Raw genomic sequence first — 110,578 nt, forward strand, 5'->3', positions numbered from 1 at the left:
CGTGCATCTGCTCCGCGGAGAAGCCGAATACAAGCTCCTCGCCGACAGGCCTACTCGTCTCGACTGCCCGCTGATCATCCGAGGCTCAGTCTCAAAACCACGAGACAACTGAAAGGATACAAAGAATGCTTCGACTGTCCGCGTCCTGGGTGTGGGACTTCTGGATCGCCGACGATGGCGAGCGCTTCCACCTGTTCTTCCTGAAAGCGTCCCGAGCTCTCCTCGACCCTGACCGAAGGCACTGGCGTGCCACGATCGGTCACGCGACTTCCACCGATCTCACGACGTGGACTGAACACGCCGACGCGGTCATCCCGGATGACTCACCCGCCTTCGATGACCTCGCGACATGGACAGGGTCAGTAGTTCGCGATGCCGACGGCAGGTGGCGGATGTTTTACACGGCTGTCAGTCGCGCGGAAGGTGGACTCAACCAGCGGATCAGTTCCGTCGTCTCCGACGATCTCTTCACGTGGCGCCGAGAACCTGACAGGCAGGTCCTTGAACCGGATGCCCGTTGGTATGAGACCGCTGAAACACGACAGTGGCCAGATCAGGCCTGGCGCGACCCGTGGGTATTCCGCGACCAGGACGACTGGCACATGCTGATCACTGCCCGTGCCAACACTGGCCATCCCGATAATCGGGGGGTCATCGGGCACGCAACCTCACCGGACCTGACGCACTGGACTGTTCGGCCGCCGTTGTCTGCTCCGGACGCTGGGTTTGGGCACATCGAAGTTGTTCAGACTGCCATTGTCGACGGCACCTCGGTCGGCCTGTTCTCCTGTCTCGCCTCCGAGCTGGCACGCGACCGCCATGCGGAAGATCCCGTCGGCGGCGTGTGGGCGTTTCCTGCGGACTCTCTGGCAGGGCCGTTCCACCTCGCGGATGCCTACCGTCTCACGGACGAGCGACTCTACGTGGGTCGGCTGGTTCAGGATCGCGCCGGTCAGTGGCAGATGCTTGCATTCCGGAACGACGACGGCCACGGCGGTTGGGTTGGCGAGATCACCGACCCGCAGCCCGTCCGTTGGGTCGATGGCCGGCTGACGGTCGAATCGACCGTCAGGTCAGAAGCGCTGGAGAACCGAGTTCCGTCATGACCACCGATGCGCTCGTCATAGGGGAAGCGCTCATTGACGAAGTTGTCGAGTCCGGTCGCGTTAGCCGCCATTCGGGAGGGTCCCCCGCGAACGTGGCGGTCGGACTCTCTCGTCTGAATCTGGTCACTCATTTGCACACTGCCATTGGTGATGACGATGACGGGGACCTCATCAGAAAGCACCTGGGTGAATCCGGCGTGATCCTCACCGCAGAATCCTTGACGGATGCGCCGACATCGAGAGCGGTCGCCACCCTCGCAGGTGACGGATCCGCAACCTACGAATTTGCATTGAGCTGGGACCCCCTCAACATTGACGAACTCGGAGCGCCAAAGGTCATTCACACCGGTTCGCTTGGCGCGTTCCTCGAACCCGGTTCGGAGATCACCCGCGACATCCTCCTGAGAGGCCGTGCCGAGGGTGCGCTGATCACGTTCGATCCGAACGTGCGACCGAGTCTCATGCGAGATTCGCAGAAGGCCCACAAGGTCTTCGAGGAGCTTGCCTTCTCCAGCCACGTCACGAAACTCAGCGACGAAGACGCCGAGTTCCTCTTCCCAGAAAAGTCTCTCGACTACGTGCTCGATCTGCTCATTGATGCCGGAGTGGGCGTGGCCGGAATCACGCGGGGAGACAAGGGTGCGTATCTCGCGAGCGGACCCAATCGCTTCACTGTCCCGCCAATCAAGACCGTAGTCGCAGACACCGTGGGCGCCGGCGATTCCTTTATGGCAGCGCTGATTTGGGCCCTCGCCTTCGGAGATAACGGCTGGGAGGGCCATCCGATTTCTCAGACACGGCTCGAGGACATCGGCGGGACAGCCGCACGTGCTGCCGCCATCACGGTATGCCGGCCCGGCGCTGACCTGCCGGTGCTGAGCGAGCTGGTTACCAAGGAGGGAATCAGTGTCAAGCGCTAACTACTACGACGTGACGGAGTGGCCCGTCGGTAATCCGGCCGAGGACATCGGTGAGGTGTTCAACAGCATCATCGCTGACATCAAGAGCCGGCAAGTGGCCACCGACGAGAAGAGGGGCGGAAAGCCAGGCGCGGTGATTTACGTTCCGCCCGGGGACTATCACCTTCGCACGCAGGTACTGATCGACATCAGCTTCATCAGGATCGAGGGGTCAGGGCACGGTTTCACGTCGTCGAGCATCCGGTTCAACGTTCCCGAAGAAGAGTGGCGCGACTTGCATGAGCTGTGGCCCGGAGGCAGTCGCATTCTCGTGGACATTCCTCTCGGCGAAGACGAGGAGCAGTCCACGGGCGCAGCCTTCTACATCGAGCGAAGCGGGAGCCCGCGAATCAGCTCGGTCGAGTTCTCCAACTTCTGCATCGACGGGTTGCATTTCGCCCCGGATGATTCGGAGCTACCTCCAGAGAACACTTATGTCAACGGCAAGACGGGCATCTATGTCGCGAACGCCAATGACTCCTTCCGCATCAACGGCATGGGGTTCATTTACCTCGAGCACGCTCTCACGATCTACAACGCGGACGCGCTCTCCATTCACGACAACTTCATCGCAGAATGCGGAAGCTGCATCGAGCTTCGTGGGTGGGGACAGGCATCGAAGATCACTGACAACCTGATCGGAGCAGGCTTCAAAGGCCACTCGATCTACGCCGAGAACCATGGAGGGCTGCTGATCACCGCGAACAACGTCTTCCCCCGCGGTGCGAGCAGTGTGCATCTCAACGGAGTCACGCGCTCAAGCGTCACGAACAACCGCCTGCATTCGTTCTACCCCGGAATGGTGGTCCTTGCAGCGAACAGCTCGGAGAACCTCGTGGCTTCGAATCACTTCTTGCATGACCTCGAACCGTGGACGCCCTTCCTGCGAGTCGACAACGGACTCGATGACCTCTACGGACTCCTGTGCGTCAGCGGCAGCAACAATTCGATCATCGGGAACCACTTTTCCGAGGTGATCGACTCCGAGGGCATCCGCCCCGCTGGTGCGATGCCCGTCATCATTCGGTTGATTGCGGGCGGCGACAACTACGTTTCCACCAACCACGTGGTGGCCAAGGACGTTCACGCCACGTCGAGTGGTTCGGCCTTCGAGGCTCAGGTCGACGCCTTGCTGACGACCGAGGCTTCGGACCGCCTCGCCGTTACGACCGTCAAGGTCGATACCGACTCAACCCGGAATACGATCCTTGATTCAGGAACTGATGCGCAGGTTGTCGTAGCTACCGCTGTTAACGCCTTTAGGCCCACACCCGCGGTCGGCTCCTAGTTGATTGCAAAGCCTTTCACAGCGCTTCACTAACGTATTTGAGAACTTCGAGCTGGTCTACATGCTCACTGGCGGCGGTCCGGTCCATCGCTCAGAAACTCTAGTGAGCTACATGTACTTCATCACCTTCACTAACCAGCAGTACGGGCTGGGTATGGCGATTGCGGTGACAATCACCGTACTCGGCGCGATCGTCTCAATCGGCTGTCGCACTCACCTTTGACAACACCGCTTTTTCTTCCTCGCACCCATCGCCAAATTTCCTGTGGGCAGTGATAATCGATTGATCACCCGTCGATTGGGACGACCTGATGACCACCAGCCAGGACGCTGACTCTTCAACGACTGTGCCTGCGCGGGAAGCTACGCCCGGTGGCATCCGCACATTCATGCAGGTGCTCGTCAACACTGCGGTAGCCAACGTCACAACCAGTTACCTCTGGTTCGCCCTGACGTTCTGGGTCTACATCGAGACCAGGTCCGTGCTCGCCACCGGCATCATCGGTGGTGCCTACATGCTGCTCGTCGCGGTGTTCTCGATGGCATTCGGCACGATCGTCGACCGGCACCGCAAACACCTCGTGATGCTCTTCGCCGGGGCGGTGACCCTGGTGGCGTTCGGGGTCTCGGGTACGCTGTACCTGCTCTTCCCGGAGTCGGTTCTCCTCGACCTGGGGGCTCCGATGTACTGGATCTTCGCGGGAATCATCCTGTTCGGCGCGGTCGTTGAGAACATGCGGAACATCGCCCTCTCCACGACCGTGACCCTGCTCATCCCGGTGGAGCGGCATGCGAACGCGAACGGGATGGTCGGCACGGTGCAGGGCCTCGCCTTCCTGGTCACGAGCGTGTTCAGCGGCCTCTCGATCGGTCTGCTCGGCATGGGCTGGACCCTCGTGATCGCCATCGTGCTGTCGGCGGCCGCGCTGGTGCACCTGATGTTCCTGAGCATCCCCGAAGACAAGCCGGAGGCGGATGCCGGCCGCACCACCTTCATCGACCTGCGGGGCAGCATCACCGCGGTCCGCGCTGCGACCGGGTTGTTCGCCCTGATCATCTTCTCGACGTTCAACAACCTGATCGGCGGCGTCTACATCGCTCTGATGGATCCTTACGGGCTTGAACTGTTCCCGGTCGAACTGTGGGGGATCGTGCTCGGCGTGACCTCCAGTGGCTTCATCATCGGTGGGCTGTTGGTCGCGAAGTTCGGCTTGGGGCGCAACCCGATCCGCACCATGCTGTTGCTCGTCATGGTGATGGGCCTGCTCGGAGCGCTGTTCACCATCCGCGATTGGTGGTGGCTCTACGCAGGAGGCATCCTGCTTTACATGACGCTCATCCCGGCGGTGGAAGCGGCCGAGCAGACTGTCATCCAGAAGATCGTTCCCTTCCGCACGCAGGGCCGCGTGTTCGGTTTCGCGCAGGCGTTCGAGGCGGCCGCCGCGCCCGTCACGGCATTCCTGATCGCGCCGATCGCGCAGTTCCTGATCATTCCGTACATGGACTCCCAGGAGGGTCAGGACGCGTTCGGCTGGCTTCTCGGGGAAGGGCAGGCGCGCGGGATTGCGCTGGTGTTCCTGGTCGCAGGCCTGGTGATGGTACTTGCAGCGGTCGGCGCGTTCTTCACCCGGTCATACCGCCGCATTTCAGCGCAGTACCTCGGCCAGAAGGAGTCGGTGCCTGCGGAGCCGGCCACTGCCTGACCGACAGGACCGCTTACAGCCAGGTTGCCACGTCGGTGCCCAGCCGCGGGGCGACGTAGGCACCAACCCAAACCAGGGCGGCGATGAGGAATGCCGCCGCCACCGCTCCGGAGACGGCGGCGACGTGCCACACTCGCGGTGCCGGCGGGCGGTGCTCGCTACGACGCCACAGCCCGTACGCGACGGTGGCTTCCGATATGTGCCCGGCGAGCAGCAAGGGAATGAACAACAGGATGCCCCACCAGCCTTCTCCCTGGAAGGCTCCGGCCAAGGGGGCCAGCAGGTCGGCCATGTCGCTCACATCCTTCTACGACCCCCTGAGAAGTCGAGAATGCTCCGCAAAACTGAAGTGACGCTGAGAGCTGCGGGTTTCGCCCGATCGCCTGGAGACTTCGTGCCGGCGAGGCGTTGATATGGTCAACTCGTGTCAACAGAAGATCTCGCCAAAGCGGTCGTCGACCTCACCGTGACGCTTGTCAGCATCGACTCCATCAGTCCGAGCCTGGTACCCGGGGCAGCCGGCGAGAAACGGATCGCTTCCTATCTGGCGGACCGCCTGGACGCCGCGGGCTATGCGGTTCGCCTCATTCGGGCCCCGTCCGATCCTCGACGGGTCAGTCTCATTGCCGTGCGCACCGGATCCCGCCCGGGCCGCACGGTTGTTCTCAATGGGCACCTCGACACGGTCGGCGTGGAAGGCATGGCGGACCCATTCGCGGCGCGCATCGAGTCCGGCCGGTTGTTGGGTCGCGGTTCCAGCGACATGAAGGGTGGCGTTGCCGGTCTTGTGGTCGCTGCCGAGCACCTGGCGGCCACGGATGCGCCAGGGACCGTCATCGTTGCTCTCGTCGCAGACGAAGAGGACGCGAGTGTTGGCGCGGAAGCCGTGCTCGAGGATCTTCGGTCCCGCGGGATGTCGATGGATGTCTGCTTGATCGCCGAGCCGACCTGGCTTGACCTTGCGGTGGCACATCGTGGCTACGCGGTGGTCGACGTCGGCCTCGAGGGCAAGGCGGCGCACTCCTCACAACCGGAGGAGGGGATCGACGCGATGCGTGCACTCGGTCATCTACTTACCGCTTTGGCCGAAAACGACAGCTTGCTCCGAAAGGCACCGCGGCATCCGCTGCTCGCCCATGGGTCCATGATGGCGACCGTCGCGCGGGCCGGCACTGCTCCGTTCAGCGTCGCCGCGACCGCGAACATCGCGGTGGAGCGCCGCACTCTGCCCGGCGAGTCGTCAGCTGATGCGTTGAATGAGGTGCGGACCCTGGTCGACCACCTCACTGCGGCGACTCCCGGACTCGGGTCGGAGCTCTCGCTCACGCTCGCTCGTGACGCATGGCAGATGGATGCTTCCGGGACGGCGGCCGAGTTCTCGGAGCTGCTCGCCGCTGCGCTTCCCGCTGCGGGTTCGCCGGTCCCCGACCGGGTGGGTGCGCCGTACTGGATGGAGTCCGCGCTGTGGCAGGCAGCGGGGGTACCGACGGTGGTCTGCGGGCCGGCGGGCGGAGGGCTGCATGCGGTGGACGAGTGGGTCGACCTCGACCAGCTCCAACGCTTCCCGGTCGCGGTGGCAGACGCCGTGCAACGATTCCTGGTTCACGAGCATGACTGATTTCGGCGCCCGGGACCCGCGCGGGTACGCCGCCGACGCCCCGCTGCTCGACGGGTGGTTGCGCTTCACCTCCCGCGTCAACGCGGGGGACCTGACGCCGTTCAGCATCCCCGGGCACAAGCACAGTGAGCACCTCGTCGGCGAAGTGATCCGCGGCGACGTCCCCCTGTTCGCAGGCCTCGACACCATGAAGCAAACCGGGGGACTGCTGGCGGCAGCCGAGGCACGCGCCGCAGAGGCATGGGGAGTGGACTGGTGCCGGATGTCCGTGGGCGGCTCGACGCATGCAAACCAGGCGTCGGTGTTGGCGCTCGGTCGGCCGGGTCAGTCGGTCGTGGTGTCGCGGACGTTGCATCGCTCCGTCCTTCTCGGCATCATTCTCGCCGGCCTGCGGCCGGTGTGGGTGCGCCCGCAACTCGATGCGGCCACCGGCCTGCCGGGCGCGGTGCCGGTGAGCGCCGTGGAAGCAGCGCTGGCCGCGCATCCGGATGCCTGCGGCGTACTCCTCGGCGACCCCTCGTACATCGGAACGCTCTCTGACCTCAGAGGGCACGCGGATGCTGCCCACGCCGCCGGGGTTCCGCTCATCGTCGATGCAGCCTGGGCTGCATACCTTGGGTTCTCGCCGCTGGTTCCCGCGCACGCGCTCGCCTGTGGAGCGGATGCCCTCGTGACGAGCGCGCACAAGTCCCTCCCCGCCTGGAGCCAGGGGGCACTGATCCTCGCGCGGACGACCAGGTCGGGAGGACTATTGGACCCTGACCGATTGGAGCGGGCCTTCGAGGCATCCCACACCACCAGTCCGGCTGGCGCGATCCTCGCGAGCACGGATGCGTCACGCGCGCTCCTGCAACGAGACGGCGTCGAACTTGTTGGCGAGTTGGCGGCACTGGTGGCGGAGGCACGCAGGAAGCTTTCGGCGGTCGAGGGCATCCGGGTGCTCGTCGACCGACCTGCCGGGCACCCCGAGGGGCCACTTGCCGTCGACCCGGCCAAGCTGGTGGTACTGCTGGCCGGCACGGGGGCACACGGGCATGCCGTCGAATCGGATCTGCTGGCCGACGGCATCACGCTCGAAATGGCTGATCGGGATGTGCTCGTGCCCATGATCACGCTGGCGGATGACGAGCGCAGTGTCTCGCTCCTGGTAGACGCACTGGTGGCAGCGATCGAGCGACACCGGGGCACGCCGCGCAGCATCGTGCCCGCGGCGGTCTGGATGGTGGAGGCGGAGTCCGCGCTTGACCCGAGAACGGCCTTCTTCGCCGCCCACGAGACAGTGGAGGCGGATGCCGCGGTCGGACGCGTGTGCGCGGAACTCATCGCGCCGTACCCTCCCGGCGTACCCGTTCTCGCACCCGGCGAGATTGTGACAGCCGAGACTATCGACGCTCTCCGCGGAGTGCTCGCGGATGGTGGCCGCATCGCCTACTCCGCTGATTCGACCCTCGAAACGATCCAGGTCGTCGCTTCGGACTAGGCAGATCTTCACGCTTCAGGGCAACCGTTTCAATGGCGGTTGGCGAGTTCAGTCAGCACTGAGAACGCTGGTATGATCTTCGAGTTGGCTTTTTAGCCGGCATGCGCCCGTAGCTCAGCGGATAGAGCAATTGACTACGGATCAATAGGCCGGGGGTTCAAATCCCTCCGGGCGCACCCACCGAAAACCCCGATCAGCTTCTGCTTGATCGGGGTTTCGTGCTTCAGCGCTGGCAGATAGAACTATCTTTACTGGTCGAAGCGACATGTAAAGTTTCGGCGCGTTTTTTTACACGTTTGCGGATCGGGCGCATTCACTCCTTGCCAAGCAGCTTCACCCACGCCTCGGCGAGGACGTCGAGTGCGGGGTCATCCTCCAGGCTCCACTGGTGGCGAATCCAGTGCTGGTTGGCGCGGTCGAGCATTTCGAAGGCGAGTACGCCGCGAAAATGCCTCGTCTCCGGGGGGAAGCGATCCGCGCGGTCGAGGCCATCCTTGATGTCGCTCACGACCTCACCTGACCACTCATCGACCAGCTCCTGGATCTCCGGCTCGACGGCGGCGGCCACCGCGGCAGACGAGATGTACGGGCGGATGGCCGGCCAGCGGGCGACTTGTTCCCGAAGCCAGGTGCTGATGGCATCAGCGGTTCCGGCGTGCACAACGTCTACCAGTGCAATAGCAGTCGACCGGTGCTCGGACGTTTCTTGGCGCTCCAGGATGAGGTTGAGCCTGTCAATCAGGGCAGCCATGATGGCGCGGCGCGAGGGGAAGTGCGCGTAGAACGTCACCCGAGTGGTCCCCGCCGCGGCGGCGATGTCGTCGATCGTGGTGGCCGCGTAGCCCTGTGATTCGAACAGGTCGAGCGCGGTATCGAGGAGGCGCTGGCGCGTCTGCTCCTTCTGAGCCGCACGGAGATTCGCCATTCCTGCAGCCTAGCAATCGGTGCAGTCAGTGATCACATTGACAGTTCACTTGACACCATGTAAATCTAATGCCACGCTATCCGATACCTGTCGCCAGTCTGTGGCAGTGCGCACGAACCTGCCCGTACCAGAACCAAATACCCGCACCTCAGAACAAAGGAGTTCTCTGCAATGAGTACCACGAGCGCTGTCGCCGGATCGGCGAAAGCAACCTTTGCGGCCGCGTACATCGCGGTCACCCTCGCCCAGATCACCAACGCCTTTCCTGGTGCGCTGAACGGCCAGTTCGCTGTCGAATTCCAGGCGTCCGGCGCAGGCCTGACCTGGATCACATCCGTCTTCATCATCGCGATCGTCGTCTTCGAGCTCACTTTCGGGGTTCTCGGGGACCTCTTCGGTCGAAAGAAACTCCTCTATGCAGGTGCGGCGCTCATCTTTGCCGGCACCATCATCTCGGGAGCCGCCGCGACCACCGGCATTATGATCCTCGGCCAGGCGGTCGGAGGCATCGGGGCAGGCATCCTGTTCCCGATCTCCCTATCAATGATCGCCGCGATCACACCGAACATGCGTGATCGGGCCAGGGCAATCGCGACCTGGGCAGGTTTTCTCTCGCTTGGTGCGGTCATCTCGCCGGTTCTTGCAGGCATTGCCGCGCAGGTGTTCACGGTCCCCGGACTTGAGGCAGGCGCACCGAACATCTTCAGCGGATGGCGGGTCGCATACTTCGTGGCCGCAGGAGTTGCCGTGGTCGTCTTCCTGTTCGCCCTCCGCGCGAAGGACTCGGCATCTCCCGAGGGACGACGGCTCGACCTCCCGGGACAGATCACCATGGCCCTGGGGCTCATCGCCGTGCTGTGTGCCACCGTGCACGCCGTCGACGCAGGCTTCGGTGCCCCTGAGGTGATCATCGGTTATGTGCTCGGCGGATTCCTGCTCGTCGCCTTTGTCGTGATCGAGGCGAAAGCCGAGGTTCCGCTGGTACACCTCTCCCTCTTCAAGAACTCCTCGTACGCCATCACCAGCATCGTCGCGGTCACCGGCATGTTCGCCTTCCTTGCGATCGCTTTCTCCACGAGTGTCGCGGTGGGTGCCCTGGGCGGCGTCGAGACATGGAAGATGGGCGTGCTCTTCGTCTTCATCCAGGGTCCGGCCTTCCTTCTGATCCCCGTCGTCGGCTGGCTCATCCACCGGTTCTCCCCGCGCTGGATGCTCACTGGCGGATTCATCCTGATGGCCGTGAGTGGCTATTGGATCTCGGGTCTACCGCTCGGCACTCCCGAAGCGTTCGGTGGCACGCCGTGGACGGCATTCATCCTGCCGCTCCTCCTGCTGGGAATCGGCTTCGCACTGACGGTCGGCTCGATCACGGCGGTCGCTATCAACACCGTGCAGCCGAGTTATGTCGGTATGGCGTCCGCCACCACGAACCTGCTCCGCGACCTCGGCTTCGCCCTGGGCCCGGCTGTCGGATCCGCTATCGCGTTCAGCATCGGCGCAGCAGTATTCCTGCCCCAGCTCGGCGGAATTCTCTCGGGTGCCGGGCTGCCACCTGAGGCCGTCGCGGGATTGTCGAACGTGCCCCCTCTCGGATTCCTGTCCGGCTGGGAAGGAGTGCTTGCCCAGTTCTCGACCGAGATGCTGGCGAACGGCGCACCGCAGCCGGCGGTTGATGGTGCTGCTGCCGCCCTCGTCGACTCGCGAGGTGCCATTCAGGGTTCGGCGGGGTCGGCGCTCGGCTCCGGATTCCAGGCGGTGTACTTGACCGCAGCAATCGCCGCGACCCTGTCGGCGGTGCTCACGGTGTTCATCAGCGGTAAGAGGACCGACGAGCCGGTTGCCGACGAGCAGATCGCAGAGGCTGTCACAGACGGCGCAATCGCCTGAGAGGTAGCTGAGGGAGCCCGGCGTCCATGTCGGGCTCCCTTGTTTTCACTTGACAGTCTGTAAAGTCAATGCCAAGATTGCACCTACCCTCGCCCCCGAGCGGGGCTTATTCGAACTCAATGGAGAGGATCACCGTGACCGGCATCGCCAACACCGTGCTCGGCCCCGTGCCCGCTGATCTGCTCGGAGTCGTCTCCGTGCACGAGTCTTTGCTGTCGGTCTTCCCCGGCGCCCAGTACGCGTTCGACGTGACGATCGACCGTGCCGAGATCTTCGAGCAGCTGGCAGCCAAGCTGACTGACTTCCGTTCCCACGGCGGCGGCACCATCGTCGACAGCACCGGAATGTTCCACGGTCGTGACCTGAAACTGTACGAGGCGCTCTCCTGGTCGACCGGCGTGCACATCATCGCCTCGACCGGGCTCGGCCCGGAGGAGTCGCTCGGTGGCTATTTCCTGACCCCGCAGACGAACCCGCCCACCCCGTGGCCTGCCGAGAAATTCGCAGAACTCTTCACCAAGGAGATCACCGAGGGCATGGTGGTTCCCCGCGTGGAGCAGCGCGGCGCCGCCGGCCTGATCACGACCACGACCACTCGCGAGGGCACCACCGCCACGGACGAAAGCCTCCTCCGCGGTGCTGCACGCGCCGCCCTGGCTACCGGGGTCCCGCTCTCCATCCGCTATGGGAACGACGCGATCCACGACCTCCAGATCGCACTCGATGAAAACCTGCCGGCTGACCGCGTCGCCATCGGTGGACTGGACCGGCAAGACGCCATCGCATCCGCTGCCCACCTCTCCGTTCTCGACCGTGGCGCCTTCATCGCCATAGACAATGTCGGCAGCAATGACGGCGAACACCTGAGCGACGATGACCGCGCCGCCCTCGTGGCCGAACTGATCGCGGCCGGCCACGGCGAGCGGATGCTGCTCTCCAGCAACGCAATCGGCATCGCCAAGGGCCATCCAGGCCACAAGGTGCCCTTCAGCCACATTCTCTCGACCTTCGTCCCAGCGCTGCGGGCGCACGGAATCGACGAGGCGGCAATCCAGCGGATCCTGGTGGACAACCCGCGCGAACTTCTGACGGTGAGGTAGAAGCAATGTCGAGAGTCAACACCGTGCTGGGTCCGATCCCGACCGAGGAACTCGGCCTCGTCGCCATCCACGAACACATCGGCTACGGCATGCCCGGCTCCGAGCTGGACACGAAATGGTGGAAAACGCCGGAGCAGGCCTACGAGGAGTCCGTGCCCAAACTGCGGGCCTTCCACGAGTACGGCGGCGGTACCTTCGTCGACGCCACCGGCATCTGCAACGGGCGCGACATCAACTACTACCAGTCACTGTCGGCGAAGACGGGCGTGCACATCGTGGCCAGCACCGGCTTCGTCGGCGGAGACACCGCGCTGCCCTTCTTCGCCCGGGCCAGCGTCGAGTACCTTGCCGGCCAGTTCATCCACGAGATCACCGTCGGCATCGGGAATACCGGTGGTCGTGCCGGCATCATCAAGGTCGGCGTCAGTCGCGGAGGGCGGATGACCGACCTCGACAAGCGAATCTACCGCGCCGCCGCCCGCGCCTCCCTGGCTACCGGGGTCCCCGTGCTGACCCACCTCGCGATCGACGCCGAGAACGCGATCGCCATCTTCAATGAGGAAGGGCTCCCGCTCGACCGCGTGCTGTTCGGGCACGTCGACGACGGTGTCAACGCCGACAAGACCCGCGACACCTGGATCGCCGAGCAGGGCGGCCGAATCGGCTTCGACACCTTCGGCTACGAGACCGAGCTGCCGGATCCGCCGTTCTGGGCGCGCCCCCGCCAGGAACGCCTCGACCACTTCCTCCGCTTCATCGGCCAGGGGCACCTGGGCAAGGTGCTCGCATCCGCCGACGCCAACTGCAGCCCACTCGGCTGGCCAGGAGTGAGGGGCCACACCGTCAACTACATCTTCGAAGACCTCATCCCCGACCTCCGCGCCGCGGGCCTCGACGAAGCCACCATCCGGGCGATCTTCGTCGACAACCCAGCCACCTTCCTGGCCATCCAGAACTGAGAGAGAAGCACCATGGACATCACGGACATGAAAATCGCCATCGTCGGCGCAGGCTACGCCGGTGCCGCCGCAGCCAAGGCCCTGAGCCTCGCCGGCGCAGACGTCACCGTCTACGAGCAGGCACCGATGAGCGGCGAGGTCGGGGCGGGAATCGGCCTGCGGCCGGCCACCATGCACCGTTTCGAGCAATGGGGGATGCACGACGCCATTGCGAAGTGCACCTCACCGAGCGACTACTTCGAGATCCTCACCGCAACCGGCGACTTCATCATGAAGGAGGACTGGCCGGCGTTCGAACAGCACACCAAGACCCACCTCATTCACCGCCGCGACTTCATCGACGCCCTGATCGGCGTGCTGCCAGAGGGAATGGTGAAGTTCGGGTACAAGCTCGACCGCATCGACGACCAGGGCCAGCGCTCGGTGCTCACGTTCGCGAACGGCGAGACGGTCGAGGCCGACCTGGTCATCGGAGCCGACGGCATCAAGTCACTCGTGCGGGAACAGCTGTTCAGCCAGAAGGGCCCGGTGTTCTCCGGTGAGCACGCTTACCGTGCGGTCATCTCCATCGACGATGCGCACGGCATGGTCGTCGACGACAACTTCCGCATGTACATCGGCCACGGCACCAAGGTCTACCTGCTCCCGCTGCGTCACCGCGGTCAGGTCTCCTTCGATATCACCAACCTGAACCCCGACAGCTCGTGGGCACCGGAAGTCACGAAGGAACAGTTGCTGGCTGCGGTTGAGGGCTTCGACGAGCGGATCGTCGCCATCACCCGCGACCTCGACCTGCACTCGATCACCTTCAGAGCGGTCTACGACATCGACCCGATCGACACCTGGCACTCGGATTCCGTCGTCCTGATCGGTGATGCCGCCCATTCGATGCTGCACCACCAGGGGCAGGGCGCGAACTCGGCGATCGAGGATGCCGCCGGCATCGCAGAAGCACTCGCAGAGGCGGGTTCACTGGGGGAGGCACTCGCCCTTTTCCAGGCGACCCGCAAGCCGATCACGGACGAACTGCAGCGCATCTCGCGCCAGGGCTGGAGCGAAGACGAGCTCGACGATGTCTTCCCCGGTCAGAAGCCGGTGTCGCAGAGCCAGGCGCAGCGCTGACCCATGCCGTTGCATCCGGAGATCGCGAAAATCGTCGCCACCCTGCCACCGCCTCTGCCTGGTCCCATCGACCCGGCAGTGTTGCGGGCCGGCGAGGAGGCAATGGTTCCCCCGCTCCATGAGCGCCTTCCCCTGCACGCCGTCGAGGATCTCACCGCGCAGACCGCTGCTGGTGACGTGCCCGTGCGCATCTACACACCCACCGGGGCCTCATCTCACGGTGTGCTGGTGTACTTCCACGGCGGTGCCTTCTTCCTCGGCAGCCTGGACACGCACGACCACGTCGCGCGCGCTCTCGCCAGGGAGACCGGCCTCAAGGTGGTCTCCGTCGGCTTCCGCCGTGCTCCCGAAGCCGCCTTCCCCGCCGGGTTGGGCGACTGCTACGGCGTGGTCCGCTGGGTTGCCGACAACCGGGAACGGCTGGGCTGGGACGGGGAGACACTGGCGATCGCCGGAGACAGCTCGGGCGGAACGTTCGTGGCATCCGTCGCCGCAATGGCGCACGACGACGGGTTCGACCAGATCACCCACCAGGTGATGTTCTACCCATCCCTTGACCTGGACTTCGACGTTGACCGCTATCCGTCGCTTCGGGAGAACGCGGTGGGCTACGGCCTGGAGACCGCAGGGCTGAAGCCGTTCAACAACTTTTACATCGAGAGCGGGGCGGATGCTGCGGACCCCCGCGTATCGCCCATCAAGCGCGATGACCTCACCGGCCTCCCGCCGGCCCTGGTCATCATCGCCGAGTACGACCCCCTGCGTGACGAGGGCGAGCTTTACGGACAGCGGCTGCGCGAGGCCGGCGTGGACGCCACCGTCACCCGGTACGCCGGAGCGAACCATGGCTTCGTGCAGAACTTCTCCTGGATTCCGGAGTTCTATGAAGTCTTCCGGGAGACGGCTGCCTTCCTCGGACGGCGCTGATCGCCATGACGCAGGTAGTCCCCGTCCACCCCCTGGTCTCCCCGTGGGCCCGATTCGGCCTGTACAGCTTCTTCATCGATGCTCCCGAGCCGGCCATCGTCGATACCGGGATCGCCTCCTCACCGGCGGAAGGCATGGCATCCGCCCTCGAGGCGATCGGCCGGCGCATCGAAGACGTGCGCTGGATCCTCCTCACCCACGGACACATCGACCACGTCGGCGGGGCGCACGCGCTCTGGGAGCTGACCGGCCGGCGCGCGCACATCGTGATCCACGAGGCCGACGCCCCGATGCTGCGCTCGCGGCGTGCCCATGTCGACGAATACCTGGAGGGACGCGGCGCGTACCTGAACGATCCCGACGGCGAGGCGAAGCAGATCGCGGCCACCGGCGCGGTGATCTCCGGTGAACTGGAGCCGACCAAGCTGGTGACCGGCGGCGAGACCATCTCGCTCGGCGGTGACGTGACCGTCGCCGTGCACTCGATTCCCGGGCACACGCCGGGGTCGGTGGCCTACGTGATCGACGGCCAGAACGACGTGTTCGTCGGTGACGCCGTACAGGTGCACGGGGCGGCCAACGGTTTCCCTGGCTACGTCGACCCGACCGCATACCGGGCGAGCCTGGAGTACCTGCGCGACGTCGTCCGTCCGCAGCGGCTGTACCTCGGGCATCCATACCGCACCGCCGGTGGGGAGGCGTACGGCGTTCAGCTCGACCGGCCCCAGGTACAGCACGCCCTCCAGCACAGTCTCGACATCGAGGCGAAGGTGGCGGATGCCGCGCAGCGTCACCTGCGGAAGGGCCCGCAGCAGACGGACTCGGTGTATTCACCCTTCGCGGCCATCGCCGCCGAACTCGGCTACGAAGGCGACCCGACCCTGGAGCCGTCGCCGTTCTTCACCACCATGCACGGCTACTCGACGCGGTTCGCAGCGCACAACGACATGAAGGAGCACTGATGGCTGACGTCATGAACTGGGATGCCGGCGGGCAGAAGATCTCCATCCGCAAAGACCTGCGCGTTCCCATGCGGGACGGCGTCATGCTGGCAGCGGATGCCTATCAGGGCACCGACGAGAAGCCACGCCCCGCGCTGGTCGCGCTCAGCCCGTACGGCAAGGAGCTGCAGGCGCTCGCCCTCACCACCCCGCCGCAGCGTCGGCCGAGCCCGATGTGGGACGGCTGCATCGAGGCGGGCGACATCGCCCGCATCGTGGCGGAAGACTACGTGCATGTGATCGGCGACCTGCGCGGCTCGGGCCACTCCGAGGGTGAGCACATCGGCAACTACAACGCCGGCGGGGTGTCGCTCGGCGAAGACGCCTACGACTTCATCGAGTGGGTCGCCGCCCAGCCGTGGTGCGACGGCAATGTCGGCATGGTCGGCATCTCCTACTTCGGCTCCATGCAGGTGCTCGCCGCTGCCGAGCGCCCGCCCAGCCTGAAGGCGATCTTCGTCAGCGGCGGCCACTACGACTTCTACGAGACGACCTACCACGGCGGCGTGATGTGGTTCATGCCCCGCGCCGCCCGAGAGGGCCGCGGCGGCGACTCCGGCTGGGCGTTCACCGACGGCGTCAAGTCGCGGATGATCGAGACTCACTCGCCCGAAGAACTCAAGAAGCTCGTGGCAGAGCGACTGAAGGACCCGGACGTTGCCGCCTGGCCCAACCTGTTCCACGTGCTCAACTACCCGAAGAACCACGAGCCCTGGTTCGACATCGTGATGAACGAACTGGACGGCGACTGGTACGAGGAGCGCAACCCGATCACGCTGGCCCCGAACATCGACATCCCGGTCTGGCTGCAACTGGACCAGGGTCGCGGCTGGACGCTCGACGGCACCATCGAATTGTTCAACGCGCTGAAGGGCCCCAAGAAACTCGACATCGGCCCGTACCCGCCGATGCAGTCTCGACCGTTCATCGAAGAGCACGACAAGATGTTCCGCTGGTACGACTACTGGATCAAGGGCATCAACAACGGCGTGATGGACGAGCCGGCCGTGAGTGTCTTCGTTGAAGGGTCGCGCGAAGTCGTGACCGCTGACCAGTGGCCGCCGAAGCCGGTCGAGTACCGGTCGCTGTACCTGCGGCCGCGCCATAAGCTGTCCTGGGAGCCAGAGCTGATGGGTGCGGAGTATGCGGCCCCGGACGGCTTCTACCAGGCACCGTTGACGGTGACCGACAAGGTGGAGATCCTGAGCTGGAGCACCGAACCGTTCGAGCAGGCGACCGAATTGATCGGCACCGGTGCCGCGCACATCTTCGCCGAGATCGACCAGCCGGACACCAACTTCATCCTGCGCCTCTGGGACACCGCCCCGACCGGCAAGCGTCAACTGGTCACCACCGGCTACCTCAAGGCGTCGCACCGGGAACTGGACGACCGCACCACCGAGGGCAACCCGTACCACCCGCACACCCGCACCGTTCCGGTGGAACCCGGCTCCGTTGAGGAATACGTGCTGAGGCTCTATCCGTTCGCCAACACCTTCCGTCCTGGTCACCGGCTGGTGGCCGAACTGTCCAACGCGGAGCCGCTGGTGGACGAACACAATTCGCTGCTGCCGCCGGACGCCTTCCACCTGCCGGTCGGACGTCCGGTCATGCACAAGATCTATCGCGACGCTGCCCATCTATCGCGACTCGTGCTGCCGTTCACGCAGCTGTCGTAGCGCTGCGGATAGCGGTGGCGACCGCCTTCTTGCACTCCTCGAGGGTGCGAAAGACGCCGACGCTCTTGCCGTTGCACAGGCCGGCGCGGAATCCGGCGCTGCCGATCTGGTCGATGACGGCGACCGGCATGCCATCGAGATGACCGACCAGTGCCACTTGGGGAACCAGCGGCACGTGCGTCCAGGTCAGTGATGTTTCGGTCAGTGGATTCGGTACGGCCGGTGCCTGGTGGGCGGTCTTGACCTTGTAGGTTCGGTGCGTCTCGTGGGCGCTTGCGATAGCCATGGTTCGTTGCCTTTCAGCGGTGGGGTGCGTTGAGCTTTAGTCTCCCGACTCGTCGGCTGAGCCTTCTTCGTCGGAGGTGCCCGGATCATCCGGTGCGCCTCCCGAGACGGTGTCCTGTTCAACCTCGGGGTCGTTGACGTCGCGAACCGCGCCGTCCTGTTCTTCGACGCGCGGGTCCATCGAGTGCGTGGGATCTGACATGCAGGCAGCGTACGTCCGCCGGGAAAGCCCCGGGAGGGGTTGAACTCACAGGTTGGCCCACGTGTCGAATGCTCGGGTGGTGCGCCGGGTGATCGCGTACATTTAAGCGCATGTCCACTCCGTTCACCGTCTCGCCCGCTGTCGCTGCCGCGCTCTCGGAAAACCGCCCCGTCGTCGCACTCGAGTCGACGATCATCAGCCACGGCCTGCCGCGGCCCCGCAACTTCGAGGCCGCGCAGGAATTCGAGCAGCTGCTGACGGATGCCGGGGTCACCCCGGCGACGATCGCCATCCTCGACGGCGTTCCGCACATCGGCCTTGACGCTGACGGAGTGCGGCGTATCGCCGACGAGGAGATGGCCAAGGCCAGTGTTCGCGACATTCCGATCCTGGCTGCAGCGAAGGCATCCGGTGCCACCACTGTCGCCGCAACCGCGCACCTCGCTGCGCTCGCCGGGGTGCGCGTGTTCGCCACCGGAGGGCTGGGCGGCGTGCACCGCGGGGCGAACGAGACCTTCGACGAGTCGGCCGACCTCTCCACGCTGGCTGTCACACCGATCACCGTGGTCAGCGCCGGCGTGAAATCGGTGCTTGACATCTCGTCAACCCTGGAACGGTTGGAGACGCTCAGCGTGCCCGTGGTCGGTTACCGCACCACCCGTTTCCCCAGCTTCTGGCTCACCGAGTCCGCCTACGAGCTTGACTGGTCGGTGCAGTCGGCGACGGAGATCGCCGCCATCATGAAGAGCCAGGACGAGCTCGGTCACGGTCAGGGCATCGTCGTCGCCAACCCGATCCCGCGCGAGCAGCAGTGGGACCCGGAGGAGCACGACCGGGTGCTCACCGAGGCGCTGGCAGCGGCTGCCGATGCTGGAGTGCACGGCAAGGCGGTGACGCCCTTCCTGCTCAGCTACATTGTCGACGCGTCGCAGGGCCGCAGCCTCGAGGTGAACCTCGACCTCGCCAGGAACAACGTGCGTCTTGCCGGCGAGATCGCCATCCAGTGGTCCGCCCTGGCCGGTTGAGGTGACCGGTCGCATCGTCGTGTTCGGCGACGTCATCGACGACATCGTGGTGGTTCCGAGCGGTCCCATTCGCGACGACACCGACACCCCGAGTTCGATCTCGCACCGCGCCGGCGGTTCGGCCGCGAACGTGGCGTCCTGGCTCGGTCGGCTGGGTGCCGGTGTCGATTTCGTGGGCCGAGTGGGGGCATCCGATCTGGCCAGGCACGGCGATGTGCTCAACGGGTTCGGCGTGACACCGCACCTCGCCGGGGACGACGAGCGGCCGACCGGAACGATCGTCGTGATCGTCGATGGCGACAGCCGGAGCATGCTGACCGAGCGCGGCGCCAACGACCAACTCAGTGCCGACCAGGTGACGGATACCCTGCTCGAAGCGGCAGCGCTGGTGCACTTCACCGGCTACAGCATCTACCACGGGCAGAACCAGGAGGCGATTGCGCACCTCTTCGACCGAGCGGAAGCACATGGCGCAATTGTCTCCGTCGACCCGGCATCCGCCGGGAGCCTCGTCGATTTCGGCGCCGAGCGGTTTCTCGAGCTGATCGCCGGGGCCGGCGTACTGCTGCCGAACCTGGACGAAGGGCGGGCGCTTACCGGCCTGATCGACCCGAACGCCGTTGTCGACGCGCTCACCGCGCGGTTTCCACTGGTGGCGTTGACGATGGGGAACAGCGGCGTCCTCGTGGGGGAGCGGGGCACGGATCAGGTGCGGGTGGATGCTGTGCGCACCTCCCGGGTGGATCCCACCGGAGCGGGCGATGCGTTCTCGGCCGGCTTCCTCGCCGAGTGGGTGCTCAGCGGCGACGCCGTGGCCGCCGCTCGCGCGGGAACCCGGGTGGCCTCCGAGGCGGTCACGATCGTGGGAGGGCGTCCGCTTTAGGAGGTCGGCGACGCTTCGCTCGCGGGGCCGAGACGCAACTTGGTGCACAGGCGGTTGAGTTCCTGCAGCTCCTCAGCATCGAGTGATCCGCCGACCCTGGCCGTTATGGAGCGCATGTGGCTGGCGGCCACCCGCCGGAACAGGTTGAAACCGGCATCCGTCAACTCGACGATGATGCCGCGCGCGTCTCCAGGGTCACTGCTCTTCGCGACCAGGCCGCGTCCGGCCAGGCGGTCGACCATCCGGCTGACGCTCGGCTGGGAGATCAGCATGTGGTCATTCAATTCGCGGATGCGCAGTCGGCGCCCTGGTTGCCGCGACAGGTTGAAGAGCACGTCGTACTCGGTGAGGGTCAGCTGGCTCTCCGGGAACTCGGCGTGGAGCTGGCGCATCACCGTGACCTGGGCGCGGAACAGCGCCTCCCAGGCGTCGACTGCCGTGGACTTGTCGCTCATCGGACCTCCCGCGACAACTCTAGGAGGTCGGCGCGGCGAATAGGGCGTTAACGGATTGAGGGCCCGTCGCAGAGGCTAGCGACGGGCCCTCTCCCTTGCACCAAGAGTGTCCTGCAATCACATTCTGCAAAAGCTGCCACAGCAAACAGCTTCCGCTGACACCGACTATATAACGGAAAGGTAACGGGCGCTAGTTATCGTTCTGTTATTTTTCTGCGGGTTCATTTCTGCGTGCCATCAGAACTGGTTTCGCTTGTTGGTGAGCGACGAGGCGCCACCGGTCGTACGCGTTGAGAGGCTCGTGCACTTCGACATACTCCCCGCCAGGGAGTCGGACGATCCTGCCAGTCGCGAAGCCGTGCCTGGCCAGCTCGGCATCCTTCTTCTGCAAACCCAGGCACACTCGGTGGGTCACTTCGAAGGCGATCGCCGGGGCGACGAGCAAGGCGATCTGGAAGCCGGTGATGACCGATTCCAGGCCAAGCCCGAAGGCCGTTGCGAGGATGTCCGCGCTGGCGGCTCCCCAGAGCACGCCGTAGAACGTCATTCCGGCCGCCCCGATCGAAGTGCGGACGGCGGCGTTCCTGGGCCGGTCGAGGATGTGGTGGTCCCGCCGGTCCTTCGTCGCTCGCTCCTCGAGGAACGGGTAGACCGCGACGAGGGCGAGGAACACGCCGACGACGGCGAGCGGCACGATGACGGCGAGCGTCCAGGTGTAACCGAGCCACTCGACCTCCCAATGCGGGGGGACGAGGCGAAGGGCGCCGTCCAGGAATCCGGTGTACCAATCAGGCTGGCTTCCCGCAGTCGCGTTGCCGGGGTCTGACGGCCCGTAGATCCAGGTGGGACTAATGGTCATGGTTGCGGCAATCGCGACGAGAACGCCGACGACCATCGCGAACAACCCGGCAGCCCGGGTGGTCGCATCCGGAACCAGGGGAATCCCGACGACGTTGTCTTCGGCCCTCCCTGGTGCTGCGAACTGGGCAGGCTTGTGCAGGTAGGAAGTCCAGGTCCTGCCGACCAGGAGCACCACGAGGCCGGCTGGAACGATCACGACATGGATCGGGTAGAGGCGCTCGATGATCTGCCCGGGAAACTCGCCGCCGAACAAGAGCATGGAGGCCCAGGTGCCGATGACCGGGATGCCCTGGGTGATCCCCTGAACAATCCGCAGCCCGGAGCCGGAGAGCATGTCATCGGGAAGCGCGTAGCCGCTCCATCCGCCGGCCAGGGCAGTGATCAGCAGCAGGAACAGCAGCACCCAACCGGTTCGGCGGGGCCGGCGGAAGCCACCAGTGAAGAACGTGACCACGAGTTGCATCATGATCGCCGCGGGTAGCAGCAACGCAGCCCAATGGTGGAGCTGGCGAAGCAGCAGGCCGCCACGAACCTCGAACGAGATGTTCATGGTCGACTCGAACGCCTGGGACACTTCCATCCCGCGAAGAGGTGCGTAGCTCCCGCGGTAGGTGACGAGTTCCCCCGATGGTGTGTAGAAGAACATCAGGATGAGTCCGGAAACGAACAACACGGCCACGGAGGCGAATGCGACCACACCGAACAGGTTGCTCCAGTGGAGGGGAACGCGGCGGCCGCTGAGTTCGGACACCATCGGGGCGAGCCTGCGTGCAAGCGTCGTTGTGCGAAAGCGTGCGGATGCCCGCTCCGTCAGCGAGCCGTCTCCCCGTCGGCTCTTGTTCAGTGTTGTGCTCATGCCAACCTCCCTCGAATCTCATTAATAAAGACTCCGCAGGCATCCGTTCTGTGACATCGGGCAGTCTCTGTGTCACAGAAAGCCGGTGTGATTCGTCTTAGCTGTCGAGAGCGATCGGGAGATGGAAGGGTTTTGTGATGCGAGTATTCGTGGCGGGTGGTACCGGCGTGATCGGGAGTCGGGTGGTGCCGCGCCTCATTGCCGGCGGTCACCAGGTGACCGCGACGACAACGAGTCCAGGCAAGGTGGACTTCCTGCGGCGGCTGGGTGCCGACGCCGTCATCATGGACGGCCTCGATCCTCTGTCAGTCGGCGAGGCGGTTGCGGAAGCGCAGCCGGACGCGATCGTGCACCAAATGACCGCAATTGCCCCGGTACACGCAGGCAAGCCCGACATCAAGCACATGGACCGGTGGTTCGCGCAGACAATCCGGCTGAGGACCGAAGGTACCGACCACCTGCTGGCTGCCGCCGCGGCCGCCGGCGCGTCCACTTTCGTCGCCCAGAGCTATGCCAGCTGGAACGGGATCGGTGAAGGGGGCTGGGTGAAGACCGAGGAGGACCCGCTGGCTTTGCATATCGGGACAGCGGCCGAGAAGGGGATGGCGACGATCCGGTACCTGGAGGACGCCGTCCTGCGGGCCGGTGGCGCCGTGCTGCGTTACGGCTCACTCTACGGACCCGGTGCCATCGACGACCAGGTCGAACTCGTGCGCAAACGCCAGTACCCGCTCATCGGTCAGGGCGCCGGGTACAGCTCTTGGGTGCACCTCGATGACGCGGCCAGTGCTACCGTTTTGGCTGTGGAACAACGCGCTACCGGCGTTTTCAACATCGTCGACGACGAACCTGCACCCGCCAGGGAGTGGCTTCCCTATCTGGCAAAATCAGCCGGCGCGAAGCGGCCGATGCGCGTGCCGGTCTGGCTGGCGCGACTGCTGGCGGGAGACGTGGCGGTGATCATGATGACCGAAGGCCGGGGGTTCTCCAACGCCAGGGCCAAACGCGAACTCGGATGGACGCTTCGCTATCCGTCGTGGCGTCAAGGGTTCAAGGAAGAGCTATCGTGACCCGCGTCCAGGAGTTCGAGGAGCTGCGCCCGCTGCTGTTCGCGATCGCGTACCGAATTCTCGGCAGCGTGGGCGAGGCCGAGGACGCCGTGCAGGAGGCCTGGCTGCGCTACGACTCATCCGCGACGACACCCACATCGACCAAGGCATTCCTGTCAGCCGTGGTCACCCGGATTTCGATCGATGTGCTGCGCTCGGCCCGCTTCCGGCGGGAGCAGTACGTGGGGGAGTGGTTCCCTGAACCGCTGCTCACCGACCCCTACGAGGACCCGGAGAGGTCGGCGGAGTTAGCCGACTCCGTGTCGATGGCGGCGCTGCTACTGCTCGAGCGACTGAGCCCGCTCGAACGCGCGGTCTTCGTCCTGCGCGAGGTATTCGCATTCGATTTCCCCGAGATCGCGTCGGCGGTGGGCCGGTCCGAGGCTGCCTGCCGCCAGCTCGCAGTGCGGGCGCGGGACCACATGGACGCGGGACGGCCGCGGTTCGATGCGGACCGACGGGATCGCGATGAGCTGGCCGCCCGATTCTTCGATGCGCTCCGAAATGGCGACGTCGACGGCCTCCAGGAACTGCTCGCCGCGGATGTCCAGATGGTCGGCGACGGTGGCGGAAAGGCCCCGCAGTGGGCCAGAGGTGTCTTCGGCGCCGCGAAGGTGGCCAAGGTGCTGGGCACGAACCTCCCGTGGTTCTTCCGGATCGGGGGGCAGATAGAGACACACGAGGTGAACGGTCAGCCGGGCGCGATCTTCCGCGACCGCAACGGCAAGGTGCTCAACATCTGGGCGCTTGACGTGCTCGACGGGCAGATCCAGGCGATTCGCACGGTACTCAATCCGGACAAGCTCGGGCATTTGGGCCCGGTGGCGGACGCGTGGGCGGTCCTCCGGGAGGCGAACGAGGCGCGCCGGTCGACGGATTGAAACCGGGCCGGGGCGACGGCTGACCACTCTGGATAATGGAACATCCGCGTGCCGACAAAAGGAGTATCGTTGCGCCGTGCTTCACACACGGCGGATGGGCCGGCTAGTTTCCAAGCGTCCACATCTGCAACCGGCTCAGGCCGTTGTCTCCGGTTTCGGCACAGCCATAATCATCGGCACCGCACTCCTGCTATTGCCCGTGGCCCGGGTAGGTCCGGGCGGCGCCACCCTCATGGAGGCACTGTTCACCGCAACCTCTTCGGTGTGCGTGACCGGCCTCACCGTCGTGGACACCGCCACATATTGGACGCCATTCGGCCGCGTCGTCATCCTGCTGCTGATTCAGGTCGGTGGCCTGGGCATCATGCTGTTCGCCTCCCTCATCGGGCTGAGCATTGCCCGCAAGCTCTCGGTGAGGTCCCGGTTGACGGCCGCAACCGAAGCGAAAACTCTCGGCCTCAGCGATGTCGCCGGTCTCATCCTCGGAATCCTGCGCATCACCCTGATGGTCGAAGCGGTGGTCTTCGTGTTCCTGACCATCCGGTTCTGGCTCGGCTACGGACATCCGATCGGGGATGCAGCCTGGTTCGGACTCTTCCACTCGGTGTCGTCATTCAACAACGCGGGGTTCTCGGTCTTCAGCGACAACCTCATGGGGTTCGCCACCGACCCGTGGATCTGCCTGCCCATCTCCGCCGCCGTCATCCTCGGCGGAGTCGGGTTCCCGGTGATCATGCAGCTCCGTCGCGAGTTCCGCCGTCCATTGCATTGGTCGATGAACACGAAGCTGGTGTTGTGGGGCACCCTCGTTCTGCTGGTCGGCGGTGCCGTCTACACCTGCCTCCTCGAGTGGTCGAACCCCGGCACCTTCGGGCCGATGCAACCGGCCGAGCGAATCCTCGCCGGTTTCTTCCACTCGGTGCAGACCCGCACGGCGGGATTCAACAGCGTCGACGTCGGCCAGATGCATCCGGCCACCTGGCTCGGGAGCGATGTGCTGATGTTCATCGGCGGCGGCCCTGCCGGGACTGCCGGTGGAATCAAGCTGACCACGTTCCTGGCGTTGTTCTTCATCATGTACACCGAGCTCCGCGGGGAGGGTGCGGTCAATATCTTCGGCAAGAGGCTCTCCCGTTCGGTCCACCGCCAGGCGATCACCATCGTGCTCCTCGCCGTCGCCGCCGTGATCACGGCCACCGCGGCGATCATGATCATCACCCGACTCGATCTCGACAATGTGCTCTTCGAGGTCGTGTCCGCCTTCGGAACGGTCGGGCTGTCAACCGGGATCACCGCCGACCTGCCGGTCGCGGCCCAGGCGATCCTGGTCGCCCTCATGTTCCTCGGCCGTCTCGGCCCGCTCACCCTTGGCAGCGCCATCGCGTTGCGTCAACGCAAGATCCTCTACGAACTCCCGAAGGAAAGGCCCGTCGTTGGCTAAATCACTCTCCACCAAGCGCGGATCGCGCATCGCCGAGGCAGACTCCGTCGTCGTTATCGGGTTGGGTCGGTTCGGCACCTCCCTGGCCCTGGAATTGATGGCCGCAGGCACGGAGGTGCTCGGCATCGACTCCGACGAGGAGATCGTTCAGTCGCTCAACGGCCAGCTGACCCATGTCGTGCGATCGGACTCCACCAATGAGGAGGCATTGCGACAGCTCGCCGTACACGAGTTCGATCGGGCAGTCGTCTCCATCGGCACGGATATCCAGGCCAGCATTCTCACCACCTCCCTCCTGATCCGGATGGAGATCCCCGACATCTGGGCCAAGGCTGTCAGCGATGCGCATGGCCGGATCTTCGAGCAATTGGGCGTGAAGCACGTCATCTACCCGGAGAAGGACATGGGCCGGCGGGTCGCGCACCTGGTGCGCGGGGCGGCCCAGGATTACATCGAGATCGACCGGGATTTCGCCATTCTCAAGATGAGCCCCAACAGTCTCGTGCTCGGGGTGCCACTCGGCGAGAGTCACATCCGTTCCCGGTACGGGGTCACCGTGCTCGCCTACAAGCGAGAGGAGGGCGCCTGGAAGAACGCTGACCTGTCCACCGTGCTGCAGGAGGGCGACACCATGCTGGTGTCCGGCCCGATCCTCAAAGCCGAGGCATTCGGGCAGCTTCGCTGAGGCGCTCGGGGCGGTAGGGGCGGTAGGGGCGGACTCCTTATTCCCAGTCGCTTCGACTACACTCTTCTGTATACCGGCGAGAATACCGGCTGTCGTCTGGCCTCGAGGCCGACCGTAGACATCCTTCAATCAGAAGAGGTAAACCATGTTCGATGGCATCACCACTGTTCCGGCACCGGTCAACGAGCCGGTCTTCCCGCACGCGCCAGGCTCTGCCGAGCGCGCGGAGCTCGACGCGGCCATCAAGGAGATGGCGTCGAAGCAGCAAGACTTCCTGATGACCATCGGCGGCGAGAAGCGCCGTGGAGGTGGCGAAGACGTCAAGGTTGTGCAGCCGCACGACCACCAGAAGGTCCTCGGCACCATGGGAAGCACCACCGAGAAGGACGCGCAAGACGCCGTCGCGGCAGCCAAGGCGGCCGCCCCCGAGTGGGCCGCCATGCCGTTCGACGAGCGGGCCGCCATCATGCTGCGCGCCGCCGACAAGCTGTCCACCACCTGGCGCGCACGTATGAACGCCGCCACCATGCTCGGCCAGTCGAAGACGGTCCAGCAGTCCGAGATCGACGCCATCGCCGAGATGGCCGACTTCTGGCGCTTCAATGTGCACTACGCGCAGCAGATCATGTCGCAGCAGCCGATCAGCCCGACCGGCCAGTGGAACCGCATGGACTACCGCCCGCTCGACGGATTCATTTACGCGATCACCCCGTTCAACTTCACCGCCATCGCCGGCAACCTTCCCACGGCCCCCGCGATTATGGGCAACACGGTGGTGTGGAAGCCGTCATCCACCCAGATGCTCGCGGCAGACCTCACGATGCGTCTGCTCGAAGAGTCCGGCATGCCACCGGGCGTGATCAATATGGTCACCGGCCGTGGCAAGTCGGTGTCGGATGTCGTGCTCGCCGACAAGGGACTGGGTGGCATCCACTTCACCGGCTCCACCGGCGTGTTCCAGGGCCTTTGGTCTGAGGTGGGCGCGAACATCGCGAATTACGCGACATACCCGCGCCTGGTCGGCGAAACCGGTGGCAAGGACTTCATCGTCGTTCACCCGAGTGCTGACCCCGAGCCGCTCAAGACGGCGATCATTCGCGGTGCATTCGAGTACCAGGGCCAGAAGTGCTCGGCCGCCTCGCGCGCGTACATCCCGCGTTCGATCTGGAACTCCATCAAGGACGACCTGATCGCTGAGGTCGACGCTCTCTCCATGGGCTCGGTGCTGGACTACTCGAACTTCATGGGAGCCGTCATCGACGACCGCGCGTATGCACGCGTTACCGGCGCGATCGACCGCGCCAAGGCGAAGGACACCGCGACCGTACTCGCCGGCGGCACCTACGACGACTCGGAGGGCTACTTCATCCGCCCGACGATCATCGAGAGCACCGACCCGAAGGACGAACTCTTCGTCAACGAGTACTTCGGACCGGTGATCGCCGTGTACGTGTACGAGGATGACGCCGACTTCGACGCGTTGCTCACCATGGTGGACGAGGCCTCGCCGTACGCGCTGACCGGAGCCATCTTCGCCCGCGACCGCAAGGTGGTTCACCACATGGCGAGCCGCCTGCGTGGCACCGCCGGCAACTTCTACATCAACGACCGGCCCACCGGCTCCGTTGTCGGCCAGCAGCCGTTCGGCGGGGGCCGGGCATCCGGAACCAACGACAAGGCCGGCTCGATGGCGAACATGATGCGCTGGACCAGCCCGCGGTCGATCAAGGAGACGTTCAACGCTCCGACCGACCACCGCTACCCGCACATGCAGTAACCCGTCAAGGCTGGTCGAGCTTGTCGAGACCCCGCCAGCGACGTGGGGGCTCGACGAGCTCGCCTGGTTTCGACAGGCTCAACCCGCTTAACGCTCGACCAGCTGAAGCTCTCCTAGAACAAATCGGGCGACGGCGTGCTCGTGTGCCGCACCGAGACATCCGCGTGCCGGTCGAAGCGGTAGCCGACGCCCCGCACCGTGCGCACCACGTCCTCATAGCCGCCCAGTTTCGAGCGAAGTCTGCGCACGTGCACGTCGATGGTCCGCTCGTTCGGCGCATCGTCGGCGTCGTCCGCGTCCCACAGGTCGGCGATGAGCTCGGCACGGTGAATGGTTCGGCCTTCCCGCAGCACCAGGTACTGCAGCAGTTCGAACTCCTTGTAGGTGAGCCCGGCCGGCTGGCCATCGAGCGAGACCTGCTTGCGGGTCAGGTCGATGACCACGCCGCTGCGGTACTCCTCGACGGCTTCCGGCTCCTGCTGGCGGTGCCGGGCGAGGGCGGACGGGTCCTGCAGTGCGAGCCGCACCACGTCGACATCCCGGCCGCCCGCACCGGACGGTGCCAACGCGACCGCGGCATGTGTCTCGGCGGTCGGCACCAGCTCGGTGGTCAGTTTCTTGAGGGCGGCGACCAGCTGGCTGAGGTCGACGCCGGCAGAGGCCGCCTTGAACTCGTCGACACCGACGTAGAGCACGAAGCCGCGGGCTTCGGTCCCGGTCGGGATGGCGCGGATGCGGGGTGCAGCCGGTTCCGCGACGGGCGCGGCTGGCAGGGCTACTGCGGTGAGGTGTGAGGTGGACGGTCGGACAAGGTCAATGGTTGCGAGCGACATGAGTCGAATTCCTTAGGAGGGGTGAAGGGCCTCTAATGATGAGGGTGTGATCCTTCGGGGTACTTCAGACGTGCGGTGAGGATCGACGCTCGGTATGAGGAGCGGCAACCCGGAGTTCAGCCCCGGTGATACTCGGATGAAGAGCGTCAGCGGAGGGATGGACTCGGCTAAGGATTGGGCCGGTTAGGCACACATTCGACAACACATGACGGCACTGCTGCGCGGCATCATCATGCCGGCATCCCTCGAAGCCTCAGGCGAGGTCAGGGCGTGCGCGAATGTAGTCATGAATCGAGTATCGGTTATGCACCCGCAAAAAATCAAACTCGACCCGGATGCTGGCCGAAAATCAGACCGTGCCGTAGAGGCGGTCGCCGGCGTCGCCGAGCCCGGGCACGATGTAGCCGAGCTCGTTGAGTCGTTCGTCGAGGGCGCCAAGCACGATGGTGACCTCGCGACCGGCGGTTGCCTTCTCGACAGCCTCCAGCCCCTCGGGTGCGCCCAGGATGCAGACGGCCGTCACATCCTGTGCCCCCCGCTCGAACAGGTAGGCGATCGCCGCGTTCAGGGAGCCGCCGGTCGCGAGCATCGGGTCGAGCACGAAGCATTGGCGGTTGGACAGGTCGTCGGGCAGCCGCTCAGCGTAGATGTCGGGCTGCAGGGTGGTCTCGTTGCGCACCATCCCGAGGAAGCCGACCTCGGCGGTCGGCACCAGTTTGACCATTCCCTCCAGCATTCCGAGCCCGGCGCGCAGGATGGGAACGACCAGAGGACGCGGCTGGCTGATGGCCAGCCCGGTGGTTGGTCCCACCGGGGTGACGATGTCAACCGACTCGGTGCGCACGTGGCGGGTCGCCTCGTAGGCGAGCAGGGTGACCAGCTCTTCCGTCAGCGCCCGGAAGGTGGGCGACGGTGTGCGCTTGTCCCGGAGCACTGTGAGCTTGTGCGTGATGAGCGGATGGTCGGCAACGTGGACTCGCATAGGCTTAAACCTAGCTGAGGGAGGGATGTGCGAGTGGCTGGTATTCCTGCGCTGTACTCACAGCGGATGCGTGAGGCGATCGAGGATGCATCCGTCACCGCCTCGTCGGGCGACGTTCCGGTCTCCGCCCTCGTGCTGGACAGTGAGGGCAACACCATCGGTGTCGGCCGGAACGAGCGCGAGCTGCGACAGGACCCGACCGCGCACGCTGAGATCCTCGCACTCCGTGCCGCCGCTGAGGTGACCGGCGACTGGCGCCTGGAGAACACGACGCTGGTGGTCACGCTCGAGCCGTGCCCGATGTGTGCTGGCGCGATCCTGGCAGCGCGCGTTCCCGTGGTCGTGTTCGGCGCCTGGGATGAGAAGGCAGGGGCGGCCGGCAGCGTCTACGACCTGCTCCGCGACCGTCGGCTGCCGCACCGGGTTGAGGTGTTCGCCGGCGTCGAGGCCGAGGCCTGCGCGAAACTGCTCACCGACTTCTTCGAGGCGAAGCGCTGAACCACTTGCGAAGACCGCTCGAGGACGGTCAGTCGGTGCCGCGGATGACGAACTTGTCGGTCGGCGGGTTGAACTCGTTCGGCGGCACGTAGACATCCGGCTCGATGTAGATCACGCGGGCGGCCGGGACGGCCTCGCGGATGCTGTGCTCCAGGGCGTTGATGCTGATTGCGACATCTGCCATGCGGGCGTTCTTGCCGAACGCGACCTTGGCGGCGACCATCAGTTCTTCCGGCCCGAGGTAGAGCGTCTTCATGTGGATCAGCGCCTCCACCTTCTTGTGTCCGTTGATGGCGTCGCGGATGGCATCCGAATCAGCGACGCTGGCGCCCTCGCCGACCAGGAGGCTCTTCGTCTCGATTCCGAGGATGATCGCCACCAGAACGAGCAGCACACCGATGCAGAGGGTGCCGATCGCATCCCACATCGCATTGCCGGTGATGATGGTCAGGCCGACGCCGCAGAGAGCGAAGAGGAGCCCGAGCAGGGCTGCGATGTCTTCGAGCAGCACGACGGGCAGTTCCGGCTGCTTGGCGTGGCGCACGAACTGCACCCAGCTCTGCTTGCCACGCACGTGGTTGGACTCGATGACGGCCGTGCGCAGCGAGAACGACTCGAGGATGATCGCGATGACCAGCACCACGATGGGCAGCCACGGCACATCCAGCGGGTGCGGATGAACCAGCTTGTTGTAGCCCTCGTAGAGGGAGAAGACGCCGCCGACGCTGAACAGGATGATGGAGACGACGAAGGCGTAGACGAAACGTTCGCGACCGTAACCGAACGGATGCTCCCGGTCGGCTTTGCGCTTGGCCATCTTGCCGCCCAGCAGCATCAGGGCCTGGTTGCCGGCATCCGCCACGGAGTGAACACCCTCGGCGAGCATGGAGCTCGAACCGGAGAAGAATGCGGCGATGAACTTCGTGACCGCGATGCCCGAGTTCGCGAGCAGCGCCGCGATGATTGCCTTGGTTCCGCCGGAAGCGCTCATGTTTCAATCCTAGGTCGCGACCGGAACCTAAGATAACGGGATGACTGTCACACTCCCCGCGATCGCAGTTCTCGGCGCAGGTTCCATGGGTGCGGCCATCGTGCACGGGTTGCTGAAGCGCAACGTCGAGGTGGTCGGCGGCATCCGCGTCACCAACCGCACCGAGGCGAAGGCGGCGCTTCTCCGCACCGGAGGCGTCGTCTCCCTGGCTTCGGAGACCGACCCGAACGCCAACCGTGCCGCCGTGGACGGTGCCAGGATCGTGCTGGTCGCGGTGAAGCCGGCACTGGTCGCCGGTGTGCTGAAGGAGGTGGCGGATGCCCTGGCGCACGACGCGATCGTGGTGAGCGTCGCTGCGGGTGTCACTACCGAGACGATGCAGTCACTGCTGCCGGCCTCGGTGGCCGCCGTGCGGATCATGTCGAACACGCCGACCGGTGTTGGGCTCGGCGTCACGGCGATCGCTGGAGGAAGCCGCGCCACTCGCGACGATGTCGACCTCGTGTCGCAGGTGTTTGCCGCGGTCGGCGAGGTGATCCTGCTTCCGGAGGACAAGCTCGACGCCGTTACGGCACTCTCCGGCACCGGCCCGGCGTACGTCTACTACGTGATCGAGTCGTTCACGAAGACGGCGATCGACATGGGGTTCACCGCGGCGGAGGCCGAGAAGCTGGTGATCGGGACGTTCCGAGGGGCGGTCGAGTTGCTGCGGGTGTCCGGGCTCGCGCCGGAAGAGCTAAGGCGCCAGGTGACCAGCCCGGGCGGGACCACCGAGCGGGCGATCGCCTCGCTGGAGGAGTCCCACCTCAAGCAGGTCTTCAGTGACGCGATCGCCGCCGCCGCCGCGCGCTCGCGAGAGCTGGCGTCCGGCCAGTAGCGGCTACTGGGAGGCGAACTTCTCGATCGAAGCGGATGTCCCGCTCACGATGATCAGGTCGTGGTTGGAGATGACGGTGTCCGGGGTGGCGTAGGTGAACTCCTTGCCGGGCGACTTCACCCCGACCACGGTCAGCCCGTACTTCTTGCGCGGCGCTGACTCGGTGAGCGTCTTCCCGTGGATTGACTTCGGCGGGTACATCTTCACGATCGCGAAATCGTCATCGAACTCGATGAAGTCGAGCATCCGCCCCGAAACCAGGTGGGCGACGCGGGTGCCGGCCTCCGCCTCGGGGTAGATGACATGGTTGGCGCCGATGCGGGCCAGGATCTTGCCGTGCGACTGGCTGATCGCCTTCGCCCATATCTGCGGCACTTTCAGGTCGACCAGGTTCGCGGTGATGAGCACGCTGGCCTCGATCGATGAGCCGACGGCGACGACAGCGATGGAGAAGTCCTGCGCGCCGATCTGCCGCAGGGCGTCGATGCTGCGCGCATCCGCCTGAACCGCGTGCGTGACCCGCTCCGACCACTTCTGCACCAGCGCGGGACTCTCGTCGACGACGAGCACCTCGCGGTCGAGGCGGTCGAGCTGGCCGGCGGTCGCCGCGCCGAATCGTCCGAGCCCGATGATGAGCACCGGGGCGTCGTGGGGAATCTTGTCAACCAACGATGGGCCTCTCTTCCGCTCGTCTGAACAACTGCCGCCGCTGGCTTGCCGCCAGGGCCGCGGCCAGAGTCACTGTACCAACGCGTCCAGCCCACATTGTGGCCGACAGGATGTACTTTCCGGCGTCGGGGAGGCTTTCGGTCAGTCCGGTACTGAGACCGCAGGTGGCGAACGCGGAGATGACGTCGAAGAGAACGAAGTCGAGGGGAGCCTTGGTCAGCTGGAGCAGGGCGATCGATGAGGCCGCGACAATGGTCGCGCCCCACAGCGTCACGCTCACGGCCAGACGGAGCACGTCCGGGGGGAGGCGGCGTTGAAACGCCTGCATGTCACTGTCCCCTCGGGCCTCGGCAAAGGCGGCCAGGAACAGTACCGCGAGCGTCGTCACCTTGATTCCGCCCGCGGTGGATGCCGAACCACCACCGACGAACATCAGCATGTCGAAGACGAGGAGACTGGACCCGTTCATCTGGGACACGTCGATGGTGGAGAACCCGCCCGAGCGGGTCATCACCGACATGAAGGTTGCCGTCAACGGTCGGGCAACGCCGTCCTGACCGCCGAGTGTTGCCTCGTTGTTCCATTCGAGCACCAGCATGGCGAGGGCTCCCACGATGATGAGGCCGATGGTGGTGACCAGCGTCAGTTTCACGTGCACCGACAGCCGCCGCGGATTGCGCCAGCCGCGGGCCAGCGCGAAAATCACCGGGAATCCGACACTACCCAGGAAGACGGCGATGGCGAGGACGGTCAACATCCACGGGTCGGTGGTGAATGGCGCCATGCCTTCGGGGTTGGGGGTGAATCCGGTGTTGGTGAACGCGGATGCGGCGTAGTAGAAGCTCTGCCACGCGGCCGACCACAGGTCGAATCCGGCGATCAGCAGGCGGGGAAACACGACGGCGGCGACAACCAATTCGATGATGAGAGCGCTGATGGCGACGGTGGCGAGGAGGCCGCCGATCTCGCCGAGGCGGATGGCCTGCGACTCGGAGACGGGCCCGTGATGGATGCGTGAGGGGTTGGTGTCGCTCGCCGCCATCAGTCGGGTGCGCAGGCCCAACCGGCGCGAGACCACGAGCCCCATGATGCTCGCCAGGGTGAGCACGCCGATACCGCCGACCTGCAGGCCGATCAGGATGGCGACGTTGCCGAAGGTCGACCAGTGGGTTGCCATGTCAACGGTCGTGAGGCCGGTCACGCAGATGGTGGAGACAGCGGTGAACACGGCGTCGGCGAGCGGCGTCGCCGATCGGTTCGCGGATGCGATCGGCAGCGAGAGCACCAACGTCAGGATCACGATGAGGGAGGTGAAGATCAGGATGGCGAACCGCGACGGCGAGGCGCTCGCAAAATCATCCACCACGTCCCGGAAGCGCCTCCGCGGGGAAGCCGACTTCACAGGCTGGGTTCGCATCAGTGTCCTCTGTATGTCCGCTGTGGCGCCATGTCCATGACAGCTTGACATGGTACTCCTCGGCGGGGCGCATTAGCCTGTTGCCATGGCCGACATCTTTGACGTAGTTTCAGACCCCACCAGGCGCGACCTGCTTCAGGCGTTGCTGGAGCGGTACATCGCACCGGGGTCGGATGCGGGGGAGATCAGCGTCGGTGAGCTGGTCACCACCCTCGGCCTGAGCCAGCCGACCGTGTCGAAGCACTTGCGGGTGCTCCGCGACTTCGGCCTGGTCAGCGTGCGCGACGAAGGGCAGCACCGCTACTACACGCTCGACGCTTCACCTCTGGAGGCGATCGAGGACTGGATCATCCCCTTCCTGAGCGCCGACTTCGATTCGTCCGCCGAGAAGTCCGCAGTGTTCTCGGCGTGGGCCGGTGCCCAGCTTCCTGCCCCGCTGCGCCGGGCGACCGAGTCCCTGCAGCATTCGGGTGAGGCCGGCGCCGCTGTCGGACGTGCCGTGGCGGATGCGACCTACCAGGCTCGCAGTGCCATCGAGGATGCGTCGCACGACCTGGAACGCCGGGTCATCAAGCCGATCAAGAAGAAGCTCAAGAAAGACTGACTTCTGGACAGCCAGTCACTTCTACCCCTAGAGTTACGAATTAGCACTCCAGTAACACCCGAGGCGGAGTGCATGGCGTCACCGGTGCCCTCACCGCTGGCCCACAGAGACTAAGGACCAGCACATGGCACGCGATCTTTCCGAGGTTCGTTTCCTCACGGTTGCTGAGGTCGCCGACATGATGCGGGTGTCGAAGATGACCGTGTACCGCATGGTGCACGCCGGCGAGCTGCCGGCCATCCGCTTCGGTCGCTCATTCCGGGTCCCGGAGTCGGCTGTCGCCACCGCCATCGACTCCCACATCGCCGAAGGCGACTCCGCCGTAGGCTGACCAGCCGGGGCGCACTCCACGCAGTGATCGCCCCGCGAATAGTGGTGCCTCCGGTATCGAGTACACTTGGCGGAGGCAATTTCTCCGCGGTTCTGAACGGACCCGGTCATCCGTTCAAGTCAGTGAAGCCAATAGACATGAGGTACGTATGGGTTCCGTAATCAAGAAGCGCCGCAAGCGTATGGCGAAGAAGAAGCACCGCAAGTTGCTTCGCAAGACCCGCCACCAGCGTCGCAACAAGAAGTAGCGCCGCAAGCATGAGCGTCTGGCCTTCGGGTCAGGCGTTTTTTGTTTGCTAAGCCTTCGCGCGCTTTCCGTCGCGGATGACGCGTCGGCGGGCGGCACGGATGCTCGACTTGTTGAGTCTCAGGATGGACCAGCCCTGCAGCTTCGCGTGGCGCATGAGGCTGGCGTCCGGGTTGACCACCACCCGGTTGCCGGCCAACTCGAGTAGGGGAATGTCGTTCTCGGAGTCCGAGTACGCCCAGCAGTCCCGCAGGTCGGCGCCCAGCCGGGAGGTCAGCTCCTCGGCCGCGACCGCCTTCCGCTCTCCGTGGAGCACCTGGCCCACCAGCCGGCCGGTGAAGCATCCGTCGACCGTCTCCAGCATGGTGCCGATGGCGCCCGTCAGTCCGAGGCGTTCGGCGATGACGGATGCGATGTCGATCGGCGTCGCGGTGATGAGCCAGACCTCGTGGCCCTTGCTCAGGTGCTCCTGCGTGAGACCGACCGTCTCCGGCCACAGACGCTTCTCGATGGCCTTGTCGAAAATGGACTCCGCCAGCTCCCTGACTTCGGCGGCCGAATGCCCGCGGGCGAGCCCGAGTGCGCGCTCGCGCACCAGCTCCAGGTGCTTGCGGTTCTCGCCGACCGCGATGAACCTGGCCTGCTGCCAGGCGAAGCGCAGGATGTCCCGCAGCTTCAGGTAGCCGCGGCTGTACGCCCCCCGACCGACGTGGTAAATGCTCGCGCCGCGCATCAGCGTGTTGTCGACATCGAAGAACGCGACAATCGGCCTGGCAGCTGCCGGGACGCTACTGGACTGCATCGCGCCATGCTACTGGGTGCCGGCGATTACGCTGGGAGGCATGACCACCGCGACGCTGACCCTCATCGGCAAGCCGGGGTGTCATCTCTGCGATGACGCCCGCGAAGTGATCGCCGCCGTGGTCTCCGAGCTGGAGGGCGTCGCATCCGCCCCCGCTGTTGTCGTGACGGAGGTTTCGATCCTCGATGACGCCGAACTTCACGACAAGTACGTGGAGGAGATTCCGGTGGTGCTGCTGAACGGTGCGGTGCACAACATCTGGCGGGTCGACCCGGACCGCCTGCGAGCCGCGCTCATGGAGGCCTAGCCCATGCTCAGGCACATTGTTTCGTGGAAGCTCAGCGGAGCAGACGTGTCCGAGGTGGATGAGCAGGTCGAGCGCATCGCCCGCGACCTGGAGTCCCTCGACGGTCGGATCCCCGAGATCATCAGCATCCGCGTGGTGCGCAACGTGGTGAACCCTGGCCAGAACTTCGACGCCGCGGTCATCGCGGACTTCGAGAACGCGGATGCCCTTCGCGCCTACATCGCGCATCCTGACCACGTCGAGGCCTCAGCCTTCCTGAAGTCGGTAGCCGTTCAGCGGGCCTGCGTCGACTTCGAGGTGTAGTCAGTCCTGTCGCTTGGCTGCGGCCTCCGCTTCGGCGCGCGACTCGTAGACGGGTTCGTCGAAAACGGACGCGAGCTGCTCGCCCGGGGCGATCAGCAGCAGGTCCGTCGGTTCCTCAGCCGAGGCGAAGTCTTCGGCGACCAGCGGCTCGTTGTTGAGGTGGACCGTGACCAGGCCGCTGCCGGTCTCCAGGGTGTCCAGCTCGAGTGCGGTCAACGGCTTGCCGCCGGCGCGCTCGATCAGCGCGGTGACGGCAGCGCCGACCCCGCGGCCACCGGAGAGGAACGCCTTCTCGTCGAGCACGGTGTAGTCGTAGCGCGTGCGTACCGTGAAGGTGAGCTCGTTCTGGTCTTCTGCCGGCTCGTCATCCTCATCCTCAAACAGCTCGTCGAGTGCGTCCCCGTAGGCGGCGACGGCATCCCACAGTTTGCGGTCGAGGTCTTCCAGGGCGGGGCCGTCCGCCTCGGAAACCTGATCGGCATCCTTGGCAATGAGGTCGATGTGCTTTCGCAAAATGCCGATGAGGGTCTCGCCCGAGTCGACTGCTGAGCGCGTCATTTCGTTCGTCATCCGCTCACGGTACCACCCGAGATTGTCCAGCAATCTTCCAGTCCCGCGGCCTACCCTCGGGCCTTGTGCCGCCAGGTGCGAATGGATTCCTGCGGCGTGATTCCCATGGCCCCCACTCATCGCGTGCCCCAGCCAAGCGCCACCGGACTGTGGTCTGGTGTCACGTCACACCGCGCCTTCCGCACGCTCTCCTGGGGCGCCGCCGTTGCCGCCTTCGCCCTGGTGGCGGTGTTCGCCGTCGTGCCCACCGCGCCGCACCTGTCGTCGGCAGCGGATGATGCGCAGCGCCATAAAGAGGTGCAGACCCTGGTCGCCGTGAGCCACGTCGCAATCCCGGAGGTGAAGCGCGACGCCTTCCACGTGACTCCTGGGCGAACCACTTTCATCAACGGCGGAACCAACCACGACTGGGCGAAGCTGGTGCTGCTGAACGGCGGATGGCCGGTCACCGACAACAACGTCACGGTGATCACCCGCTGGATGCGCCAAGAGAATTACATCGACACCTGGTGGAACCGCAACAACCCGCTGAACAACGGATGGGGGTCAGGAGGTGGCGGAGGCCTGGGCAGCTACCCCACCCTGGTCGTGGCAGCGGAGAATGCAGCCGAGGCGCTGAACACGCATCCGGGCTATCGCGACATCGTCGCCGCCTTCGCATCATCGGCACCGCCCGAGGTCACCGAGGCCGCCATCTGGGCATCACCGTGGGCGAGCGGCCACTACGCGAACGGGTCGCATTGGCACTACACGCCGGTGCCGGTGGTGAAGGCGCCGGCCGGCGCCTGGTGATCGCAACACCGCAGCAGGAAAGAACAGCGCAGCAGGAAAGAGGGAGAATCCCGTAGACAAGGGCGAAAACCTCCTCCTTTCGCAGCAGTTGGCAGGAAAGGTCCCTCATTTGTGCGGGTGGAGCGGGCGCGGCAGCGCCGTATCGAGACCTAGGGCAGCAGGCGGGTCGGTCCGCGGAACAGGAAGGTGGCCTCGCGCAGGTTGGGCAGGCCCAGCATGAGCATCAGCACGCGCGACAGTCCCATGCCGAATCCACCGTGCGGCGGCACCCCGTAGCGGAAGAAGTCGAGATAGAAGTCGAGCTCCTCAGGCTCAAGCCCCTTCTGAATCGCCTGCTCGACCAGCACATCGATGCGGTGCTCGCGCTGCGCCCCGGTGGAGATCTCCACCCCGTTCAGGATGAGGTCGTAGCTGTTGGTGAGCGCAGCATCCGCCTCATGACGCATGTGATAGAACGGGCGGATGCTCGAGGCATAGTCGGTCAGGAACACGAAGTCGTGCCCGAACTTCTCCTGCACGTAGGCGGCGATCTGGCGCTCGCCCTCCGGGTCCATGTCGTCATCGTGGCGGGGAACCTCGTAGCCGCGCTCGGCAACGATGCGCTTCGCCTCGGCGAGCGGGATGCGCGGGAACGGCGTGGTGGGAACGGTCAGCTCGATGCCGAAGAGGGCTTCGATCTCGGCGCCATGCTTCGCCTTGACCGCGGTGTAGCCGGCGACCATGAGCTCCTCGTGCAGCTTCATGACGTCTTCGTGGCTGTCGATCCAGCTGATCTCCGAGTCGACGCTGGTGAACTCGGTCGCGTGGCGGCTGGTGAACGACGGGTCGGCGCGGAACGCCGGCCCGATCTCGAACACCTTGCCGAAGCCGGCCGGCTGCGCCATCTGCTTGAAGAACTGCGGACTCTGCGCCAGGTACGCCTTGGTGTCGAAGTACTCGACCTCGAACAGCTCGGCGCGCGACTCGCTGGCGCTCGCCATCAGCTTCGGCGTGTGGATTTCGATGAAGTCGTTCTCGACCCAGTACGTGCGCCAGGCGTGCTCGAGCGTGGTCTGGATGCGGAAAAGCAGGTTGTTCTTCGGAACCCGCAGGTCGAGGAAGCGCCAGTCCATCCGCTTGTCGACACCGGAGTCGTCGGCGATCGGAGTCTCCGGGATGGCGTGGGAGGCCACGTCGAGGCCGTCCAGCTTGATCTCGACGCCGCCGAGCTTGACCCGCTCATCGTGCTTGAGTTCGCCGGTCGCGGTGAGGAAGCTGCCCTGCGAGAGGGCGGAGATCTCGTCGGCCAGCGCATCCGGTGCCGGGGTGCCGTCCTCGTTGAAGATGCGCGGGTGCACCAGTTGCACCGCGCCGGACTCATCGCGCAGCACGACGAACTGCACCTTCTTCTGGTCGCGCACGGTGTCGACCCAACCGGACACGCTCACGGGGCCGTCGGATGCTGCGGCCAGGTTCTTGATCAGGGTGCGTTCGCTCACGCCCCCCATCCTAAAGGGGGTGCCCCGACAGCCCCTGACCGGCTCGACTCACGTACGAGCAGGCAGGGAGGGAGAAGGGAACGGCTCGGGTGGGCCGGGCTTCTATGGGCGGAGCCACTTCCCGTTCCCCCGGGCACCTCGCCGACCGGACCACTAGCTCGACCCTCCGGGTCGAGCCCACAGCAAGCGTTACCTAGACTGGTGGGGTGCCTGCTTCCCTTGTCCACCTCGTTCGCCACGGTGAGGTTCACAACCCCGACGGCATCCTGTACGGGCGCATCCCCGGGTACCACCTCTCGGAGCTCGGGCACCGGATGGCGGCTGCCGCCGCAGACCAGTTGGCGGGGCATCCGGTCACTGCGTTGTATGCGTCTCCCCTGCAGCGCGCACAGGAGTCCGCGAAGCCGTGGGCGGATGCGTTCAGCCTTGAGATTGTCACCGACGAGCGCCTGATCGAGCCGAACAACAGGTTCGAGGGCAAGAAGTTCGAGTTCGGTCCGCAGGTGCTGACGAAGCCGCAGTCGTGGCCGTGGATCCTGAACCCGTTCAAGCCGAGCTGGGGCGAACCGTTCACCAGTGTCGCCGACCGCATGCTCGCGGTGATCGAGGATGCCCACTCGTCTGTCGACGACGGCGAGGTCGTGCTGGTCAGCCACCAGATGCCGATCGTGATGGCGCAGCGGTTCCTGTCCGGTCGCAAGCTCTACCACGACCCCCGCAAGCGCCGCTGCTCGCTGTCGAGCATCACCACCCTCGCCCTCCGCGACCCGGCGGAGAATGGGCCCCGGTTCGTCGAGGTCGACTACCGGGACCCGGCAGCAGAGTTGTTGGCCCAGTCCATCGATTTCGGAGCGGTATGAGGTTCTCGACCAAGGCCGGCGCGATGGCATTGATTCTTGCGGTCACGCTGACCGGATGCACGAATGATCCCCTCGCGGAGCAGTACGGGGGCGAGGGCACCAGCTACGAGTCCGAGGATGGCGCGTTCAGCGAGTTCGGCCCGGCCGACCGCGGCGAGCCGGTCGTCTTCGAGGGCACGACGGACACCGGGATGACGGTCTCTAACGAGGACTACGCCGGTGAAGTGCTGGTCGTGAACTTCTGGTACGCCGAGTGCGCCCCGTGCCGGGCTGAAGCGCCCGACCTGCGAGACCTGTCGCTGAAGTACGAGGGCAACGGGGCATCCTTCCTCGGAATCAACACCGTCAACGAGGCCGAGAGCGCCCTGGCGTTCGCGCGCAAGTTCGACATCAGCTACCCCTCGATCATGGATGCGAACGAGGGCACCGCACGCCTGGCCTTCGCCGGCCACGCGCCGCCGAGCGCCGTGCCGACCACGCTGGTGCTCGACAAGGAGGGCCGGGTGGCTGCGCGGTTCCTCGGGCAGGTCATGGCTCCGTCGAGCCTGGACACGATCATCCGCGAGCTCATCGCTGAGGACCTCTAGTGGGCTCTCTCAGCGAGATTGTCTTCGGCGGCAACCTCCTGCTTGCGCTGCCGATAGCCATGCTCGCCGGGCTGGTCTCGTTCGCCTCGCCCTGCATCCTGCCGCTGGTTCCCGGATACCTCGGCTACGTGGGCGGGTTCGCCGGTGACGGGGACAAGGCTGATCGTCGCCGCCTGCTCCTCGGCGTCTCGCTTTTCGTGCTCGGCTTCAGCCTCGTTTTCGTGGCGTTCGGGGTGCTGTTCGGCGTAGCCGGGCTACTGCTCACGCAGTGGCTCGACCTGATCACCCGCATCGCCGGCGTCATCATCATTGTGATGGGGCTGGTGTTCATCGGCATGTTCGGGCGGATGCAGCGGACCATCAAACCGCGGTGGAAGGTTGCCACCGGTCTTGCCGGTGCACCGTTCCTCGGCATCGTGTTCGGGCTCGGCTGGGCACCGTGTGTCGGGCCAACCCTGGCTGCAGTGCTGGCGCTGAGCCTGAACGGCGGCTCCCCGGCGCGCGGAGCACTGCTGGCGGCTCTCTACTGCCTGGGCCTCGGCATCCCGTTCCTGCTGGTCGCGCTTGGCTTGAACTGGGTGACCGGCTCGGTGGCCTGGCTGAAGCGGCACATCCGCGTAGTCAACATCGTCGGCGGGGCGCTGCTCATCCTCGTCGGCCTGCTCATGGTGAGCGGGCTGTGGACCCTTTTCATCTCGAGCCTGGGGTCGGTGATCAACGGTTTTGTCCCGGCCATCTGATCACATCGACTCCCCGGCACCCGCCCCGAAGGGCGACGGGGTCACGCAGCCCAGACTCGATTTCCTGGGATACCTGAGATTCTTCTGGCGCCAGCTGACCAGCATGCGCACCGCACTCTTCCTGCTGCTCCTGCTTGCCATCGCGGCCGTCCCCGGATCGCTGGTTCCCCAGCGCGGCGCCGACCCGAACGGCGTGGTGAAGTACTTCGAGGACAACCCCGACCTGGCTCCCATCCTCGACAACCTGCAGGCGTTCGACGTCTACACCTCGGTGTGGTTCTCGAGCATCTACCTGCTGCTGTTCCTGTCCCTGATCGGATGCGTCATCCCGCGCACCATGCACCACCTGAAGGCGCTGCGTACCCCGCCGCCGAAAACCCCAGCGCGGCTGGACCGCCTGGCCGGCTTCACAACGATCGATGCGCCGGAAGCCGATGCGGCATCCGCTATCGACTCTGCCCGCACCCTCCTGCGGAAGAGCGGCTACCGGGTGCGAATGTTCGACGGGCCACTTCGACAGGCTCAGTACGGCGCGCAGCTTTCAGTTTCGGCGGAGCGCGGCTACCTGCGCGAGACCGGAAACCTGGTGTTCCACACCGCGCTGATCGGTGTGCTCGCATCCGTCGCCATCGGCGGAGGCTTCGCCTACAGCGGCCAGAAGGTTGTCGTCGAGGGGCAGCCGTTCGTCAACGTGCTCGCCGACTACTCGTCATTCAACCCTGGGCGGTTCTTCGACGAGAGCGCCCTCGTGCCCTACCGCATGGTGCTCGACGATTTCAGCGTGAACTACGAGCGCGAGAACTTCAACGCTTACGGGTTCCCGACCGACTTCACGGCGGATGTCACGGTGCACGTCCCGGGGGATGACAGCTACCAGGACCAGGTGAAGGTCAACCATCCGCTGCACATTCTCGGCAACGAGACCTACCTGCTGGGCAACGGGTACGCGCCGCACATCACGGTCACCGACGGTGAGGGCAACGTCGCATTCAGCGGCACCGTGCCGTTCCTCTCCCAGGATGCCAATATGACCTCGATCGGCGTGGTCAAGGTTCCGGATGCCGTACCGGAACAGCTCGGACTGGTCGGCTTCTTCTACCCGACGGCGGAAGAGTTGGAGACGGGCGCGTTCACCTCCGCCTTCCCGGACCTGCGTGACCCGCTCCTCACCTTCAACGTGTTCACCGGCGATCTCGGCGTCGACGACGGGATCCCGCGCTCGGTGTACGCGCTCAACACCGACGAGATGACGCCGATCGCCGGCCGCGGAACGGATGTTCCCGCGATCCAGTTGCGACCGGGGGAGGCGGTCGAGCTTCCGGGCGGCGTCGGCACCGTCACCTTCGATGACCTCAGCGAGACCTCCGTGGACGGCACCAGTGTGCCCCGGTTCGCCTCGTTCGACATCCACCGCGACCCGTCCCAGGGCTGGGTGCTGGCCTTTGCGATCCTGGTCGTTCTCGGGCTGCTCACCGCGCTATTCGTTCCCCGCCGCCGCGTCTGGGTGAAGGCGATCGAGCAGGAGGACGGCGGCATCCGCCTGGAGTATGCAGGACTCGCCCGTGGAGACGACCCGACCCTCGATGCTGCAGTGGCGGACCTCGCCGCGCGGCATGCCAAACAAATGAAGAATTAGGCTGTTCACCGTGATGGAAACACTTGACACCTACTCGCTCGTGGCGATCTACTCGGCGATGGGCGTGTACACGGTCGCCTTCGTCATGTTCGCGCTCGACCTGGCGAAGCGGTCGGCCCGTGTTCCGGCGGTTGCCGCCTCCGTCGGGCAGCTGGCCAACACCAGGGGAGTGGCCGCAACCCTGGTCACAACGGACGCCGAGCCGGTGGTGCCGCGCTACAAGTTCGAGCGGATCGCGTTCGCGCTGGTCGTGCTCGGCTGGGTGCTCCATGTCGCCGGCACAGTGCTGCGCGGAGTCGCCCAGGGCTTCGTCCCGTGGGCCAACATGTTCGAGTTCTCGCTCACATCATCCGCCATCGTCGTCGGGGTGTTCATCATCATCCAGCGGTGGCAGGAACTGAAGTTCCTCGGCGTCTACATCACCGGATTCGCGCTCATCACCCTCGGCGTCGGCACCGTCAACTTCTACGTGCCGGTGAAGCCGCTGCCCGACGCCCTCGACTCGTACTGGCTGATCATCCACGTGTTCGTCGCGTCACTCGGCACCGCCTTCTTCGCCCTCGGCGCCGGCGTCTCCATCGCGCAGTTGCTGCAGGCCAGGCGGGAGGCCGGCAAGAAATCCCTCGCCCTGCTGAAGACGCTGCCGGATGCCGTGAAGCTGGAGAACCTCGCCTACCTGGTCACCGTGGTCGGGTTCGTCTTCTGGACCTTCACCCTCATCGCCGGCTCGATCTGGGCGGAGCGCGCCTGGGGCCGGTACTGGGGCTGGGACACCAAAGAGGTGTGGACCTTCATCATCTGGGTGATCTACGCCGGGTACATCCACGCGCGGGCGACCCGCGGGTGGCGCGGGGCACGATCGGCGTGGCTGGCGATCATCGGATTCTCAGCGGTCATGTTCAACTACACCGTGGTGAACCTCTTTTTCAAGGGGCTGCACTCGTACTCGGGCCTGTAAGCCGAAGGTCTTTTTCGCTCGTCAGTTCGCCTTGCTGAGCTGCACCATGGCAGCGTAGAGCTGCTTGTCCGTCATTGGCGGCTCGGGGATCGGATGTGCGCGCTCAGCACGGTATCCGTCGAGCATGAGGTAGAGGTGACGCCGCCAGGCGTCGGGCGCGGTGAGACTGGTGGCGTCGATCATCCGGCCGTTCGACCAGATTAGATTGACGATGTCGGCCATGGTGAGGTCGGGGCGCACCTCGCCGGCGTCCTGGGCCCGAGTGAGCACATCCTCGATCTGGCGGCACATCTGGTCGTGGATGCGCTCGGTGTCTGCGCTGTCCGGGAATCGGCGGGAGAGAAAGTCATTGAAACCTCGATCGCCGGCCTGAACACGGAACAGGTTCTCCAGGTATGAGACGAAGCCGTTCCATGGATCGTCAATCTCCAGGGCGTTGCTGGCCCCGTCGAGGAACTCCTGCAGCCGCGGCTCGAACGCCGCCAAGATCAGATCCAAGCGGTTGGGGAAGTGGCGATACAGGGTGCCGATGGAGACGCCGGCGTCCCGCGCGATCCTCTCAAGCGAGGCGTCTACACCGCGAGCGGCGAATTCGCGCTGCGCCGCGGCACGGAGCCTGTCGTAATTCTCCTGGGCATCGCGTCGGCGAGGCATCCGTAGCTGCTGGACGTCACCCTTTTTCACTTTCCTATTCTATCTCGGAATAGCTGAGGCACCCCTCCGGTTGCCCTGACCGGAGGGGTGCCTCATCTTGGCATTCCGAAAACAAAGAGGAAAACACATCATGACGACCATCAGCATCATCGGTTCGGGCAACATGGCAGCGGCCATTGGCACGCGAGCGGCCAATCACGGCCACACAGTCGAGATCATGAGTCGCAACAGTGTCAAGGCTCAGGCGCTCGCCGACCAGATCGGCAACGGAACTACTGTCGGCACGTTCGGCGCGAGGCCGGCGGGTGACATCGTCATCCTGGCTATTCTGCACAGCGGCGCGGTTGGTGTGGTCGCGCACTATGGCGATGCGCTGGCCGGCAAGATCCTCGTCGACGTCACCAACCCGTTCAACGCCAACGCAAGCGGAATCGTGACTACCGAGGGCAACTCGATTGCGCAGCAGATCGCCGTCGTCGCGCCGGAAGACGCGCACGTCGTCAAGGCATTCAACATGCTCTTCCGCGGCGTCATAGCCGCAGACAAGCCAGTCGACGTGTTCTTCGCCGGCGACCCTGATGCGCAAGCACCTGTCGCCGCATTCCTGGAGAGCCTGGATATGCGGCCGCGCTACGCGGGAGGACTCGAGATGACCTACATCATCGAGTGGGGGAGCATCCTCCTGATGGGCGTGGCGCGAAACGGCGCTGGCTTCGATATCGCCTTTGCCGCCGAGGCAGTCTGATGGGGAAGCTCGAGGCACCACGGTGGTCTGAACGATTTGGCCGCAGCGTGTCGTCACGTCCACTCAACCAACCTGCCGGGCAGTTCAACTAGGGCAGCTGGGCGTGGCAGCGGCGGATGCGCTCGTGCCACCAGGCGGTGCGGTCGGGCGGCGCGGCATGCTGTTGGAGCAGCCTCTCGCTGACGTCAACGCGCCGCACGGGGATGCTGCCGTTGAGGGGCATGAGGGGGGCATCCGTCACGTCGGCGGCCAGGAGTGCAGCGGTTCCCAGCCCGCAGTCGAACTCGAGGGACGGGAGTGCCGCCGCGAGGTAGGCACCCATCGAGATGCCGACGCTCGTGTCGAGGGCGCTCGAAACGACCACCGGCAGCCCGGCATCGGCCACGATGCGCAGCGCTGCTGCGATGCCGCCGAGGGGCTGCGCCTTGATGACCAGCAGGTCGGCGGCACCCGCGCGGGCGACGGCCAGCGGGTCGACGGCTTTTCGCACGCTCTCATCGGCAGCGATCGGGATGTCCAGGTAGCGGATGCGACGGCGCAGCTCGACGAGCTCATCCACCGTCGCGCACGGCTGCTCGACGTACTCGAGGTCGAACTCGGCCAGGGCGTGGATCGCGCGCTCGGCCTCGTCCATGGTCCAGCCGCCGTTCGCGTCGACACGCACCCGACCATCCGGCCCGAGGTATTCGCGGGCGGCCCGCACCCTCGCCACATCCTCTGCGAGGGTCTGTGACGGTTCGGCGACCTTTACCTTCACGGTTCGGCAGCCGGGGAATCGGTCGAGCACAGCGGCCACCTGTTCCGGATCGACGGCCGGGAGGGTGGCATTGACCATGACCTGGTCGCGCAGCAGAGCAGGGGAGGGGTTCCATCCGAAGTCGATGGCGGCGGCCAGCCAGGCGACGGCTTCGGCATCCGCATATTCGGTGAACGGTGAGAACTCGGTCCACCCCTCCGGGCCCTCGAAGAGCACCGCCTCCCGCACGTCGAGGCCTCGGAACCGGGTGCTGAGGGGAAGGGACACCACGCGGGCAGCTGCCAGCAATTGGTCGAGGGAAGGGATCACCCTTCCAGTCTGACGTGCGGCGCGGGTTAAGCTCTAGCCCATGACGAACCCGCCGACCGAGATGTACCAGCCGGTCGAAGCAGAGGTGCCCGCCCGGAAGCGCCGGAGCGCCCCACGCTGGCTACTCGGGGCCCTTGCCGTGCTGCTGGCCATGGCGGCAGGCGGCCTTCAGATTGCCGGGATCGTGCAGGCGAGCAACTTGAACTGGGAGCGCGGGACGCTGCTCGCCGGGCTCGCCATCGGGGTCTCGGTTGTCGCGTTCGTGGTCGGGCTGGTCGCGGTGACCACGAACCGCGGCAGGCGCCTGGGCATCGCGGCCATGATCGCCGCGGTCGTGGCCAACCCGTTCGTGCTCGCGCAGCTGCTCGGCGCCCTGGGCTGACGCCTGCGAGCAGTGACCGCGCCGTAGGCTTGCCCCATGGTCTCGGAACTCTTTGACGCGGATGTCTGGCGCACGGTTGACGGCTTCGACGGCCTCACCGACGTCACCTACCACCACGACGTGACAGGGCGGGTCGCGCGCGTCGCGATCGACCGCCCGGAGGTGCGCAACGCGTTCCGCCCGCACACCGTCGACGAGCTGTACCGCACGCTGGACCATGCGCGCCAGAACCCGCGCATCGGCGTCGTGCTGCTCACCGGCAACGGCCCCAGCGCGAAGGACGGCGGCTGGGCGTTCTGCAGCGGTGGCGACCAGCGCATCCGCGGCCGTGATGGGTACCAATACGAGGACGGCACCACCTCGACCGGCCGACTCCACATCCTCGAGGTGCAGCGTCTCATCCGCTTCATGCCGAAGGTGGTCATCGCGGTGGTGCCGGGCTGGGCTGCCGGTGGTGGGCACTCGCTGCATGTCGTCTGCGACCTGACCATCGCCTCCGCCGAGCACGGCAGGTTCAAGCAGACGGATGCCGATGTCGGCTCGTTCGACGCCGGCTACGGCAGCGCGTACTTCGCTCGCCAGATCGGGCAGAAGAACGCTCGCGAGGTTTTCTTCCTGGCGCGGGAGTACAGCGCACAGCGGGCATACGAAATGGGCGCAGTGAACGCCGTCGTGCCGCATGCGGAGCTGGAGGCGACCGCCTACGACTGGGCGAACGAGATCCTCACCAAGTCGCCGACCGCCATCCGCATGCTCAAGTTCGCGTTCAACGCGGTCGACGACGGCCTGGTCGGGCAACAGGTGTTTGCGGGCGAAGCCACCCGGCTCGCCTACGGCACGGATGAGGCGGTGGAGGGGCGCGACTCGTTCCTTCAGAAGCGCGAGCCGGACTGGTCGCCGTACCCCTGGCAGTTCTGAGAAGCGTCGCGCAAAGGGAGGAGAAAGTGCAGGTTCAGCCGAAGAGAGTCCTCCTTTCCGTGCAGTTGTCGCAAAGGGTCTCTCAATCGCGCGCGGAGCATGGGCTCCGGTCGCGCAACTCGGAGGTGGGACTGTGACGCGGCAACTGCGGGTGGTCGACGGCGGAGATTCGCACGCCGTGTTCGAGGCGCTGCGCGACGCGCTCGCCGGTGGGCCGGCCGTGCTGCCGCACCCCGGTGTCCCTGAGGGTGTGCCGGCCAGCGTCCGGAAGCGGGTCGCCGTCGTTGTCGAGACCAGCGGGTCGACCGGTCGACCCAAGCGGGTGGCGTTGGGGGCGGATGCCCTCCTCGCGAGCTCGGCAGCGTCAGAGTCGGCGCTGGGTGGACGCGGCACCTGGCTGCTGGCCCTGCCGGCGCACTACATCGCGGGCATCAACGTGCTGACGCGTTCGCTTGCGGCCGAGACGGAGCCGGTGATGATGCCGGCCGGACGCTTCGACCCGTTCGCCCTGGCCGTCGCCGCCGAGACTTTTCCAGCCAGGACGCCGGATGCACCGGCCCGATTCACCTCCCTGGTCCCGTCCCAGCTGGCGCGGCTCCTCGAAGTGGACGAACTGCTGGACGTGCTGCGCGACTTCGACCGGATCCTCGTCGGCGGGCAGGCCATGCCGCAGCAACTCCTGGCGAAATCGCTCGAGGCCGGCCTGAACGTGACCCGGACCTACGGGTCGAGCGAAACCTCGGGCGGCTGCGTGTACGACGGGCGCGCGCTCTCCGGAGTGCGGGTGGCGGTGACCGACGGGCAGGTCGAGCTCGGCGGGCCGACCCTGGCCGAAGGGTACCTGGGCGACCAGGAGCGAACGGATGCTGCCTTCTTCGTCAGGGACGGCATCCGCTGGTATCGCACCGGGGACACCGGGGAAATAGTCGACGGAGTTCTGCGGGTGACCGGGCGGCTCGATGACCTGATCAAGTCCGGCGGCATCACGGTGTCGCTGGCCAGGGTGGAGCGCGCCGTCCGCGCTCTGCCAGGGCTTGGCGAGGCCGTGGTGGTCGCCGCGCCGAGCGATCGCTGGGGGTTCGTCCCCGTCGTCGTCTCCCTGGTGGACGCCGAACTGGAACAGGTGCGAGCAGCCGTGGCCGGTGAACTCGGTGCACCGGCACGGCCCGAACGCATCATCGTCGTAGCGGAGATCCCGCACCTCCCATCGGGCAAGGCGGACCGCGCCGCGTTGGGCCGGCTCGTGGCCGAGCATCCGTAGTCCCCTAGAATCCTGAACGTGGGCAACCCGAAACAGCAGAGAATCGATCCGGCCAGGACGGCTGCAGCCGCCCGGGCGAAGAAGTCGCGCGAGCACGAAAAGGGGATGCGGCCCCCGGTGCAGAAACCCGAGAAGCCGAAGCCCGTGCAGGCGCAGGCCAAGGCGAAGAAGAAGGGCGGCAGGCCCGGTGGGCCGGTGTTGCCGCCGAACGCCAAGGTGAAGCCGGCAACGCTCGGTGACTGGGTGGATGGCGCCCGCATCCGCACCCTCCCACTGGCGATCGCACCAGTCGCCCTCGGAGTCGCGACGGCGTACCTGGTGCGTCCAGAGTGGCAGTGGCTGCTGATCGGGCTCTGCTTCGCGGTCGCCATCCTGCTGCAGGTCGCCGTGAATTATGCCAACGACTACTCCGACGGCATTCGCGGCACCGATCGTCACCGTGTCGGCCCGTCGCGCCTGACCGGCTCGGGGGCGGCTCGTCCCCGCACCGTCCTCACCGTGGCGCTGGTCTTCTTCGGACTGGCCGCCGTGGCAGGTCTCGCCATCATCGTCGTCACCGGGTACTGGTGGCTGCTGGCCGTGGGAGCAGCAGCCCTGCTGGCCGGGTGGTTCTACACCGGCGGTAAGCATCCGTACGGCTACTACGGGCTCGGTGAAGTGTTCGTCTTCGTGTTCTTCGGACTGGTCGCCGCCGCCGGCACCATGTACGTGCTGGTGGGTGCGGTCAGCCTCGAGGGCTGGCTGGTAGGAGTCATCAGCGGCCTGCTGGCCTGCTCGGTGCTCATGATCAACAACGTTCGGGATCTCGAACAGGACCACGGAGCAGGCAAACGCACCCTCGCCGTGCTGATGGGCAGCATGCCGTCGCGCATCGCGTTCTCGGTGCTGCTACTGGTGCCCTTCGTGATCCTGGGCTACTTCATGCTGTTGTTCGACAACGCCCTGTACGTCTACTTCGCATTGCTGGCAGCCGTGCCGGCAGCGGTCATCGCGCTCACCGGGAAGACCCCGCACGAATTCCTGCTCGCCCTGCGTCTCGCCAGCCTGACCGCCCTGTTATTCGGGCTCGGCCTGGCCGCGGTGATCATCTTCTAGGGTTGCTGCCTAGAACTTGTCCTCGGTGGCCGAACGATCGAGCATCGCATTCTCGGCGTCGCTGTCCAGGTCGACACCAGCGGCCTGGCGGCGCTCATGGATGTCCCTGGCAAGCGCGTCGCGCGGCTCGCTGAAGAAGATGTAGGAGATCGCGAACGCGACGACGGTGGCGACGATCGCGGCCGCCCACCACTCCAGCCCGAGCAGGAGCATGGCCGCCAGCGCGGCGGCGAACAGGCCCACGCGGAACAGCGAGTACAGGATCCAACGGGTTGACGACTTCACAAGGGTGCAGTTTACGTTCGCTAGCTGTGAGCGAGACTGGCCTTGGCTGGGAAATGCCACGGCGCCGAACATCCGCCGAAGGTTTAGACTGGGACCATGGCCAAACTCCTGTTCGCGCTCTCCGTGGTAGGGTTCGTCGTCTGGGTCTACACCCTCGTCGACACCATCCGCACGGATGAATCGCGCGTGCGCGGCCTCCCTAAGATCGCCTGGGTCTTCGTCGTCATTCTCCTGCCGCTGGTCGGCAGCGTGCTGTGGTTCCTGATCGGCAAGGAGCGGCGCAACCGCATTGCACCGCGGCCGGCGTCGCAACAGCGCGCTCCGGATGATGACCCCGCCTTCCTGGGGAAGATCGGCATGGAGCAGGACCGCGAGAAGCGCATCCGCCGCCTCGAGGAGCGCCTCGCCGAGCTGGATGACGACACCAACAACCAGAAAGACTGATGGCGGGCGGGCCCACCGAGGGCAGCTCCGCGGCGACCGACTTCTCGGTCACGTTGCTGGCTGAGTTCCTGCGGCTCGGGGTGCGCGACGTGGTTCTCAGCCCCGGATCGCGCTCACAGGCTCTCGCCCTCGCGGCCGCAGAGTTCGAGAAGGCCGGGCGACTGCGCCTGCACGTGCGCATCGATGAGCGGGTCGCCGGGTTCCTCGCTCTGGGGCTCGCCGTCGAAAGCGGGTTGCCCGTTGCCGTGATCACCACCTCCGGGACGGCGGTCGCGAACCTCCACCCGGCGGTGCTCGAGGCTCATCATTCGGGTGTCCCGCTGATCCTGCTCACGGCGGACCGCCCGGCGGAGTTGCGCGGCATCGGCTCGAACCAGACGACGCAGCAGCACGGGTTGTTCGGTACCGGCATCCGCTTCATCCGCGACATCGAGGCGCCCAGCTATGGCGGACACGACCGGGACAACGTGGCCGAGCTGGTGCGCGAGACCGTCGCGGCCGCGATGGGTCACTCGGGGCCGCGCGGCCCGGTGCACCTGAACCTGGCCTTCCGCGAGCCGCTCTCCGGCGTGGTCGGGCCCCTTCCCCCCGCAGCGCCCTCCCCCTCCGCCGAAGTGCCCGTTCCGGAGAGAAGTGCCCCGCGGAACAGCCACTATTCTCCGGAACGGGCACTTTCGAGGGTCGCTGCGGCACCGCACACCGTGGTCATCGCCGGCCACGCGGCCGGGGAACAGGCGGAGGCCGCAGCCCGGGCCCTCGGGGCGCCGCTGCTCGCCGAGGTGTCGAGTGGGGCCCGGTTCGGTCCCAACCTCGTCGTTGCGTACCGCGAACTGCTGAACGACCCGGACTTCGGTGGCCGCATCGAGCGAGTCATCGTGTTCGGGCATCCGACCCTCACTCGTGAGGTTCCTGTCCTCGTAGCTCGCCCCGGAGTCGAAGCCATAGTCGTTCTGAGCAGGGGAGCGGATGCCTACAACCCAGGGCACGCGGTCGGCACCTTCACCGGCGCGGTCGAGATCAGCGGCGAGCCCGACCAGGACCGCTCGTGGGTCGGCAGCTGGGTGCACGCCAGCCGGGCGATCGTCGAAGCCGGCGACGACTCACTCCGCGTCGACGCCCCGGATGCGGTCGACGGCAGCGTCACCCCCGAGTTCCAGCGGCAGACTCTCGCCGCACTCCGTGCCCCGGTCACCCGCCGGTCGCTTGCCCGATCGGTGTGGCAGGCGAGCTGGCCGCACGACCGCCTGGTGCTGGCGGCATCCCGCCTCATCCGCGAATTGGATCGGGTGGCCCCCGGTAAGAAGATCACCGTGCACGCCAACCGCGGCCTCGCCGGAATCGACGGGACCATCGCGACGGCCGTAGGAATTGCCCTTGCCCGCCAGGACGACCCGAGCGCCGGCGTCACCCGGGTGCTGGTCGGCGACCTTGCGCTGCTGCACGACGTGGGCGCGCTGCACTTCGGTGCCGGTGAGCCGCGACCCAGAATGCAGGTCATCGTCGGCAACGACGGCGGAGGCACGATCTTCGATGAGCTCGAAGTGGCCGAGACCGCCCCGGCCGACAGCTTCGACCGGGTGCTCTACACACAGCACACCGCTGACCTCTCGGCGATCGCCGCAGCGTACGGCTGGCGCTACCTGCGCGTCTCGAACCGGAGTGACCTGGACCAGGCGCTCACAGCATCCGACGGCCAGGTGCTGATCGAGGTTCCGCTCCCGCGAGACTGAGTCACCTGAGCCGCTAGTGTCGTGACCATGGACGTGCAGGGACTCTTGGACGACATCCGCGAGTCCCTGACCCCGATGATCGGGCAGGGGAACGTCGCCGACTACATCCCCAGCCTGGCCGGCGTGCACCCGGCCCACTTCGGGATGGCCGTGGTGATGCCGGATGGTCAGGCGTTCGGCACCGGGGACTGGGAGAAGCCATTCTCGATCCAGAGCATCTCGAAGCTGTTCACCCTCGCGATGGCGTACGCGGTCGACGGCGACCAGCTCTGGCAGCGGGTGTCCCGCGAGCCGTCGGGCGACCCGTTCAACTCGCTGGCGCAGCTGGAACTGCAGGACGGCATCCCGCGCAACCCGTTCATCAACTCCGGGGCGATCGTGGTGGCCGACCGGCTGCTCAGCATCACCGGCGGGCACACCGCGGGCCTGCTCGACTTCCTCCGCACCGAGAGCGGGAACACGGCGATTGCCGCGAACCTGGAAATCGCGGCGTCCGAGGCCGAGCACGGCTACCGCAACGCGGCCATCGCCAACCTGCTGGCCAGCTACGGCAACTTGGACAACACCGTGCAGGAAGTACTCGACGAGTACTTCTGGCAGTGCTCGATCGAGGCGAGTTGCCGCGACCTGGCGACTGCCGGCGGCTTCCTCACCAGGGGCGGCATCCGCTCCGACGGCACACGGATGCTCACCCCCAGTGAGGCGAAACGGATCAACGCGATCATGCTCACCTGCGGAACCTACGACGCCGCCGGGGAGTTCGCCTACCGGGTCGGGCTGCCGGCGAAGAGCGGTGTCGGCGGCGGGATTCTCGCCGTGGTGCCGGGCCGTTGCACCATCTGCGTGTGGAGTCCGGGGCTCGACGCGAAGGGCAACTCGCTGGTCGGCACCGCCGCGCTCGACGAGTTCACCACCCGCACCGGCTGGTCGATCTTCTAGCCTCTGCCCGGGATCGGTACGCCACTTCGCGAATACCCAAGCCGAGGAAGCTGCCGCGGGCTACCATCGGCGCATGGCGGATCGCGACGACGCAGAGGGCAATTGGGCGGGCGAACCGGAGACTCTGCTGCGGGTCAGCCAGGGCTTCCAGCTGAATCAGGTCGACCCATCGTCGACCCCCGGCTACGACGGGGACGACAAGGATGCCGCCAGGGAGCTGCGACGCAACGAGGACGAGCTCGGCGACCTGCAGGAGCGGCTATATGCCGAAAGCAACGCGGGCGGCACGCGTCGGTTGCTGCTGGTGCTGCAAGCCATGGACACCGCGGGCAAGGGCGGCGTCATCCGTCACGTCGTCGGCGGTGTCGACCCGCAGGGGGTGAAGATCCACGCGTTCAAGGCGCCGACGGAGGAAGAGAAGCAGCACGACTTCCTGTGGCGGGTGCGCCGTCAGCTGCCGCCGGCCGGAAGCATCGGCGTCTTCGACCGCTCGCACTACGAGGATGTGCTGATCCACCGGGTGCGGGAATTCTCGAGCCCGGAAGCGATCGAGGAACGCTACGGGCTCATCACCGAGTTCGAGCAGGACCTCGTCGCAGCCGACACCACCATCATCAAGGTCATGCTGCACATCAGCGCCGCCGAGCAGAAATCCCGGTTGCAGGAACGCCTCGATCGCCCGGACAAGCACTGGAAGTACAACCCGGGCGATGTGGACGAGCGGATGCTCTGGCCGGCCTACATGGACGCGTACCAGCTCGCACTGGAGCGCACGTCGACCGACCCGGCTCCCTGGTTCGTCGTGCCGGCCGACCACAAGTGGTACGCGCGAGTGGCAGTGCAGCGCCTCCTGCTGACCGCGCTCCGGAGGCTGGACCCGCAGTGGCCGCCGGCCGATTTCGACGTGGAGACGGAGAAGGCGCGGTTGGCCGCCACTGAGTAGCGGTCACCCGGCTCGGCTAGTCGGCGGGCGGGGCGAACGCGTCCACGATCGGCCGGAACTTCATCCGGGTCTCCACCAGTTCGTGCTCCGGGTCGGAGTCCACCACGATTCCAGCGCCGGCCCAGGCGGTGATCCGGCCGTCTGCGGCGACCTGGGCGCAGCGCAGGGCAATCGCCCACTCGCCGTCGCCATCCGCCCCCACCCAGCCGACAGGGCCGGCGTAACGACCACGGTCGAACGGCTCGAGCTGCTCGATCAGCGTGACCGCCTCGGCGGTAGGCGTGCCGGCGACTGCAGCGGTCGGGTGCAGGCTCGACAGCAGGTCGAGCGAGCTAGACCCGTCGACCAGCACGCCCTCGACGTCGCTGGCCAGGTGCCACAGGTTGGGCAGCTTCAGCGTGAACGGCGTCTCGCTGGCGGTCACCGCCGGGCTGTGCGGGCGAAGCGACGAGAGCACGTTCTGCACGGCGAACTCGTGTTCGTCCTGGTCCTTGGTCGAGGTGGCGAGGGCGGATGCCGCCTCCAGGTCGCGGTTGGCGTCCAGACCGCGGGCGGCACTCCCGGCGAGCACGCGCGCGCCGACCGTCCCGCCCCGCACGCTGACCAGGGTCTCCGGGCTGGCGCCGAGAAGACCGTCGACGGCGAACGTCCAGCAGTCCGGGTACCCCTCGGCCAGGGAGACAATCACCGGGCGCTGGTCGGCGCCGGGTGACACCGTGCCGACCAGGTCGCGGGCGACCACCACCTTGCTCACCTCGCCGGCGCGGATGTGCCCGATCGCCGCCTCCACCGCGGCGAGGTAGCCGTCCGGTGTCATCAGGCCGGGAGTCAGTTCGGCGCCGAACGCGTCGCCGACCGGCGCCGGTTGCGGCACCTCGGGGGATGGGAGCTCTTCAGCACCGATGCGGGTCAGCCAGAAGTCGCTGCCGGAGCGTCCCACCACGACGGAGGGAACGATCAGCACACTCGTCTGGCTCGACCGGGCGGAGAACGTGAACGAGCCGAGGGCGACCAGGCCGCTGCCCGGGATCTGCAGCGGGTCGGTGATGTGCGCCTGGGCGACGAGTTCGCGCCAGGCGGCTGCAGCATCCGTCATCCTGCTGGGTCCGGAGAATTCGAGGCGCAACGCCTCACCGAAGCCGGCCATGCCGAAACCGCGACGACGCCACAGCAGCGGGGAGTGATCGGCCAGCAATGAGACGAGGGGTCCGGGGTCGGCGATTCGGCTGGTTTCGGCGGTGAGCGCAGGCAACGGGCGCTCTGGGGTCATCACGAATCAAGCCTACGCGAGCCAAGTAGACTCGCATGGTGGCTACAGCGGACCGGAGCAAGGAACCAGACCAGGTTTCGGCGATGTTCGATGAAGTCGCAAGGCACTACGACCGCACCAACGGTGTGTTGTCGATGGGGGCATCGCCACTGTGGCGGGTCGCCACAGTCAAGGCGATCAACCCCCAGCCCGGCGAACGCATCCTCGACATCGCAGCGGGAACCGGGGCCAGCTCCGCCGCCATTGCGCGTTCAGGAGCGGATGTCGTCTCGCTCGACTTCTCGCCCGGCATGATCGCGGTGGGGCGCCGCAAGCATCCGGACCTCGAGTTCGTTGAAGGCGACGCCACCTCCCTCCCGTTCGCCGACGGGGAGTTCGACGCGGTCACCATCTCGTTCGGGCTGCGCAACGTCAAGGAGGCGCGGACCGCTCTCGCCGAGATGTTCCGGGTGCTGAAGCCCGGCGGCCGACTGGTGATCTGCGAGTTCTCGAAGCCGCCGCGTGCCATCTTCCGGGCCGGGTACGGCGCCTACATGCGCTTCGTCATGCCGGCAGTGGTCGAGGCATCCAGCTCCAACCCGGAGGCCTACCGGTACCTGGCGGAGTCCATTGCGGAATGGCCAGACCAGCAGGAGCTGAGCGGCTGGATCCGCGGCGCCGGCTTCACTCGCGTGGCGTACCGCAACCTCACCGCCGGGGTGGTCGCACTCCATCGCGGGCGGAAGCCGGACTCGCCGACAGGCGCCCAACCCGCAGCAACACCCACCACGACTTAGACGATGAGGACCACCCAGTGAACGCGAGCGTGTCCCGTGTCCGCAGAAGCTCCAGGCTCACCAACTCCCTGGGCCTGGGTGACAAGTTCTTCTCCACCGCCGAAGAGCGCCGAGTGGCAGACAGCGTCGAGCGCGGTCTCGAGACGGTGGAGGCCAGGCTCATCAGCGACATGCAGTTCGCCGACGACCTGGCGGATGTCACCAGCCGGTACCTGCTGGACGCAGGCGGAAAGCGCGTGCGGCCGACGTTGACACTTCTCACCGCCCAACTCGGCAACGGCGTGAACGACAACGTCGTCACCGCGGCATCCGCCCTCGAGATCACGCACCTCGCGTCGCTGTACCACGACGACGTGATGGACGAGGCGAACATGCGCCGGGGGGTTCCCAGCGCGCAGTCGGTGTGGGGCAACTCGGTCGCCATCCTCACGGGCGACCTATTGTTCGCGCGGGCCAGCCGCCTGGTGGCGAGCCTCGGGGAGAAAGCCATCCAGATGCAGGTCGACACATTCGAGCGGCTGTGCCTGGGGCAGTTGCACGAGACGATCGGGCCGCGGGGTGGCGAAGACCCGATCGAGCACTACCTGCAGGTGCTTGCCGACAAGACCGGCTCCCTGATCGCCGCTGCGGCGCGGGTCGGCCTGGTCTTCTCGGATGCGCCACCCGAGCTGGAGCGCCCGGTGGAGGTGTTCGGCGAGAAGATCGGCGTCGCTTTCCAGCTCATCGATGACGTCATCGACCTGTCGTCGGAAGTCGACACCACGGGCAAGACCCCCGGCACCGACCTGCGTGGCGGGGTGGCCACCCTGCCGGTGCTCTACCTGAAGGAGCTGGCTGAGACGGACGCGGATGCCGCCCGGCTGTATGAACGGGTTCGCCCCGAGGTGGCCAGCACTCACGACAGTGACGACCCGGAGTTCATCCAGGCGATCGCCGAATTGCGGGAGCACCCAGTCACCCGGCGTACGCTCGATGAGGCGCACCGTTGGGCCGACGAAGCCGTTGCAGCCCTCGCCGTCGTGCCCGCTGGGCCGGTCAAGAAGGCGCTCACCCGCTTCGCCGAATCGATCATCGAACGTAGCAGTTAGGAACCAAGCGTGACCAAGCTCAGACTGGCCGTTGTCGGTGCAGGGCCGGCGGGAATCTACGCCGCAGACATCCTGCTCAAGGCGGAAGAGCAGTTCGACGTATCCATCGACCTGTTCGACCAGCTGCCGGCACCCTATGGGCTCGTCCGCTACGGCGTCGCCCCCGACCATCCGCGCATCAAGGGCATCATCAATGCCCTCCGCGACGTGCTCGACCGTGGCAACATCCGCCTGTTCGGCAACGTCCGTTACGGCACCGACCTCACCCTCGATGACCTGAAGCAGCACTACAACGCGGTCGTCTTCGCGACCGGCGCGGTGCGGGATGCCCACCTGGACATCCCCGGGATCGACCTGAACGGCAGTTTCGGCGCCGCGGAGTTCGTGAGCTGGTACGACGGGCATCCGGACTTCCCGCGCACCTGGCCGGTCAACGCGACAGAGGTCGCGGTGATCGGGAACGGCAACGTGGCGCTGGACGTGGCGCGGATGCTGGCCAAGCACCCCGAGGACCTGCTGCCCACCGAGATTCCCGCCAACGTCTACGACGTGCTCAAGGATTCGCCGGTCACCGACGTGCACGTGTTCGGCCGGCGCGGACCGGCCCAGGTCAAGTTCACGCCGCTGGAGTTGCGTGAACTCGGCGAGCTGCGCGATGTCGACATCGTTCTCGACGATGAGGACTTCGTGCTCGATGAGGCGTCGAAGCTGGCGATCGAGACCAACAAGCAGGTCATGGTGCTGAACCGCATCCTGAACTCGTGGCGCGAGCGGGAAGTGGGGCAGGCTTCGCGGCGGCTTCACCTGCATTTCCATTCCCGGCCGGTCGAGATCGTGGGAACGGATGGCGCGGTATCAGGCATCCGCATGGAACGCACCGAGCCGGACGGCCAGGGTGGCGTGCGGGGCACCGGCGAAATCCGCGAGTTCCCGGTGCAGGCCGTCTACCGGGCGGTCGGGTACTTCGGGTCACCGCTGGACGGCATCCCGTTCGACGAGAAGCGCGGTGTCGTGCCCAACCGCGAGGGCCAGGTTCTGGACGACGATGACCAGGAGGTCCCCGGCGTGTACGCGACCGGCTGGATCAAGCGTGGTCCCGTCGGGCTGATCGGCAGCACCAAGTCGGATGCCCTGGAGACGGTGAAGAACCTGCTGCAGGGCCAGGCCGACTGGTGGAGTCCCGCGCATCCGGAGCCCGAGGCGGTGACCGCGCTGCTGGACAGCCGCGGGGTGAAGTACACCGACCTGGACGGCTGGCACAACCTCGACGCTCACGAGCGCGCCCTCGGTGAGCCGGAGGGCCGCGAGCGCATCAAGGTCGTGCCCCGCGACGAGATGGTGCAGATCGCCCGCGGCGACTAGCCCGTTCCAACCACCCGTGCGCACTTCGACCACCCGCGCGCACTTCCACTCAGTGCCCACTCTCGCCCTCCAGCTTGACGTGCACTGTTCCGAGCGCATCGATCCGGAAAGTGGCGCTTCACAGCGCCGTGAGCAGCCAGTATCCGGATCTCACGCGATCACGGAACGCTGGGACAGCACGTGGCGGATGCGATCGGTCAATTCACGAGGGTTGCGCAGGTCATCCGCGTTCACCTGCATCACATACCAGCCGTCGGCCGGCAGGTTCGCGATGCGGGTCATGTCCCGCCGAAACTGCTCCGTCTCGGAGTGGTACTCGCTCTGACACTCCACGATGACTTTCTCCCGCGGGAAGGCGAAGTCGCCCCGGTATTGGGTGCCGTCGCGTGGTGATCTCAAAGTTGGAGACCAGACCTGTGAAGCCGGCCTGAACCATGATGACTCGCAGGTGAGACTCCTTGCGCGACTCCGCTCGATCGTCCAGAGATGGGGAAAGGGCACCCCGACATGCAACTTCCCCCGAAGCTCGAGCGATTGCGGCAGCGGAACGCGCATGATCACGGCAGCCGTCACCGAACAGAAGAAGGCATGGGGAGGCATCCGCACGGCGAAGGCGCAGGACCGCGCAACGATACCGATCGCATCCGCCGCTGAATTCACGCCGGGGAACGGATGCCGGATGTCGGGTCCCCGCAGGCGGCCTCGGGCGATGCCGGCGCGATCGGCTTGCGCGCGGGAGAAGGGCTTGGCTGCCAGGTGCGGTGGGAGCTGGATGCGAGAAGTCACCTTCCGAGAATGACGAACTTCTGGTGGCCATCGCGCAAACTGTCCACAACCAGAGTGGCTCACGTCTTGAGATCCGGAAACTGGCTGGCGCAGCGCTCTGGAGCAACCAATATCCGGATCTCACCAAGGAGAGTGCCCGGGAGACAACAACGGTGAGGGGAAGAGTGGCGGCGGACGGGTTACTGCACCGTCGAGGTCAGCCGCGCCAGGTTGTCGAGCACGACCGCGCGCACCGGGCGGGACAGCCACTCATCGAGGGTCAGTTCGCGGCTGTGCTCCCGGTAGGTCTGCGAGATCTTGCGCAGGTCCTGCACGAAGCTCTTGCCGCGCACCATCACCGAGATTTCCAGGTTGAGGGTGAACGAGCGCATGTCCATGTTGCTGGAGCCGATGATGGCGACGTCATCGTCGATGGTGAAGTGCTTCGCGTGCAGCACTGTTGGCTTCTCGTACATCCAGATGCGCACCCCGGCCCGCAGCAGGTCTTCGTAGTAGCTGCGCTGCGCGTGGTAGACCAGCGGCTGGTCGCCCACCTCTGAGACGAACAACTGCACGTCGAGTCCGCTCTGGGCGGCAGTGGTGATCGCGTATAGCATCGACTCGTCCGGCACGAAGTACGGGCTGGTGATGATGATCTTCTCGGTGGCCCCGTAGAGCAGCGAGTTGAACAGGCGCAGGTTGTTCTCGCCGTCAAACCCTGGCCCGCTCGGCACCACCTGGCAGTCGATGGATGCTTCGGGCACCGTCCGCGGGACGGGGTCCGTTTCGCGCAGCAGCAGTTCGTCGGTCTCGCTGTACCAGTCGGTAACGAAGAGGGCGTTGATCCCGGCGACGATGGGCCCCTCGAACCGCACCATGAGGTCGCGCCACTGCAGCCCGCGCCGCTTGTTGCTGCGCTTGTTGTAGCTGCGGTCGATCATGTTCTGCGACCCGGTGTACCCCACGATGCCGTCAATGACGAGCAGCTTGCGGTGGTTGCGCAGGTCGGGCCGCTGGTATTTGCCCTTCCACGGCTGGATGGGCAGCATCAGCTGCCAGAGCACGCCGGACTTCTTCAGGCGGCGGATGGTGCGGAAGTATCCGGGCGACCGCAGCCCGGCGAGGTGGTCGAGCAGCACCCGCACGGTGACGCCCCGCTTCACGGCGGCCTCCATCGCGTTGAAGAACGGTTCGGTGGTCCGATCGAGGGCGAGGATGTAGAACTCGACGTGCACGTACTTCTGGGCCTCGCCGACGGCATCCGTCATCGCCTGCAACGACTCCGCATAGTCCGTGTAGAGCTTGGCCGTGTTGCCGCCGACCATGGGCATCGCGCCGAGGGTGCGGTTCAGTTCGACGGCCGGTTCCAGGTAGGGGGGCCACGGATGTTCGCGGCGCACCGCATCCATTCCCTCAGTGGTTTCGAGGATGAAGCGGTTGATTTCGGCCTGCTTCCTCCGCCGGCTGCGGGGCAGCTTGGTGCTGCCCATCAGCAGGAACAGGAGGAAACCGAAGTAGGGGATGAGGAAGATGACGAGCAGCCAGGCGATGGCGGTCTGCGGCTTGCGGTTGATCGGCACGACCAGGAGGGCTGTCACCCTGATGGCGACGTCGATGATGATGAGCGCCGCCGTGACGCTCACGGCAAGCCATCCCTGGGGCAAAGGGTAACTACCTGAAGTTCACGAACTGCAGGTCGACGTCGAGATCCGAGCCCTTGAGTAGTGCCATGGTGGCCTGCAGGTCGTCCCTGCTCTTGGAGCTCACGCGCAGCTCGTCGCCCTGGATCTGCGACTTGACGCCCTTCGGGCCTTCGTCGCGGATGATCTTGTTGATCTTCTTGGCGTCTTCCTGCGCGATGCCCTGCTTGAGGCCCGCTTCGATGCGGAATTCCTTGCCGGATGCGTACGGCTCGCCTGCGTCGAGGCTGCGCAGGCTGATCCCGCGCTTGATGAACTTCTGCTCAAGGACGTCGAGTACCGCTTTCACCCGCTCCTCGGAGTTGGCCTTCAGCAGCAGCTTCTCCCCGCTCCAGTCAACGGCTGCTCCGACGTTCTTGAAGTCGTACCGCTGCGCGATCTCTTTCTGCGCCTGGTGGAGGGCGTTGTCGGCCTCCATCTTGTCGACCTTGCTCACGATGTCAAACGTTGAATCCGCCATGCCGACCATGCTACTTGGGCGCCGCGACTATGGCGATTGCTGCCGCGGCGGCACACGGCACCGCCGGGCCGGGTGCCCTGGGTCGGTAGAGTCGACGGGTGGCGGGCCGGGTGAACGGAAAGCGACACCTGGTGCTGTGGGTGGTGGGTGTGCTGGTCGTTGTCTGCGCGCTGACGGCGGTGGCGATTGTCGCGTTCCAGCCTGCGGCGGTCGAGGACAGTCCACCGTCCGAGTCGTCGCCTGCGTTGCCGCCGCACGCTGTGCCCGCTCCGCTGCCCACAGTGGTGAAGCCGGCCGGCGATGGGCTTGCCGCTCGAGTGGATTCGGAGTGGCTGGTTCTGGCATCCGCTGCCACTGGAATTCCTCAGCGTGCACTGGTCGCCTACCTCGGTGCCGCGTCCATCAAGGCCGACCAGATGCCGGAATGCGGTCTGGGCTGGAACACCATCGCGGGGATCGGCCTGGTGGAGAGCGACCACGGTCGCCACGGCGGTTCGAGCGTCCAGCCGGACGGACGGGTGGTTCCCCCGATCTTCGGGATAGCCCTCGACGGTGCGGCGACAGCGCACATTCCGGACACGGATGCCGGTGCCATCGACGGCGACGCCGAGTTCGACCGGGCGGTCGGCCCCATGCAGCTGATCCCGGGAACCTGGCGCAACTGGCACGTGGATGGCAACGGCGACGGGGTCGAGGATCCGCACAACATCGACGACGCGGCGGTCGCCGCAACGAACTACCTGTGCCGGGCATCCGGCGACATGGTGTCTGGCGATGGGTGGAGGGCGGGCATCGCCGCCTACAACCGGTCGACCAGTTATGCAGTGGCAGTGGCGGATGCTGCGAACCGGTACGCCGAGCTCACCGAGAACCTCGGCTAGCGCATCGACGTGGGACGAGCCGTGCTCGAACGCACAATGAGCTCGTAGGGGAGCGCCGTGTTCTGCGAACCCTGGGAGCGTCGGCTGGGCTGCAGCTGGTCCATCAAAATCTCGACGGCCATTTTCCCTTGGAATGCCGGGAACTGCGCCACCGTCGTCAGGCCGAAGAACTCGCTCAACTCGTGGTCGTCGATGCCGATGACCGAGACGTCCTCCGGCACGCTGAGGCCCATGTCGCGGGCGGCCAGGATGGTCCCGATCGCCATCTCATCGGACGACGCGAAGACCGCGGTCGGCCGGCTGCGCGGGTTGCCGAAGAGCTGCTTCGCGGCCGTGTAGCCCCCCTGGATGGTGAAGTCGGCCGCCTGGAACATGCCCGGGTCGACCGGGATGCCGACCGCTTCCAGCGCACCCTCGTACCCGACACGGCGGTTGGTGGGCAGGTGGAAGTCGAGTTCGTAGTCCTTGGTGCCGCCGATGTGCGCGATCTTGCGGTGACCAAGCGAGAGCAGGTGCTCGGTGGCGAGCTGGGCAACCTCGACGTCGTCAATGCTCAGGGTGCGGATGCCACGCAGCGGGCCACCGACACCGACGACCGGCTTGTTGATGTTGAGGAGGCCGGTCAGCTCGGATGCGGTGAGTTCCAGGGAGATGGCGATGACGGCATCCACCCGCTTGCGCAGCAGGAAGTGTTCGAACACGCTGCGGCGCTGTTCGCCCCCGCCGGCCAGGTTGTAGAGGGTGAGGTCATAGCCGTGGCTGAGCAGGGCGCTCTCGGCACCCTCCAGCACCGCACTGTAGAACCAGCGGTTGAGGAACGGTATGACAACGCCGATGTTCTTGGTACGGCCAGTGGCAAGGCTGGACGCGTTGGAGCTGACCACGTAGCCGAGCTGTTCGGCGGCGGCCAGCACCGCGGTGCGGGTGGCCGGCGAGACATGCCCGTTGCCGCTCAGCGCTCGCGAGACGGTCGCAGTGCTGACGCCAGCAAGCTCCGCCACCGACTGGATGCCCGGCATCGCGCCTCCCCAAACTCTTTTCGCTGATAGTAGCGCCGAAGTGGGGGCGGTCATCAACCGGTCGGTTCGGAGCGCCACGGCAAGTCGCGTCAGATCGGCCCTTGACTCTCCCACTCTGTCGTGATCGCGTCGATCTCATAGCTCTCGCGGACAACCTCGAGGTGGATCCAAGAGACGGCTCTGGCCACTGCTGGATTGCGGCGGATGTCATCGAGAGCGGAACGTAGTCCGCGTAGCGATGGGGCGGACAGCGTCGCGATGAGATCGAACTTGCCGATCGTGGACGCCACGAATTCGACTTGCTCATGCTCGCGGAGCGCGAACTCGATCGACTCTATTGCTCCTGTAACGCTGATGCCCACTCCCATGAGCACGCTGCGTGCGGCTTCACTTCTTTTGACAACGCAGGTGATCCGCAGGCTTCCGTTGGCCAGGAGCTTCTGCACTCGCGCCCTCGCGGAGGCGGCCGAGAGCTGCAGCTGCGCGCCGATAGCACGATAGGGCATCCGGCCGTCCTGCTGGAGGAGTGCCACCAGGCGCAAGTCCAGCCGATCGAGTACTGGTGCACTTTCGACCTCGGTGATGGTGTCGAATCGGCTCTTGAAGATTTGTGAGTGCTGCGAGGCCTCGACCAGTCGCACGCCGGGGAGTTCCCGGATGGTCGAGATGGTTCTCGAGAGGTGTTCGACATCGTGCGCTCCCACTTCGGCCGCAATGTCGAACTCGCCCGAGATCAATGACACGAGTGGTACTTCGTGAAGTGCCCTGAGCGCGTCGGCTACGCGGGAAGAGTCTCCATCAACGCGGATCAACAGGTGACAGTAAGTGTGTATCCCGAGGAGCGCGGGGTGGACATTTGCGACGATGCTGATGCTCCCGCTTGAGAGAAGTTCGTGCAGGCGCTGTTGGACGCGATGTCTGGGCGCGCCGATAGTTCGCGAGAGAGCGCTCAGCGACATTCGCCCGTTGTCGTGGAGCGCGTTGAAGAGCGCTTCATCGAGCTCGTTCGGCATCATTGCCTTTCCTGTGACGTATTCGTTACAATCGCGATCTTTGTAGTTGATTTCAAAAAAACAATCAAAAGGATCAATTGAAGGTCCAATTTCACCTGAATCTGTGCTTGTCCCTCAAATCATGACTACCGCGTAATCATTCACCATCGAAGTGAAATAGACAAGGTCGAACTGGTTACTTAGAGTGATCCTGCGCCGCGCCCCAAGCACAAGGGGAGTTGACTCAACAACTCACGCGGCGATCCAAAGGAGGATCATGGAAACGCTCGACAATAAAGCGCCACTCCTTGATGCTCGCAACCTGCACAAGCGCTATGGATCCAAGCCCGTACTGCGCGGAGTCGACCTGTCGATTCGCGCAGGCCAGGTCAAGGCGATGCTCGGTCCCAGCGGCTCGGGCAAATCGACGGCCCTACGTTTGCTGAACCTTCTCGAGCGGCCCGACGAAGGCACCATCGAAGTCGATGGCGAGCCCTTGGGCACCGTGAAGCGGCGAGGCAAGGTCGTGCCAGCACCAGAGTCTGTGCTCGCCAAGCAGCGTTCGGCTGTCGGGATGGTGTTCCAAAACTTCAATCTGTTCCCGCACCTCGACGCGAAGCACAACGTCATGGCTGGTCTCACCACAGTTCAACGCCTCCCGCGATCCGATGCCGCAGAGCAGGCAGAAGAAATGCTTGACCGGGTAGGACTTAAGGACTTCGGTCGTTCGTATCCTGCCGAGCTCTCCGGAGGCCAGCAGCAGCGTGTCGCGATCGCTCGCGCTCTCGTCATGCGACCCAAGTTGATCCTATTCGACGAGCCCACTTCTGCACTCGACCCGGAGCTGGTCGGCGAGGTTCTTCGGGTCATGGAGAGACTCGCGGCGGATGGAATGACGATGCTCGTCGTGACGCATGAGACCCGGTTCGCGCGCAAGGTCGCCGACGAGGTCGTGCTCTTCGACGCCGGTGTGATTGTCGAGCAACAGGCGCCGGACGGTTTCTTCGATAACCCTCAGCATGAGCGCACGAAGGAGTTCCTCCGCCATGTCCACTGATTCCAGATCCGCAACGGCATCAGTGGGTCGGATCGTCCGCCCAGGGCATTCCCACACCGTCCCGAAAGGTGTGACAGAGTTCGTCAGCGCTCGACCCCCGTTCGCCGGCGACATCGCGATGCAATGCGCGGCGCGCTCCATCGAGGGCGTCGAAGTGTTCATGAACGATATTCGTTCGCGCACCCAGACTCTGCATGGCAGTGAGGAGGCGCGGGAGGCGATCGTCGCCTCGCTTTCGACTGCAGGCGTTCAGCGTGTGCACTCGTCTTATTGGGCATCGCCGACAAGCTTTCTCGCGAACGTCAAGTTCGGCGAGCTTGCGGACCGGTTTGAGGATCAGCAACGCGTGCGTGAGTACTTCGGGGACCTGTCGGGTGAGCACATCTTCGCGCGCTGGGCAGACGAGTACGCGATCGCCTGTGAACTGGGTGCGCGCGCTTTCGTCTTCCACCTCATCGACTATCACCCCGTAGATGGCGCGTGGGAGTTCACCATTGCCCCGAGCGTCGTGCGGCAGGCGATGGCCACGATCACTCAGCAGCTCCTGCGCAAACTGGATGACAGGGGGCTCCTGCATGCCGATTCTCCCGTGATCGAGTTGGAGAACGCCGGGTGGGGGCTGGAATTCGGCGCGCAGACCGCGGATGACTTCGTGGCACTGCTTGAAGACACCTGGGATCCGCATGGTCATCTTCGGGTCGGATGGGATGTCAACCATCTGATGCACGCTCTCGGGCTCCGCGACGGCCGCGCGGCGTTCCTGCTGCCTGCGAATGAGATCTCGCCCGCTATGGCGGAAATGGAGGCGTCCAGCAACGGTGAGATCACCGTGCTGACCGAACGCTGGATCGAGGCGAACATACTCGAACCAAGGCTCGATGGCAGGGTGTCAGCCGTCCACCTCTCGGACTGCGTACCGAAGACGGAAGAGTTCTTTCGCAATGGAGCGTTGACTCCGGCGCACGTGATCGGCGGCACATGGGACAGGCGTCGCGCCGAGGGCTTGGCGCTCGTCCTTGAGCACTACGACAGCCACTTGCCCCTTGGAGAAGGCGCGCTGGATCCGCTGGTGATGCGTCGTGTGATCCGGACCCTTGCGGATCGGCACCCGCTCATGGTCCTGCACGAGCTGAAGAACAGCACAGACCTTTGGGCGGACGTCGACATGCAACGTCATCGCCTGTGGGAGTAACACACCTGAATGCGTCAACGGTGACGACTCGGAGCACGTGGCGATCACCTCAACACACCAATGGAGGAATCATGCATTACCGTAAATCAATCCTCGCTGTCGCGGCCGCCGCGGCCGTGATAGCGCTGGCTGGCTGCAGCACGGAACCATCGCAGCCGACGTCAGGCGAAGCGGGTCCTGCCGGCCTCGCTCAGCCCGGCATCCTGAATCTGTGCCTGTCGCTGAGCTACGAGCCGCTCGAGTACTACGAGAACGGTACGAGCGGCGAAATCATCGGCTGGGATGTCGACTCGGCCCGCGCCCTCGCGGATAGCTGGGGGGTTGAGGCGAAGGTCAATGTCATGGACTTCGACGGATTGATTCCCGGTCTTCAGGCTGGCCGGTGCGACCTCGTCTGGTCGGGGATGTACATCAACGAGGACCGGGTTCAGGTCACCGACGCTGTCCCAGTGTTGCAGACGGGATCCCAGGTGTTGCTTGCGAAGGAGGTGGCCGCGAATGTGACAGAAATCCTCGACCTCTGCGATCTTCGCATCGCCACGCAGACGGGAAGCGTCGATAACTCACACCTTCAGGATGCAAGCGACGAGTGCGTAGCTGCAGGAGAGCCGCCGATTCAGATCACCGGTTACCCCGGATCTGTCGACGCCATCGCGAGCATCAACAGCGGCAAGCTGGACGGACTCATCGACACCACGACACTGGTGGCGACGCTTGCGGCGAAGAATAAGGGACTCACACCGGTGCCCGGTCTGTTCTCCAGCGACTACTGGTTCGGGGCGTTCACGAACAAGGACAGCGAACTGTCATCGGCGGTGCGGGACGGTATCCATGCCCTCATCGAGGACGGGACGATGGCCGAATTGGCGGCCAAGTACGGTCTCAACCCCGATGACGTCGCAACCGTAGACTCCAAAGCGCTTTAGCCAGACTGTGCCCCCGCCCGCGGGCGGGGGCACAGGGAATCGAGATCCCGATGATTTTTGACCCGTCCATCTTCTGGGAACAGATGGTGTCGCCCATGTACCTGCAGGGCGCGCTGATATCGATCGGCGTCGCCGTCGGCGGGCTGATCCTCGCCCTGGCGGTGGGGCTCGCGATGGCGCTCCTGAAGCTGTCCACGAACCGCGGCTCCCAGGCCGTCGCGAATGTTTACATCTGGTTCTTCCGAGCGGTGCCATCACTTCTTCTTCTCCTACTCGCGTGGAACGCGCTACCTCAGCTCATCCCGGTCTTCCGCGCGGAGTGGTACTCGCCGTTTGTCGCGGCATGTCTTGCGCTCGGGCTCGGTGAGGCTGCTTACATGGCCGAGGCTCTCCGTGCCGCGCTGATGAGCGTGCACGATGGGCAGCGCCTCGCCGCGAGGGCGCTCGGGATGACGCCATTCCAAGCCATGCGGAAGATCATCCTTCCGCAAGCTGTCCGCATTGCAATTCCGCCGATCGGCAACCAGTTCATCTCCCTGATAAAGCTCTCGGCGCTCGCCAGTGTCATCTCGTTGGCTGAACTGCTTCGTATAGCGACCGTCGGCGTGCAGGCGACTTTCCGATACGCGGAGTACTACGCGGTCGCCATCGTTTACTACCTCGTGATCGTCTCGCTGATCATGGTGCTGCAGTCCTGGATCGAGAAGCGCTTCGAGTGGCGTACCCCGACTGCGAAGCGGCGGATGTTTGGCACCGACCCTCTCCTCCTGGGTCCGGTGGCCGAAGAAACACCTCCGAAGCTGCAACGGGTGCGGAGCGGGCTGGTCCCTCACCACAATGGCGTGACTCCGTGACGGCCAGCGGTGAAACGGACCCGGCAGTGACAGAGCACACGACGATACGCCGCGGAGGCGATGTCGCGATCGAGACCCTCGGGGCCCTCGGCGCGAGAGAGGTCGTCGGCATTCCCGGACAGCACGCGCTCGGGCTCTTCGATGCACTTCGCCGAAGCTCGCTGCGGCTGCTCAGCGCGCGAGTGGAGCTGAACGCGGGGTTCATGGCAGATGGGCTGGCGCGCAGGACGGGTACGGTCGCACCACTGTTCCTCTCCACGGGACCGGGCGCACTCGGCTCGCTTCCTGCGCTACAGGAGGCCGCGGCGTCATCAGTTCCGATTCTGGTCGTGGCGGCGCAAATACCGACCGCAGGTCTTGGAGGCGGTCGCCACGGGTACCTGCACGAGCTCCCTGACCAGTCCGCGGCATTCAGAGGAGTGGTCAAGTCGACCTTCACAGTCCGCACTGCCACTCAGATCCCCGCAGCGATCACCGCGGCCTGGGGCACCGCCCTATCTGCGCCGCAGGGGCCGGTACTGGTGGAGATTCCGCAGGATGTTCTCCTAGCGCCTGTGGGGGAGGACATCCCGCCGGTGGAGGATGTCCGTCCCAGCGTCGTGCACCCGCAGGCCAGGGCAGAGCTGATCGCATCCGCTGCGGATCTGCTGCGTGGCGCGAAATCCCCGGTGATCCTCTCAGGCGGAGGCGTTCAACGAGCCGAAGCCGTACACGAACTCCGCGTGCTCGCCGAGCGCCTCGCCGCGCCGGTCGTGACGACGTTCAGCGGCAAAGGAGTGCTCCCGGAGGAGCATCCTCTTGCGGCAGGATCCTGGATCGAAGACGTTGCTTATACGGAACTCCTGGAACAGGCAGACGTGCTGCTCGTCGTGGGTAGCGGCGTCGGAGAGCTGTCCAGCAACTCTCGGACCTTCTCGCCTCGTGGTCGTGTTATCCACATCGAGGCGGATCTCGGAAAGCTCAACGCGAACTTCCCCGGCCTCGGCATTCATTCCGATGCGCGCGTCGCGTTGAGTGCGTTGATCGAGACGATCACAGACGAGTCGTCGCAGGGTCGCGAGTCTGCAACGCGCGTGAGGGAGCTCAAAGCGACCCTGACGCGTCGACTGGACGCGCAGGACCTGGGACGTGAACGGGCTCTGCTGGCTGGCCTTCGGGATGCGATCCCTTCCGAGGCGGACACCTTTTGGGACATGACCATCCTCGCTTACTGGGCGTGGTCAGGATGGGATCGGCGTGACGGGACCTTCGCCTCCGCACAGGGAGCTGGTGGGCTCGGTTATGCCTTGCCAGCCGCTGCTGGAGCAGCCTTCGTGCAAGAAAAGCCCCGCCGTCCGGTCGTGGCGATCAGTGGCGACGGTGGGGCGATGTACGGGATCGCCGAACTGGCGGCGGTGGCACAGCAGTCGCTGGATCTGGTGTGGGTCGTCATCGATGACGGTGGCTACGGAATTCTCGAGGAGTATATGACGGCCGAGTTCGGGATCGCGACCGCAACGCGTCTCGTTCCGCCGGACTTCGTCGCGCTGGCGGAGTCGTTCGGCATATCCGCGGTGCGGGTCGATCCGGAGGATGCTCCGTCGGCCGTTGCTGCTGCCGTGAAAACTGGTGGGCCCGCCGTGGTCGTCGTCTCGGCGAAGCTTCGGATGTTCGAGCCGACACATCTTGATCGACTGTCCCTGGATCCCGCGAAACAAGAAGGAAGCACTCCATGACTGCCAGCACCACCCGATGGCACGCGCTATTCCCGCAGCGAAAGCCTATCCTTTCGATGCTGCACCTCGGGGGAGAGGATAGAGATACCCGTCTGGGTCGCGCCGTGGACGAGATCGCGGCGCTCATCGATGGCGGAGTCGACGGGATCATCGTCGAGAACTATTTCGGCGATTCTGAAGATGTGCGTGCCGTGCTCGAGCACCTGGCCGCGAACCGTCCCGGGGTTGCCGTCGGCGTCAACGTGCTCCGTGACTTCGAGCGCGCGTTTGCCTTCGCCGGCGAGTTCGACGTCGATTTCATCCAGATCGATTCGGTCTCCGGCCACCTGACGAAGGGGGAGGACCGGGTATACGCCGAGCGGGTCGCGCAACTGCGCGATGAGACGAGCGCTGTGTTGCTCGGCGGTGTGAGATTCAAGTATCAGCCGGTCCTCTCGGAGCGGTCCGAGTTGGAGGACGTTCAGATCGGGATGACTCGCTGCGACGCCATTGTTGTCACCGGCGCTGGGACGGGTATGGAGACGGAGCTCTCCAAGCTCGTGCGCTTCCGACAGGCGGTCGGCCCGGACTTTCCGCTGGTCGTCGGGGCGGGAGTGACCGATCTCAACGTCGCGACGCAATTGGATCACGCGAACGGCGCGATCGTGGGGAGCTTCCTCAAAGACACCTACCGAGATGATGGCGTGGTAGATCGAGAACACGTCGCAGCACTCATGAGCGCGGCAGCGTCAGCGCAGGCGCACCCGGGTGAGGGGTATCAGTGACCGCGACCACGACTGTCCACGCATCCCTGGTGACTGCGAATGACTTCGCACCCTTCGGCCGAGTCCTGGTGATGGATGCACGCGAAGATACCGACGACATCATCGTGACCCGCGGCGACGGGTGGGTCGATCACCGCACACGGCTTCCGCTGATCGCATCGACGGGAAGCCTCGGGATGACCATCGGAGAGCCTGCGCCGTTCGTCGTACGCGCCATGGAGCGCCATGAGAACACCGAGGAGGCTCTGTTCCCGACATCAGAGGCCATCGTTCTCGCGGTCGCGCCTCCGGATCAAGCCTCGGCGCCCGATTCGTCAAAGGTGCGCGCCTTCATCCTTCCCCCGGGCAGGGCAGTAGTCCTCAGTGCCGGCACCTGGCATGACGCCTGTCACGGTGTATCCGGTGCCGTTCCCTATTACTGGTTCGCATCCTGCATCGACTCAGGCACAACACCGTGGACTGAGGTCGCCGGTGGTCCGGTCACTGTCACTTTGGGCGCAGTGCAGGAGCCGGACGGTGTCTGAGATTTTCGCGGAAGCGGACCAAGATCGACCCGCAGTATTCATCGGCGATATCGCGGTCGACGAGTATTTCCGTGCAGAATCGTGGCCTCGACCGGGCGACAAGGGAACCATCGAGACGACGGCGACATACGTCGGAGGCAGCATTTCGAACGCCGCCCGCGTACACGCAGGCTTCGGTGGCGCGACGGAGTTCATCTCGCTTCTCAACCGGGGACCGACCACGACGAGAATGCTCAACGCTCTTGACGACGCTGGCGTCAGCTATCCGAGCATGCTGTATGACGAGCGCATCGCCGATCAGCGGAACTTCATCTTCCTCGTCGAGGAGGAGCACGTGGTTCTCACGCCCGACGTCGATGATCGCCCTATGACGCTCTCGGAGTCGTCTCTACGGGCCCTCGCCGGACCCGGGTTCTTGTACACGACGCTGCGGCGCGCCCGTCGTCTGCGGTCGACCGGGCGGGACGCCGTCGAAGTCTTGAGTTACCTGCGCCAATCGGGTCGCCGGGTGGTGTTCGACCTCGACGTCGACGGATTCACGTCAGGCGACCTCCCACTGCTGCGTAACACCCACACGCTTCTGATGAATGACCGCGGGTTCCAGAAATCGTTTCCGGATGCCGAGCATGAAGAGCGGGCAACCCGGGTGGTCCAAGGCTGGCTGAAAGCGAACGGCGTGCGGCTACTGGTCCGTTCACGCGCGTCCGAGGGAGTGGTCTCGTACAGCCGTGGCGACTGTATATCCGTCCCCGGCTATGAGGTCCCGGTCGTTGATGTGACCGGAGCTGGAGACACATTGGGAGGTGCATTGGTTTTCGCGCTCGGACAGGGGACAGACCTCCAGGCGGCACTGGAGTTCGCGGTTGCAGCAGCCTCCCGATCAGTGATGCACCTTGGCCCGCAGGGAGGCGTGAGCAGCGCTGAAAGCGTCCACGCGTTCCATAAGCAGTATCGAGACGCTCATCTCAAGCCACTTCGGTTTCAGAATGTTCAGGAGACAACATGACTGGTTTCATCGGCCCGATCGACAGCTCGAAGACCCCGCGCTATGCGGGGTTCAGCAGTTTCGCTCGATTGCCCCGGCTCGATCAGGTTGAACGGGCCGATATCGCAGTAGTGGGAATTCCGTTTGACAGTGGGGTTTCGTTCCGGCCCGGGGCGCGATTCGGTCCTAATCACGTGCGCGACGCGTCACGCCTCCTGCGGCCATACCACCCTGCACTGGATCTCTCACCGTTTGAGCTTGCCCAGGTGGTGGATGCCGGCGACATTGCCGTGAACCCCTTCAACATCCAAGAGGCGATCGACACGGTGCAGGCTGCTGCCCTTGACCTCACGAGCGACGGGGCGCGACTGGTCGCTATCGGTGGAGATCACACTGTCGCGCTTCCGCTGCTGAGGGCGGCTGCGACGCGCCACGGTCCGGTGGCGCTGCTTCACTTCGATGCTCACCTGGACACTTGGGACACGTATTTCGGGGCGGAATACACACATGGGACTCCATTCCGTCGCGCGGTGGAGGAAGGGCTTCTCGACACTGAGGCGCTCTGCCACGTGGGCACACGCGGTCCGCTATACGGCAAGCGGGACCTGGAAGACGATCGGCGCTTCGGCTTCGGCATCGTCACCAGTGCCGACGTCTTGCGCAAGGGTGTCGATGAGGTGGTGAGCCAACTTCGAGACCGGATCGGTACTCGACCCCTGTACCTCTCAATTGACATCGACGTGCTTGACCCCGCACACGCGCCAGGGACTGGAACACCTGAGGCGGGAGGCTTGACCAGCCGAGAGTTGCTCGAAATCCTCAGGGGGCTTGTCGGGATGAACCTCATCGGTGCTGATGTCGTGGAGGTCGCTCCGGCGTATGATCACGCCGACATCACTGGGGTAGCTGCGTCACACCTCGCCTATGACTTGGTCTCGCTGCTCGCTGAGCGACACAGTGTGATGCGTACCGCCCAGAACTGAACCGATGCGGTCATCAGCCGGTCGGTGTCACGAGCGGCTCGCGGACACTGTATTCTGTCCTGTGCGCCTTTGGTCAGATGAATACATGTGGTCGGGGGCGCCCTGGCAAGTTACCCAAGCGGCCAAAGGGATCTGACTGTAAATCAGACGGCTCAGCCTTCGTGGGTTCGAATCCCGCACTTGCCACGCACGGCCCGGCTCTCCGCCGGGCCATTTGCGTATCAGCGACGTCGTGCACCTTCGACGGTGTCGACATGTGAGCAAGCGCCCCGCCGAGCGGCCGATATCGGACAACTACTCTCACCTCGACGCCCTTGCTGCGCGCCCGTTTCGAGACCACGACCAACAGCATGGACGGAATCGCGCCTGCCGGGCATGTATTGGTATAGGCATGGTGACGGGAGCAACTGATGACTGACTCGATTGACGACCGGCTCGCGGCTGCAGGGCGGGTATACACCACGAGCTCTGAGGTCGCGTCCGCCCTTTCAGAGCTCGCGGATGCTCGGGCATCCGCCGCCCGTTCGTCGCGAAAGCGCCGCGTGCTAGTCCCGTCAATCTCGATCGGTGTTGCGCTTGCCGTGTCCGGTGCCGGTGCGGTGGTGGCGACCCAGTGGCATCCGTGGGAGATGACGGACCCCGACATTGTTGTCGCCAGGGATTGGACGGACGGGAATGGCACATTCCTGGGTTCCTGTGAAACCCGGCTTGCTGCGCACTCGGTCGCACCCGAGGCTCTGGAGGCCATGCGGCACTACCTCGACACAAGTGGCATCGACAATCTCAGGCCCAACCCGGAGATCGTTGCGGCAGGGCTGCTCTCGGTCGGGCGTCCGGATGACCTGGGTCGGCTCATTCCGGGGGCGGTGGCCTCGGACTATGACGTTTCGCACAGCGGTGAGCCCTGGTCGTCCGAATGGTACTCGGACGCGCGCATCCTCCAGGATGGGCTGATGCATGAGGTCTTCACCCGGATGTCCCAGGAGGCGTACGCCACTCAGGAGACTGAGGATGGTGCCGCAATCTTGGCCAACTCGGGCATCTCAGCCCAGCTGGAGACGCAGTGCACGACCGACCCGCCGCGTTCGGCGGAAAAGTGAGTGGCCAGCGCCTCGAACGCGCGATCGAAGATGCGGCTCCTGCATTGCTCGGCTATTTCGTGCGCCGAGTGGATGTCGTGGAGGACGCAGCCGACCTGGTCAGCGAGACGATGATCTCCGCCTGGAAGGCCTCGCGACGAATGCCGCGCGACCCGCAGGAGGCTCGCATGTGGTTGTTCGGCGTCGCGCGAAACGTGTTGCGACACCACGTGCGCAGTTCCTCCCGGCGAGATGCGCTGGTCGCGCGCCTCGGCCAGGCCGTGTCGGCGGCCCAGCCGCCTGACGACGATATCTCGCTCGACGTCCGTGCCGCCGTGGAAGAGCTTCCCGAGCCTCTTGCCGAGCTCATCCGCCTCGTGCACTGGGACGGATTCAGCCTGGAAGATGCGGCCGCGCACCTGCGTATACCCGCGTCGACGGCCCGAGGGCGCCATTCTCGCGCCAGGCAACTCCTGCAGGAGAGCCTCGCGTCAGTGCACCGCTGAGCGAACCGGTCCGGCTTCGACCAGAATGGGTGCTGAGCGAAAAAGGGAGTGCTGTGGTTTCTGTTGCGAATGATGCGCTTCTCAAGCTGGCCCGAGATGTCGCACAGGCGGGGGCGAAGCTGGCCCGCACCCGGCGCGAGGCCGGAGTCGAGGTCGCGGCCTCGAAGTCGTCGCTCGAGGACGTGGTCACGCATGCGGACCGCGAGGTCGAGGCCCTGATCCGCTCCATGCTGGCGGATGCTCGAAGCGCGGACGGCTTCTACGGCGAGGAAGGAGCAGCGGACGCCGGCAGCAGCGGCCTGACCTGGGTGGTCGACCCCATCGATGGCACCGTCAACTACCTCTACGGCATCCCCGAGTACGCGGTCAGCATTGCCGTCGTCGAGGGCGATCCGGATCCGCTCACCTGGAATGCCCTGGCCGGGGTCGTGGTGAACCCGGCTTCCGGAGAGGTGTTCAGCGCGACGGTCGGGGGCGGCGCGACGCTCGACGGGCGGCCCATCCGGGTGAACAACGAGGTCACCCTCGACCAGGCACTGGTCGGTACCGGCTTCTCCTACAGCGCCGAATCGCGTGCCGCGCAGGGCGCAGTGCTGGCCGGCCTGATCAGCCAGGTGCGGGACATCCGCCGCCATGGAGCAGCGGCTCTCGACCTGTGTTCGGTCGCCTGTGGGCGGCTGGACGCCTACTACGAACGCGGGTTGCAGCCCTGGGACCACGCTGCCGGCGTACTGATCGCCCGCGAGGCCGGCGCCCTGGTGACCGGGCTGGGCGGGCGCGCTCCATCCGCCGATTTCCTGTTGGCAGCGGATGCTGAACTGGCGGCCAAGCTTGAGCGAACGCTGGGAAAACTGGGCATTTAACGATTGCCACTGGGGTTATCGGCGGTCCTGCGGTACTCTCGATGAGTTGTGCGGAATCCCCTTCCGTTTCTGATTCGTTACCGAGAGTGATCGGACCAGCCACCCGAGCTGGTCAATTGTGTTGTTTAGGAGTTGTCGCAATGTCCGTAGCCTGCATTGACGCGAGCACCGTTGAGGAAGCTGCGTAGTGCCCGGGCTCAGGCGACAGCACCGCAAGGCATCGAGCCATGCCGTCCGCACCCTCGACAGCGCCGTGCTTCCGAAGATGGCGCGCCCGGCGGTCGGTCGACGCTTCTTCAGGAAACTCCTGAGCTTCGGCGCGATGGCCGGCGTCGGCGCACTCCTGGTGGCCACATCGCTTCCTGCCAACGCGTTCCAGAGTGCGAGCGTCGACGAGGTGGCGACAGCTGCCGTCGTTGAGAAGCAGTCAGTCACCGTGCTGTCGGCTGCCGAGCAGACTGTGCACCGCGAGGGTTACACGGTCGAGAAGCCGCCGCCGCCCAAGCCGAAGGTCGTTCGCGTGGCTGCGGTGTACGGGTCGTACTCGAACAACCCGAACGGCACCATCCAGTGGCCCTTCCCGAGCTCGCCGGTCTTGAGCTCTTACGGCCCGCGTGGTGGCTCGTTCCACAACGGAACCGACTTCTTCCCCGGCGGCGGAACGCCGATCGGCGCGATCAGTGACGGTGTCGTCACCGCCGCCACCTCCAATGGCGGCTGGGGCAACTACGTTGTCGTGCAGCACAACATCAATGGTCAGGTCGTCGAGAGCCTTTACGCCCACATGCGGTACGGCTCGATGACCGTTGCCGCGGGCCAGCAGGTTTCGGTTGGACAGTTCCTCGGAGCCGTCGGTGACACCGGGCGCGCATACGGCGAGCACCTCCACCTGGAAATCAGCGTCAACGGGTCCAATGTCGACCCGTACGCCTGGCTGATGGCCAACGCCAACTAACCATCCCGCTTTCGGGGTGGCGGTTCGTTAGGAAATTCGGCTAGTGTTTATGAATCCGTTATATTTGGGCGTCGACGCAGTGCGGCCGGGCCTTGAACGGTCACAACCTTCGAACACCGCCCTCCCGCGTGTCCGAATCCAGCTGAGCATTGCGGAGCCCGAATGAGCAATCACACCACCAGTACCTGGCGTGTGCTTGCCCGAGGTTCCCAGATCAACACGTTCGTCCAGTAATCAGGTAAAGGGTCAGTAGCCAGTGTCACAAAACTTCTGGGAATCGGAGCAGCCTCGCGAGGCGACGCACACCGAAGAACCCCAGATCACTAGACCCCACGTGCCCAACCCTCCAGCGGATGCTGCTGTGCCCATGTCGCGCAGGGAGGCCCGCGAACGCCGTGAGCAGGAGTCGGCCGCTGCCATTGCCGCTCTCATTGCTACTGATGACCCCGCCCCCGTTGCCGCCGAGCCGTCTCCCGCCGCTACCGTTCTCGCCGCTGTCGACGCAGCCGTTGTCGACCCAGCCGCTGCTGTCGCACCGCCCACGATCGATACGGCACCGCCCATGCGGCCCCGCAGGGCATCCGCCCGGAAGCCTCCCCGCCGTGCCCCTCGTCGCGCGGCAGCCCGCCCGGTAGGCCGACGCGAATCCGTGCTCCCGTCGATGGCGAAGCCGAAGATCAGTGGCCGCGCGCTGCTCACCAAGCTCATGTCGTTCAGCGCCATGGTCGGTGTTGCCGGCATCCTCGTCGCTACGTCGGTTCCGGCCAACGCGTTCTTCTCCGGTGTGCCGCAGGATGCCGGCCTGCAGAGCCAGCAGTCCGTGCAGTCGAACATCGAAGCGCAGTCGATCGGCGTGACGGATGTTCCGGAGGCCGCCAAGACGCACGCCAGGGACAGCTACACCGTCGTCTCCCTGACCGAGCAGTTGCGCGGCAAGTACGACACAGCCGCCTTCTTGTTCACCAACAACCCGAACGGCACCATCCAGTGGCCGTTCGCCACCGGGGTTCCGATCTCCAGCGGTTACGGCGAGCGGGTCGCCTGCTCGTACTGCTCGTCGAACCACCTGGGCGTCGACTTCGTGCCTGGGCTGGGTGCTCCGATCCAGGCGATCGCCGACGGCGTCGTCCGCGAGGTCAACATCGGCGGTAGCGCTTACGGCGTGAACGTGATCATCGACCACGAGATCAACGGGCAGAAGGTGACCAGCCTCTACGCTCACATGCAGTGGGGTTCACCGGCGGTCGCGGCTGGCCAGACAGTCACCGTCGGGCAGTACCTGGGTGATGTCGGAAACACCGGCGCCTCCACCGGTCCGCACCTCCACCTCGAGATCCACGTCAACGAGAAGCCGATCGACCCGTTCGTCTGGCTCAAGGCCAACGCCAACTAATCATCGAGCGCTGGTCTTCCTTCCACGCGCTGGCGTAGTATGACCCGCGCGGGAGCGGACCACCCGCGCGCGCCGAAGTTATCGGTCTCGACGAGCTCGACCAGCTTTAACGGTCGAGAACGCTAGGCCTTCAACCAGACGGTGGCATCCGGGCCGAGCACCGACGACGGCGCGGTATCGGATGCCAGCAGCACGTCGTGCCCGGCAGGCAGGCTTACCGGGGTGGTTCCGGCGTTCGCAATCACGAGCACCCCGCCGTTGCGGTAGGCGATGACGTCATCGCCGTAGCCGTCCTGCCACTCCAGCGTTCCGAGACCGAGCCGGTGCTCTGCCCGAAGAGAGAGTGCCAGGCGGTACAGCTCGAGAGTGGATCCGGCGACACCGGTTTGGGCATCGCGTGAGTAGGTCGCCCAGTCGACCGGCTGCGGCAGCCAGCTCTCACCGTTCGGACTGAAGCCGAAGGCGGGCGACTCCGCCTCCCAGGGGATGGGCACGCGGCATCCGTCACGCCCATAGCGCTCCCCGTTGGTCCTGAACCAGGTCGGGTCCTGACGGGAGGCATCCGGAAGCTCGATCGCCTCGGGCAGGCCAAGCTCTTCGCCCTGGTAGATATAGGAGCTGCCCGGAAGCGCGAGCATCATCGTGCTTGCGGCGCGCGCACGCCGGAGCCCGACGGCAGCGTCCGGCTTGCCCTTGGAGTCGGGGCCGACGCCATGACCCTGCAGGTGACCCTCGGTCAAAGCCAGTCGGCTGGCGTGGCGTACGACGTCGTGGTTGCTGAGCACCCAGGTGCTGGGTGCGCCGACATCGTTGAACGCCTTGAGCGAGTCGTCGATGACGGTGCGCAGCTCGGCCGCATCCCACGGGGTCTCCAGGTAGGCGAAGTTGAACGCCTGGTGCATCTCGTCCGGGCGCACCCACTTGGCCACCTTGGGAAGCGGGTCGACCCAGGCTTCGGCGGCCAGGATGCGGTTGCCGGGGTAGCTGTCGAGCACCTGCCGCCACTCGCGGTAGATCTCGTGCACGCCGTCCTGGGCCCAGTAGGGCGGGTCGTCGAGCGGTTCGTCGCTGATGCCGGGCTCGAGGGTGGCCGAACCGCCGCCCATGCTCCCGCTTTCAGCGGGCGGGGTGTAGTCGGGTAGGCCCTCAACCTTGATCAGGCCGTGGGCCACGTCCACGCGGAACCCGTCGACCCCACGGTCGAGCCAGAATCGCAGGATGTCGAGGAACTGGTCGCGCACCCAGCGGTTCTCCCAGTCGAAGTCGGGCTGGGAGGAGTCGAACAGGTGCAGGTACCACTGGCCGAGCGAGCCATCCGCTTCGGTGACCTGCGTCCAGGCGGGTCCGCCGAACACCGACTGCCAATTGTTCGGCGGCACGTCGCCGTTGTCGCCCAACCCGTCGCGGAACAGGTAACGCGCCCGCTCTTCGGAGCCTGGGCCGGCGGCCAGCGCCTCCTGGAACCAGCGGTGCTGATCGGAGGAGTGGTTGGGGACCAGGTCGACGATCACGCGGATGCCGAGCGCGTGTGCTGCTGCGAGCATCCGGTCGAAGTCCTCCAGGGTGCCGAACAGGGGGTCGACGTCGCAGTAGTCGGCAACGTCATAGCCGGCGTCGCGTTGCGGCGAGGTGAAGAACGGCGACAGCCAGATCGCGTCGACGCCGAGTTCGGAGAGGGAGGACAGCCGGGAGGTGATCCCGGGCAGGTCACCGACTCCATCACCTGACGCGTCAGCGAACGATCGCGGATAGATCTGGTAAATGACGGCGGTGCGCCACCACTCGCTTCCCACCTCGGAGGGACTGAACGCGGCGGTGCCGCTCGCGGGCACGACGAAGTCTTGGTCACTCTGGAGTGTCATGGGGGCAACGATACGCCACCGGATGCTCGAATGTAAGCGGTTGCAGAGCGGCGCTTCTCAGCAACCGTTACGGATTGTTTGCAAACAATGAGTTGGCAAACCGCTCCTGAGACGGTATGAATGGAAGCGCTTGCAGTGTCTTGCTGCGAGCCATCAAGAGAACGTCCTCCCCAACTCGCCAGCCAAACAGCCACAGCGGCCAGCGTGATCGCCGAGGCCGTCCGCACACGAAAGGTGACACCGATGAAGGTGAACTCCACAGGATCCCGCTCCCGCAGCATCCTCATGGCCGGCGCTATCGCCACCACCGCAGCCCTCGCCCTGGTCGGTTGTGCCGGCGGCGCAGGCGAGGCTGACAATGACGAAGGCACCACCAAGCTGACCGTCTGGGTCGACGCCGAGCGCGTCGATGCGCTCAAGGAGGTCGCGGCCTCCTACGAGGACAAGACCGGCATCACGGTCGACCTCGTCTCCAAGGACAACGCCAAGATCAAGGATGACTTCATCCAGCAGGTGCCGACCGGCGAAGGCCCCGACATCACCATGGGCGCCCACGACTGGGTCGGCGAGCTCTTCACCAACGGCGTCATCGCACCGATCGAGCTGAGCGAGAAGAAGGACGACTTCCTCGACGTCGCCTACAACGCGGCAACCTACGACGGCAAGCAGTACCTGCTGCCGTACGCGGTCGAGAACCTCGCGCTGCTGCGCAACGCCGACCTGGCACCGGATGCTCCGGCCACCTTCGCGGACATGATCGCGGCTGGCGAATTCGTGGTCGAGCAGGGTGCGGATGGTAACCCGTACCACCTGTACCCGTTCCAGACCTCCTTCGGTGCACCCGTCTTCGGCAGTGACGAGAACGGCTACGACGCCACCGACCTGCAGCTCGGCAACGCCGGCGGAGAAGCCTTCGCCGCCTGGCTCGCTGAGCAGGGCAAGGCCGGCACGATCAGCACCGAGATCACCGGCGACATCGCCAAGGAGAAGTTCACCTCGGGCCAGGCGGCATTCTGGCTCACCGGGCCGTGGAACGTCTCCGCTGCCGTCGACGCCGGCATCAACCTCGAGGTCGACGTGATCCCCGCACCGTCCGAGGAGGCTGCCCAGCCGTTCGCCGGTGTGAAGGGCTTCTTCCTCAGCGAGCAGGGCGAGAACAAGGTTGCGGCGAACGACTTCCTGGTGAACTACCTCGCCACCGAGGACGTACAGACCGCCCTCTACGAGTCTGGCAACATCCTGCCGGCGCTGAAGGCATCCGCTGAAGCCGCATCATCTGACCCCATCGTCGAAGGCTTCGCCGCCGTCGGTGCTGAAGCAGTACCGATGCCGGCAGTTCCCGCCATGGGCGCCGTCTGGCAGTTCTGGGGAATCACCGAGGCCGCCATCCTGAACGGCGAAGAGCCGGTCGCCGCGTGGCAGAAGCTTGCCACCGACGTGCAGGGCGCCATCGGCTAACAGGCCACACCCTCCTGTGGGTTGAGTAGCGCGCCAGCGCGTATCGAAACCGGTTTCGATACGGCCCTAGCGGGCCTACTCAACCCACATAGGCCATAGGCCTGTGCTCCAGACGAGAGACGAAGATGACGATCGACAAGCAGGTCACCAAGCGCGCTGCCCGCTCGAGGAGCGCCGCGCGCATCGCCGAGCAGGCGTCCGGCGGGGTGAAAGTGCTGCTGCTCAAGATGCTGGCGCTTGGCATTGTCGACGCGATCGCCGTCTACGCCCTCTTCGTGCTGGTGCTCAGCGACGAGTGGCTGGTGGCCGTAATGGTCGCCGTCGTCACACTCATCGTCAACTGGATCTACTTCTCCCGCCGGGCACTCCCGGCCAAATATCTGACGCCGGGCATCATCTTCCTGGTCATCTTCCAGATCTTCGTCGTCGGCTACACCGCGTACATCGGCTTCACCAACTACTCGACCGGGCACAACTCCGACAAGTCGCAGGCGATCGATGCGCTGATGAGCTCGGCGCTCGAGCGGGTGCCGGATTCGCCCGCCTACGACGTGACAGTCGTCGAGGGCCTCACCGGTCTCGGCCTGCTGGTCACCGACCCGGACGGCGACGTCAGCGTCGGCACGGCCGACCAGCCGCTGCAGCGGGTCGATGACGCAGAACTCGACGGCGACAAGGCCGTCGCCGTCAACGGCTACGCGAGCCTCACCTTCAAGCAGGTACTGTCCCGCCAGAGCGAGATCACCGCGTTGCGCGTGCCCTTCTCAGACGACCCCAACGACGGTGCACTGCGCACTCCGGATGGCAGCAAGGCCTACGTCTACACGTCCAGCCTGATCTACGACGAGCAGGCGGACACGATGACGGATGCCGACACCGGCACTGTCTACAGCGACACCGGTACGGGCGCATTCACCGCAGCCGACGGTGACGAACTGCTGCCAGGCTGGCGCATCAATGTCGGCTTCGACAACTTCGCGAAAGCGTTCGGTGAGCAGAGCATCCGCGAACCGCTCATCAACGTGACCATCTGGACGATCGTGTTTGCCGCGCTGTCCGTGGCGACCACCTTCGCGCTCGGCCTGTTCCTGGCGATCATCTTCAACGACCTGCGGATGAGGGGGCGCAAGTTCTACCGGATCGCCATGATCCTGCCGTACGCGTTCCCGGCCTTCCTGTCGGCCCTGGTGTGGGCGGGCATGCTCAGCGAGAGCTTCGGGTTCATCAACCAGGTGCTGCTCGGCGGGGCATCCATCCCGTGGCTGACCGACCCGTTCCTGGCCAAAATCAGCATCTTCATGGTGAACCTCTGGCTCGGGTTCCCCTACATGTTCCTGATCTGTACCGGCGCGCTGCAGGCGATCCCGGGTGACATCGTCGAGGCCGCCACCGTGGACGGCGCGAAACCGTGGGCCATCTTCCGCCTCATCAAACTGCCGCTGCTGCTGGTGACCATGGCCCCCATCCTGATCGCCTCATTCGCGTTCAACTTCAACAACTTCAACCTCATCTACATGCTGACCGGCGGCGGGCCCCGCGATCACTCGGCCAGCGTGAACGTCGGCGCCACCGACATCCTGATCTCCATGGTCTACAAGGTGGCGTTCACCGGGCAGGCGCGTGACTACGGTCTGGCCAGCGCGTTCACGATCATCATCTTCATCCTGGTGGCGACCATCGCTGTCGTCAGTTTCCGCAAGACCAAGGTGCTGGAGGAGCTGAACTGATGGCCGAAACTTTGACCGCCAGGCGCCCGTTTTCGTTCGGCCGCTGGTTCCGCGCCACCGGCTGGCGGCACATCGTCGGCGCCGTGATGGTCATCTTCTCGGTGTTCCCGCTGCTCTACGTGCTCTCGGCATCGCTGAACCCGCGCGGCACCCTGACCGGATCGAACCAGCTCTTCTCCGCGATCGGGCTGGATGCCTACGGCCGGCTCCTCAGCGACCCCAGCCAGCCGTTCGCCGCCTGGTTCGGCAACACCATCCTGATCGCCAGCATCACCGCCGTCGCCACCGTGTTCCTCGGTGCGCTCGCCGCCTACGCATTCTCACGGATGCGCTTCACCGGACGGCGCTTCGGGCTAATGACCATCGTGCTCATCCAGATGTTCCCGCAACTGCTCGCCGTGGTCGCCATTTTCCTGCTGATGAGCACCATCAGCGACTGGTTCCCGACGATCGGGTTGAACACCCACATCGGGCTGATCATGGTCTACATGGGCGGGGCACTCGGAGTGAACACCTACCTCATGTACGGGTTCTTCAACACGGTGCCCTCCGATATCGACGAAGCGGCCAAGATCGACGGGGCCAGTCACGCGCGCATCTTCTTCACGATCATCCTTCGCCTGGTCGCGCCAATCCTCGCGGTCGTCGGCCTGTTGTCGTTCATCACCACCACCAACGAGTTCGTGGTGGCCAGCATCCTGCTCATCGAACCGGAGAAGCAGACCCTCGCGGTCGGGCTGTACAAGCTGGTGTCGAACCCGAACTACGCCGACTGGAGCGCGTTCTCGGCCGGGGCGATCATGGCTGCGGCGCCCGTGATGGCGCTGTTCCTGTTCCTGCAGAAGTACATCGTCGGAGGGTTGACGGCCGGGGCCGTCAAGTAACTCGGGGCGGATTGGCGGGCAGTGGCATGGGCTCCGCCCATAGAAGCCCGGCCCACCCGAGCCCAACCATCCAACCCCTCAGCCTTTGGTACGTGATGTCCCGGGGTGGTTGCGGCTGCGCCGGACTTGCCCGCACCCCTCTCCACTTCCGCGAGAAGGCAAAAAGTCACCCAACCGGCGCGGTTTCGGTGACTTTTCGCCTTGTGACAGCGGATCGGGAGAAGTTGGGAAGAAAGTTTTTGGCGGATGTCGATTCCGTGGGGTCCCGTTCGACGTCATAGTAGGAGGACGCACACGGCGGACTCGCTAGCGAAGGAGAACACCAATGAAGTACATGCTGATCATGCGCTCAACCGACGAGGCTCTCGAAGCGTCCAAGAAAATGGACTTCGAGGAGATCATCAACGCGATGGGCGCATACAACGAGTCCATGATGAAGGCGGGCGTGCTGCTCGCCGGTGAGGGACTCACCGACGCCGAGGAGGGCTTCGTCGTCGATTTCTCTGCGGAGAAGCCGATCGTCACCGACGGCCCCTACGGCGAAACCCACGAACTGTTCAACGGTTTCTGGATCATCGAAGCGTCCAGTAAGGAGGAAGCTGCGGAGTGGGCCAGCCGTGCACCACTCGGCCCCGGCAGCAAGCTGGAGGTACGTCGGGTGCACGACGGGAGCGACTTCGCGGACTTCGCAGACAACGAGTACGTCCAGAAGGAGGCCGGCTGGCGCGAGGAGCAGGCCGCGCGCGCCCAGTCGAACTGACCGGTTGAGCCGTGACAGACATCCGTCGCAGGGTCGACGCCGTCTGGCGCATCGAGGGCGCGCGCATCATCGCGACCCTCGCCAAGATGACCGGCGACGTTGGCCTCGCGGAGGACCTCGCCCAGGAAGCCCTGGTCGACGCCCTCACCCAGTGGCCAGAGTCAGGCGTCCCGCAGAACGCGGGCGCCTGGCTCACCGCTGTCGCCAAGCGCAAGGCGATCGACGGCTGGCGTCGTCGGGAGCGGCTCGACGAGCGGTATCGAGCGATCGCACATGACCTGGAGGAGGCTCGCGATGACGAATGGCAGCCGATCGACGACGACCTGCTCCGGCTGGTCTTCACCGCCTGCCACCCGGTGCTCTCGCGGGAGTCGCAGGTCGCGCTGACCCTGCGAGTGGTCGGCGGCCTCACCGCTGAGGAGATAGGGCGGATGCTGCTGGTTCCGGTGGCGACGGTACAGCAGCGGATCGTGCGGGCCAAGAAGACCCTGTCGGCGGCGCAGGTTCCGTTCGAGGCGCCGGATCCGCCGGAGTGGAAGGAGCGGCTGGGCGCAGTGCTCGGCGTCATCTACCTGATCTTCACCGAGGGGTACGCCGCGACCTCCGGTGACCGCTGGATCCGGACCGAGCTCGCGAACGAGGCCCTGCGGCTCGGGCGCGTGCTCGCCGGGCTGCTGCCGCGAGAGCCTGAGGTGCACGGGTTGGTCGCGCTGATGGAGTTCCAGGCGTCACGCTTCGGAGCGCGGGTCGCCAGGGATGGCACCCCGATCCTGCTGGCCGACCAGAACCGCTCGCGCTGGGACCGCACCCAGATCGAGCGCGGCCGCGCTGCATTGAGGGCAGCGGATGCCGTGGGCAGGGGTCGGACGGCCTATGGTTTGCAGGCGGCAATCGCCGAGTGCCACGCAATCGCCCCGAGCGTCGATGAGACTGATTGGCAACGAATCGTGCTGCTCTACGAGGCGCTCGGCCGTTTGGCGCCGAGCCCAGTGGTGGAACTCAACCGGGCGGTTGCGGTGTCGATGGCGACGGGTCCGGCGAGTGCCCTGAGCATCGTCGACCGGCTGGATTCGGAGGGCGCCCTGCGCGGTTCGCATCTGCTGCCGAGTGTGCGTGGCGAGTTGCTGGCCCAGCTGGGGCGGGTGGAGGAGGCACGCTCTGAGCTGCTCACGGCTGCCGCTCTCACCGCGAATGAGCGGGAGAGCGCGGTGCTCCGCGCGAAGGCTGCGGCCCTCGAGGTGTCGGGTTAGCTGTGGGGCCGCGCTCTGCATTAGCCTCCTGATATGAGTGAGTTGCTTTCGGCATCCGCTGCCCCTCGGGCCCGGGTCCTCGCGTCGTATTCGGTGGATGCCGATCGGTCGCCGGAGTGGCTCCGGGTGGAGTTGCGGCGGCTCGCCGAGACGGCGGAGGCGGCGCTGCTGGGCACCGACGCGGAGGTCGTCTTCGTCGATGCCGGCCGCACGACCGACGACCCGGCCGAGCTGGTCGATGCGTTCGACGGCGTGCTGGTGCTGGGCGGTGCCGACCTCGACCCGGCGTTCTACGGGCAGGAGCCCCAGGAGGGCAAACTCTACGGCGTCGACCCGCGGGCGGATGCGTTCGAGCTCGCGCTGATCAACGCAGCCGTCGATGCGGGCAAGCCGTTCCTCGGAATCTGCCGCGGCATGCAACTGCTGAACGTCGCGTTCGGCGGCACGCTCATTCAGCACCTGGGTGACGACACCATCCACAGCGTCTCCGATGTCAACGACGTGATGATCGAGCACACCGTTTCGCTGAGACCGGGCACGCTGGTCGGCGACCTGTATGGCTCGCCGACCCTGGGAATCCGCTCCGGCCATCACCAGGCGGTTGCCGAAGTGGGGGAGGGGCTCCTGGTGTCGGCGGATGCTCCGGACGGCACGATCGAAGCGGTCGAGGCTGCCGACGGTTGGGTGCTGGGTGTGCAGTGGCACCCGGAGGACCCGAACGCGGATGCCGCGCAGCTGGTGACCCTGATGTCGGAGTTCGCGGCGCAGTGCGTCGGCGCCCGCTCAATCTGTGGGTTGAGTAGCTCGCGAAGCGAGCGTATCGAAACCTCTGTCCGGCTCCGCAGCTCGCGATAACTCCGTGGTGGCATCCGGGCATCCGTTCGGGTGATATTCTGTACCGGTTGCCTGATTCGAGGCGGTGCTTCTGCGCGCGGAAGCTTCGCCCCCTTAGCTCATTGGTAGAGCACTTCCTTGGTAAGGAAGAGGTAGTGGGTCCGATTCCCACAGGGGGCTCGATCGCCGGTCACAAGCCGGTGGATCGTGGCTGAGTAGCTCAGTTGGTGAGAGCGCACGACTCATAATCGTGAGGTCGCGGGTTCGAATCCCGCCTCAGCTACCGTAGGGGATTCATGAAATTCCGTCTCCCTCTTTGAGTTGCATTCTCAACCCGCAGGCGGATATTACAAGCATTTGTCACATAAGCCGTGACGCTCTCCATCCAGAAAAGCGGGCCGTTCGGCAGGAAAGCCGCACGCTAGAGTTGCCGTCCGCGCCGCTATGCGCAGAACATCGCGGCGGCGACTACGAATATCCCGACGGCCAGTGCGTACCACAGGGCTGGCAAAAGGCTGGCGATCAAAGTGGCCGCCACACGACTGATATTCGAATGACGCAGCACCCAACAGACGACGAGGGTGCTGACTGCGGCCAGTCCCGGAACAACCGTCAGGGCCTGGGTGATTCCGGTAAGTGCGCCAGACCGCGCGCCCTCCCATGCGTCTGGCCGGTCGAGCAATATTAGAACCCAAAGGAAGGACCACAGCGCGACCAGGACAGTGAAGACGGAGCACACCACGAGCGAACTGATCCACGCGCTCTTGCCCCAGGTCCTTCGCGGGTTGCACAGTAGATACCCACTGATGCCAGCCATGACGATTGCTGCCGCCGCCATGTTGGCGTTCTGCGTGGTGGCTGTGGTGGTGAATGAAAATGAACAGTCGCCGGCATACATTGCCGGATGGGCGCTCACCATGAGTTGGGCATAGAGAATTGCAGCCCATGCCGCGGCGAATGTCACGGAGCCAAGCCCTCTGATCACCTTCTGGCTCCAGGCCGATGAGGCTTGCGAATCAAGCAATTCGTCACCGCTCCCTATGAGCACCAAGACCGAAAATGGCCGCGCTGCACGAGAAGCCCGGGGGGAAATCGTGGACGTTGGGCGGATCCGGCTCTCCCATCGAAAATGGGTCCCACGGGAACCGCGAAATCATTGAGATGGAATCGGCTGGGGCTCTGTCGTGACCTGCTCTGGGGGACCAAGGTAAACCGCGCCGGTTCCGTCCAACGGGTACAGGATGTTGGTGAATTCCGACTTCGGCTCCGGCGCCACCGGGCTCGCGATCGCCACCACGCTGACGGTGGCCGCTACCGCGAGGATCATCGAGCCGACGCCAGCCGTCAGTGTTTGAGAAGTCGTCATGCTCGGACACTATTGGAATCACTCGAGTTTCGCTAGCGGCCCCGGAAGCCGATGATGACCCACGGGCTCAGCACTGCGCGTACACCAGCGGGTCGCGCAGCACTTCACCGAAGGTGATCTCGGCCGCACCGATGAGCAACCGGTCTTGGGCCAGCGCGGCGACCTCACGCTCGAGCACCTCGGAATCCCATGTGAGGAGCGTCGCCATGAACCCGCCCAACACGACGAGTTGCGGCCCGAGCACATTGATCGCATTGGCGATCGCTCCACCGAGTACGTGCTGCTGGCGCGCCAACTCCGCCTGAAGCGCCGGGGCGGATGACTCGAGCACGGCCGCCTCGAACTGGGCCTCGTCTGCCGTCCGCATCCCCAGGATGGAGAGCAGCTGCGCGCGGCTCACGTCGTCTTCGAGCGTGCCCCCGACGGTGGCGCGGTGGGCAGGATTGTCGAGTCGCTGACGGTTGTGGCCGAGCTCGCCGGCGTAGCCGTAACCACCCCGATATGGTTGCCCGTTCACGATCACGCCGCCGCCGATGCCGCTCGCGCCGCCGTTGATGTAGACGAGGTGGTCAGTTTCGCGCCCCACCGAACAGACGCTCGGCGAGTGCTCCCAGCGTTGCGTCGTTGTCGGCAAAAGCAGGCAGCCCGGTAGCGGCCTCAACCATGCTCCGGAACGCGACCTCGCTCCAGCCCAGGTGCGGTGCCCACCGCACCATGCCGTCAGATTCGCGCACCAGGCCGGGCACCGCCAGACCGATGCCGACGATGCGGCGGTCGCGTGCTGGGCCTTCCCTCAGCTGCGAGACGAGCCCCCGACCACCTCGGCCATCTCTGCGGCGAGGCGATGTGATCGAGTTCATGTCGCATCCGGTGCTCGACGGTGGCACCGAGGCCGACGAAGGCGATCGTGACTGCGTCGCTCTCCGGGTACTGGCAATCGCCAGCGTGGTTTTGGCAGCTGTGGGCCTCGTAATCGTGCTGCTCGGAGTGCCGTTCTGGGGCGCCGAAGTCTGCAGCGTCTCCTGCCGAGCTACATCTCCGGCGGAGCGATCTCGCCGGTGTACATGCCGTAGGTGGTGTCCGCTGCAGCCTTCGCTACTGCGGGGTCGGCTCCGGCACGCTCATGGACGGCGGCCCAGGCATCCGCCGAGGCACGCATGAAGGCCTTGCCCTCTGCACTTGCGACCCACTCAGCGGCCATCTCGGGCGTGACGCCGTCCTCACCGCCGGAGTAGTACTGCGCGAGTCCAAGCAGTCCGGAGTCCCAGCCCATTCCAGTTGCGGATGGCCCGAACTGTTCCCAGACTCCGTCGGGGAGACTGTCGACTGCCGCGACGTTCTCGAGCTCTACGCGGGTTGATTTCGCGTCGACCGCCTTCAGCCGGATATGCACCATCGCGGGCTCACCGTGGCCCATGCCCCAGGTGATCGAGTATTCGGCGGCGCCACCGCTCGGCGGAACGCAGCTGCGGATCTCCCCGCCCGCATTCCCCTCGAGCTGATATGTGCCGCCCAGGCGCAGGTCACCGGTGATCGGCAGGAACCAGCGTGGGATGCGCTCGACCGAGGTCATTGCGTCCCACACATCGTCGATGGGGGACGGGTAGGTCTGGCTAAGCGTCTGCACGTACGAGCGCACGCCGTCGACGTCCTTGGTTTCGAGGCCACGCTCGACGGCGTCGATCTGGGCATTCACATTCACCATGTCGGTGCTCCTTCTTGGTTTGGTCAGGTTGATAGGGGGTCAGAGTTAGTCGTCGGTGGGAGCGGTCGGGCGCGGCGACGTGCCGGCCTTCTTCTGCGCGAGGCGCTCGCGCGCGAGTTCGGTACCCAGCGCGTCGAGCTTGGGCTGCCAGAAGCCGCGGAACGTATTGAACCACGCATCCGCCTGGGCGAGGGGAGTGGGGTCGACTGCGTAGATCCGCCGGGTACCCTGAGCACGGACCGTGGCTAATCCGGAGTCGCGGAGCACCCTCAGGTGCTGCGAGACCGCAGGTTGGGAAATGCCGAACTCACGCTGAATTACGTTGCCGAGGTCTCCTGCGGACTCTTCGCCGTCAGCGAGCAGCTCGAGGATGCGCCGGCGGACCGGGTCACCGAGAACATCGAGTGCGTGCATGCGCCAATATTTGCATCGCTACTTATATAAGTCAACTCTTAAGGAGAAGATCAGTCCTGCGCGTAAACCAGCGGGTCGCGAAGCACCTCGCCGAAGGCGATCTCGCCCGCACCGATGAGTAGGCGGTCCTGGGCGAGCCCGGCGGCTCGGATGCGCACGCCTTCCCAAGCGGTGGGAAGGGTGCGTGCAGCCACCTCGCGATCGAGCGCCTCCGAATCCCACGAGAGGAGTGTCGCCAGGAACCCGCCGAGCACGACAAGTTGTGGCCCGAGCCCGTTGATCGAGTTGGCGAGCGCACCGGCCAACACGTGCTGCTGGCGAACCAGTTCCGCGTGCAGCGCAGGGTCGGATGACCCCAGCACTGCCGCCTCGAACTCGGCTTCGTCTGCCGTGCGCATCCCCAGGATGGCGAGCAGCCGCGCACGACTGACCTCTTCCTCCAGGGTTCCGCCGACGGTCGTAGGGTGCTGAGAGCGATCAACAGTGGTGGCAAGCCGACCGTCGTTGCTTGCCCTGCGTTGTGGCGTCTGCGTCTGCGGTGAGGGGTCATCGCCGCGATCTGCCGCTATTACTATTCAGGTATCCGAGAGAGGAGGCATCGAGTGTCTGACATTATGAAGGCTCCAGATACCCAAATCGTCCAGGCGATCAACCGCGGTTCGATTGACACGGCGAGTCTCATGTCACGAGACGGATGGAAGCGTATTTGCCAGGCGAGGGGGCGAAACCTCAGCGCGGTGAATGAGGTCGCCTGGTCGCGTCTGTGCGCTCGCCGCGGGTACGGGCAGGAGCGGCAGAACCCCCGCGGATTCTAGCTATCGTGAGAGGGCGGGCTCGCCTCCCGCTTCAGCTACAAGTGCTGCCTGTAAGGCCGGGCTCAGCTCTGCTCGCGAAGCACCTCGCCGAAGGCGATCTCGGCCGCACCGATGAGGAGGCGGTCCTGGGCGAGCCCGGCGGCCCGGATGCGCACGCCTTCCCAGGCGGTGGGAAGGGTGCGTGCAGCCACCTGCTGGGCGGCACGCGGCCAGACTGGGTGGCCTCGTCGCTGGCGCTTCCGCTCGCGACCGTGCCGAGCATCCGCCTGCAATACGCGCTGCGGGGCCCGGCGAAGTCGGCTCAGCTGCTGCTTTCGAACCGGTCGTCGAACTCCCTGCGCAGGTACTTCGGCGCCTGGCTCCGCCACGCCTCGGTCACGACTTCGGCGAGCAGGTCCAGGTCGATCTTCCCGAGCCGGAACAGCACCTTGGGCCCACCCCAGGAGACTTCGGATGCCCGGAAGGCATCCGGCCAGCCCTGCAGGAACGCCCGCTGCTCATCCGAATCCGCCACCTTGACGCCGACCACCGGCTCGGCGGCGATGAGCTCACGAAGGGCGGGGCTCTCGCTCGGCCACGGGTAGCACTCCCAGGCGTACAGCTTGTTGCGCACGAACCAGGCGAGGCCGCCGGTCATCGTGCGCTCTTCGCTCCCCGGTAGCTGGGCAGCAACACGGCTCACGTCATCCAGGGTCGGCACGGGAACAGTATGCCGGAGTCCACCGACGCTCCACTTGTGGATCCCCATGGCGCCGGCGCACCCGGCACGTGAGAGGATTCCTCCCAAACCCCGACCGCGCACATCAAGGGAGCACCATGTCCGACCCGTCTGCCCCGAACACCCAACGTGGCACGCGCACCCTCACGATCGTGTCGCTCATCTTTGCCGCGCTTTCGCCACTGATCGGGCTGGTGCTGGCCCTCGTGGACTGGACCCGTTCCCGACGGCGCGGCGCGGTCGAGCGCACGACCATCGTGTCGCTCGGCCTGAACGGCGTCATGCTCGGTCTCAATGTGCTTCTCCTGTTCCTGCTCCCGTGGATGATCTACCTGGTGGGGGCTCGCGGGTCCGGATTGGCGGTACCCAACGCGTTCGAATACTCCGTCGAAGCGTGGTCGATAATCTTCGGCTGATGAACTCGCCGCCACTGTCGTTTCGAGCGGTGCATGCCTACGGTGGCGGGATGAAAAATCCAGAACACGAAGCAGAAGATCGGACACCGGCAGACGGTACTGCGGGGGAAGCTCCCATGGATCAGGTCAGCAGCCAGCCCGAGCAGGAACCGGAAGTCGAGCAGAACGATGCGCTCCCCGACTGGGGTCCAACGGATGGGGTCCACGGTACGGACGCGGAGTCGTCCGGGTAGCGCCGCTTTCAGCGGACCGCGATCGGAGTAACCAGCGATCCCTCACCCGGGATGCCGGTCTTGCGGTTCGCGAAGACCATTGCCCCGGCTCGCCGCTCGCGGAAGTCCCGGAACTCCATCGGCACGCCCTGCGCGACGGATAAGTCCCGACTGTCGGCAACCTGAAGGTGCACGTGCGGTTGAGTCGAATTGCCAGAGTTGCCGCACTCAGCGATCTCCTCCCCGGTCGTCACCGCATCGCCGACGGTGACCCTGAGCGAACCCGCCTTCAGGTGCACCAACGTCACGAAGCCGCTGTCGATCGCGATGGTGACGTAGTTGCCGGCGATCGCACTGACCCCCTCGCGTATCCGCCCGCCCTGTCCGAGCATGTACGGCACCAACGCCAGCTGCGACCGCCTGCCCGCGTGATCGAGCTCTCCGTCGTGAGCCTCAACTATGGTGCCGCTCGCCGGCGCGAGGATCGGCTGGCCGAAACCGAAGAACCGTTCAGGTGGTTCACTGGCGAGAAAGGTGCGCCAGTCGCGGTGGGCGGCGCTGCGGCCCCGATCGTCCACGCGGATGAAGTCGATCGCGTAGCGCTCACCGAAAAGGTCGCTCCCATGGCTGGGAACCCGCCGGGCCGGACTGTTCCTGGCCAGCCAGAGACCGGTGAACGGCAGCGAGAGGACAACTTTGTCGGAGTTGTTCGCAGTCATCGAGCCAGCCTAAGACGATCGGGTCTGCGATCGCCCCGGCATCCTCCGTTGCCGCTACGGTGGGCACAGTCTCACCAGAACTTATCCAAGAGAAGGTATGAAAATCCAGAACACCATCAGCATCAACGCCGACCGAGCGTGGGTGTTCAAGATCTTCTGCGACCTCGAGAATGCCCCGGCCAACATTGGCGGCATCACGAAGCTCGAAGTGCTGGCGGGACCAGCCCAGTTGAACCTGGACACCAGATGGCGGGAGACCCGCAAGATGTTCGGGCAGGAGGCGACCGAGGAGATGTGGGTTGTGGCATACGAGAAGGATGTTTCGTACGCGGTTGAGGCGGAGTCGCGCGGCAACCACTATCGCAGCGAGTACACATTCACCCCGGAGGGGAGCGGCACCCGCGTCGACCTGACGTTCGAAGGGGTGCCCCTCACCTTCGGCGCCCGTCTGACCGGAATCATCGGCGCGCTCTTTGTCGGCGCCGCCAAGAAGGAAATGCACAAAGACCTGCTCGACCTGAAGCGGGTGTGCGAGAGCGCGTGACCCCGCTCAGCTGATCGCGACGGCTCCGAGCGCCAGCACGGCGATGAGCAACCACGACAGCAGCCCCGCGATCAGCGCACGCCAGCCGGTCTGCACCAACTCGCGCAGCCGCACGGCGGTTCCGAGCCCGAACAGCGCCATCGCGAGCAACGCCGTCTGCACCACGTCGGCGGATGCCAGCACCGGCTCCGGCACGTCGACCAGCGTACGGATGATCACGGCGGCCAGGAATCCGGCGACGAACAGCGGCAGGATAGGTGGGCGCTTCGACAGCCGAGCATCCGCCCCCGCCCGCCGTCGCACCACCACCGCCGCGACCGACACCATCGGCGCCAGCATCAGCACCCGGGTGAGCTTGATCACGACGGCGACCGCCAGCGCGGTGGTCCCCGCGACCTGCGCGGTCGCCACCACCTGCCCGACATCGTGCACGCTCGCACCCACCCAGTGCCCGAAGCCCTGCGCCGACAGTCCCAGCGGATGCCACAATGCCGGCAACACCGCGATGGCCAGCGTCCCGCAGAGTGTCACTAACGCAACGGGTGTCGCTGTCTCCCGGTCCTTCGCCTGCACCACGCCACTCATCGCCCCGATGGCGGATGCGCCGCAGATGGCGAAACCGGTGGCGATCAGCAGCGGCTGATGGTCGGGGAGGTGGAGCATCCGCCCCATCCACCAGGTGCCGCCGAAGGTGACCAGCACGATGCCGACCACGGATGCGATCGTCAGCCAGCCGAGCGCAGCGATGTCCACGACGCTGAGCTTCAACCCGAGAAGCACGATGCCGAGACGCATGAAGCGTTTCGCGGCGACGGAGAGGCCAGGTGCCCACGCGCCTTCGAGAAGAGTGCGCAGCTGCGGGACCTGCGCGACGGCGATGCCCAGCACGACTGCCGCCGTCAGCAGCGGGATCGCGGGGACGAGCGCGTGAACGCCCCAGGAGACCAGGGCGGCGACGACGGCCGCGACGACACCGGGAGGCCACGACGATACACGAGTCACCGGGACGTGCCGATCACAGCGCGGCACCGAACAGCGACGGTACCGAACAGCACGGCACCGATCACAGGATGGTGCCAGACGGCCGCGTCAGCGCCCGCAATCCGTGCAGCACCGCCGCAGGCACGGCACCGCTCGTCCGAGGATTCGACTCCAGCGGGTGGTTGCGAATCGTGAACTCGTACTCGCCCGCACTGCCCGCCGCGTCGATGCGATGGGTGGTCATTGTCGCCCGCGGGTCCGCCACCAGCCGCACGCGCGTCTGCTCCCACAGCCCGGTGGCGGCCGCCAGCGCGACGGCGACGTTCAGCGAGGATGGGAACCGTTCGATGGCCTCGGCAACCGTCCCCTCGAAGACGGTGGCGGCATCCGTTCCCTCGTTCAGCCGGGCGACCGTCGCCGGGTTCATCCAGGGCTGGATCAGGCTCGTCGCCGTCTTCGTCGTGGTCAGGGTGGCGGATGCCAGCCCGCCCCGAGCGGACACCGCAGCAAGAAGGTCGAGACCCCCGATCGCTCCGGCGGTGAGAAAGCTGCGTCCTGGGCCATCGTGCAGAAGTGCTCGGCGCACTGCGGGGTCGGCGAGCACGCCGACCGACACGATGAACAGGTCGGTACCGGATGCGATCACCCGCGGGCCGTGCTCGGTCGCCGCCGCGATTCCAGCGCACTCCACGACCAGGTCGCTCAGTTCGAGTGCTTCGTCGAAGCTCAGCTCGCGATGCCCGCGGGCGGCGGCCCGCCCGGGCGTGCGCGTGATGACGCCGGCCAGCTCGACGCCGGCAACCTCGCCAGCACTGAGCGCATCCGCGACCGGTTGCCCGATCGCCCCATATCCCAGGAGGGAGACGCGCAGGGTCATCCGAGTGCCGCCGTCAACTCGCGGAACCGCTTCAGGCCGACATTGCCGCCCGACAGGATGACGCCGATCCGAGCATCCGCTGCCGGCCGCGTCCCGAACATGAGCGATGCCAGCCCGGTCGCCCCGGAGGGCTCCAGCACGATCTTCAGCCGGTCGAACGCGAACGCCAGCGCCTCGCGCAGCTGGTCGTCGGTGACCAGGTCGACGCCGTCGACCAGTCGGCGGTTGACCTCGAACGTGAGCTCTCCCGGGATCTCAGCGCCCTGCCCATCCGCGATGGTGTTCGGCACCTCGATCTGTACGCGCTTGCCCGCCTCGAGCGAGCGTTTGGTGTCGTCTCCGGCCTCCGGCTCGACCCCGATCATCCGGATGCCCGGGTGCAGGCCCTTCGCCGCCGTGGCGCTGCCCGCCATGAGGCCGCCGCCGCCGATCGGCACCCGCAGCTCGTCGAGTTCGCCCACCTCATCGAGCAGTTCGAGGGCCGCCGTGCCCTGGCCGGCCATCACGTCGTAATGCTCGTACGGCGGAATGATGGTCATCCCGTGCTTCTCGGCGAGGTCACGGCCGAGCGCCTCGCGGTCGCCGGTGAAGCGGTCGTAGAACTCGACCGCTGCGCCGTAGCCGCGGGTGGCGGCGATCTTCGACTCCGGGGCGTCCGACGGCATGATGATCGTCGCGGTGCTGCCCATCATCGCGGCGGCCAGCGAGACGGCCTGCGCGTGATTGCCCGACGACCAGGCGGTCACGCCACGCTTCAGTTGCTCTTCGCTCAGCCGGGAGATCGCGTTGTACGCCCCACGGAACTTGAACGCGCCCACCCGCTGGAAGTTCTCGGCCTTCAGGAAAACGGATGCTCCGCACAGCTCGTCGAGGGTGCGCGAAGTGAGCACCGGGGTGCGGTGGGCGACCCCCTCCAGCTGCCGGGCGGCGTCGCGAACGGAATCAAGAGTCAGCATGGCTCCAGCCTACGGTTGCCGCGCGCTACGGCCCGTCGGACAGCGCGCCGGCCGCCACCGCCTCGCGGGCTGCGACGAACGCGTCCGTGCAGGCGATCACGTCGGCCGTGGAGTGCGCGGCAGACAGCTGCACGCGGATGCGCGCCTTGCCGAGCGGCACCACCGGGTAGGAGAACGCGATCACGTAGACGCCCTCCTCGAGCAGGGCATCCGCCATCGCGACCGCCTCGTGCTCGTCGGAGAACATGACCGGGATAATCGGATGCTCACCCGGCAGCAGCGTGAACCCGGCCGCGGCCATCCGCTTGCGGAACAGTTCGGCGTTCTCAGCCAACTTCGCCCTCAGCTCGGCTCCCTCGGCGACCAGGTTGAGTGCCTCGATCGACCCGGCGACGACAGATGGCGCGACCGCGTTGGAGAACAGGTAGGGCCTGGCGCGCTGGCGCAGCAGTTCGACGATCTCCCGGTGACCGCTGATGTAGCCGCCGGATGCCCCGCCGAGTGCCTTCCCGAGGGTGCCGGAAATCACGTCGACCCGGTCGGTGACGCCGAACAGCTCCGGCGTTCCGGCGCCGGTGGGACCGACGAAGCCGACCGCGTGCGAGTCGTCGACCATCACCATCGCGTCGTACTTCTCGGCCAGGGCGCAGATCTCGTCCAGCGGGGCCAGGTAGCCGTCCATCGAGAAGACGCCGTCGGTGACGATCAGCCTGCGCCGGGCATCCGCGGCCGCCTTCAGCTGGGTCTCCAGATCGGCCATGTCGCGGTTCTTGTAGCGGTAACGCTGCGCCTTCGACAACCGCACGCCGTCGATGATCGACGCGTGGTTGAGCTCGTCCGAGATGACGGCATCCTCAGCGCCCAGCAGCACCTCGAAGACGCCACCATTCGCGTCGAAGCAGGATGGGAACAGGATGGTCGCCTCGGTGCCGAGCAGGCCGGAGATGCGGTCCTCCAGCTCGACGTGCTGGGTCTGGGTGCCGCAGATGAAGCGCACGCTCGCCATGCCGAAACCCCACTCGTCGAGCGCGGACTTCGCCGCCGCGATCAAGCGCGGGTGGTTGGCCAGCCCCAGGTAGTTGTTGGCGCAGAAGTTCAGCACCGGTTTCCCGCCGGCCTCCACGTGGGAGGACTGCGCGGTCTCCAGCTGGCGCTCCGACTTGTAGAGGCCGGCCTCCCGAATCTCGTCGAGAGTCTGGGTGAGCTGCTCGCGAACCGTTCCGTACATGTGCTTCTCCTTATGACCAGTCGATGACGACTTTGCCGCCGTTGCCTCCGCGGGCGATAGCGAACGCTTCTTCCCAGCGATCGGCCGGGAGCCGGTCGGTGATGACATCCGCCACGTCTAGCCCGGTCTGGACCATCGCATTCATGGCGTACCAGGTCTCGAACATCTCGCGGCCGTAGATGCCCTTGATGGTGATCATGTGGCTGACCACCTTCGCCCAGTCGATCGAGATGGGCGCGCTCGGCAGGCCGAGCATGGCGATGCGGCCACCGTGGGTCATGTTCTCGAGCATCTCCGGGAGGGCGGTCGCATGCCCGCTCATCTCCAGGCCGATGTCGAATCCTTCCGTCATGCCGAGGGTGCGCTGGGCGGATGCGACGCGCTCGTTCGCGACGTTGACGGCGATATCCACGCCCATGCGCCTAGCGAGGGACAGCCGCTCCTCATTGACGTCGGTGATGACGACGAAGCGTGCGCCGATGTGCCTGGCCACTTTCGCGGCCATCAGGCCGATCGGCCCGGCCCCGGTGATGAGCACATCCTCGCCCACCATCGGGAACGAGAGGGTGGTGTGCACGGCGTTGCCCAGCGGGTCGAAGATGGCGGCCAGGTCGGGGTCGATGGTGTCCGGATGCTGCCACACATTGCCCTGCGGAATGACGACGTACTCGGCGAACGCCCCATCGCGGTTCACTCCGACGCTGGAGGTGAACTTGCACAGGTGCCGGCGCCCGGCCCGGCAATTGCGGCAGTGCCCGCAGACGATGTGGCCCTCGCCGGAGACGAACGCGCCAACCGCGACCGAAGTCACGTTCTCGCCGATCTCGACCACGTGCCCGGAGAACTCGTGACCCGGGATCAGGGGCGCGTTGACCGCACCGGCCGCCCAGTCGTCCCAGCTTTCGATGTGCAGGTCGGTGCCGCAGATCCCGGTACGGAGGACGCGGATCTTCACGTCACCTGGCCCGGGCGTCGGCTCCGGGAGCTCGGTCATGGTGAGACCCGGCCCCGCAGCCGATTTGTAGAGAGCTTTCATCGTTGATTTCCTCTCGGCGCCCCTCGTCGGGCGCCCGAACACTATCGAACCACTATTCCGGCGAGCCTGCGGCGAGCGGTTCGGGCGGCGACGATGACGCCCTTTCTCTTCGATGCGCCTGTTCGGTGCGGCGTCATCGACGAGAAAGGGCGTCATTGTTGGCCGCGCGGGCGGATCGAGTCCCGGAATGTCAGTGGTTCCGTCTACGCTTGAAGAAAATCCGCGCGACACGCCGAAAACACTACATATGGGGAATGACAATCGTGTGATTCGCGTTATATAGTGGGTAACCACGCAGCGCCGGAGTAACCAAATGGCGCCGCACACCGGATTTATTGAGACTTGAGGAGGTCAACATGGACAACGACAACGACTCTGTTGGCGGTTACGCAGTTCCCGTCGACCCGATGGACCTTCTGCAGTGCGACAGCTGCCAGTAAGGCAGTAAACGCACACAAGGTTCGCCCTCGAACCCCGGAGACCACATCGGTCCCCGGGGTTCTTGCGTTCCGCGGGCGCCCCGAGCGAACGGGCCTCTCGCAATAGTTACCTTTCCGGCGGATAGTGCCCCGCGCAACAGGCACAATCCGCCGGAACGGGCACTATCGACACGGCGCGCAGCAGTGTGCTCGTGGCAGGCTTTGGGGAGCGCGAGACGCGCGCCCATAGGATTGACCCGTGACTGTGAACGCCGAACTGCAGGGACGCGTCTTCCCTCCTACCGCCCCCTACCTGGTCGGACGCGAGAAGGTGCGCGAGTTCTCGCGGGCCGTCTTCGCCACCAGCCCGATCAACCACGACGTCGAGGCCGCGCAGGCGGCCGGCTACTCCGACGTGGTCGCCCCGCCGACCTTCCCGGTCGTGGTGCAGGAGGCGACGCTCGCCCAGCTCCTGAACGAACCGGATGCCGGCATCGACTTCTCGCGCGTCGTTCACGGCGACCAGCGCTTCACCTACACCCGCCCGGTGGTGGCCGGCGACGAGTTGACTGCGACCCTCACCGTGACCAACGTGAAAACGCTCGGTGGCAACTCGATGGTGACGGCCGAGTCGAACATTACCGACGCATCCGGAGCCCACGTCGTGACCGCGGTCTCCACCCTCGTCGTGAGGGGGGAAGACTCGTGAACACGCCCCCCGCTCCCTCCGAACTCGCCGAAGGTGCGCACATCGGAGACACGATCGCCGCCACCAGCTACCTGTTCACCCGCGACAACCTGGTGAAGTATGCCGGGGCATCCGGTGACTTCAACCCGATCCACTACCGCGATGAGGTCGCGCAGTCCGTCGGGCTGCCTGGAATTCTGGCCCACGGCATGCTGACCATGGGCGTCGCCGTGCAGCCGGTCGTCGACTGGGCGGGAGACCCCGGCCGCATCATCGACTACCAGGTGCGCTTCACCCGGCCGGTTCCGGTGGATGCAGCGGATGGCGCAGTCATCGACGTGGTCGCCACGGTCGGCGCCGTCGAGGACGGCGTCGCGCGCATCGACCTCACGGTGACCTTCGATGAGAAGACCGTGCTGGGCAAGGCGCAGGTGAGAGTCACCCTGTGACGGCACTGTCCGGGCTGACCACCATGCGCGTCGGCGGTCCTGCGCTGCGGCTTGTCGAGCCCGCGGATGCCGGCCAGCTGGTCGATGCGACGCTCGAGGCGTGGGGGAGCGGCGAGCCGTGGCTGATTCTCGGCGGCGGATCCAACCTGGTCGTCGCGGACGACGGGTTTGACGGCACGGTCATCCGGGTTGTGACGAAGGGGATCGAAGAAGCGCCGGCAACGAAGACGCGTCTCCGCACCCAGGCCGGTGAGCCCTGGGATGCCTTCGTGGCCACCACCATCGAACGCGGCCTGGTCGGGCTGGAGGCACTCTCCGGCATCCCGGGGTCGGTTGGCGCTGCACCGATCCAGAACATCGGCGCCTACGGGCAGGAACTCTCCGACAGCTTGGTCGCGATCGACTTCCTCGACTACCTGACCGGGGAGGTGTCGCGGGTTCCTGCGCAGGAACTGAAGCTCGGCTACCGCACCTCGGCAATCAAGCAGGGCCGTCACGGGTTGGTGCTCGCCGTCGAACTCGACCTCGCGCAGGGCGAACTCAGCGAGCCGATCGCCTACTCGCAGCTCGCATCCGCCCTCGGTGTGCAGCTGGGTGACCGCGTGCCGACCGCGCAGGTGCGCGATGCGGTGTTGCGCCTCCGCGCGTCGAAGGGGATGGTGCTGTCGCCGGACGACCCTGACTCCGTCAGCTCCGGTTCGTTCTTCACCAACCCGATCGTCGGCGCACGCTTCGCCAGTGAGTTGCCGGCGGATGCTCCGCGCTGGCCGCTGGAGGCGGAGCCGGCTCCGGCGGTGATCCCGCTGGACTCCTTCGATGCTCACTCCTTGCAGCCGCGGGCTGCCGGTGAGAGGCAGGTGAAGTTGAGCGCCGCGTGGCTGATCGAGCAGTCGGGCATCCGTCGCGGGTTCTCCCTGCCTGGTTCGCGCGCCGCCGTCTCGAGCAAGCACACCCTGGCGCTGGTCAACACCGGCGGGGCAACCGCCGAGCAGGTTGCCGAGCTGGCGCGCTATGTGCAGAGCATGGTGTTCAACCGGTTCGGCGTACTGCTGCAGCCGGAGCCCGTGCTGGTCGGCGTGCAGCTGTAGGAAGCAGCAACTCCGCCCGCACCCCTCCACACTCCCCGCGCGCATGGATCCGTGCGGAGCTGCCGCATATGCGCGCGCGTTGCTCCGATCCATGCGCGCCGGGGAGCGCGTACCTCCGATCCGTGCGCGTTCCGTCGATCAGCGCGCGTCACGGTGGCGCCCGTCAGAGCAGGCCCAGCTCCATCGCCCGGGTGACCGCCCGGGTGCGGTCGTTGACGCCGAGCTTCTCGAACACGTGCAGCAGGTGGGTTTTCACGGTCGCCTCACCGACGAACAACCGGGTTGCGATGCCCGGGTTGCTAAGCCCCCGCGCGACCAGCGTCAGCACCTCGGTCTCGCGCGGGGTCAGCGTCGGCGTCGGCGGTGCCGCGACCCGTTTGACCAGGAGGGCGGCAATGGACGGCGCCAGGGCCACCTCACCACGCGCCACCGAGCGGATGCCCGCCAGGATCTCCTCCTCGGGCGCCGCCTTCAGCAGGTAGCCGCTGGCCCCGGCCTCGATCGCGCTGAGGATGCTGTCGTCGCTCTCATAGGTGGTGAGGATGATGACCTTGACCTGCGGTCGCTCCCCGAGAATCTGTGCCGTCGCCTGGTCGCCGTCGAGGCCGGGCATCCGCAGGTCCATCAGCACGACGTCGGGCGAGAGTTCGAGGGCGAGGGCGACCGCCTCGACACCGGTGCTGGCCTGCCCGACGACCACGACATCCGCTGCCGCCTCCAGCAACGCGACGATGCCGCCGCGCACGATCGGGTGGTCGTCGGCGACCAGTACCCGGATCATGCGGTCACCCGCGCCAGGCCGATCGTCAGCGTGGTTCCGGATGCTCCGCTCATCACGGCGAGACTGCCACCGACCAGGGCGAGCCGGTCGCGCATCCCGCTGAGCCCGTAGCCGGTTGGGGGTGCATCGGGGTCGAAGCCGTGGCCGTTGTCGCTGATGGTCAAGGTCCCGCCGTCAAGGGTCACGGTGGCAGTGGTAGCACCGGAATGCTTGCGCACGTTCGACAGCGACTCCTGCGTGCAGCGCAGCACCACGACCTCCATCGCTCGGTCGAGACCGTCGTCGCCGGTGGTCAGGCTGACTGCGATGCCGGTTTCCTGGGCGAACCGCGCGGTGAGCCGTTCGAGCGCCGCGACGAGTCCGGCGTCGAGCGAGGCCGGTGCGCCGTCGGCAACCAGAGCGCGGGTTTCGGTCAACGCCTCCCTGGCCGTCTCCTCAAGTTGGGTCAGCTGGGTCGCCCGCGCCGTGGCATCCGTCTCCTGGCGGGCACGCTGGGCGAGCATGACCATTCCGGTGAGGTCTTGCGCGATGGTGTCGTGGATCTCGCGGGCCAACCGCTCCCGCTCGGAGGTCGCGCCGGCGTCGCGACTGACGGCAGCAAGCTGCTCCTGGGCCGCCCGAAGCTCATCGACGAGGGCCTGCCGTTCCAGACTGTGGTCGACGATGCTGGTGATCCAGAACCCCAGGGCGAGGCTGATCAGCAGCGAAACCAGGACGGTCAGGGCGGTTTCGACCAGGTCGGTCGGCCCGGTGCCGCGGCTGAAGAGAAAGCCGACACCGACCGACAGCGCCAGCGACACGTTGGCCACCAGCGCCCGGCGCACGTCGGCCGCCAACACCCAGACCAGCGGGAACGCGAGGCACTGGATGGTAGCGAAGCTGGGTTGTGCGGCGGTGCCGACACCTGCCGTGATGATCGCGATCACGGTCAGGGCGACTGCTGGGCGGTTGCCGTCCTCGGCCGCCGGGGTCAGCACTGCCCACGCGAGAAGGAAGGCAGCAAGCGCCCCGAGCCCGAGCGCCAGCCGCCACGGCGCCAGCTCTGACATCAGTAGCACGCCGGCCAGTACCACTGAGAGAAACAGCGCGGCCGCGTGCCACCAACGGTTGAACGTCATCTAGCTATCTTTGCGGATCCAGCGGAAGGTGTAGCGGCAGACGACCAGCCCGACGATGAGCCAGACCGCAGTGAACAAGGCCACCCCGGCGAGGTCCCAGCTGCCGCCCTGTTCCACTGCCTCGAACGTGTCAGGCAGGAAGGCTCCGCGCATGCCCTGGGCCATCCACTTCAGAGGGAACACGCTGGCCACGTTCTGCAACCACTCCGGCAGCTGGGTGAACGGCAGGTAGACGCCGGAAATGAACTGCAGCACGAGCGTGATCGGCATGATCACGGCACTCGCGCTCTTACCGCTGCGGGGCAAGCCGCTGAGCGCGATTCCGAGCACAGCGGATGTCGCCACCCCCAGCACGAACACCCAGGCGAAGGTGAACCAGCGCTCAGGGGAGGGGGGAAGGGCTACACCGAAGGCGAGGGCGGCAACCCCGATGATGAGGGCGGCCTGCAGAACGCCGGTCACGAAGACCTGGCCGATCTTGCCGACGAAGTAGCTGACCACCGGCAGCGGTGTGCCGGCCAGCCGCTTCAGGGTTCCGTCACTCTTCTCGACCGCGATATCCAGCGACATGTTCTGCAGCCCGCTGAGCAGTACTCCGGCGGCGAGCATGGCGGGCAGGTAGAAGGCGGCGGCGCTCACGGTGTTGCCGTCCGCATCCGTTCCGAAGCTGGTCTCGCTGAACGCGACCGAGAAGATGGCCAGCATCATCACCGGGAACAGGAAGGTGAAGAAGACGGCGTCGCCCTGGCGGAAGTACGCACGCACCTCGTAGCCGATTCGGGAGAAGCCGAGGCGCAGGGTTCGCGTTACCGGGTTGTCGAGACCGACGGATGCGGTGCTCATGCTGTCACTTCCTGTTCTGCGGTGTGGTGTGGTGCAATATCGGCGGTCGTCGAATGTTGGGAGACGAGCTGCAGGTACACGTCTTCCAGGCTGGGGCGGATGACTTCCAGGCCTTCCGGCTCTCCGTCGCGAATCAGCGTGGCCACCAACGCACCCGGCTCTGGTGTGCGCTGTGACCGGCGCTCGCCGCCCTCGACCCAGTGCACGATCGGCACTCGCGCATCCGCCCCGCCGATTTCGTCGATGCGGCCCACCTCGACCAGCCGTCCGCCGGCGATGATCCCGGCGCGGTCGCCGAGCTGCGCCGCCTCATCGAGGTAGTGGGTTGTCAGCAGGATGGTGGTGCCCTCTGCCTTCAACTGCCGGATGAGGTCCCAGAACTGGTGGCGCGCTTCCGGGTCGAACCCGGTGGTCGGCTCGTCCAGGAACAGCAGCTCCGGCCGTCCGATGATCCCGAGCGCGACGTCGACTCGGCGGCGCTGCCCGCCGGAGAGCTTGCGGATGAGTGTCTTCTGCTTGTCCTCCAGGCCGACGGCGGCAATCACCTCATCGACACCGCGGGGGTTCGGGTAGAGGCCGGCGAAGTGGGAAAGTTGTTCGCGCACTGTCACATGGGCGGACTCGCCGGTGCTCTGCAGCACGATCCCGAGCCGAGCCTTCCAGTCGAGGCTGTTCTTCTGCGGGTCGTGGCCCAAGACCCGAGCGTCACCGGAGGTGCGGTTGCGGTAACCCTCAAGAATCTCGATGGTGGTCGACTTGCCTGCGCCATTCGGGCCGAGCAGCGCGAAGGTCTCGCCGTAGTGGATCTCGAAGCTCACTGAATCGAGGGCGGTGAAGTGGCCGTAATTCTTGCGCAGGTCGCGAACGCTCACGGCGGGGTCAGTTGACGTCATGTACCAAGGTTCCCGTTCGGGCGCCGTCACCGGTAGCCGTGTACCGGCTGAATCCGGCATCCCCCGATCGGTGGATGCCTTAGATGGCTTGCCGGCTCGACTCGATGGTGACCGGGAGAGCCCACCAGCGCATCCGGAAGCGCAGTGAAAGCCGTCCGCTGCGGGCCAGCAGCACCGCGATGACGATTGCCGCGATCGCAGGCACGGCACCGGAGATGCTCATCGCGGTGCGCACTCCCCACTCCTCGGCGATCCAGCCCATCATCGGCCCGCCGATCGCCTGGCCGCCGAGCACCACCATCGCGTAAACGGCCATCACCCGGCCGCGGATGATGCGGTTCGACGACATCTGCACGATGGACTCCGCCGTCATCGCGAATTGCAGGCGGCAGAAGCCGACGGCGGCGAGGCAGGCCATGAAGACGAACGCCACAGGTGAGAGGCCGGATGCGATGAGCGCCAACCCGAAGATTCCGGCAGCCAGCATGATGGAGCGAAGCCGGTACCGGCTGCGCCTGGTCGAGACCAGCGCCCCGGCCAGGGCACCGAATGCTGCGGCCGAACTGTAGAGACCATAACCCGCGGCGCCGGTGTCGAACACGTGGTCGGCGAATGACACCAGCAGCACCGGAAGGTTCATGCCGAAGGTGGCGACGAACGCGAGCATGACGATGGGCCAGAAGATGGTCGGCTTGGAGCGCACGTAGCGCAGGCCTTCACGGATCTGCCCTTTGGAGCGCTGGGCGACCAGCGATGGGAGCAACTCGGCTGCCCGCATGCTCAGAAGCGTCACCATCACGATGCTGGCCGCGACCGCGTTGGCGCCGATTGCCCAGCCGGCACCGATCAGCGCGATGAGAACGCCGCTCACCGCGGGGCCGAGCAGCCCGCCGAGGTGGAAGATCGCGGCGTTGATGCTGATGGCGTTGCCGAGCCGCTCATGTCCGACCATCTCGTTGACGAAGACGGCTCGTGCCGGTGACTCGACGACGGCGACGCATCCGAGCAGCAACGCGGTCAGGTAGACGTGCCACACCTGCACGACGCCGGTCAGGGTGAGCACGGCGAGCGCCGCACAGAGCACGGCGGTGACCGACTGCGTTCCGACCAGCAGCCTGCGTTTCGGGTACCGGTCGGTGATGACGCCGCCGAGCGGGCCGAGCAGGAGCATGGGACCGAACTGCAGGGCAACGGTGATGCCGACGGCGGTGATGCTGTCGGTGAGTTCGAAGACCAGCCAGTCGATGGCGATGCGCATCGCCCAGGCGGAAGTGTTCGAGATGAATTGGGAGATGACGTAGAGACGGTAGTTGTGCACCCGGAGCGAACTGAAGGTGTCGCGCCATCGGGGCTTCTGCATGTGCACCGGGATGGGCGCTGTCGCGGCGTCGTCGAGGAAAAATTCGGTAGCCACTGATTCAGGCTAGGGTGCCGGCGGTCATTGATTGCTATTATCGAGCCTATAAGTTCCATTACGGTTGCCTATGGAGGCGGATGTTCGACCCGGTGCTGCTCAAGACATTCGTCACGGTCGCCGAGACGTTGAGCTTCACGCGAGCCGCCCAGCAGCTCGGTTTGAGCCAGCCCACCGTCAGTCAGCACATCCGCAAGTTGGAGACGGTCGCCGCACGGCACCTGGTCACGCGAGACACCCGCGACGTTCGGCTGACCGACAACGGCGACGCGCTGCTCGGCTTCGCCCGCACGATCCTCGCCGCCCATGACGACGCCGCCAGCTACTTCACCGGATCCGCCATGCGCGGCCGGCTCCGGTTCGGTTCGGCCGACGACCTGGCCCTCACCCAGTTGCCTCAGGTGCTGCGCGATTTCCGCCAACTGTATCCTCAGATCAACCTCGAGCTCACCGTGAACCAGAGCGGCGCGCTACTGCGACGCCTGGCCGCCGGTCAGCTCGACCTGGTGTTCATCAAGCAGGAGTCCGGCGACCAGCTCGGGCGGCTGGTGCGCCGCGACCGCATGGTCTGGGTGAGCCACAAGAGCGTGCAACTGGATCCGGATGCCCCACTGCCGCTCATCGTGTACCAGGCGCCGAGCCTCAGTCGCACCGTCGCGATCCGGGCGCTCGAGGAGGTCGGACACACCTGGCGGATCACCTGCAATGTGAGGGAGGTGAACGGGGTGCTCGCCGCGGTCCGTGCCGGGATCGGCGTCGCCGTGTTCCCTCAGTCGCTGATCCCGTCAGACCTGGTGCAGATTCCGTCGGCGTTCGGGCTCCCGCCGCTCGGCGATGTCGATTTCGCGCTCGTGGACAACCCAACCGCTGCTCGTGAACCGGTGGAGGCACTCGCATCCGCCATCATGGGCCGGCCGGTGAAGAAGCTGACACCGCTCGACGCTTAGGCCACTTGATTGCTCGGATGAAACAAAAGCAGCACTGGACATCTGTGTGCAGTAATGCTTAAATCACAATCAAGCTGACTGGTCTGGAAAGTCACGACTCGCTACGGGTGCTCGCTTCCCTGGCCGGCGACGGTGCGCGATGGAGCGCGCCGGAGGCTGATGAAGGAAGATGAGCGCAAATGACGACCACTCTGGCCCCTCAGGTGGGGCAACCAATCGTGTTCCGCAACGGAATCGTCCTGACGATGGATGATGCCCACACCGTCCTCCCGAAGGGCGACGTCCTGGTCATCGACGGAAAGATCGCCGAAGTCGGTGTGTCGATCAACGCTCCAGAAGGAACCTTCGAGATCGACGCGAAGAACGGCATCCTCATGCCGGGCATGGTCGACACGCACCGGCACATGTGGCAGTCGGCCATGCGCGCCTACGGCGCCGACTGGACGCTGACCCAGTACTTCGTCTGGTACTACCTCGAGCACGGAATGAAATTCCGTCCAGAGGATGTGGCGGCCGGCAACGCGATCTCCGCGCTCGACGCCGTCGAATCGGGGGTAACCACCAGCGTCGACTGGTCCCACGGCCTGCGAACCCCCGACCACGGCGAGGCCGCCTACGAGGCGCTCGCGACATCCCCTGGCCGCTTCGTGCTGGCATACGGCAACCTGGCCGGCGCCCCATGGGAGTGGTCGCAGGACCCGGCCGTTCGCAAGGTGATCGAGCGGGCCAGGGACGACTCAGCCCTGTTCGGCGCCCAGCTCGCCTTCGACGTTCCCGGCGACCCGAGCTTCCCGGAGGCTCCCGCCTTCGAGTTCGCGCGCGAGCTCGGCATCAGCGTGACCACCCACGCTGGAGTGTGGGGAGCGACCAACGACAATGGCATCCGCCTGATGTACGAGAACAAGGCGATGCAGCCGGGCTATGTCTACGTCCACGCGGCCACGCTCAGCGATGAGTCCTACCAGATGATCGCAGCCACCGGTGGCTCGGTTTCCCTGGCGACGGAGAGCGAGCAGACCTGCGGCCAGGGCTACCCGCCGGCCCACGCCGTTCGCAAGCACGGCATCCAGGCGTCGCTGTCCATGGACACCAGCGTCTGGCAGAGCGCCGACATGTTCGCGGCCATGCGCGCGACCATTGGTGCGGACCGCTCGTTCGAGCACATGAAGGCCCACGAGAAGGGCGACACCGTCACCCACGCGACACTGCGGGTGGAAGAGGTCGTCGACTGGGCGACCCGCGGTGGGGCCAAGGCGCTGGGCAAGTTCGACCAGATCGGCAGCCTCGAGGCAGGCAAGCTCGGAGACGTCGTGCTGATCAAGAACGACGACTCGCCGACCATGACGCCGATCATCAACCCCTACGGCCACGTGGTCTACCAGGCCAGTCGCGGTGACGTTCACACCGTGCTGGTGGGCGGAGAACTGGTGAAGTACAACGGCAAGCTGGTCGCCGGTGACCTCCCGGGCGTGCGCAGCAAGCTGGAGAACACCGTGGAGTACCTGCGGTCCAACCTCGGCGATGAGACCTGGAAGACCGGCATGAACCCGGAGATTCCTGAAGTCGAGATCCTCACCAATCCCTACCAGTACCGTCGCGACACCGCGACGCCTCCGGTGCACTGAGCGAAGAATCAGGTGACTTTGAGCTGAGAGTAGTGGCCCCATCCGCCGGCCGGCATGGTGGGGCAGCTTCTCTCACCTCGACGGATGCTCAGGCCCCAGTGGTCATCAGTGCGATGTTGTCCGGGTGGGGAGCGAGGTCACCGCGTTCAATCCGGCGTGCGAGTTCGAGCACGGCGGCATTCATCGGAGTGGGAACCCCCATCCGGGCACCAGCGGCCACGACATGGCCGTTCAGGTCGTCCGCTTCGCTCTTGCGCGACTTGTCCCAATCCTGAAGCACCGTGG

119 protein-coding genes and 4 tRNA genes (2 of these 123 only partly in view) are annotated in these 110,578 nt (G+C 65.7%); 78 read left to right on the forward strand and 45 right to left on the reverse strand.

Translation table 11 applies throughout. The features are described from left to right. From ACX3O0_RS13365 to ACX3O0_RS13385, 5 genes are all read left to right on the forward strand, one after another. A protein-coding gene (locus ACX3O0_RS13365; RefSeq protein WP_459089634.1) for a LacI family DNA-binding transcriptional regulator crosses the window boundary here: on the forward strand, window positions 1-112 show its 3' end. The gene continues 935 nt to the left of window position 1, outside the view; only the last 112 of its 1,047 coding nucleotides appear in the window; its start codon lies off the left edge, out of view; the stop codon is at window positions 110-112. A gap of 13 nt (window positions 113-125) precedes the next feature. Continuing rightward, window positions 126-1,106 (forward strand): glycosyl hydrolase family 32, encoded by a 981-nt coding sequence (locus tag ACX3O0_RS13370; RefSeq protein ID WP_459089636.1) that lies wholly within the window; start codon window positions 126-128, stop codon window positions 1,104-1,106. Continuing rightward, window positions 1,103-2,026 (forward strand): PfkB family carbohydrate kinase, encoded by a 924-nt coding sequence (locus ACX3O0_RS13375; RefSeq protein ID WP_459089638.1) that lies wholly within the window; start codon window positions 1,103-1,105, stop codon window positions 2,024-2,026. The genes ACX3O0_RS13370 and ACX3O0_RS13375 overlap by 4 nt, the downstream gene beginning before the upstream one ends. After that, window positions 2,013-3,353 carry a right-handed parallel beta-helix repeat-containing protein gene (locus ACX3O0_RS13380; RefSeq protein WP_459108032.1) on the forward strand — a complete coding sequence of 447 codons (1,341 nt, stop codon included), beginning with the start codon at window positions 2,013-2,015 and terminating at the stop codon, window positions 3,351-3,353. The genes ACX3O0_RS13375 and ACX3O0_RS13380 overlap by 14 nt, the downstream gene beginning before the upstream one ends. 311 nt (window positions 3,354-3,664) lie before the next feature. After that, window positions 3,665-5,056, forward strand: coding sequence for an MFS transporter (locus ACX3O0_RS13385; protein WP_459108033.1), 1,392 nt, complete (start codon window positions 3,665-3,667; stop codon window positions 5,054-5,056). Window positions 5,057-5,069: 13 nt separating this feature from the next. On the opposite strand, the gene ACX3O0_RS13390 is transcribed toward ACX3O0_RS13385, so the two are convergent. Then, complete coding sequence (locus tag ACX3O0_RS13390) at window positions 5,070-5,348, reverse strand: hypothetical protein (RefSeq protein ID WP_459089643.1); 279 nt, start codon at window positions 5,346-5,348, stop codon at window positions 5,070-5,072. A gap of 132 nt (window positions 5,349-5,480) precedes the next feature. Here ACX3O0_RS13390 and ACX3O0_RS13395 point away from each other — a divergent pair, with 132 nt between their 5' ends. The 3 genes from ACX3O0_RS13395 to ACX3O0_RS13405 all read left to right on the forward strand — a co-directional run bounded on the left by ACX3O0_RS13395 (window position 5,481) and on the right by ACX3O0_RS13405 (window position 8,330). Then, window positions 5,481-6,674, forward strand: coding sequence for a M20/M25/M40 family metallo-hydrolase (locus ACX3O0_RS13395; RefSeq protein WP_459108034.1), 1,194 nt, complete (start codon window positions 5,481-5,483; stop codon window positions 6,672-6,674). After that, window positions 6,667-8,154 (forward strand): aminotransferase class I/II-fold pyridoxal phosphate-dependent enzyme, encoded by a 1,488-nt coding sequence (locus ACX3O0_RS13400; protein ID WP_459108035.1) that lies wholly within the window; start codon window positions 6,667-6,669, stop codon window positions 8,152-8,154. Before ACX3O0_RS13395 ends, ACX3O0_RS13400 begins: the two co-directional genes overlap by 8 nt. Window positions 8,155-8,257: 103 nt before the next feature. Next, window positions 8,258-8,330: transfer RNA gene (locus ACX3O0_RS13405), tRNA-Arg, on the forward strand. Between the two features lie 137 nt (window positions 8,331-8,467). Here ACX3O0_RS13405 and ACX3O0_RS13410 read toward each other — a convergent pair. Then, window positions 8,468-9,079 carry a TetR/AcrR family transcriptional regulator gene (locus ACX3O0_RS13410; protein WP_459089648.1) on the reverse strand — a complete coding sequence of 204 codons (612 nt, stop codon included), beginning with the start codon at window positions 9,077-9,079 and terminating at the stop codon, window positions 8,468-8,470. A gap of 171 nt (window positions 9,080-9,250) precedes the next feature. Between ACX3O0_RS13410 and ACX3O0_RS13415 the strand changes: the two genes are divergently transcribed. The 7 genes from ACX3O0_RS13415 (at window position 9,251) to ACX3O0_RS13445 (ending at window position 17,754) form a co-directional block, all read left to right on the forward strand. Continuing rightward, window positions 9,251-10,966, forward strand: coding sequence for an MFS transporter (locus ACX3O0_RS13415; RefSeq protein WP_459108036.1), 1,716 nt, complete (start codon window positions 9,251-9,253; stop codon window positions 10,964-10,966). Window positions 10,967-11,085: 119 nt separating this feature from the next. Beyond that, window positions 11,086-12,066: a phosphotriesterase family protein gene (locus ACX3O0_RS13420; protein WP_459108037.1), complete on the forward strand. Its 981-nt coding sequence runs from the start codon at window positions 11,086-11,088 to the stop codon at window positions 12,064-12,066. 5 nt (window positions 12,067-12,071) lie between these two features. Continuing rightward, entirely contained in the window at window positions 12,072-13,025 is a 954-nt protein-coding gene (locus ACX3O0_RS13425) for a phosphotriesterase family protein (protein ID WP_459089654.1), read from the forward strand. Between the two features lie 12 nt (window positions 13,026-13,037). Further along, window positions 13,038-14,147 (forward strand): FAD-dependent oxidoreductase, encoded by a 1,110-nt coding sequence (locus ACX3O0_RS13430; RefSeq protein ID WP_459089656.1) that lies wholly within the window; start codon window positions 13,038-13,040, stop codon window positions 14,145-14,147. Window positions 14,148-14,150: 3 nt separating this feature from the next. Beyond that, the gene (locus tag ACX3O0_RS13435; protein ID WP_459089658.1) at window positions 14,151-15,074 is read left to right on the forward strand and encodes an alpha/beta hydrolase; all 924 of its coding nucleotides are present in this window, start codon (window positions 14,151-14,153) and stop codon (window positions 15,072-15,074) included. Between the two features lie 5 nt (window positions 15,075-15,079). Beyond that, window positions 15,080-16,036 carry an MBL fold metallo-hydrolase gene (locus tag ACX3O0_RS13440; protein ID WP_459108038.1) on the forward strand — a complete coding sequence of 319 codons (957 nt, stop codon included), beginning with the start codon at window positions 15,080-15,082 and terminating at the stop codon, window positions 16,034-16,036. Further along, window positions 16,036-17,754: a CocE/NonD family hydrolase gene (locus ACX3O0_RS13445; RefSeq protein WP_459089662.1), complete on the forward strand. Its 1,719-nt coding sequence runs from the start codon at window positions 16,036-16,038 to the stop codon at window positions 17,752-17,754. The genes ACX3O0_RS13440 and ACX3O0_RS13445 overlap by 1 nt, the downstream gene beginning before the upstream one ends. Here the strand turns inward: ACX3O0_RS13445 and ACX3O0_RS13450 are convergent. Then, entirely contained in the window at window positions 17,738-18,040 is a 303-nt protein-coding gene (locus ACX3O0_RS13450) for a hypothetical protein (protein WP_459089664.1), read from the reverse strand. The two genes, ACX3O0_RS13445 and ACX3O0_RS13450, sit on opposite strands and share 17 nt — an antisense overlap. A 36-nt stretch (window positions 18,041-18,076) precedes the next feature. Further along, window positions 18,077-18,241 (reverse strand): hypothetical protein, encoded by a 165-nt coding sequence (locus ACX3O0_RS13455; protein ID WP_459108039.1) that lies wholly within the window; start codon window positions 18,239-18,241, stop codon window positions 18,077-18,079. A 110-nt stretch (window positions 18,242-18,351) separates the two neighbouring features. Here ACX3O0_RS13455 and ACX3O0_RS13460 point away from each other — a divergent pair, with 110 nt between their 5' ends. Continuing rightward, entirely contained in the window at window positions 18,352-19,266 is a 915-nt protein-coding gene (locus tag ACX3O0_RS13460) for a pseudouridine-5'-phosphate glycosidase (protein WP_459108040.1), read from the forward strand. A gap of 1 nt (window position 19,267) precedes the next feature. Beyond that, on the forward strand, window positions 19,268-20,149 hold the full coding sequence (locus ACX3O0_RS13465) for a carbohydrate kinase family protein (RefSeq protein ID WP_459108041.1): 882 nt from the start codon (window positions 19,268-19,270) through the stop codon (window positions 20,147-20,149). Here the strand turns inward: ACX3O0_RS13465 and ACX3O0_RS13470 are convergent. Beyond that, window positions 20,146-20,604: a MarR family winged helix-turn-helix transcriptional regulator gene (locus tag ACX3O0_RS13470; protein ID WP_459089672.1), complete on the reverse strand. Its 459-nt coding sequence runs from the start codon at window positions 20,602-20,604 to the stop codon at window positions 20,146-20,148. The two genes, ACX3O0_RS13465 and ACX3O0_RS13470, sit on opposite strands and share 4 nt — an antisense overlap. A gap of 205 nt (window positions 20,605-20,809) precedes the next feature. Beyond that, window positions 20,810-22,321: a cytochrome bc1 complex cytochrome b subunit gene (qcrB, locus tag ACX3O0_RS13475; RefSeq protein WP_459108042.1), complete on the reverse strand. Its 1,512-nt coding sequence runs from the start codon at window positions 22,319-22,321 to the stop codon at window positions 20,810-20,812. A 137-nt stretch (window positions 22,322-22,458) separates the two neighbouring features. Here qcrB and ACX3O0_RS13480 point away from each other — a divergent pair, with 137 nt between their 5' ends. The 5 genes from ACX3O0_RS13480 (at window position 22,459) to pruA (ending at window position 28,214) form a co-directional block, all read left to right on the forward strand. Beyond that, window positions 22,459-23,391 carry an NAD-dependent epimerase/dehydratase family protein gene (locus tag ACX3O0_RS13480; RefSeq protein ID WP_459108043.1) on the forward strand — a complete coding sequence of 311 codons (933 nt, stop codon included), beginning with the start codon at window positions 22,459-22,461 and terminating at the stop codon, window positions 23,389-23,391. Continuing rightward, entirely contained in the window at window positions 23,388-24,311 is a 924-nt protein-coding gene (locus ACX3O0_RS13485; protein ID WP_459108044.1) for an RNA polymerase sigma-70 factor, read from the forward strand. The genes ACX3O0_RS13480 and ACX3O0_RS13485 overlap by 4 nt, the downstream gene beginning before the upstream one ends. A gap of 94 nt (window positions 24,312-24,405) precedes the next feature. Then, on the forward strand, window positions 24,406-25,752 hold the full coding sequence (locus tag ACX3O0_RS13490; protein ID WP_459108484.1) for a TrkH family potassium uptake protein: 1,347 nt from the start codon (window positions 24,406-24,408) through the stop codon (window positions 25,750-25,752). Continuing rightward, the gene (locus ACX3O0_RS13495; protein ID WP_459108045.1) at window positions 25,745-26,437 is read left to right on the forward strand and encodes a potassium channel family protein; all 693 of its coding nucleotides are present in this window, start codon (window positions 25,745-25,747) and stop codon (window positions 26,435-26,437) included. Before ACX3O0_RS13490 ends, ACX3O0_RS13495 begins: the two co-directional genes overlap by 8 nt. A gap of 145 nt (window positions 26,438-26,582) precedes the next feature. After that, a complete protein-coding gene (pruA, locus tag ACX3O0_RS13500) occupies window positions 26,583-28,214 on the forward strand; it encodes an L-glutamate gamma-semialdehyde dehydrogenase (protein WP_459108046.1) in 1,632 nt (543 codons plus the stop codon). Window positions 28,215-28,327: 113 nt separating this feature from the next. On the opposite strand, the gene ACX3O0_RS13505 is transcribed toward pruA, so the two are convergent. Both ACX3O0_RS13505 and upp read right to left on the reverse strand, forming a co-directional pair. Next, on the reverse strand, window positions 28,328-29,047 hold the full coding sequence (locus tag ACX3O0_RS13505) for a winged helix-turn-helix domain-containing protein (protein WP_459108047.1): 720 nt from the start codon (window positions 29,045-29,047) through the stop codon (window positions 28,328-28,330). Between the two features lie 349 nt (window positions 29,048-29,396). Then, on the reverse strand, window positions 29,397-30,029 hold the full coding sequence (gene upp, locus ACX3O0_RS13510) for a uracil phosphoribosyltransferase (RefSeq protein ID WP_459108048.1): 633 nt from the start codon (window positions 30,027-30,029) through the stop codon (window positions 29,397-29,399). A 66-nt stretch (window positions 30,030-30,095) separates the two neighbouring features. Between upp and ACX3O0_RS13515 the strand changes: the two genes are divergently transcribed. Next, on the forward strand, window positions 30,096-30,527 hold the full coding sequence (locus ACX3O0_RS13515) for a nucleoside deaminase (protein ID WP_459089834.1): 432 nt from the start codon (window positions 30,096-30,098) through the stop codon (window positions 30,525-30,527). Between the two features lie 28 nt (window positions 30,528-30,555). Here ACX3O0_RS13515 and ACX3O0_RS13520 read toward each other — a convergent pair whose 3' ends face one another. Beyond that, complete coding sequence (locus tag ACX3O0_RS13520; protein WP_459089688.1) at window positions 30,556-31,518, reverse strand: cation diffusion facilitator family transporter; 963 nt, start codon at window positions 31,516-31,518, stop codon at window positions 30,556-30,558. Window positions 31,519-31,558: 40 nt separating this feature from the next. Between ACX3O0_RS13520 and proC the strand changes: the two genes are divergently transcribed. Further along, window positions 31,559-32,395 (forward strand): pyrroline-5-carboxylate reductase, encoded by an 837-nt coding sequence (proC, locus tag ACX3O0_RS13525; protein ID WP_459089690.1) that lies wholly within the window; start codon window positions 31,559-31,561, stop codon window positions 32,393-32,395. Window positions 32,396-32,398: 3 nt separating this feature from the next. Here proC and ACX3O0_RS13530 read toward each other — a convergent pair whose 3' ends face one another. Both ACX3O0_RS13530 and ACX3O0_RS13535 read right to left on the reverse strand, forming a co-directional pair. After that, window positions 32,399-33,064 (reverse strand): potassium channel family protein, encoded by a 666-nt coding sequence (locus tag ACX3O0_RS13530; RefSeq protein ID WP_459108049.1) that lies wholly within the window; start codon window positions 33,062-33,064, stop codon window positions 32,399-32,401. After that, the gene (locus ACX3O0_RS13535) at window positions 33,057-34,481 is read right to left on the reverse strand and encodes a TrkH family potassium uptake protein (RefSeq protein WP_459108050.1); all 1,425 of its coding nucleotides are present in this window, start codon (window positions 34,479-34,481) and stop codon (window positions 33,057-33,059) included. The genes ACX3O0_RS13530 and ACX3O0_RS13535 overlap by 8 nt, the downstream gene beginning before the upstream one ends. 85 nt (window positions 34,482-34,566) lie before the next feature. Between ACX3O0_RS13535 and ACX3O0_RS13540 the strand changes: the two genes are divergently transcribed. The 3 genes from ACX3O0_RS13540 to ACX3O0_RS13550 all read left to right on the forward strand — a co-directional run bounded on the left by ACX3O0_RS13540 (window position 34,567) and on the right by ACX3O0_RS13550 (window position 35,663). Next, entirely contained in the window at window positions 34,567-35,085 is a 519-nt protein-coding gene (locus ACX3O0_RS13540; protein ID WP_459089697.1) for an ArsR/SmtB family transcription factor, read from the forward strand. Window positions 35,086-35,209: 124 nt separating this feature from the next. Further along, window positions 35,210-35,416 (forward strand): helix-turn-helix domain-containing protein, encoded by a 207-nt coding sequence (locus ACX3O0_RS13545; protein WP_459089699.1) that lies wholly within the window; start codon window positions 35,210-35,212, stop codon window positions 35,414-35,416. Between the two features lie 148 nt (window positions 35,417-35,564). Further along, a complete protein-coding gene (locus ACX3O0_RS13550; RefSeq protein ID WP_003792170.1) occupies window positions 35,565-35,663 on the forward strand; it encodes a 30S ribosomal protein bS22 in 99 nt (32 codons plus the stop codon). A gap of 48 nt (window positions 35,664-35,711) precedes the next feature. Here ACX3O0_RS13550 and ACX3O0_RS13555 read toward each other — a convergent pair whose 3' ends face one another. Next, window positions 35,712-36,464: an HAD family hydrolase gene (locus ACX3O0_RS13555; RefSeq protein WP_459108051.1), complete on the reverse strand. Its 753-nt coding sequence runs from the start codon at window positions 36,462-36,464 to the stop codon at window positions 35,712-35,714. 40 nt (window positions 36,465-36,504) lie between these two features. Here ACX3O0_RS13555 and ACX3O0_RS13560 point away from each other — a divergent pair, with 40 nt between their 5' ends. Together ACX3O0_RS13560 and ACX3O0_RS13565 are read left to right on the forward strand one after the other, a co-directional pair. Then, the gene (locus tag ACX3O0_RS13560) at window positions 36,505-36,771 is read left to right on the forward strand and encodes a glutaredoxin family protein (protein WP_459108052.1); all 267 of its coding nucleotides are present in this window, start codon (window positions 36,505-36,507) and stop codon (window positions 36,769-36,771) included. Between the two features lie 3 nt (window positions 36,772-36,774). After that, window positions 36,775-37,074: a Dabb family protein gene (locus ACX3O0_RS13565; RefSeq protein ID WP_459108053.1), complete on the forward strand. Its 300-nt coding sequence runs from the start codon at window positions 36,775-36,777 to the stop codon at window positions 37,072-37,074. On the opposite strand, the gene ACX3O0_RS13570 is transcribed toward ACX3O0_RS13565, so the two are convergent. Continuing rightward, on the reverse strand, window positions 37,075-37,644 hold the full coding sequence (locus tag ACX3O0_RS13570) for a hypothetical protein (RefSeq protein ID WP_459108054.1): 570 nt from the start codon (window positions 37,642-37,644) through the stop codon (window positions 37,075-37,077). 123 nt (window positions 37,645-37,767) lie between these two features. On the opposite strand from ACX3O0_RS13570, the gene ACX3O0_RS13575 reads away from it, so the two are divergent. Next, a complete protein-coding gene (locus tag ACX3O0_RS13575; RefSeq protein WP_459089711.1) occupies window positions 37,768-38,436 on the forward strand; it encodes a hypothetical protein in 669 nt (222 codons plus the stop codon). 149 nt (window positions 38,437-38,585) lie between these two features. Here the strand turns inward: ACX3O0_RS13575 and aspS are convergent, their stop codons facing one another. Beyond that, window positions 38,586-39,914, reverse strand: a complete 1,329-nt coding sequence (aspS, locus tag ACX3O0_RS13580; protein ID WP_459108055.1) for an aspartate--tRNA(Asn) ligase — start codon at window positions 39,912-39,914, stop codon at window positions 38,586-38,588. Between the two features lie 206 nt (window positions 39,915-40,120). Between aspS and ACX3O0_RS13585 the strand changes: the two genes are divergently transcribed. The 5 genes from ACX3O0_RS13585 to ccsB all read left to right on the forward strand — a co-directional run bounded on the left by ACX3O0_RS13585 (window position 40,121) and on the right by ccsB (window position 44,695). Further along, window positions 40,121-40,774 (forward strand): histidine phosphatase family protein, encoded by a 654-nt coding sequence (locus tag ACX3O0_RS13585; RefSeq protein ID WP_459108056.1) that lies wholly within the window; start codon window positions 40,121-40,123, stop codon window positions 40,772-40,774. After that, the gene (locus ACX3O0_RS13590) at window positions 40,771-41,361 is read left to right on the forward strand and encodes a TlpA family protein disulfide reductase (protein WP_459108057.1); all 591 of its coding nucleotides are present in this window, start codon (window positions 40,771-40,773) and stop codon (window positions 41,359-41,361) included. Before ACX3O0_RS13585 ends, ACX3O0_RS13590 begins: the two co-directional genes overlap by 4 nt. Next, window positions 41,361-42,101, forward strand: a complete 741-nt coding sequence (locus ACX3O0_RS13595) for a cytochrome c biogenesis CcdA family protein (protein ID WP_459089721.1) — start codon at window positions 41,361-41,363, stop codon at window positions 42,099-42,101. The genes ACX3O0_RS13590 and ACX3O0_RS13595 overlap by 1 nt, the downstream gene beginning before the upstream one ends. A 103-nt stretch (window positions 42,102-42,204) precedes the next feature. Next, complete coding sequence (gene resB / locus ACX3O0_RS13600) at window positions 42,205-43,737, forward strand: cytochrome c biogenesis protein ResB (RefSeq protein WP_459108058.1); 1,533 nt, start codon at window positions 42,205-42,207, stop codon at window positions 43,735-43,737. A gap of 13 nt (window positions 43,738-43,750) precedes the next feature. Next, window positions 43,751-44,695 carry a c-type cytochrome biogenesis protein CcsB gene (gene ccsB / locus ACX3O0_RS13605; protein WP_459089836.1) on the forward strand — a complete coding sequence of 315 codons (945 nt, stop codon included), beginning with the start codon at window positions 43,751-43,753 and terminating at the stop codon, window positions 44,693-44,695. A gap of 21 nt (window positions 44,696-44,716) precedes the next feature. Here ccsB and ACX3O0_RS13610 read toward each other — a convergent pair whose 3' ends face one another. Then, the gene (locus ACX3O0_RS13610; RefSeq protein ID WP_459108059.1) at window positions 44,717-45,379 is read right to left on the reverse strand and encodes a TetR/AcrR family transcriptional regulator; all 663 of its coding nucleotides are present in this window, start codon (window positions 45,377-45,379) and stop codon (window positions 44,717-44,719) included. Between the two features lie 100 nt (window positions 45,380-45,479). On the opposite strand from ACX3O0_RS13610, the gene ACX3O0_RS13615 reads away from it, so the two are divergent. Further along, complete coding sequence (locus ACX3O0_RS13615) at window positions 45,480-46,094, forward strand: NADPH-dependent F420 reductase (RefSeq protein WP_459089727.1); 615 nt, start codon at window positions 45,480-45,482, stop codon at window positions 46,092-46,094. A gap of 88 nt (window positions 46,095-46,182) precedes the next feature. Here ACX3O0_RS13615 and ACX3O0_RS13620 read toward each other — a convergent pair whose 3' ends face one another. Further along, window positions 46,183-47,160 (reverse strand): o-succinylbenzoate synthase, encoded by a 978-nt coding sequence (locus tag ACX3O0_RS13620; RefSeq protein WP_459108060.1) that lies wholly within the window; start codon window positions 47,158-47,160, stop codon window positions 46,183-46,185. A gap of 40 nt (window positions 47,161-47,200) precedes the next feature. On the opposite strand from ACX3O0_RS13620, the gene ACX3O0_RS13625 reads away from it, so the two are divergent. The 4 genes from ACX3O0_RS13625 to ACX3O0_RS13640 all read left to right on the forward strand — a co-directional run bounded on the left by ACX3O0_RS13625 (window position 47,201) and on the right by ACX3O0_RS13640 (window position 50,816). Further along, window positions 47,201-47,542 carry a hypothetical protein gene (locus ACX3O0_RS13625; RefSeq protein WP_459089731.1) on the forward strand — a complete coding sequence of 114 codons (342 nt, stop codon included), beginning with the start codon at window positions 47,201-47,203 and terminating at the stop codon, window positions 47,540-47,542. Between the two features lie 36 nt (window positions 47,543-47,578). Beyond that, window positions 47,579-48,460 carry a 1,4-dihydroxy-2-naphthoyl-CoA synthase gene (locus ACX3O0_RS13630; RefSeq protein WP_459108061.1) on the forward strand — a complete coding sequence of 294 codons (882 nt, stop codon included), beginning with the start codon at window positions 47,579-47,581 and terminating at the stop codon, window positions 48,458-48,460. A 133-nt stretch (window positions 48,461-48,593) separates the two neighbouring features. Continuing rightward, on the forward strand, window positions 48,594-49,721 hold the full coding sequence (locus ACX3O0_RS13635) for an AMP-binding protein (RefSeq protein ID WP_459108062.1): 1,128 nt from the start codon (window positions 48,594-48,596) through the stop codon (window positions 49,719-49,721). 105 nt (window positions 49,722-49,826) lie between these two features. Continuing rightward, complete coding sequence (locus ACX3O0_RS13640; RefSeq protein ID WP_459108485.1) at window positions 49,827-50,816, forward strand: 1,4-dihydroxy-2-naphthoate polyprenyltransferase; 990 nt, start codon at window positions 49,827-49,829, stop codon at window positions 50,814-50,816. A gap of 9 nt (window positions 50,817-50,825) precedes the next feature. On the opposite strand, the gene ACX3O0_RS13645 is transcribed toward ACX3O0_RS13640, so the two are convergent. After that, window positions 50,826-51,101, reverse strand: coding sequence for a DUF4229 domain-containing protein (locus ACX3O0_RS13645; protein ID WP_459089737.1), 276 nt, complete (start codon window positions 51,099-51,101; stop codon window positions 50,826-50,828). Between the two features lie 96 nt (window positions 51,102-51,197). Here ACX3O0_RS13645 and ACX3O0_RS13650 point away from each other — a divergent pair, with 96 nt between their 5' ends. The 4 genes from ACX3O0_RS13650 to ACX3O0_RS13665 all read left to right on the forward strand — a co-directional run bounded on the left by ACX3O0_RS13650 (window position 51,198) and on the right by ACX3O0_RS13665 (window position 55,157). Beyond that, the gene (locus ACX3O0_RS13650; RefSeq protein WP_459089739.1) at window positions 51,198-51,545 is read left to right on the forward strand and encodes a PLD nuclease N-terminal domain-containing protein; all 348 of its coding nucleotides are present in this window, start codon (window positions 51,198-51,200) and stop codon (window positions 51,543-51,545) included. Next, the gene (menD, locus tag ACX3O0_RS13655) at window positions 51,545-53,275 is read left to right on the forward strand and encodes a 2-succinyl-5-enolpyruvyl-6-hydroxy-3-cyclohexene-1-carboxylic-acid synthase (RefSeq protein ID WP_459108063.1); all 1,731 of its coding nucleotides are present in this window, start codon (window positions 51,545-51,547) and stop codon (window positions 53,273-53,275) included. The genes ACX3O0_RS13650 and menD overlap by 1 nt, the downstream gene beginning before the upstream one ends. A gap of 27 nt (window positions 53,276-53,302) precedes the next feature. After that, window positions 53,303-54,214, forward strand: a complete 912-nt coding sequence (locus ACX3O0_RS13660) for a glutaminase (RefSeq protein WP_459108064.1) — start codon at window positions 53,303-53,305, stop codon at window positions 54,212-54,214. Between the two features lie 73 nt (window positions 54,215-54,287). Further along, entirely contained in the window at window positions 54,288-55,157 is an 870-nt protein-coding gene (locus ACX3O0_RS13665) for a PPK2 family polyphosphate kinase (RefSeq protein ID WP_459108065.1), read from the forward strand. Window positions 55,158-55,173: 16 nt separating this feature from the next. Here the strand turns inward: ACX3O0_RS13665 and ACX3O0_RS13670 are convergent, their stop codons facing one another. Continuing rightward, window positions 55,174-56,427 (reverse strand): isochorismate synthase, encoded by a 1,254-nt coding sequence (locus ACX3O0_RS13670; protein ID WP_459108486.1) that lies wholly within the window; start codon window positions 56,425-56,427, stop codon window positions 55,174-55,176. 38 nt (window positions 56,428-56,465) lie between these two features. Between ACX3O0_RS13670 and ubiE the strand changes: the two genes are divergently transcribed. The 3 genes from ubiE to ACX3O0_RS13685 are packed head-to-tail and all read left to right on the forward strand — an operon-like array spanning window position 56,466 to window position 59,653. Beyond that, window positions 56,466-57,203: a bifunctional demethylmenaquinone methyltransferase/2-methoxy-6-polyprenyl-1,4-benzoquinol methylase UbiE gene (gene ubiE / locus ACX3O0_RS13675; protein WP_459089747.1), complete on the forward strand. Its 738-nt coding sequence runs from the start codon at window positions 56,466-56,468 to the stop codon at window positions 57,201-57,203. A 17-nt stretch (window positions 57,204-57,220) separates the two neighbouring features. Next, window positions 57,221-58,291 (forward strand): polyprenyl synthetase family protein, encoded by a 1,071-nt coding sequence (locus ACX3O0_RS13680; protein ID WP_459108066.1) that lies wholly within the window; start codon window positions 57,221-57,223, stop codon window positions 58,289-58,291. Window positions 58,292-58,300: 9 nt separating this feature from the next. Continuing rightward, window positions 58,301-59,653 carry an FAD-dependent oxidoreductase gene (locus tag ACX3O0_RS13685; RefSeq protein ID WP_459108067.1) on the forward strand — a complete coding sequence of 451 codons (1,353 nt, stop codon included), beginning with the start codon at window positions 58,301-58,303 and terminating at the stop codon, window positions 59,651-59,653. 150 nt (window positions 59,654-59,803) lie between these two features. Here the strand turns inward: ACX3O0_RS13685 and ACX3O0_RS13690 are convergent, their stop codons facing one another. The 3 genes from ACX3O0_RS13690 to ACX3O0_RS13700 form a co-directional block, all read right to left on the reverse strand. Next, window positions 59,804-60,439 carry an endonuclease domain-containing protein gene (locus ACX3O0_RS13690; protein WP_459108068.1) on the reverse strand — a complete coding sequence of 212 codons (636 nt, stop codon included), beginning with the start codon at window positions 60,437-60,439 and terminating at the stop codon, window positions 59,804-59,806. Window positions 60,440-60,618: 179 nt separating this feature from the next. Beyond that, window positions 60,619-62,061 carry a cardiolipin synthase gene (cls, locus tag ACX3O0_RS13695; RefSeq protein WP_459108069.1) on the reverse strand — a complete coding sequence of 481 codons (1,443 nt, stop codon included), beginning with the start codon at window positions 62,059-62,061 and terminating at the stop codon, window positions 60,619-60,621. 28 nt (window positions 62,062-62,089) lie between these two features. After that, window positions 62,090-62,578 (reverse strand): YajQ family cyclic di-GMP-binding protein, encoded by a 489-nt coding sequence (locus tag ACX3O0_RS13700; RefSeq protein ID WP_459108070.1) that lies wholly within the window; start codon window positions 62,576-62,578, stop codon window positions 62,090-62,092. Window positions 62,579-62,676: 98 nt separating this feature from the next. Here ACX3O0_RS13700 and ACX3O0_RS13705 point away from each other — a divergent pair, with 98 nt between their 5' ends. Then, on the forward strand, window positions 62,677-63,459 hold the full coding sequence (locus ACX3O0_RS13705; RefSeq protein WP_459108071.1) for a lytic transglycosylase domain-containing protein: 783 nt from the start codon (window positions 62,677-62,679) through the stop codon (window positions 63,457-63,459). Here ACX3O0_RS13705 and ACX3O0_RS13710 read toward each other — a convergent pair. Together ACX3O0_RS13710 and ACX3O0_RS13715 are read right to left on the reverse strand one after the other, a co-directional pair. Further along, window positions 63,456-64,478: a LacI family DNA-binding transcriptional regulator gene (locus ACX3O0_RS13710; RefSeq protein WP_459089761.1), complete on the reverse strand. Its 1,023-nt coding sequence runs from the start codon at window positions 64,476-64,478 to the stop codon at window positions 63,456-63,458. The genes ACX3O0_RS13705 and ACX3O0_RS13710 overlap by 4 nt on opposite strands. An 89-nt stretch (window positions 64,479-64,567) precedes the next feature. Continuing rightward, window positions 64,568-65,494: an Lrp/AsnC family transcriptional regulator gene (locus tag ACX3O0_RS13715; RefSeq protein WP_459108072.1), complete on the reverse strand. Its 927-nt coding sequence runs from the start codon at window positions 65,492-65,494 to the stop codon at window positions 64,568-64,570. A gap of 253 nt (window positions 65,495-65,747) precedes the next feature. On the opposite strand from ACX3O0_RS13715, the gene ACX3O0_RS13720 reads away from it, so the two are divergent. From ACX3O0_RS13720 to ACX3O0_RS13790, 15 genes are all read left to right on the forward strand, one after another. Continuing rightward, window positions 65,748-66,527: an amino acid ABC transporter ATP-binding protein gene (locus ACX3O0_RS13720; protein WP_459108073.1), complete on the forward strand. Its 780-nt coding sequence runs from the start codon at window positions 65,748-65,750 to the stop codon at window positions 66,525-66,527. Between the two features lie 70 nt (window positions 66,528-66,597). Further along, on the forward strand, window positions 66,598-67,719 hold the full coding sequence (locus ACX3O0_RS13725; RefSeq protein WP_459108074.1) for a hypothetical protein: 1,122 nt from the start codon (window positions 66,598-66,600) through the stop codon (window positions 67,717-67,719). A 71-nt stretch (window positions 67,720-67,790) separates the two neighbouring features. Further along, the gene (locus tag ACX3O0_RS13730) at window positions 67,791-68,645 is read left to right on the forward strand and encodes a transporter substrate-binding domain-containing protein (protein WP_459108075.1); all 855 of its coding nucleotides are present in this window, start codon (window positions 67,791-67,793) and stop codon (window positions 68,643-68,645) included. Between the two features lie 50 nt (window positions 68,646-68,695). Next, complete coding sequence (locus tag ACX3O0_RS13735; protein ID WP_459108076.1) at window positions 68,696-69,499, forward strand: amino acid ABC transporter permease; 804 nt, start codon at window positions 68,696-68,698, stop codon at window positions 69,497-69,499. Window positions 69,500-69,525: 26 nt separating this feature from the next. After that, window positions 69,526-71,214, forward strand: coding sequence for a thiamine pyrophosphate-binding protein (locus ACX3O0_RS13740; protein WP_459108077.1), 1,689 nt, complete (start codon window positions 69,526-69,528; stop codon window positions 71,212-71,214). Beyond that, window positions 71,211-71,978: a BtpA/SgcQ family protein gene (locus tag ACX3O0_RS13745; RefSeq protein WP_459108078.1), complete on the forward strand. Its 768-nt coding sequence runs from the start codon at window positions 71,211-71,213 to the stop codon at window positions 71,976-71,978. The genes ACX3O0_RS13740 and ACX3O0_RS13745 overlap by 4 nt, the downstream gene beginning before the upstream one ends. Continuing rightward, window positions 71,975-72,502 carry an ureidoglycolate lyase gene (locus tag ACX3O0_RS13750; RefSeq protein WP_459108079.1) on the forward strand — a complete coding sequence of 176 codons (528 nt, stop codon included), beginning with the start codon at window positions 71,975-71,977 and terminating at the stop codon, window positions 72,500-72,502. Before ACX3O0_RS13745 ends, ACX3O0_RS13750 begins: the two co-directional genes overlap by 4 nt. Further along, entirely contained in the window at window positions 72,495-73,508 is a 1,014-nt protein-coding gene (locus ACX3O0_RS13755) for a carbohydrate kinase family protein (RefSeq protein ID WP_459108080.1), read from the forward strand. The genes ACX3O0_RS13750 and ACX3O0_RS13755 overlap by 8 nt, the downstream gene beginning before the upstream one ends. Next, window positions 73,505-74,470, forward strand: coding sequence for an agmatinase (gene speB, locus ACX3O0_RS13760; protein ID WP_459108081.1), 966 nt, complete (start codon window positions 73,505-73,507; stop codon window positions 74,468-74,470). The genes ACX3O0_RS13755 and speB overlap by 4 nt, the downstream gene beginning before the upstream one ends. A gap of 104 nt (window positions 74,471-74,574) precedes the next feature. Continuing rightward, window positions 74,575-74,656 (forward strand) — tRNA-Tyr (locus ACX3O0_RS13765). 224 nt (window positions 74,657-74,880) lie between these two features. After that, window positions 74,881-75,570: a hypothetical protein gene (locus tag ACX3O0_RS13770; protein WP_459108082.1), complete on the forward strand. Its 690-nt coding sequence runs from the start codon at window positions 74,881-74,883 to the stop codon at window positions 75,568-75,570. Then, on the forward strand, window positions 75,534-76,055 hold the full coding sequence (locus ACX3O0_RS13775; RefSeq protein WP_459108083.1) for an RNA polymerase sigma factor: 522 nt from the start codon (window positions 75,534-75,536) through the stop codon (window positions 76,053-76,055). Before ACX3O0_RS13770 ends, ACX3O0_RS13775 begins: the two co-directional genes overlap by 37 nt. Window positions 76,056-76,108: 53 nt before the next feature. After that, window positions 76,109-76,918: an inositol monophosphatase family protein gene (locus ACX3O0_RS13780; RefSeq protein ID WP_459108084.1), complete on the forward strand. Its 810-nt coding sequence runs from the start codon at window positions 76,109-76,111 to the stop codon at window positions 76,916-76,918. 187 nt (window positions 76,919-77,105) lie between these two features. Next, window positions 77,106-77,873 (forward strand): M23 family metallopeptidase, encoded by a 768-nt coding sequence (locus tag ACX3O0_RS13785; RefSeq protein WP_459089769.1) that lies wholly within the window; start codon window positions 77,106-77,108, stop codon window positions 77,871-77,873. Window positions 77,874-78,207: 334 nt separating this feature from the next. Continuing rightward, entirely contained in the window at window positions 78,208-79,266 is a 1,059-nt protein-coding gene (locus ACX3O0_RS13790) for a M23 family metallopeptidase (protein WP_459108085.1), read from the forward strand. A gap of 122 nt (window positions 79,267-79,388) precedes the next feature. On the opposite strand, the gene ACX3O0_RS13795 is transcribed toward ACX3O0_RS13790, so the two are convergent. Continuing rightward, complete coding sequence (locus tag ACX3O0_RS13795; protein WP_459108086.1) at window positions 79,389-81,128, reverse strand: glycoside hydrolase family 13 protein; 1,740 nt, start codon at window positions 81,126-81,128, stop codon at window positions 79,389-79,391. Between the two features lie 243 nt (window positions 81,129-81,371). On the opposite strand from ACX3O0_RS13795, the gene ACX3O0_RS13800 reads away from it, so the two are divergent. From ACX3O0_RS13800 to ACX3O0_RS13835, 8 genes are all read left to right on the forward strand, one after another. Next, window positions 81,372-82,586: a sugar ABC transporter substrate-binding protein gene (locus ACX3O0_RS13800; protein WP_459108087.1), complete on the forward strand. Its 1,215-nt coding sequence runs from the start codon at window positions 81,372-81,374 to the stop codon at window positions 82,584-82,586. A gap of 125 nt (window positions 82,587-82,711) precedes the next feature. After that, window positions 82,712-84,313 carry an ABC transporter permease subunit gene (locus ACX3O0_RS13805; protein ID WP_459108088.1) on the forward strand — a complete coding sequence of 534 codons (1,602 nt, stop codon included), beginning with the start codon at window positions 82,712-82,714 and terminating at the stop codon, window positions 84,311-84,313. Then, window positions 84,313-85,197 carry a sugar ABC transporter permease gene (locus ACX3O0_RS13810; RefSeq protein WP_459108089.1) on the forward strand — a complete coding sequence of 295 codons (885 nt, stop codon included), beginning with the start codon at window positions 84,313-84,315 and terminating at the stop codon, window positions 85,195-85,197. The genes ACX3O0_RS13805 and ACX3O0_RS13810 overlap by 1 nt, the downstream gene beginning before the upstream one ends. Window positions 85,198-85,522: 325 nt before the next feature. After that, window positions 85,523-85,957 (forward strand): YciI family protein, encoded by a 435-nt coding sequence (locus tag ACX3O0_RS13815; RefSeq protein ID WP_459108090.1) that lies wholly within the window; start codon window positions 85,523-85,525, stop codon window positions 85,955-85,957. An 11-nt stretch (window positions 85,958-85,968) separates the two neighbouring features. Continuing rightward, window positions 85,969-87,207, forward strand: coding sequence for an RNA polymerase sigma factor (locus ACX3O0_RS13820; protein ID WP_459108091.1), 1,239 nt, complete (start codon window positions 85,969-85,971; stop codon window positions 87,205-87,207). A 33-nt stretch (window positions 87,208-87,240) separates the two neighbouring features. Further along, window positions 87,241-88,062, forward strand: a complete 822-nt coding sequence (locus tag ACX3O0_RS13825) for a gamma-glutamyl-gamma-aminobutyrate hydrolase family protein (protein WP_459108092.1) — start codon at window positions 87,241-87,243, stop codon at window positions 88,060-88,062. 87 nt (window positions 88,063-88,149) lie between these two features. Next, window positions 88,150-88,221, forward strand: a tRNA-Thr gene (locus ACX3O0_RS13830). A gap of 29 nt (window positions 88,222-88,250) precedes the next feature. Next, window positions 88,251-88,324, forward strand: a tRNA-Met gene (locus ACX3O0_RS13835). A gap of 159 nt (window positions 88,325-88,483) precedes the next feature. Here the strand turns inward: ACX3O0_RS13835 and ACX3O0_RS13840 are convergent. The 9 genes from ACX3O0_RS13840 to ACX3O0_RS13880 form a co-directional block, all read right to left on the reverse strand. Continuing rightward, a complete protein-coding gene (locus tag ACX3O0_RS13840) occupies window positions 88,484-89,005 on the reverse strand; it encodes a hypothetical protein (RefSeq protein ID WP_459108093.1) in 522 nt (173 codons plus the stop codon). Window positions 89,006-89,194: 189 nt separating this feature from the next. Further along, window positions 89,195-89,407, reverse strand: a complete 213-nt coding sequence (locus ACX3O0_RS13845; RefSeq protein ID WP_459108094.1) for a hypothetical protein — start codon at window positions 89,405-89,407, stop codon at window positions 89,195-89,197. Window positions 89,408-89,474: 67 nt separating this feature from the next. Next, the gene (locus tag ACX3O0_RS13850; protein ID WP_459108095.1) at window positions 89,475-89,993 is read right to left on the reverse strand and encodes an ROK family protein; all 519 of its coding nucleotides are present in this window, start codon (window positions 89,991-89,993) and stop codon (window positions 89,475-89,477) included. Then, on the reverse strand, window positions 89,977-90,267 hold the full coding sequence (locus ACX3O0_RS13855) for an ROK family protein (protein WP_459108096.1): 291 nt from the start codon (window positions 90,265-90,267) through the stop codon (window positions 89,977-89,979). Before ACX3O0_RS13855 ends, ACX3O0_RS13850 begins: the two co-directional genes overlap by 17 nt. A 170-nt stretch (window positions 90,268-90,437) precedes the next feature. Next, window positions 90,438-91,112 (reverse strand): SRPBCC domain-containing protein, encoded by a 675-nt coding sequence (locus tag ACX3O0_RS13860; RefSeq protein WP_459108097.1) that lies wholly within the window; start codon window positions 91,110-91,112, stop codon window positions 90,438-90,440. Between the two features lie 45 nt (window positions 91,113-91,157). Continuing rightward, window positions 91,158-91,526 (reverse strand): ArsR/SmtB family transcription factor, encoded by a 369-nt coding sequence (locus tag ACX3O0_RS13865; protein WP_459108098.1) that lies wholly within the window; start codon window positions 91,524-91,526, stop codon window positions 91,158-91,160. 50 nt (window positions 91,527-91,576) lie between these two features. Beyond that, window positions 91,577-91,924, reverse strand: coding sequence for a hypothetical protein (locus ACX3O0_RS13870; protein ID WP_459108099.1), 348 nt, complete (start codon window positions 91,922-91,924; stop codon window positions 91,577-91,579). A gap of 479 nt (window positions 91,925-92,403) precedes the next feature. After that, the gene (locus tag ACX3O0_RS13875) at window positions 92,404-92,532 is read right to left on the reverse strand and encodes a hypothetical protein (protein WP_459108100.1); all 129 of its coding nucleotides are present in this window, start codon (window positions 92,530-92,532) and stop codon (window positions 92,404-92,406) included. A 110-nt stretch (window positions 92,533-92,642) separates the two neighbouring features. Next, window positions 92,643-93,041 carry a hypothetical protein gene (locus ACX3O0_RS13880; protein WP_459108101.1) on the reverse strand — a complete coding sequence of 133 codons (399 nt, stop codon included), beginning with the start codon at window positions 93,039-93,041 and terminating at the stop codon, window positions 92,643-92,645. 116 nt (window positions 93,042-93,157) lie between these two features. Here ACX3O0_RS13880 and ACX3O0_RS13885 point away from each other — a divergent pair, with 116 nt between their 5' ends. Then, on the forward strand, window positions 93,158-93,475 hold the full coding sequence (locus ACX3O0_RS13885) for a hypothetical protein (RefSeq protein WP_459108102.1): 318 nt from the start codon (window positions 93,158-93,160) through the stop codon (window positions 93,473-93,475). Between the two features lie 241 nt (window positions 93,476-93,716). Here ACX3O0_RS13885 and ACX3O0_RS13890 read toward each other — a convergent pair whose 3' ends face one another. After that, window positions 93,717-94,406, reverse strand: a complete 690-nt coding sequence (locus ACX3O0_RS13890; RefSeq protein WP_459108103.1) for a M23 family metallopeptidase — start codon at window positions 94,404-94,406, stop codon at window positions 93,717-93,719. Window positions 94,407-94,503: 97 nt separating this feature from the next. Between ACX3O0_RS13890 and ACX3O0_RS13895 the strand changes: the two genes are divergently transcribed. Beyond that, on the forward strand, window positions 94,504-94,950 hold the full coding sequence (locus ACX3O0_RS13895) for an SRPBCC family protein (RefSeq protein WP_459108104.1): 447 nt from the start codon (window positions 94,504-94,506) through the stop codon (window positions 94,948-94,950). Window positions 94,951-94,956: 6 nt separating this feature from the next. Here the strand turns inward: ACX3O0_RS13895 and ACX3O0_RS13900 are convergent, their stop codons facing one another. The 5 genes from ACX3O0_RS13900 to tdh all read right to left on the reverse strand — a co-directional run bounded on the left by ACX3O0_RS13900 (window position 94,957) and on the right by tdh (window position 100,028). After that, entirely contained in the window at window positions 94,957-95,952 is a 996-nt protein-coding gene (locus ACX3O0_RS13900; protein ID WP_459108105.1) for a YeiH family protein, read from the reverse strand. 61 nt (window positions 95,953-96,013) lie between these two features. Further along, a complete protein-coding gene (locus ACX3O0_RS13905; protein ID WP_459108106.1) occupies window positions 96,014-96,808 on the reverse strand; it encodes an aspartate dehydrogenase domain-containing protein in 795 nt (264 codons plus the stop codon). Continuing rightward, window positions 96,805-97,764 carry a pyridoxal-phosphate dependent enzyme gene (locus tag ACX3O0_RS13910; protein WP_459108107.1) on the reverse strand — a complete coding sequence of 320 codons (960 nt, stop codon included), beginning with the start codon at window positions 97,762-97,764 and terminating at the stop codon, window positions 96,805-96,807. The genes ACX3O0_RS13905 and ACX3O0_RS13910 overlap by 4 nt, the downstream gene beginning before the upstream one ends. A 25-nt stretch (window positions 97,765-97,789) precedes the next feature. Continuing rightward, window positions 97,790-98,992, reverse strand: a complete 1,203-nt coding sequence (locus ACX3O0_RS13915; RefSeq protein ID WP_459108108.1) for a glycine C-acetyltransferase — start codon at window positions 98,990-98,992, stop codon at window positions 97,790-97,792. A 10-nt stretch (window positions 98,993-99,002) separates the two neighbouring features. Beyond that, a complete protein-coding gene (gene tdh, locus ACX3O0_RS13920; protein WP_459108109.1) occupies window positions 99,003-100,028 on the reverse strand; it encodes an L-threonine 3-dehydrogenase in 1,026 nt (341 codons plus the stop codon). 678 nt (window positions 100,029-100,706) lie between these two features. Between tdh and ACX3O0_RS13925 the strand changes: the two genes are divergently transcribed. The 3 genes from ACX3O0_RS13925 to ACX3O0_RS13935 are packed head-to-tail and all read left to right on the forward strand — an operon-like array spanning window position 100,707 to window position 102,672. After that, a complete protein-coding gene (locus ACX3O0_RS13925; protein ID WP_459092929.1) occupies window positions 100,707-101,156 on the forward strand; it encodes an FAS1-like dehydratase domain-containing protein in 450 nt (149 codons plus the stop codon). 41 nt (window positions 101,157-101,197) lie between these two features. Continuing rightward, entirely contained in the window at window positions 101,198-101,584 is a 387-nt protein-coding gene (locus ACX3O0_RS13930) for a MaoC/PaaZ C-terminal domain-containing protein (protein WP_459108487.1), read from the forward strand. Window positions 101,585-101,607: 23 nt separating this feature from the next. Continuing rightward, a complete protein-coding gene (locus tag ACX3O0_RS13935; RefSeq protein WP_459108488.1) occupies window positions 101,608-102,672 on the forward strand; it encodes a UDP-N-acetylmuramate dehydrogenase in 1,065 nt (354 codons plus the stop codon). Window positions 102,673-102,835: 163 nt separating this feature from the next. On the opposite strand, the gene ACX3O0_RS13940 is transcribed toward ACX3O0_RS13935, so the two are convergent. The 5 genes from ACX3O0_RS13940 to ACX3O0_RS13960 form a co-directional block, all read right to left on the reverse strand. Next, window positions 102,836-103,453, reverse strand: coding sequence for a response regulator (locus ACX3O0_RS13940; RefSeq protein WP_459108110.1), 618 nt, complete (start codon window positions 103,451-103,453; stop codon window positions 102,836-102,838). Then, the gene (locus ACX3O0_RS13945; protein WP_459092935.1) at window positions 103,450-104,571 is read right to left on the reverse strand and encodes a sensor histidine kinase; all 1,122 of its coding nucleotides are present in this window, start codon (window positions 104,569-104,571) and stop codon (window positions 103,450-103,452) included. The genes ACX3O0_RS13940 and ACX3O0_RS13945 overlap by 4 nt, the downstream gene beginning before the upstream one ends. Further along, window positions 104,572-105,414 (reverse strand): ABC transporter permease, encoded by an 843-nt coding sequence (locus ACX3O0_RS13950; protein ID WP_459092937.1) that lies wholly within the window; start codon window positions 105,412-105,414, stop codon window positions 104,572-104,574. It abuts the gene before it with no gap. Then, a complete protein-coding gene (locus ACX3O0_RS13955) occupies window positions 105,411-106,307 on the reverse strand; it encodes an ABC transporter ATP-binding protein (protein WP_459092939.1) in 897 nt (298 codons plus the stop codon). The genes ACX3O0_RS13950 and ACX3O0_RS13955 overlap by 4 nt, the downstream gene beginning before the upstream one ends. 79 nt (window positions 106,308-106,386) lie before the next feature. Beyond that, a complete protein-coding gene (locus tag ACX3O0_RS13960; RefSeq protein WP_459092941.1) occupies window positions 106,387-107,721 on the reverse strand; it encodes an MFS transporter in 1,335 nt (444 codons plus the stop codon). 80 nt (window positions 107,722-107,801) lie between these two features. Between ACX3O0_RS13960 and ACX3O0_RS13965 the strand changes: the two genes are divergently transcribed. Further along, window positions 107,802-108,668, forward strand: coding sequence for a LysR substrate-binding domain-containing protein (locus ACX3O0_RS13965; RefSeq protein WP_459092943.1), 867 nt, complete (start codon window positions 107,802-107,804; stop codon window positions 108,666-108,668). 179 nt (window positions 108,669-108,847) lie between these two features. Then, window positions 108,848-110,293, forward strand: coding sequence for an amidohydrolase family protein (locus tag ACX3O0_RS13970; protein WP_459092945.1), 1,446 nt, complete (start codon window positions 108,848-108,850; stop codon window positions 110,291-110,293). Between the two features lie 88 nt (window positions 110,294-110,381). Here the strand turns inward: ACX3O0_RS13970 and ACX3O0_RS13975 are convergent, their stop codons facing one another. Continuing rightward, window positions 110,382-110,578, reverse strand: the end of a protein-coding gene (locus tag ACX3O0_RS13975; RefSeq protein ID WP_459108111.1) for a ketopantoate reductase family protein. The gene runs 829 nt beyond the window's last position; only the last 197 of its 1,026 coding nucleotides appear in the window; its start codon lies beyond the right edge, outside the window; it ends in the stop codon at window positions 110,382-110,384.

The sequence above is a fragment of the Homoserinimonas sp. A447 genome (assembly GCF_054489325.1).

Coding starts and splice junctions, on each gene's coding strand:
- ACX3O0_RS13370 (WP_459089636.1), top strand. CDS start 126: ATGCTTCGACTGTCCGCGTCCTGGGTGTGGGACTTCTGGATCGCCGAC.
- ACX3O0_RS13375 (WP_459089638.1), top strand. CDS start 1,103: ATGACCACCGATGCGCTCGTCATAGGGGAAGCGCTCATTGACGAAGTT.
- ACX3O0_RS13385 (WP_459108033.1), top strand. CDS start 3,665: ATGACCACCAGCCAGGACGCTGACTCTTCAACGACTGTGCCTGCGCGG.
- ACX3O0_RS13390 (WP_459089643.1), bottom strand. CDS start 5,348: ATGGCCGACCTGCTGGCCCCCTTGGCCGGAGCCTTCCAGGGAGAAGGC.
- ACX3O0_RS13400 (WP_459108035.1), top strand. CDS start 6,667: ATGACTGATTTCGGCGCCCGGGACCCGCGCGGGTACGCCGCCGACGCC.
- ACX3O0_RS13410 (WP_459089648.1), bottom strand. CDS start 9,079: ATGGCGAATCTCCGTGCGGCTCAGAAGGAGCAGACGCGCCAGCGCCTC.
- ACX3O0_RS13415 (WP_459108036.1), top strand. CDS start 9,251: ATGAGTACCACGAGCGCTGTCGCCGGATCGGCGAAAGCAACCTTTGCG.
- ACX3O0_RS13420 (WP_459108037.1), top strand. CDS start 11,086: ATGGAGAGGATCACCGTGACCGGCATCGCCAACACCGTGCTCGGCCCC.
- ACX3O0_RS13425 (WP_459089654.1), top strand. CDS start 12,072: ATGTCGAGAGTCAACACCGTGCTGGGTCCGATCCCGACCGAGGAACTC.
- ACX3O0_RS13430 (WP_459089656.1), top strand. CDS start 13,038: ATGGACATCACGGACATGAAAATCGCCATCGTCGGCGCAGGCTACGCC.
- ACX3O0_RS13435 (WP_459089658.1), top strand. CDS start 14,151: ATGCCGTTGCATCCGGAGATCGCGAAAATCGTCGCCACCCTGCCACCG.
- ACX3O0_RS13440 (WP_459108038.1), top strand. CDS start 15,080: ATGACGCAGGTAGTCCCCGTCCACCCCCTGGTCTCCCCGTGGGCCCGA.
- ACX3O0_RS13445 (WP_459089662.1), top strand. CDS start 16,036: ATGGCTGACGTCATGAACTGGGATGCCGGCGGGCAGAAGATCTCCATC.
- ACX3O0_RS13450 (WP_459089664.1), bottom strand. CDS start 18,040: ATGGCTATCGCAAGCGCCCACGAGACGCACCGAACCTACAAGGTCAAG.
- ACX3O0_RS13455 (WP_459108039.1), bottom strand. CDS start 18,241: ATGTCAGATCCCACGCACTCGATGGACCCGCGCGTCGAAGAACAGGAC.
- ACX3O0_RS13460 (WP_459108040.1), top strand. CDS start 18,352: ATGTCCACTCCGTTCACCGTCTCGCCCGCTGTCGCTGCCGCGCTCTCG.
- ACX3O0_RS13470 (WP_459089672.1), bottom strand. CDS start 20,604: ATGAGCGACAAGTCCACGGCAGTCGACGCCTGGGAGGCGCTGTTCCGC.
- qcrB (WP_459108042.1), bottom strand. CDS start 22,321: ATGAGCACAACACTGAACAAGAGCCGACGGGGAGACGGCTCGCTGACG.
- ACX3O0_RS13480 (WP_459108043.1), top strand. CDS start 22,459: ATGCGAGTATTCGTGGCGGGTGGTACCGGCGTGATCGGGAGTCGGGTG.
- ACX3O0_RS13490 (WP_459108484.1), top strand. CDS start 24,406: ATGGGCCGGCTAGTTTCCAAGCGTCCACATCTGCAACCGGCTCAGGCC.
- pruA (WP_459108046.1), top strand. CDS start 26,583: ATGTTCGATGGCATCACCACTGTTCCGGCACCGGTCAACGAGCCGGTC.
- ACX3O0_RS13505 (WP_459108047.1), bottom strand. CDS start 29,047: ATGTCGCTCGCAACCATTGACCTTGTCCGACCGTCCACCTCACACCTC.
- upp (WP_459108048.1), bottom strand. CDS start 30,029: ATGCGAGTCCACGTTGCCGACCATCCGCTCATCACGCACAAGCTCACA.
- ACX3O0_RS13515 (WP_459089834.1), top strand. CDS start 30,096: ATGCGTGAGGCGATCGAGGATGCATCCGTCACCGCCTCGTCGGGCGAC.
- ACX3O0_RS13520 (WP_459089688.1), bottom strand. CDS start 31,518: ATGAGCGCTTCCGGCGGAACCAAGGCAATCATCGCGGCGCTGCTCGCG.
- proC (WP_459089690.1), top strand. CDS start 31,559: ATGACTGTCACACTCCCCGCGATCGCAGTTCTCGGCGCAGGTTCCATG.
- ACX3O0_RS13535 (WP_459108050.1), bottom strand. CDS start 34,481: ATGCGAACCCAGCCTGTGAAGTCGGCTTCCCCGCGGAGGCGCTTCCGG.
- ACX3O0_RS13540 (WP_459089697.1), top strand. CDS start 34,567: ATGGCCGACATCTTTGACGTAGTTTCAGACCCCACCAGGCGCGACCTG.
- ACX3O0_RS13545 (WP_459089699.1), top strand. CDS start 35,210: ATGGCACGCGATCTTTCCGAGGTTCGTTTCCTCACGGTTGCTGAGGTC.
- ACX3O0_RS13550 (WP_003792170.1), top strand. CDS start 35,565: ATGGGTTCCGTAATCAAGAAGCGCCGCAAGCGTATGGCGAAGAAGAAG.
- ACX3O0_RS13555 (WP_459108051.1), bottom strand. CDS start 36,464: ATGCAGTCCAGTAGCGTCCCGGCAGCTGCCAGGCCGATTGTCGCGTTC.
- ACX3O0_RS13560 (WP_459108052.1), top strand. CDS start 36,505: ATGACCACCGCGACGCTGACCCTCATCGGCAAGCCGGGGTGTCATCTC.
- ACX3O0_RS13565 (WP_459108053.1), top strand. CDS start 36,775: ATGCTCAGGCACATTGTTTCGTGGAAGCTCAGCGGAGCAGACGTGTCC.
- ACX3O0_RS13570 (WP_459108054.1), bottom strand. CDS start 37,644: ATGACGAACGAAATGACGCGCTCAGCAGTCGACTCGGGCGAGACCCTC.
- ACX3O0_RS13590 (WP_459108057.1), top strand. CDS start 40,771: ATGAGGTTCTCGACCAAGGCCGGCGCGATGGCATTGATTCTTGCGGTC.
- resB (WP_459108058.1), top strand. CDS start 42,205: ATGCGCACCGCACTCTTCCTGCTGCTCCTGCTTGCCATCGCGGCCGTC.
- ccsB (WP_459089836.1), top strand. CDS start 43,751: ATGGAAACACTTGACACCTACTCGCTCGTGGCGATCTACTCGGCGATG.
- ACX3O0_RS13615 (WP_459089727.1), top strand. CDS start 45,480: ATGACGACCATCAGCATCATCGGTTCGGGCAACATGGCAGCGGCCATT.
- ACX3O0_RS13625 (WP_459089731.1), top strand. CDS start 47,201: ATGACGAACCCGCCGACCGAGATGTACCAGCCGGTCGAAGCAGAGGTG.
- ACX3O0_RS13630 (WP_459108061.1), top strand. CDS start 47,579: ATGGTCTCGGAACTCTTTGACGCGGATGTCTGGCGCACGGTTGACGGC.
- ACX3O0_RS13640 (WP_459108485.1), top strand. CDS start 49,827: ATGCGGCCCCCGGTGCAGAAACCCGAGAAGCCGAAGCCCGTGCAGGCG.
- ACX3O0_RS13650 (WP_459089739.1), top strand. CDS start 51,198: ATGGCCAAACTCCTGTTCGCGCTCTCCGTGGTAGGGTTCGTCGTCTGG.
- menD (WP_459108063.1), top strand. CDS start 51,545: ATGGCGGGCGGGCCCACCGAGGGCAGCTCCGCGGCGACCGACTTCTCG.
- ACX3O0_RS13660 (WP_459108064.1), top strand. CDS start 53,303: ATGGACGTGCAGGGACTCTTGGACGACATCCGCGAGTCCCTGACCCCG.
- ACX3O0_RS13665 (WP_459108065.1), top strand. CDS start 54,288: ATGGCGGATCGCGACGACGCAGAGGGCAATTGGGCGGGCGAACCGGAG.
- ACX3O0_RS13670 (WP_459108486.1), bottom strand. CDS start 56,427: ATGACCCCAGAGCGCCCGTTGCCTGCGCTCACCGCCGAAACCAGCCGA.
- ACX3O0_RS13700 (WP_459108070.1), bottom strand. CDS start 62,578: ATGGCGGATTCAACGTTTGACATCGTGAGCAAGGTCGACAAGATGGAG.
- ACX3O0_RS13710 (WP_459089761.1), bottom strand. CDS start 64,478: ATGCCGGGCATCCAGTCGGTGGCGGAGCTTGCTGGCGTCAGCACTGCG.
- ACX3O0_RS13715 (WP_459108072.1), bottom strand. CDS start 65,494: ATGATGCCGAACGAGCTCGATGAAGCGCTCTTCAACGCGCTCCACGAC.
- ACX3O0_RS13720 (WP_459108073.1), top strand. CDS start 65,748: ATGGAAACGCTCGACAATAAAGCGCCACTCCTTGATGCTCGCAACCTG.
- ACX3O0_RS13730 (WP_459108075.1), top strand. CDS start 67,791: ATGCATTACCGTAAATCAATCCTCGCTGTCGCGGCCGCCGCGGCCGTG.
- ACX3O0_RS13735 (WP_459108076.1), top strand. CDS start 68,696: ATGATTTTTGACCCGTCCATCTTCTGGGAACAGATGGTGTCGCCCATG.
- ACX3O0_RS13745 (WP_459108078.1), top strand. CDS start 71,211: ATGACTGCCAGCACCACCCGATGGCACGCGCTATTCCCGCAGCGAAAG.
- speB (WP_459108081.1), top strand. CDS start 73,505: ATGACTGGTTTCATCGGCCCGATCGACAGCTCGAAGACCCCGCGCTAT.
- ACX3O0_RS13770 (WP_459108082.1), top strand. CDS start 74,881: ATGACTGACTCGATTGACGACCGGCTCGCGGCTGCAGGGCGGGTATAC.
- ACX3O0_RS13795 (WP_459108086.1), bottom strand. CDS start 81,128: ATGACACTCCAGAGTGACCAAGACTTCGTCGTGCCCGCGAGCGGCACC.
- ACX3O0_RS13800 (WP_459108087.1), top strand. CDS start 81,372: ATGAAGGTGAACTCCACAGGATCCCGCTCCCGCAGCATCCTCATGGCC.
- ACX3O0_RS13805 (WP_459108088.1), top strand. CDS start 82,712: ATGACGATCGACAAGCAGGTCACCAAGCGCGCTGCCCGCTCGAGGAGC.
- ACX3O0_RS13810 (WP_459108089.1), top strand. CDS start 84,313: ATGGCCGAAACTTTGACCGCCAGGCGCCCGTTTTCGTTCGGCCGCTGG.
- ACX3O0_RS13815 (WP_459108090.1), top strand. CDS start 85,523: ATGAAGTACATGCTGATCATGCGCTCAACCGACGAGGCTCTCGAAGCG.
- ACX3O0_RS13825 (WP_459108092.1), top strand. CDS start 87,241: ATGAGTGAGTTGCTTTCGGCATCCGCTGCCCCTCGGGCCCGGGTCCTC.
- ACX3O0_RS13845 (WP_459108094.1), bottom strand. CDS start 89,407: ATGACGACTTCTCAAACACTGACGGCTGGCGTCGGCTCGATGATCCTC.
- ACX3O0_RS13855 (WP_459108096.1), bottom strand. CDS start 90,267: ATGAACTCGATCACATCGCCTCGCCGCAGAGATGGCCGAGGTGGTCGG.
- ACX3O0_RS13860 (WP_459108097.1), bottom strand. CDS start 91,112: ATGGTGAATGTGAATGCCCAGATCGACGCCGTCGAGCGTGGCCTCGAA.
- ACX3O0_RS13865 (WP_459108098.1), bottom strand. CDS start 91,526: ATGCACGCACTCGATGTTCTCGGTGACCCGGTCCGCCGGCGCATCCTC.
- ACX3O0_RS13870 (WP_459108099.1), bottom strand. CDS start 91,924: ATGCGCACGGCAGACGAAGCCGAGTTCGAGGCGGCAGTGCTGGGGTCA.
- ACX3O0_RS13885 (WP_459108102.1), top strand. CDS start 93,158: ATGTCCGACCCGTCTGCCCCGAACACCCAACGTGGCACGCGCACCCTC.
- ACX3O0_RS13890 (WP_459108103.1), bottom strand. CDS start 94,406: ATGACTGCGAACAACTCCGACAAAGTTGTCCTCTCGCTGCCGTTCACC.
- ACX3O0_RS13895 (WP_459108104.1), top strand. CDS start 94,504: ATGAAAATCCAGAACACCATCAGCATCAACGCCGACCGAGCGTGGGTG.
- ACX3O0_RS13905 (WP_459108106.1), bottom strand. CDS start 96,808: ATGACCCTGCGCGTCTCCCTCCTGGGATATGGGGCGATCGGGCAACCG.
- ACX3O0_RS13910 (WP_459108107.1), bottom strand. CDS start 97,764: ATGCTGACTCTTGATTCCGTTCGCGACGCCGCCCGGCAGCTGGAGGGG.
- ACX3O0_RS13915 (WP_459108108.1), bottom strand. CDS start 98,992: ATGTACGGAACGGTTCGCGAGCAGCTCACCCAGACTCTCGACGAGATT.
- tdh (WP_459108109.1), bottom strand. CDS start 100,028: ATGAAAGCTCTCTACAAATCGGCTGCGGGGCCGGGTCTCACCATGACC.
- ACX3O0_RS13935 (WP_459108488.1), top strand. CDS start 101,608: ATGCGCGTCGGCGGTCCTGCGCTGCGGCTTGTCGAGCCCGCGGATGCC.
- ACX3O0_RS13940 (WP_459108110.1), bottom strand. CDS start 103,453: ATGATCCGGGTACTGGTCGCCGACGACCACCCGATCGTGCGCGGCGGC.
- ACX3O0_RS13945 (WP_459092935.1), bottom strand. CDS start 104,571: ATGACGTTCAACCGTTGGTGGCACGCGGCCGCGCTGTTTCTCTCAGTG.
- ACX3O0_RS13950 (WP_459092937.1), bottom strand. CDS start 105,414: ATGAGCACCGCATCCGTCGGTCTCGACAACCCGGTAACGCGAACCCTG.
- ACX3O0_RS13955 (WP_459092939.1), bottom strand. CDS start 106,307: ATGACGTCAACTGACCCCGCCGTGAGCGTTCGCGACCTGCGCAAGAAT.
- ACX3O0_RS13965 (WP_459092943.1), top strand. CDS start 107,802: ATGTTCGACCCGGTGCTGCTCAAGACATTCGTCACGGTCGCCGAGACG.
- ACX3O0_RS13970 (WP_459092945.1), top strand. CDS start 108,848: ATGACGACCACTCTGGCCCCTCAGGTGGGGCAACCAATCGTGTTCCGC.